Consider the following 86,379-nt stretch of genomic DNA (forward strand, 5'->3'; position numbering starts at 1 on the left):
CATCGCAAATTGGTTTTTTGCTGCAACAAAAATCATTGCTCGCAATTTCAGTTTGTTTGTTTGAGTTAGTTATATTAAATATATTAATATTCTTTGCAGAGCTCTTTAGTGTGTTAGCTTCTCTGTTAACTTCTATGTTAGATTTTCCCTCTGAATCTCCTTCTCTATCAGAATCTATAAGGGATTTAGGTGAATTAAGATCTGTGTTAACTTCTTTCTTTATAATCAATTGATTATAGATCTTAGGGACCTCTGGGAATATAAATTTTAAATTTTGCCCTTCAGTTATAACTTGAAAGTATTCGCTACACTCATGTTCTATAGACTTTATGAAATTTCTGATGGTTTGCTTAGATGGAACACCACTGTTGATTCGACCTGGAGCGGTTTTAATCTCTAAGGATCTTGATAGATCACGATAACTAATGTCAGATACAATTCCCGTAAGAGGATTTGCAAGATTTAATAGTTCATAAATAATTAATCTAGGACCATAGGGTAATAATTGAAACTTTTTTTCTATTTGTTTCCTAGCATTAATGTATAACTCAACATCAAACTTCATCAACAAATCCTTTTATTTATCTAATTTATTAGATAAGACTATCAGCCAATGGTAAAAATTACAATAATTTTTTTACCATTAAGGTAAATTTATAATGATTTGTCATACCTAATATGCTATAACGCATTGTATTTTGATGTTTTTTATACTATTTTTTTGGTAAATTCTTACGAAGATTTATTAACCATTTTGGTATATCATAGAATAAACATGCACCTGACTGAATTATTTAAATATGAGCAATCCTGTAATAGACAATGTTTCATCCCCCGAGTCTCGGGGCAAGAGAATAAGATTCATACGCGAGCATCTCCTGTCTTTTACACGAGAAGATTTTTGTCGCGATTCTAATTTTACTGCTCAATCATTAAAAGGATGGGAATTAGCATGGGGAGGAGGTTTATCCCAGCAGGGGGCTGTAAAAATCGTTAAACGAGCTAAAGAGTTAAATATTTATTGCACAGAATCATGGTTAATGCATGGCATTGGTAAAAATGCCACAAAAATCACAAAAGATTTAGATATCCAAGAGGGTGACGAAAGCCACATAGCTAAAGAATTACTACTATTCAGAGAACTACAACACTCTATTGACACCGTTATAAAAGATGATGGCATGATCCCTCTCTTATACCCTGGGAATTATGTTGGCGGTATAATAGTCAACAACATTGAGAGTGCCATTGGCAAAGATTGTATTATTATTGCGGACAATGATGAAGTATTTGTCAGGATCTTAAGGCATGGACAAGAACCAGCTCGCTATGACTTAGTTTGTTTAAATGAAAAAACTACATTAGTGAAAAAAGAAATAAAAAATACCGCCATTAAATTTGCAGCCCCAATTGTATGGATCCGCAGAATATTTCGAGAAAATAATTACTAATGAAAGCTTACAAAAAAGATATTTTGCCACATCAAGAATTTTATATAATCAGATTTACTAAAAGCTCGAGTCTACCTTATGCTCTTTTCATTCATGGTGGCCCTGGTCTCAATTGTGGAACCATAGAGTATCTTATTGATCATCATAATTTATTTAATTCTCTCCAGTGCAATATTATTCTGTATGATCAACGAAATTGCGGTAAATCTAATAAAATTAAAAAGTTAGTATTACAGCAAGATAATATAAATGATTTGCAAAAAATAATTCTATACCTTGATGACCATTTTAATCTTAACATCCATGCTTTGATTGGACATAGTTATGGTGCAAAACTTCTTTTTGATTACTACAAAAATTATGAGTCGACCATCCCTGGTGTTTTTGTTTCTACCGCTCAATCAATACTAACACCTCGTTTGAATAATTTAATGCTAGACCTATCCTATCTGAAAAAAAGTAATTTAGAGTTATATAACAAAATATTAAATGAAATTAATAATCTTGACCTTAATAAAATCTGGGAACTATCAGAACAATTAACTCCAGTTTTCCAAGAAAATAAAGACAGACCTTATTTATATTGGGCCAATTTAGAATATTATAATTTGGTTCAAAATGCACAGAAAAAGATCAATCTACCATTGGATATGAACACGTTTATCAGTGTAAGAAAAGATCTTTATTCAAAAGAAGCCAATTTTTCTGTTAATATTAATGAGCTTAAAATACGTAAATTATGGATAAATGGTTTTCACGATTTTGTCATGAACGGACACCAAATAGCATTGTCGAACATTCATGAAATTATAACTTTCAATAAATCGTCTCACTACCCACATCTAGAAGAGAATGATCGTTTTAGTGAGCTTTTAAATGAATTTATTAAATAGCTCTAAGGCAATCATCTTATTGTTTTCTATACTAATATCCCCTGTTGTTCACGCACAATCTAAAATTAAAATATGTTTGACCGGTAGGATTGTAGAAAATTTAAAATCATATGGTCAGTCTTTTTTAAATGCAGCATATCTTGCCAAAGAAGAAAATGATCTCTCTAACAAAGTTGTGATTAAGAGTTATTTTTATAATAACAGACCATTGGAGCCAATGCATATTTATAATCAAATGGTAAATGACTCTTGCTCTGCAATTATTGGGTTTGAATATCTATCAGACTTGTTATTAGCTGTAAAAGAACAGAAAAATGACACCATTCCTATTTTTACTTCCTACGCTAGCACCACCAACTCTGATCAATTACCTAAGAATATTTTTATCTTTATGCCAAGCTATAATTACCAAGCTGAAAAAATGATGAGCTACTTACATGAGCGCTATAAAAATATAAACAACGTGTTGCTTATAACGGAAATTAACCGTGATGAGATGCTAAAGTATAAGGAAGTGTATTCCAGCATTCTAAAAAAGGAACACGTACAATATTCTACATTTGATTTTCTAGAAAATGACAGCGATATAGAGGGAAAATTGAGCATTTTTTTGAATGAACGAAAATATCAATATGTTTTTTTATTGTCAGGTGCAATAGCATCAGCAAAAATTGCCAATATTATGAATAACCATAGCACTGTTTTTATTGGCACAGAAAACTTTGGTTCTTCAGTTAGTCAAACATTTTTTATGCGACTAAATGATAAAGTAATTCACTCTCATTTTATCCGCAATTTAGATTTTATACAGCCCTATGATGCTTTAACTAAATTTGAAAATATTTATATTCAAAAATTCCATGAAAAACCCACTGTATTGGCAGCATACACTTATGATTCGATGAAGATTATTTTGAAAGCATTGAATAGAACCGGTATCGTCAATACAAACAGCATATTAAGTACTGATTATATTGGCATTACCGGGGCTTATTTAAATAATGGTCAATTTTATCGATCGACCAATTACGTTATTTTATCAGTTAATAGCAATGGATATGCTTATGAAAAATAAAAGCTCTTCAATCAAAGCAATTTTTATCAAGAAAATGGCATATTCTGCTCTAATCCAATTTATTATTTTTGGATTTATACTCATGCTTGCAAAAGATTATTTTCATAATCAGATGAGTGTCTTTTCCAGAAATTTAATTATTAATGACTCATTTACCACTGATGAAATTGGTAGATATCAGCTTCTTAATAATAAGGATGCTCTTGATTTAGTCCTATACAATTTAGGTAATGAACGCAAACTAGACTCAATAAAATTTGTTCCTTTAAAAAATAAAATTGAAGATGTAGGTACTTGCGAAGAAAACAGCAAAAATAATTACCTTCTATGCAAAAAAGATAATGGGCAAATTTCCGGTATAACATTAATTAAAAATGATGAAAAGATATTGGGCTCGGTGGTTGCAAGTAAGCAATATAATTCTATCTATACTTTGCCAGTGTCCTATGGGCTTTTGTTAATTTTATTGATCGTACTTGGAATATTTCTTTTTAATTTCTTATTTCTATTCCTTTCTATGAGAAAAAAAATAGCAAACAATACCGAATACTTGCTTGATTTTATTTCATCACATCAAAGTAATAATGCTGTTGATTTTGCAAAAGTTGAAATTAATGAATATAGACAAATTGCTAATAAATTTATTGATGAACATCGAGAAATAATCAATTTACAGAAAGAAAAAGCCTATTACGAGGTAAGAAAAAATATTGCTGAGCTTGTTGCTCACGATATCCGATCACCATTAGCGGCAATAAACACCGCACTATCAGATGTAACATCGATTCCTGAAAATAAACGCATTATGATCAGAAATGCAGCTAAAAGAATCAATGATATTGCTAATAACCTACTCTTACAATCTAAAAATAATTTGCTTGACTGTAAAAGTAGTGAAATATATATGAATAATTCTCCAGAATTAATATTTGTAGTTTTAGATAATATCGTTGCAGAAAAAAGATATGAATATTACGCAACCAAAATCCAAATCAACTTACTTGGGTCCGACCACTCATATAATTGTTTTTCTAAGATACACCCTGATTCTTTTAAGCGCGTTCTATCTAATCTCATTAATAATGGTATTGAGGCAGTTAATTCTAATGGCTCTATTATTATCTCTCTAACATGCAATACTACGCATGTCGAAATTATTATTGAAGATAATGGCTGCGGCATTCCTCCCGATATCTTGCCAAAGGTTACAGAGCAAGGATTTAGCTTTAATAAGAAAACTGGTGCTGGTTTTGGTTTATCTTATGCTAAACAATATTTAGAGCAGATCAATGGTTCAATGCATATTCACTCTGAAGAAAAAGTTGGGACAAAAATTCATATCACTCTAATTAGGTCTAACCCCCCTAGTTGGTTCTGTGACTCAATGAATATTAGGTATGGTACTAATATTGTCGTATTAGATGACGATATATCCATCCATGACGCATGGAATGAACGGTTTTCAAATATTTCACACGTTAAAATGTTTCATTTTTATAACGCGATCGACTTAGTTCAGTATAAAGTTGATCCAAAAACTCCAATATTATATTTAGTGGATTATGAGTTGCTCGCTGATATTAAAAATGGTTTAGATGTGATTGAAGAGCTTAATTTAAATGGTAAAGCTATTTTAGTTACCAGTTGCTTTGAAGATATTGCTATACGAAATCGATGTGAAAATATTGGCGTTAAAATCATACCAAAATCTTATGTACCTTATATTAAAATTATTGAGACTCCAGAGAAAGAACTTATAAATACGGTGGTTTTTATTGATGATGATGAAATGATGCGAATGACTTGGATCTTTGCGGCTGAAGAGGCTGGACAAAGTATTTCAACCTATTCGTCATTTGATGAGTTCGTAAATGAAATAAATAATTATTGTAAGAATACTCTTATTTATATTGACTCAGATCTAGGAAACAATGTTAGAGGCGAGGATTGCGCAAAACTCCTTTTTGATAAGGGGTTTATTGACGTTCATCTTGCCACTGGCCATTCGCGAGATCGATTTCGCCAAGTGCCATGGATTAAAACAATTGTTGGTAAAGAGCCACCTTTTCAATTTGCACACGGGAATTCAACATGAACTCTACGGATAAAGATAAATTAAAACACGATTTTTTAAACTCAATTGTTATCATCAACAGCATGACAAAATCTGCTTCGAGTTTCATGAATACAATTTCACAGTCAATGGATACCGTCGATATTAACCAAAAGCAGATGGAAAAATTTTTATATTCTATGAGCGCTATACGTGAGCAAACTTCAAAGATTGAAAATTATTTTTTATCTCTTTTTAATGAATAATTGTGACAAATTATCTCTCTGCTAGATATGAGGAATATGAAACCACCCTTCCCCAATCTATAGAATCAGTTAAATGATCTTTGGTAATACTGTAGTAGTAATTGTTATCTAGCTTTTGCGCATCAAATAAATAGTTAATCCACTCAGCTATTGGTTTTTTATATTCTTTTTCTGATAACAAGAATAATATTTTCTCTTTTTTTGTAACAGCGGCCATGGTCTGTTCGGGTAGCTCATATCCCCGCATTAAATCTAATTGATCTGACAGCTCTTTTACGTGTCTAAGGATAAGCCATGTAGGTTTGGCGTCTTTGTCAAGAAATAAAAAACTACCTGAGTTATCAACTAGATAATACTCAACAGCCTGTGCTTGTATTAGAACACTAGCAAATAATTTTTGATATAATTCATTATCAAATAAATTATTAATGGAGTTTTCATACGCATTAACTATATTTTTTGTTAACTCTCTGAAATAGCGCTGAGTTAGGTCATCCACAGCTAATGTAATTTCTGGATATAGATTTTCACTTGTCTTGAGTATAAATTTATCAATTAAACCGTGATTGAAAGCTTTTATCGCAGTATCTTTATCTGCTTCAGCCGTTAGCATAATTTTAAAGATTTTTTTCTCTTTAATTTTTTTGCAAAATTCAATTCCGTTAATACCGGGCATTTGATAGTCCACAACTAACAATGGTGCATTCTCAAACCTTGCTTTATGATAAAGCTGATTTAACATGTTACTAACATCAAAGCCAATAACTCGATCATTAGTAGTATCTAAATTCACATCATTCATTAATTTGAAAATTGATTGGGTGATATCTTGACAATCGTTATCAATAAGATGAAAAGCCATATCTGAGCTTGTAAGTGTTAGTATATTAAACTTTTGGCCAAATTCTAAATCTAACGCATCCAAAAATGCTCTGTTATCATCTAAAAAAATGACTTTTATCGGATGATAAAAACAGGTAGGTCTTGCATCAATAATAGTCATATAGTAATTCCTCTACGTTACAGCCACAATTGCATCACCCATGATAAGTTGCCAATATTTCAGACCTTTAATTATAATGTATTGCTGTTAAGAAAAAATAATTAACATGGATGTCGCCCTGTATAATAAATGATTCTTCAAGTTTTTTCCTCCCAAATTTTATATTTAATCACTTAAGTTATTGAGATTTATGTTTTTCCGATTAAGTTAGAATCCTTTCTTGTTAATCTTCTTCAATTTACTCTAGAATTTTCTTTCTCATAAATCTACACCATTCCACAACCGTTAATTAAAGAATTAATTATATTTTTATTATTTATAATCAATGAGTTAACGATATTATCCCCCGGGGACAATTTATTAAATCGATAATCCATAACAGTGGTCCCGTGAAATTTAAAGTGCCATTAAAACAGATCCAGGATTAAATTTAATAAAATTCAAACGGCCCAAAACAAAAAAATATCAAAGACAATTAAGAGCATCACAAACCCTTTAAAATTTAGCACACTAAAGCCTCACGTTACGATTGAACTGCTTTTTCTAGGATTAATGTAATAGCCATTGCTTCAACATTAAAAAGCCTGATTAAATTAGGAGAATAAATTTAGTAGAGAAATCCATCTATTCCATCAAAATAAAAGATTTAATATAATGCCCTGAGAGATATAGGACTATTGTTAAATAGGTTATTGAAAAATAACAAACGACACAACCATTTATCTTGATAATAAGCGCATAGCTATAAAAAAGATTTGTCCACTTAATCAAAAACACAAATCTCAGCCAAACAATATATTCTTCGCCATGGGTAAAGATAGATAAAACAGATAACTCTATACGAAGACTAATATTACCAACATATATTGCTTAACAATCAATATTCTAAATATGAATTAATCATATACACTGGCGCAGATGGGAAAACAGTTCTTTTATTTTTGACATTTAGCTTACTAAAGGAGCCGTCATTCATCAGATAATGAGATGCTCTATTTATAGAAAGTAATTTATTACAATTAAAAATGATATCTAAAACATGAAAATAACATTATCTTATATCCATTCTCGAATTTAGGATATTATCAAAATAAGTCAATAACTTACTCGTAAAAATGCAAAAAGTATAATTTAATGTAACTTTTGCAATATTACTCTGTCTTCAAGATAAACACATCTATTTGATAGTTGGGCGGTTAGTATAAACGCGCACAAAACGCTGGAATAATTATTTTACAAAAATTCACAATGCGAGATACTAATCAAAATTTTAAAGGTACTAGAGTAAAAATCCAGTATCTGTCAGAAGTTTCCGACATTAGAAAATGTGGATAAAAGCTAAAAACACCCCATAAAGCTACACCATTACCATATACCTACACCATGACCTCCCATAAAGCCACACATGAAATTTTAAGTCCCATTAATCCCCATATTACTACACACAAAAACTCATAAACCTACACTATCAATCCCAAATAAATACACAATAGCTCTTATATAAATCATTTAAAATCATATGGTTATGATGTTTTTATTTGATGAACTTATGAATAGAAGAAAAAAGATATATATTTTCCTTTTTTTAGAATTAAGATGAATAGTACAAATTACCGCTTGCAAATTTGTTTCAATAAAGTTAGTCTAAAAAAATAGTACAAAGCACCTTATTGCAAAGGGGGATGGATGAAAGTAATTACAACAGCCGGAAACAAAGGAGGGATTGGCAAATCAACTATTGCTCTCACTCTTGCACAATATCTAGCTAAATGTAAAAACATGAAAGGGGCCTTTATCGATTTAGACCCACAAGGCAACTCTTCATCTAGCTTAATTCCGACTACAAGAGATCCAGCTCACCCAACTGGTTACATGCCTAAAGCACATCCAGAGTGGGATCCAAACAACTTACCAGAAGATGATCCTCATTGGGATGGAGTTAGTAGTATTGCAGATATATTCATAGGTAAATCTATTTATCCATATCCAACATGGGTTGACAATTTACATTGTTTTCCTTCTTTTGCTTCATTATTGGAAGATGCACAACGTGTTCTAAAAGTTGATGTAAAAGAAAAGGTTATAAATCGTCTTAAAGAATTTACCGAAATGCTATCAACCCACAGTGATTACCAATTTGTTATTATTGATACGAATCCACAGTTTGGCCCACTAACAATGGCAGGGTTGCGAGCAGCAACTCATGGACTATTGCCAACTGAACTTGAACAATATGGTATTAATGGAACCATAGGCATGATCCAAGCAATTTCACAAGAGCAACTTAGAAGAGTGAAAGACGATACTATTAAAATAGCGGGAATTTTACCTAACCAAGTTCGTAAAACAGCAGTACATACTAAGTTCCTTAATGATTTGCGTTCAATAGAAAAATCAGAAGAATGGTTATTACCTCCTATAGCCCAAAGAACCATTTATTCAGAATTGGTAGTAGAGGATGCAAAACCTAATTGTGTATTTAACTTACCACAAACACATCTCGCTAGAATTGAAAGTGAGAAATGGTGCTCTTATGTATATGACAGGGTATTTCATAATGTATACAACAAAATAGAAGAAAAGGAGGCTTCCTATGGTTAGTAAATTCAAACTGAATTCAGTTAAAACTGGAGAGACAAAGGATGCCATATCAAGAACACTGGCAATTGCCAATGATTATGCTGGGGAACTGTCAATAGAAGTATTGTCCTTAGATAAAATAGAACTTGATCCGGAAAACAATCGTGAACTAGCACTAACACTTCATGATGCAATAAATGGAATAGATCCCTCTGATCCTGAATATACAAAAAAGAAAAATGATTGGAAATCGCTTGAGTCATTAGCAAAAACTATACTAGATGATCAGTTAATTAACCCCATATTTGTATACAGATTTGGGAACAAATGTCGTTTAATCGCTGGTGAACGTAGAACCTTGGCCTCAGCGATTGCCGGTAAAAAGGAAATTATAGCAAGAATTGCAAGTCAACGACCTGTTGGTTCAAAGTTAAGAGTTCTACAGTGGATTGAGAATAATGAGCGTGTAGACTTATCTCTGGCTGAAAGAGTTGCGAGTATTGAGGCTATTGTTAAAGAGTATTTAAACGAAAATAAAGAAAAAAGTGATAGCGAGAAAATAACATCAAAAGTATTAAGTGATTTAACGGGAATGTCTATAACACAATCTCGAAGATATATTCTGATTTTGCAAGCTAGTCCAGAGATAAAGCAGGCGATTGCTGAAGGAAAAATAGAGAATGTAAAATTAATTGAATTAATTATTTCAGTTGAAAACGCAGAACATCAACAAGTTCTCTTAAAGGCAGCCATAGAAAATCTATCCTTTGATGCAATTGTAAAGCTAAAAAAAGAACTTGAATTTTCGTTAGTTACAAAAAAAGAAATAAGAGGACGTAAACAATTAAATGTTAGTTTAGGTAAGGTAAAACCCAATATTGCCAAAATTATCTTTGATGCCTTAGTTTCAAGCAACATTCTACACGAGAGCATCGTCGAGCAAATGAATATGTTAAGCAATAATGTCCAATGGAATAATGGTAAGTCAGTTGAGGAGTGCTTTAAAAAAATAATTCCTCTAATTGCTCAGGAAGTGTGATTAAAATGAATAAGCTGAAACTCAATAATAATGAAGACGATAAGAAAATTATTACATTTACTATTAATAAAGAAATTAAAGAGTCACTCAGAGAAATTCTGTTAAATTCTGAAAAATATAATTTAAAAAAGAAAACTGATTGGGTAAACGAAGCCATCATAATGTTAAAGGAAAATCCTGATTACAAAGAAATGGTACTCAATGCAGAAGGGAATAGTGAAAATTTCGTATTTGATAAAATTTATATGACATTTAAGCAACGATGTTTTTTTTCTGATATGAGAAATGAAGTTGTAAAGGAATATCCTGATATAAGAGGCCCTCAAACTGCCATAATACGCGCTGCTATTTTGAGTAGAATGATGAGGAAAAAATAAGAAAAAAGGCCAAACGGAATGGGTAATGTTCGCTGAAAAAACAATACGTAAACATGTAACAATTATTCATGCATACTCTTTAATGAGTGTATTGCAACGGAAAATTGTCAATGTGCTTTTGTATGAAGCAATAAAAGGAGATGGTCGCATAAATAACCATCAAAATTCGGTCGCTGTCGAATGTAATATGCCTTTTTCTAAGCTGTTAAAAGCAGTCAAGTTTAATAGTAATAATACCCAATATCTAAAAGAGTCCATTGATGGGTTGGCATCATTAAAAATAGAATGGAATTTATTGAAAGATAAGGTACCTACAGATATCTCGTTTTTAAATTTACGAGTTTTACATGGTGCGCCTACGTTCTATCAAGATAATACCATCAATTTTTCTTTTCATAAAATCATGCTTGATTTACTAGTTAATCCATCTATATACGGTACAATCGACGTTGATCTGCAATCTGAATTTGAATCGAAATATGGTCATGCTCTTTATGAAAATAGTACACGGTTTATTAACTTACAAAAAAATAAAATTATTTCATTAGATACATTTAGAAAAATTTTAGGAGTTCCTGAAGATAAATATCCAAGTATGCGGGAACTTACAAGAAATGTCATTTCGCCCTCATTAGAAGAGGTTAATGATCGAGCTAATTTTGCTGTTAGCTTGGATCCAATAAGAGTTGGTAGAAAAATTACTGGATTTGAGGTTCTAGTTAAGAACAAAAAAAATACAATAATATCAGAAGTCAGCTGTATTGATCGTGAAAATGAGCAGATACATAAAGAAATAAAATCAACTTTTGGCATATTAAATGAGTCAATATTAGAAAATATTATAAATAACTACTCAGAAGAGTATATTCAAGAGAAGATTAACTATACCAAGAAATATGCAAAAAAAGAGCGGACAGGTTTTTATCCTATCCCATATTTTATTAGCGCCTTAAAACACGATTATAAATTTAAGGAAGAACCTAAGCCAGAAGTTTCTCAAGAAAAAGCATCTAATGATGAAGCTGAGTGGGAAAAGAAATTATTCGCTTTACAGGCAGAACTCAATCATTGGGAAAAACTATCAGGATATACTAAAGCTGGAGATAACCAAGAGCATGTTAAAAACATGCAGAAATTTGTTCTAGAAGCCCAAGAAAAATTAAAGCAACATTATTTAGAGAAGCCAATTAAAATGGAGGCGGTTTAATATGAAATTTCCGGCCTTTGAACCAATCAATCTAAAGAATGAGCTCCAGTCCTTGGAAGCAATTGATCTGTGTTTATCAAAAATTTATCCAGATCAAAATCAGGCTAGAAAGTTTTTTAGCGATGCTTCACTAGAAGAATTGGCTTCATCAATTCGGCAGCATGGGATTATACAGCCTATTCTTGTCAAAGAAATAGATCATAATAGGAATGAATATCAAATTATTGCAGGTGAACGGCGTTGGCGCGCAGCTAAAATAGTTGGATTAGAAAAAATCCCTGCAATCATTAGAAAATACAATAAAGCAAATGGGATGGCAGTATCTTTAATTGAAAATATTCAAAGAGAAGATTTAAACCCATTGGAAGAAGCGCAAGCTATACAGCGATTAATAGAAGAGTGTTACATGACGCATGGTGAAGTTGCTGAAACTTTAGGTAGATCTCGAACAACGGTTACTAATCTTCTTAGATTGCTTACTCTCACAGATGAAGTAAAAGAAATGTTAAAAACGGGATTATTAGAAATGGGACATGCTAGAGCTTTATTAAGTTTGTCGAATGTACAACAAGTAGAAACAGCAAAAATAATTACTAGTAAGTCTTTATCTGTTAGGGAAACTGAAAAATTGGTTCAGCGCTTAAATAGGCCAGAAGATAAACAGGAGTTTTTTCTAAATCATCAATTTGAACAAAAAACGAAAGATTGGATGGCACAATTGTCGAAAAAACTTTCATCAAAAGTTAACATGCATTTTAATGATGGAGGAAAAGGTAGGGTGGTGATAAGTTTTGACTCTTTAGAGGAAGCAGATTGGTTAATGGCCCATCTTAAGGTGGAAGGGTAGGGCTATTTTTTATTCACAAAATTAGTGGATAACTATGTGGAAAAATTGGAAGTTGTTTGCCTTGAGCCTGTAGTTATAATTTTACTGGTATACCGGAAAAAAACGACCTCCAAATTTTACTTTCAAGAGACGATTGGACTACGTCGAATGGTAAAGTGTGGCAAAAGATCATCTTCTTTCTAATCACTATTAAAGCGTGCTTAAATCGATCTGATTATTTAATAACCACTTTTCTTTTAGAAATTAAAAAGTAAGTCAAGTTGGAATGCTGTTGTATGAGATAAGTTGTTGTGAACAGTCGTGGAGCAATTATTTTGACTCAATTCGGACCTTGGTTTTTTCTTCCTTTTGGTATTGGTTTTATTAGTATATTTTTGTGATATTAAAAGAAACAGCATATTGTGAAGGGAAAAAATATTTTCACTATACAAAGTTTTAAGTCGATAATTATGCTGATAACGGATTTTTATCATGCTTAAGAATTGAGCAAACGCATTTGTGTACGTTGAAAAAGCTAATGTTCTTCTTTGTCCCAACTTAGATTTTATTCTTCCATTAATGGCGGTGATTGTCCAATCATCCAGTAAATCTTTCTCTAGACGAAGCACATAATAGCGTTTGTCTTTCTCAAAGCGTGCCTCATGGTAGACTTCTTTGTAGGTAAAATCCAAATAGTGTAACCAGGGTAAAGTAATAAACCAGAGCGTCATTTAGAAAATAGCCAAATTAGCAATGCGTTTTAGGCGATCAGGATTGTCTTCAACATAAATTGCGGTAGTCACAATGTTAGCATGACCTGCAAGACGTGAGACTGCTTTAATATCCGCGCCTTGTTCAATTAATCGGGTAATGAAAGTACGTCGACCAGAATGGGAGCTTGCCCCAATGATTCCTGCTTTATCATAAAGTGACTTGAACCATTTTTGCAAACTATTGGGTGTAAAGCGACTTTTACGTTGGGTCTGAAATAAGGGTTTGTCTCGTGCAACATGTTTTAGGGTATCGAGATGTGCTTGGAGTGCTTTGCGGATTTTTTCATTGGCAAGATAAGCGTAACGTTGCTTTTCACCTTTGGTCATTGAGCGCTTCAAACAAATCTCTTCAAGTAATTGATAGTTGTAATCGGCTACATCTGCAATAGTGAGAGAGGCGATTTCTTTCACTCGCAATCCAAGACCAAAAGAACAATACACAAGGGCGCTATTTCTTATAGCGAATTGCCCATCTTTGGCAACAATAAGCAGTCGCTTAAACTCCGCTTCACTTAAGACTCTGGCCTTTCCTTCTTTTGGCATAAAAGACTCAATATTTTCCTGTTATAATGGTATTCTAAATAAATCAGGCTGTCTTGGCAAAAGCAAAAATAAAATTGTGGTTTATAGTAGAACTTTAGTATGAATACACTCATCGATGCAGCAATAAAATATCTTTCGAATCATTATTGCAGTGAAATAGAACTCATAAGGCAATTGGAGAGGGATTTTTCGCATGTGCCCGAGTTAGATGCTCAGATTCATGCAACCCTAGCTCGCCTTCGGGAATTACATTTAATTAATGATAATCGTTTGGCTGAATCATTAAGTGCCCGTTATATCCATAAAGGAAACCGTTTTATTCAAGAAATATTAAAACAGAAGGGCGTTAAAGAAGAAGTGATTGAGCAAGTCTTAGAACATATTGAACTGGAAGATGTTCGCGCCCTGGATGAAGCTCGGAAAAAAATGCGTGGATTTAAGAATGAGACAGATGAGGCAATAAATACAAAATTGGCTCGTTTCTTAAGTGGTCGAGGTTTTTCTCATGCCACGATAAAAACTGTACTTAAACAGTTAAGTGAAGAACAGACTACTTAACGTTTTAGATAGTGTAGCGGATGAATACAACAATCATTTGCATCTATAAGAAAAGAAAACTGTAAATTAAACTCTGAATGAAATGATAAAGTTACAACGTATCATGATTATTGGTAGACCAGGAAGTGGCAAGTCCACTTTTTCTGTTATGTTGCAAAAGAGTCTAAATATTCCATTGTTCCATTTAGATAAATATTTTTTTATTGCCGATTGGGTGCCACGAGAATATGAGAATTTTTTGTCACTCCAAAAAGAATTAGCTGCTAAGCCTTGCTGGATTATTGATGGTAATTCCAGCAAATCATTTGAGATACGTTATCGCGAAGCCGATATGTGCTTGTACTTTAATTTACCCAAGTGGCTATGTTATTGGCGGGTATTTAAGCGCTTGTTTTATAAGGCTTCAGAAATTGATGATAGAGCCGCTGGTTGCAATGAAACGGTCCGATGGTCGCTATTAAGTTATATGTGGAACTATGAACAACGGATTAACCCTTTATTAAATGTCTTAAAGAACCAATATCCAAAAGTGAAATTCATTGAACTCCGTAGCCCATATGATGTGGCGCACTTGATGCGTGTGCTTAAACATAAAGAAGAGTAAAGTATTGTGACAGGATTTTAATAAATGATGCCGACGAATATGATAATACTCTTGATGGGTATTGCAGGTACCGGTAAAAAAACCATAGGCGAGGCAATTACAACGCTGGCCCCTCAGTTTCGATTAGCGCATCACCATGCTTGGATCGATCCGGTTCTAAAACTTTTAGGTAACGATGCTCAAGTATTTTGGTCTCTTGATGATAAAGGATGGGCAGCGCTTAACAAAGCTCGTGATGTGATTTTTGATACGATGACTGCGGTTTGCTCTAAAGAAGCGAGCTTTGTTATTACCTATGAGCTCTTAGCGAATAATTCTTGGCATCAGGAATTTTTTAATCAAGTACAAACCGTTGCTCAAAAACGGGGAGCTGTGTTTGTTCCTATCCGACTGATTTGTAATGGTGCAGAGCTTGTTAAACGCTTAAAAGACTCAGATAGAAAAGGCTATTTTAAAACACAAGATGAGGCGCTTATTACAAAAAGATTGTTTGAAGAAGACGTTTATTTTAGCAAAGAGCCGTATGAAATGACTCTAGATGTGAGCCTCCTTTCAGCAGAGGAGTCAGCGCGTTGTATTTTGGATTGGACTTCCTTAGTTTATGGGAGTAAAAATCAGAATCTGGAATTTAAACCATTGAGTCAAAAAGATTTGAACTTAATGACCCAATGGTTTGCAGAGCCTACAGTGAAACAAGGGTATGCACGAAATCAACAGTTTTCTTTGGAAGATATTAGGGCAAAGTACTTACCCCGCATTGAAGGCATGGATCCAGTCCCGAGTTTTATTATTTATTTGGATCAAAAACCAATTGGTTTTATTCAATATTACTGTCTTGCCGACCATTTACCCGAAGGAATTTCAGGACATAATGCTTCCTTGTTTGACAAGGCTACACCTGAACAATTGGCTGGTATCGACCTTTTTATTGCAGAGCCATCGTGTCGTGGAGTAGGGTTGGGTAGACAAATTATAAGGCATTTTATTGCAAAACAACTCTACAGATTTAAAGCCGTTGTCGTTGATCCTCAAATTGGAAACGAACAAGCCATAGCGTGCTATCAAAAGGCTGGTTTTGTTCCCACGCAATACAGTGAAGATCCCAATTACCTACTCATGATAAACATGCTTACTTATAGAGGGTCCCATGAATATTCTTGAAACTCCCCGTCTGATTTTACGAACATGGCAGGAAGCTGATCTTGATCCTATGGCACTTATTGATCAAGACAAAAAAGTATGCCAATTTTTACCAGGAATAGGGAGTAAGAGTGCTACAAAAGCAGGCATTGAGCGGATTATTGCACATTATAAAGAGAAGGGATTTTCTTTGTATGCTGTTGAACTGAAAAGTACAGGGGAAATGATAGGATTTTTAGGGTTAATGACCCCTTCTTTTGAAGCGGACTTTACTCCCTCTGTTGAAATCGGCTGGAGACTTTCCTCAACACATTGGAATCAGGGTTATGCTACGGAAGGAGCAAAAGCAGTTTTGCATTATGCCTTTACCTCTTTAAATATTCCCGAAGTAGTTTCATTTACAACAGTGAATAATCTAGCTTCAAGACGTGTTATGGAAAAAATTGGTTTACATCACAATACCAAGGATGATTTTGACCATCCCAAATTGGAGCCTAATAGTCCCTTGAGACGACATGTGCTTTATCGATTATCCAGGGCTGATTATCTAAACAACAAAGGTATTCAAGCATGATTTGGGAGATCACGTTAAAAAAAATTACGGATACAACAGCGAACCATGCGGCGCAAAAATGGGTAAAAAACCCTACCCATCTTAAGCTTATCAATAATCAAATTAACTGTGTTTATCGATTTGAATCTAATGGACAAGGATTTTACCTACGCATGACGCATGAAAAAATACGAAAAGCTCGCGAACTTTTGAGTGCCATTGATTTTCAGAAGTATTTATTTTTGTGTGGTACGCCTATTTGTGAACCGGTGGTATCTCAAGAAGGAAATGATGTTGAAACTGTGCACCAAGAGGATTTGGAATTTTTTGTTCATGTTTGCCGGGAGGTACCAGGGCAAATCATGCATTTTGATTATTCAGATAAAAAAGCTTATCTAACATGGGGAAGGGCTCTAGGGCTATTGCATCAAGCCTCGCAAAGTTATGTTGCAGAGAAACATCACTTTTTAACTTGGGAAGATTTGTGGCGTGAGACTTTGGATTATGCGCGTCAAGAAGAGTCCTTGATTCAGGATTTATATGAAACGATTACGACACGCTTCAAAACTTTTTCAATCGACTCATCTAATTTTGGCCTAACCCATGGGGACCATCGTCCTGGAAATGTGCTTTATGATGGTGAGAGCGTTCATCTGATTGATTTTGATGAGCCAGTATATCATTGGTATCTTGCCGATATTGCCAAACCTTTTTTGGACTTATGCAATAAACCATGGCCTCTCTGGCAACCACTGTTTGAATGGTTTATAGAAGGATATAGGCAAATCCGGCCATTGAGCTCAGAAGAATTAAAAGAAGTGAATCATTTTTCGCAAATGAAAAGCTTAGATATCTACCTCTGGTGTAAATACAACTGGTTTGAAGAAACAGCTCCAGGAGGAAAGCCAGGGGATGAATGGCTTCATGACTTAAAAACTATGGCATTAACCCCTTTGTTTTATGTGCCATAACCGATTAAGGGAACTCCTATTGAGGTGGGTAATGAATAATATCATGGATGCGCGATAGCTCATTGGTTGGATTTCGGTAGCCATGCGGTTGATTGGCATTAAAACGCAGTCCTTCTCCTTTGGAAAGTGATTTCCAGAACCTACCTAACAAAATTTCAATGGTTCCATCCACAACAATGACATGCTCAATGACTCCATGTTTATGAGGAGGTGAAAGATGTTCGCATCCGGGCAATAACTCAATAACAAACAATTCAAAATGTAGCTGTTCATCAAAAGGAAACAGAGGAAGTACTCGTATTTTTTCATCATCTGGATGCAAAGTTTCAGCATGCCCTGTTCTATAAATAGGATTGGTTGAATCATCCAGACTGTCTTCAATAAACGATGAAAAGGAGGTTTGAAAGCCGCTCGCAATTTTCCATAGGGTAGAAATCGTTGGGCTTGACTCTTCGCGTTCAATTTGCCCAAGCATCGCTTTAGAAACGCCCGTTTCAAGCGCTGTTTTATCTAAGCTCCAACCTCGATCTTGTCTTAATGATTTTAGTATTTTTGCAATGCGGTTTGAAATTTCTTGCATTATGTCCCTTATTAAAAAAAGCTTGTGCGTTTTAGCGCACAAGTATATACTGGTTTATTATGCGTTATAACGCACGAATTGTGAAGTAGATTGTGGAGGATTGTATGGTTGAACACCCTTTTAAAAACAAACTGGTTGCAGTGCTTAACAAACGTATCGAGCCTGGCAAAGTAATGAATGCACTTGCTCATATGTGTATTGGTTTAGGCGCTGTGATTGGTACAGAAGAACTGCGTTTAACCGATTATCGAGATGCAGACGGAGGCTCTCACCCGTATATTTCAGAAATCCCTTTTATAATTCTTTGTGAGAATTCCAACAAAATTAGAACATTACGCCAGAATGCTTTAGCAAAAAATGTTCTCTTTAATGATTTTACCGATACGATGACTGTTGGGTCCTATCAAGAGCAAATTGAAAGAACGGCACAGGTTAAAGAGAACGATCTGATTTATTATGGCATTGTCTTGTTTGGGGATTGGGACGTAGTGACAGAGCTCACTAGAAAGTGTTCTTTGTGGCGATGATGGGATGGTGATAAGCGATGAATAAAGAGAAAAAGTTAAGTAAACGCGCGCAAATCATACAAGATTTTTTATCTCAAAAAGGGATATCGTGTGAGGTCAAAGAACTTGATTCGAGCACTCGCACGGCAAAAGATGCTGCTGATACTTTAAGATGTGGTGTTGCTCAAATTGTGAAGTCATTACTATTTTGCACAGAAAAAACCAACAAGCCAGTATTAGTATTAGCAAGTGGTGTTAATCGTGTGAATGAGAGCTTGATTGTTAGTCTCATCAATGAACCTATTGGGAAAGCTGATGCAGATTTTACACGAGAAATCACTGGTTTTGCGATTGGTGGAGTTCCTCCCGTTGGCCATAAAAACGTTATTGATACGGTTCTTATTGATGAAGATTTGTTATGCCATGAAGTTCTTTGGGCTGCAGCAGGAACGCCCAATGCAGTGTTTTCATTATCTCCTGAAACATTGAAACAGCTAACAAATGGGATGGTGGTAAAGATTAGAGAGTAAGTCATGCAAAAAATATTCTGGGATAATCCCTATCAACGCCAATTAATGACTAAAGTGGTGTCAGTCAATGAGAATCGACTACTTTTTGCAGAGACTATTGGTTTTTCGTTTTCCGGTGGTCAGGAAAGTGATACAGTCCGCGTGAACGGCCTGATAGTCACTCATTCTGAAATAGAAGATCACTTGATTTATTATACATTACCTGCGGAGCATGGACTTTCTAAAGGCGATGTTGTCCTTATGGAAATTGACTTTGTTCGTCGTTATAAATTGATGCGCCTTCATTTTGCTGCTGAATTAATCTTAGAGCTTGTCCAAAGAATGCTGCCCGTTGAAAAAATAGGTGCTCATATTGCTGAGCATAAGGCTAGAATTGATTTTAGCTATCAGCACAATATTTCGGATATCTTTGACTCTCTTTTGTTTGAATACAATCAAATTATTGCAAAAGATATGCTTATTCACACTGGATTTTCTGATGAGAAGAGTCAAATGCGTTATTGGGAAATCGAAGGATTTTCTAAGGTTTCTTGTGGTGGAACACATGTAAAATCAACCGCTGAAGTGGGTTATATTACGTTAAAAAGGTCGAATGTGGGTAAAGGTAAAGAACGAATTGAAATTTATCTGGTACAATAAATTCAGCTTAAACATAAAGTGTCTTAATCAAAAAAGTAGCTTAATACTACGGGAGTTATGAGTGAATGCAGAAGAAATTACAGTTTTAAATGATTTAAAAAACGATATAAATCAATTGCTGGGATTTCATGAAGAAACACCAAGGATTAATTATGGTCCTTGTGGCGCGTTTGCTAAATTATTTTTTGATGCTTGGAATGACCGCTTTCAGGATAAAGTGCATATTGTTTTTGTGATGATGAAATCCCATGAAGAGTGCTGGCACATTGCATTGCGCATGCCTTCAGGAGAACTTTATGATGGAGGAGTTGGCCTTCATTGTGAAGAAACTTATGGAGAAGATTACTTGTTTGAAGACATGATCGAATATGATCATGAACGTTTGGAAAAATGGTCTTATGGTCTTGAACGTGATTATCCACGTTTTTGTCCTGATTTTAATAAACAAGTGGTGAATTCATTGATTATTCATCATCTAGATCGATTGCGATCTCAAGAAAGTTGACTTAATGCGTTATTTACCTCAATAAGCAATTCAAAAATTAAGTAAAGAGCATTACTCAAAACCGCGTTTTGTTTTTTTGGACTGGCTCTGTTTCTCGATGGTGAATAACACAAGCCCAGATATTTGATGAGGATATCGCTATGAAACAAGAACACCAACTGATTTATGAGCTAGAGACTTCTCTTTTAAATCCGAAAACGAGAAAATCGATTACCCAACTGAAGCTACTGATTGCTGATAAATTTATCGAGTATGGGGCCTCTGGTTCAATTTACAATAAGAACGACCTACTTGATTCTCTTCCAGAAGAAGAGTCACGAAGTTATATGGTTAATGACTTTTCAGTATTAGAGGTGTCGCCCGAAGTCATGTTGGCAACTTATAAGGTTACTGTTGCCTCAAAAAGTTCCTTACGTTCTTCGCTCTGGCAATACAAACACAACCGTTGGCAAATGGTGTTTCATCAAGGCACGCCTTGCCAAGAGGAATAATTCATTTTTACAGGTATTAAGATGATAACGATAGCCTATCTAAAACATCACTCCGATTGCATTCCAGAGCTTGCTAAGATTTGGCATGAAGTATTAGGAAAAATTTGGGTTCCTGATGTGCCCACTTCGCGTGTAGAAGAAAATTTACGAAATCATTTAAACATCGAGCAGTTACCGCTCACTGTTGTTGCTTTTGATGAAGATAAACCTGTTGGGATGTGCTCTTTACGCGTGAATGATGGGATCCGTCCTGAACTAACTCCCTGGCTAGGCTCGTTAGTGGTAGCGCCAGGCCATCAAAAACAAGGTATTGCAAGACAGCTTATTCTTCGAGTAAAAGAAGAAGCCCAAACATTAGGGTTTAAAAATCTTTATCTTTTTGCTTTTGATCCTACCATTCCAGAATATTACAGTCGTCTTGGTTGGCGCACGATTGGCATGGATGAATTTAAAGGACATCCTGTCACCGTCATGGAGATAATATTGTGAAGATTAGACAATTGTTTGATGCGGATTGGAATATATGGAAAGAAATACGTTTAGAGGCTCTGGCCAACTCACCAGAAAGCTTTGGCTCTTCTTATGACGAGGAAGCGTTAATGTCCGATACTGATTTTCAAAATGGATTAAGTAAAGGATACGTATTAGGTGCCTTTGTTGATGATTTATTAGTGTCTTGTGCTGGATTCTATAAGCTTAATTCACTTAAAACCAAACACCGTGGTGTACTTTGGGGTATGTATACTCGTCTTGAATACAGAGGGAAAGGTATTGCAACAGCATTAATTCAGACCCTGATACAACATGCAAAAACCTGCGTTACTCAATTGCACTTAACCTGTGTTACGAGCAATTTTGTGGCCCGCGCTTTTTATCAAAAGCAAGGGTTTCGAATTTATGGTACTGAACCTAAAGCACTTAAAATTAATGATACCTTCTATGATGAATATTTAATGGTATTGGATTTTAAAGAGGAACCCATGAAAAAACTAGATACCTATCAGAGCCTGTGTACTGAAGTATATGATTTAAGTAAACCCAATGTGCCACAAGATGCGTACTCTTTTTACCGAAGCTATGCTGTAGAGGCTAAAGGCACCATTTTAGAGCCTATGTGTGGTACGGGTCGATTTTTATTGCCTTTGGCTGAAGAAGGATTTGATGTTCAGGGCTTTGATGCAAGTCAACCGATGCTTGAGCGACTGCATGCAAAAGCAAGGAGCAAAAATCTTAATCCAAAAGTCTGGTATGGTTTTATTGAAGATTTAAATCAATCTGAGAAGTACTCTTTGATTTTTATACCCAGTGGTTCATTTTGTCTCATTACTGAAAAGGCGGATATCCAAAAAGCCTTAAAAATCATTTATGAGCACCTAGAAGATAAAGGACTTTTTGTATTTGAAGTAGAAACACGCTATGCAGTTCCTAATGAATTAGGTATATGGAGAGGCTCAAGATGGCCCAAAGAAGATGGAACTCTCATCGTATTAAGTCAATTAGCCATGCTCAATGAAGAGGTTTGTTACTCTATCGGCAAATACGAGTTGATTGAAAACAACCGTGTGATTCAAACAGAGGTAGAGGAATATAAAATTCGCATTTATCAAAACTCTTCTTTCTTGCACAATTTGCTTACTGAGGTTGGTTTTAGCAATGTACGGATGGTTAAAGGATTTGACCGAAACGCGCCACCTGATGAAAAAGACGAAAGTATTGTTTTTGAATGCAGAAAATAATTGAGGTAATAAATGAAGATTCTATGTCCAGCACCACTGCAAAAAGGAGATATCGTAGGGCTTATTTCACCGTCGAGCCCTATTATGGAACAGGATATAGAAGCGGGAGTTCATTTATTAAAGTTGAATGGATTTAAGGTAAAGTATGCAAAGCATATGTTTGCATCAGAACGATTTTTAGCGGGAAAAGACAGTGAACGTGCCAATGATGTGATGGATTTCTTTAAAGATTCTGAAGTGAAAGCAATTATTGCAACCCGAGGCGGACAAGGTTCACAACGTATTTTACCTTTTTTAGACTATGAATTAATTAAGAGAAACCCAAAACAATTATTCGGGTTTAGTGATACCACCGCGTTGCAATTAGGCCTATTTAAAAACAGTGGCTTAGTAAGTTATACAGGATTTACTTTGACTATTCATTTGAGTACCCAGGTTAAAAAAACATTACTTTCTTCTTTATTAGGCCAAGAATACATAATTTCCAAAGGAATAAAGGTTCATGCAGGTGTTAGTCGAGGCCCTTTACTTGGTGGAAATTTAACTCTGATGACTAATTTAATGGGCACACCTTATCTGCCTAGTTTTAAAGAAAGTATTTTGTTGGTAGAAGACGTTGGTGTCGAGCCCTATAATATTGATGGCATGCTCTCCCAACTAGATTTAGCAGGAATTTTTGATGAAGTTTCTGGCGTTATTTTTGGTACATTTGAACACTGTAAAAGTAAGAACTCGCATCAGCATGATGGTACGGTAGAAGATGTAATCAATGAATGGGCTTCAAAATTAAAAGTACCTTGCATTAAAGAGTTTCCCTATGGGCACGGTAAGCAAAATTGCATTCTTCCAATTGGCAAAGTGGTTACTTTAGATGCAGATAATGCTTGCGTTACAATTCAAATTTAAAAAAAGAAATAACCACTACTGATGAGAACATTGTTTTAATAGAGGCATAAATGAATACACAAGAAATACCCAAAGAGTATCAACATATCTCTCCAGCAGGTGCTGAAGTTCGATTGCTGATGAATAATCATTTAGGTGGAATGGCTCACTGTACTTTGAAAGCAGGAACAATTTCCAAAGCAGTTCGTCATAAAACTGTATCTGAATTTTGGCATGTCCTTTCTGGTGACGGTGCAATTTGGCGTAAATTGAACGATGAAGAGAGTATTACGCCTTTAACACCTGGAGTCAGCATCGATATTCCCTTGGGAACACATTTTCAATATCGAAGTGATGCAGCAGATTTAGTGTTTATTTGCGTTACTATGCCACCTTGGTCAGGCAGTGATGAGGCAAGTTATGTGGAGCATGGTGCCTGGTCTCCTACAGTGGGATAAATTAAATGACTTTAAAGTTATCGTTTTTAGAAAATCCAAACCCTGATGATGTTCAAATATTAACAAATGGGATTAAGGCGTATGCCAAACAACAAAGAGGCTTCGAATCTTTAGATTTCTTTGCATGCTTTATTCGTGATGCAGACAATAGCATTGTGGGTGGTTGTAGTGGCGGAACACTCTATGGAGGTCTTCATGTCGATAATCTTTGGGTGAGTGAATCCATCAGACATCAAGGATGGGGAACAAAACTCATGCAAAAGGCATTGAAGTATGGTAGTGAGAAAGGCTGCGCTTTTGCAACAGTTAACACTATGGATTGGGAGGCAATAGAATTTTATAAAAAATTAGGGTTCAAACTTGAATTTGAGCGGCATGGATTTCAAAAAAATTCTATTTTTTATTTTTTGCGTAAAGAATTTCAAGAAACAACAGACATCGGGCTCTTAAATGGTGATTCAGTCTCCGGCTTAAGTCAAAGCCTAAAATCGCATGTATTAGAATCTGTAGTGAGAGAAGAGGCTGTCTCAATAAACAATGCACTCCATTTTAAATGGGGACAAGGTTGCGATGGATGGTGGTTAAAAAATGAGGGGCAGTTTAGTGTTATTTATGAAACGATGCCTGCTGGAAGTTGTGAGATAAAGCATTATCATCAGAAAACAGAACAATTTTTTTATTGTTTACAAGGACAATTGGTTATTGAGTTTGAAAATTATGAACAGGTGTTGCAGGAACAGGAAGGAATAACTATTAAAGCATGGGCAGCTCATAAAGTGAAAAACAGTTCCGGAAATTTGGTTTCTTTTTTGGTGATTTCATCTCCTAATCTATCCGGGGATAGAGTGAATCTGGAGTCCTAAAATGTCTGTTGAATTGATTATCCGCAAAGCAGTAATTGATGATGCTCAACATCTTCACCCTTTAATGGAGCAATTGGGCTATCCGCAATCGCCTGATGAGTTGCAAAGAAGACTTGAGCTATTTACTAATGAACTGCATTACGGTGTTCTTCTTGCGGAAATTGCTGGAAAAGTTGTTGGTTGGATTGCTTGGTCTAAGAGCTATCTTTTTGTTTCAGAAACAACAAGATTTCATATTGAAGGCCTTGTGGTCGACCAAGGATATCGTAATCAAGGAATAGGTAAAAAGCTTATGATTACTGTTGAGGAATTTGCCAGGCAGTTTAGTCCCTGTATCATTGATTTGACATCGGGACTTAGGCGAGCCAAAGAGGGCTCTCATGATTTTTACAAATCGCTTGGTTATCAGAATGAAGGTCATATGGCAAAACTGTATTTAAGGAAAGTGCTGTGAACATCAAAGAATTACAATCTGCTTTAAAAATTGAGACAGCAACATTAGATGATTATCCTATCATCCAAAATATGGCACGATTTTATGTATATGAACTCTCTCGTGACTGCGGTTTTATTTCAGAGGATTGGGCTTTGCCTCCCGATGGCCTTTATGAAAGCTTCGATTTTAAAAAATACTTTGAAGAGCCGACAAGAAAAGCCTTTCTGATTAAAGTAGGTAATGAATTAGCAGGTTTTGCCCTATTAAATCAAGAAGGAATTTACCCAGATACTATGTGGAATATGGGCGAGTTTTTCATTACTGCAAAGTTTCAAGGCAAAGGTTTAGGTTTTTTGGTTTCCTCTGAACTTTGGAACATGCATCCAGGCTTATGGGAAATTTCTGTGATTCCGGAAAATAAGCCAGCGCTTAACTTTTGGCGCAAAACTATTGCAAAAATTACAATGGGTAATTTCCAGGAAGAAATTAAAACAGTCAATTATGATCCACATCAGCCTCAGCGAGTTATTTTTCGTTTTGATAGTAATGTACAGAATGTAGGGGAACCTTTAGAAAGCAAGAAAGAATATCAAATCCAATTTGTTGATGAGCTTGATGAGACAACAGAAAACCGAATGACAAAGGGATTTGTTGCCTATGAGGCTCAGCATGGTATCGACGTCAATTATCGATGTTTTTCAGTGACTATTTCTTCTGCCCAAGGAGAAGTTTTTGGGGTGATTAATGCCTATACAGCATTTTCTGAAATTTATGTGGATGATATTTGGGTAGATAGCGCTTATCGTGGTAAAGGGTATGGTAAGCAGTTATTGCTTGCTCTAGAACATCATTTCAAAGGTCAGGGCTTTAATAATATCAATTTAGTGACTAGTGCATTTCAAGCGCCAGAATTTTATAAGAAATGCGGTTTTACAGCAGAATTTACGAGAATCAATAAAAAAAATCCCAAGTTAAGCAAAACATTTTTTGTTAAATTTTTTAATGAAGAGTTAGAAACACAAGGCATTCTTAAGGCGGTTCATAGTGAATAGAAGTCAGCTAGAAACAATCTGTAAAAAATTAAAGATAAACCAACCTTGTGACTTGCCTCAAAGAGTCTATGGCGGTCTTTTACATAAAATGTGGTATCTGGAGTGCAATGGCTCGCAGTTTGCTGTAAAACAACTCAATAGCAGGATCCAATTGACTGAAGAAGTTAAATCCCAATATGAATTGACAGAAGAGATAGCCTTCCTATTTTCCAAGCATACGATACCTGCAATCCATGCTCTAAAAATAGAAAATAATTATTTAATCCTTTCGGAAGATGAAGCTTTTCTTGTTTATCCTTGGATAGCAGCAAAAGCATTAAATAAAGACGCTATATCTGAGGTGCATGCACTTAAAATAGCTGCCTTTTTGGCAAAAATTCATTGTATTAATCTTAATGTCCCTGAACTAAGCACTCAAGAATTTGATATTCATACCAATGAAAAAATTAGTGTGTTAATAGACCAGTCAGCAAGCCAAAATTTGGTGTTTAAAGAGCAATTAAAAAGTAATCAACGAATTATAATTGAGCTTAATGAGCTCTATCAAAAAGTAATACCTATTTTACAAAGTAGTAGTGTAGTAACCCATGGCGATCTGGATCAAAAAAATGTTTTATGGGATAAAAATGATACTCCATTTCTCATCGATTGGGAGTCTGCGCGAAAACTTAATCCTACCTATGAAATAGTCAATTGTGCTCTTGATTGGAGTGGAATTACTACCCCATTTTTTCATAAATCTTTATTTATAAAAATGCTAAAAATATATGCATCATCTGGATTAACTATAAATCAGGATCATTTAGAGGCCGCCTTTTATGGTGTTCTTGGTAATTGGATCAATTGGCTGGTGTATAATATAGAGCGTTCTTTTAGCTCTGATAGCGAGCAGCAGAATATTGGTGTTGAACAGGTTCTTCAGGTTTTGCCTACTATTATTCAAGTCAAGGCGAGTATTACAGAATTAACTCAATTAGTAACACGTGAATTAAGAATAAACTGTTAACTTTATTCAACTTTGATTACCATATCGCACGAAATTAACTTAAGTTTCAAGGAATGCTTCATGATGAATACTAAAGCGCTATTTCCTCGTTTTGTTCCCATTCAATCGGATTTTACCCGCAATAGTGATATTGAACAGGTTGCAAAAATTATTAATGAATCTGATATACCGCTTCATCTTTTAGTTCATAATGCAGGAATGAAAAGCCCTCCACGTCCGTTAACTGAATATGATTGTGACAGTATTGACGCAGTGTTCCAGGTTAATTTATTAGCTCCCATGAAACTAACAGCACTTCTCGCGGTAGGGATGCCTGAGAAGTCTCGGATTTTATTTGTTACATCAAGGGCAGCCACTTTGAAACTTAAAGAAAGTTCAACATACTGTGCCAGTAAAGCAGGTTTGGATGAAGTAACGGCTATTGTGAGAAAAGAGTTAGCCGAGAAAAATATCGGTGTGTTTTGTGTTATTCCAGGGGAAGTGGATACAAGAATTCAAAAAATTTTAAGAGAAACAACTTCATTTCATTTGCATAAAATGTTTGATGAGGCTTATCAGTCCGGTCACTTAATAAGTCCAGAAACTTGCGGGGAATTCCTTAAATGGATTCTTTGCGGCTTATCTTTTGATGAATTTAAGCAAAGCAATATGCCAGTTTCTATCTATGAAGAATGGCATCATCCATTCTGGCTTAGAGATAAGAGTCAGCTACCTCCCTTTCCTTTCTAATTCATTTATGAATTTTTACGATCAGTTCCAATAAAAGATCAACTTCGGAAAATAGATGCTTCGTTTGTTCTGTTCTTTTTCAAGGTATATTTCTTTTATGGGGGATATGCCTTTACTCTTTCTTCAATTGTTTTCTCAAATAGATCCGATCATGTCCTTCTAGGTATTTGTTAATTGTTCCTAAATGCTGATAGCCTTGTTTTAAATAAAACCCTTCTGCCTGAAAAGAAAAAGTATCTAATGTTGATGCTGGAATCCCTCGTTTAATTGCTTCGACTTCAACGTTGCGTAATATCTCAGCACCAATACCAAGACCACGGTATTCTTCATTAACCCAGAGGACATCAACGTATATTGAGCTTTTATGAGCATATACAATAGCACCGCCAATAATAGTACCTTCGTTATCTTTCACATAGATTGAGTAACGCTCTGGTTTGGTTCCCGTAAAAGGAGCATTAAAATTTACTATCCCATCACGAATAATTTTATCTTGCTGTTCTAGTAGCTTGGGGTCTATAACAAGCTCTAGTTGGTAATTTGCGGCTTGATTCATGAGTTATATCTTCTAAAATTAGTTTGAATACAATAAATCATCGATAACTTCCATAGTAATTTCGGGTAGTTTTTGCGTTTGATCAATACTCTCTTGAATGGTTATAAGCGCTTTTTTAATGTCATCAGGTAACATCTCAGATGGTGCATTGTCGCCTGGCCAAGAAGCATCTCGAGTCGCTTTATCTGGCCAACGAGAATAGGCAAGCCACATACCATCGTTAGTTTTATGCAGGCAAGAACCTAACGCTCCGCGATATTGCACAAAATAGGAAGCGACCTGATGCCAGGCCTTTTGATACTCCATCTCAAGCCCAGGCTTAATAAAGGCTCGGTAAATAACAGCAAAACATTTTTTTGAAAGTCGTTTAAATTGTTCTAGTGCTTCTTCAGGTGTTAAATCTTGGTTCCCTAAAACCTCTTCTGCTTTGAATATGTTTATCCTTTTGGGAATTGAAAACTGGGAAGTAAAGTACATCTGATCAAGGCCTATTCCAAAAGCACAATGCTTATAACCGAGAACACGAAAGTAATTAATTGGTTGCTGGTTCTTATTAGCTAAGACGTAGTTTCTGAATTTGGGATTATAAAACCCATAAGTCATGTAATAATGAATACCTTGGCTTTCAAGATAGTGAACGATGTGAACCAAATTTTGGTGCAGTTTTTCAGGTGAATAAAGTTCAGTATACATCCCAGCTTTTTCAAACGTTGAGTGCTCATTCTCTGGATAAGGAGGATTCAGCGCCACAAAATCACCAGGTGTCGCGATCGAAATCACGTCCATAAAATCACCACTTCTGAATGAAACTTGATTTACATTAAGAAGGTTAGATACTCGGTCAATCTCACACAAGAACATTTCCAACGACAAATTTGCATGTTCAAGAAATCGATTGGCGTTTTTTCCTTCAAATAATTCACCTTCGCGATAGATAATATTCAGTTCTTTATCATAAAAAAGAATTCCTCCCCATGAATGATTGATGATAAAGGGGAGCAATAATGGTTTTTCCTCATCAGTTGTCTGGTTGTAATTCTCAATCACTTTAAGGAAAAAATCTTTCTTCGATAGGGAAACATCATATTTTTCTATTAACGCAGCATAAGAGGTTTTAACAAGCGTAGGATTGTCTCTAATTAATTGAAGTATATTAATCAGAACTTTATTGCTGTCATTGACAATATATTCTTCTGCAAGGCCAACCTCCATTGCAGCCAAGCTCCAAGAAGCAGAACCTGAAAAAGGCTCAATAGCTTTCTTGTATTTTTGGCCTTTATTATTCGCCAATAATACAGAGAAATGTTCATTCAACCAGCTGGTATCAGGGGACATATGTCCTGTTAAATCTGGAAGAGTGAGGTACCTATTTCCGAGGTAGTGGAGTGGTCCCCCATGATTTTGATTTAATTGAATAGTATTTGGGCTCATAATAACCACTATGCAGTAAATATAACTATGAAGCGGCACATCTTAACATGAAACAAACAATTTTTTTATTCTCTTGAATAAAATGACTATTGACCCTCACGTTGCGTGATAGCTTAGAATCATCAATTAAGGAGATGATGCTTATGAAATATTATCAAATTAAAGAAATCAGCCAAATGACCTCTCTTTCAATTCGGTCATTGCAATACTATGATGAAGTAGGTTTGTTAAAACCAACAAAGCGCTCTGATTCTGGCTATCGTTTGTATTCTGAAACTGATTTACTTATTTTACAACAAATTATCACCTTAAAATTCCTTGGATTCTCTTTATCTACTATTAAAGAAATCCTTGCGAATCCAAACTTTAATCTGGCCGCATCAATGAGCCTTCAAGCCCGCGAATTGAGTGAAAAGGCTAATAAAATAAATGAAGCAGCCTCTTTGTTAACGTATATTGCCAGTCAACTGGAAATAAACCAGCCAATCAATTGGCAAAGTAGTGCAAAAATTATTGAAATATTGGAGTTAAATACTATGAGCGATGCTGTATTAAAAAAATATCAATCCGTTAATGAATCAGAGTTAGGTAAAAAATCAGACTATGATTCCACCTATAATCCCAATCGACTCTATCCTATTCCCAGAGCAGGTAAGCGACAAGAAATTGGCATTGATCCTGCCCCCATCCTCCTTTTGTGGGTTTTGACTGCTGGAATCATTATGAAGTCTCTTGGCTCAACGAAAAAGGTAAACCGATGGTTGGGATTGGTGAAATTTTTTATGATTGTAACTCGCCCAAACTCATCGAATCCAAGTCATTAAAACTTTATTTTAATTCATTCAATAATACCAAAATAAAAAGTATTAGTGAGTTAGAAAATACAATAAAAAATGATTTAGAAGCACGTATAGAAGCTCCAGTTTCAGTTAAAATTTATCTTTTGGAACAAGCAAAACACTACGCTGTATCACAAATACCGAAAGGTGAGTGCATTGACCATCTCGATGTTGAATGCTCTGTCTATTTGGTTGAGCCATCATTTCTTAGTGTTCAAAACGAGTTAGTGGAAGAAAGATTGTATTCTAACCTATTAAAATCAAATTGCTTGGTGACTAATCAACCCGATTGGGGAAGCATACAAATTGCGTATAAAGGAAAAAAGATTAATCAAGAAGGCTTATTAAAATACCTTGTTTCCTTTAGAAATCATAACGAGTTTCATGAACAATGTATTGAACGGATTTTTGTGGATATTATGAACTGTTGCAAACCGGAAATATTATCAATCTATGGACGTTATACTCGGCGAGGAGGATTGGATATTAACCCCTATCGCTCCACAGAAAATAGTCCTTTTGGTAGAGAAAATATCCGGTTGGTCCGTCAATAATAGCGCTTTATTGTTCTATCCAAGCTCTTAATTTTCCAGCAAATCGGCCTTGTCGACACAGTGTTATTGATGCGATGGGGTCGATGCTTTTAATTAGGCGATACTCGCCCAACACCGCATGTATAGCCCAACATTGTTCAATAATTGCAATGATCTCAAGCAAATGCGCAGAGGACTCTATCGAGAGCCAGTTTTTAAAACAATCCTCCTGTAATTTCTTATATTGACTGCTTGGTAGTTTTAAATGTTCTGTTGCACGATACAAACAATTAACGAATGAGAAAAAAGGATGAGTAATAACAACTTCCCCTAAATCAATCAGCGTGGTTTGATGAGTATTGAGATTCACTAAGATATTTTTATCATGAAAATCGGCATGGCCAAAAGTATCAGGCACTTTGAAACTGGCTAATTGGTCACAAAGAATTTGTAATTTACTCTCTAAATTTTTTAATTGTTTTAATTCTTTTTGAGTTAATCCATCGCCAATTAATAACTCTTCTTCATTCATTAATTGGTTATAAAGTCTTGGCAATTGTTGCAGGCGCCAATCAGGGACGCCTAAATCAAGAAGGAGGTTTATTTTATCTGCTGAGTCTATCTGCAGCTTTGTGTAATGATGAATGGCATCAATTAAAAGGTTAGGTCTAAATTCCTGTTTAAAGACATCATGTAAAGGAATGCCAGCATCTTGCATTAAAAAACAGTTTAGTTCCTGATTATGAGCCAAGATTTGCGGAACAGGAGCATTGAATTGTTGCTGCAATAGCTGAATGACGTTGGTTTCTAATGACAATGCAGAAGGAACCTTCTTCAAATAAACCAATCCAAAGTTCGTTTGAAAGCGACACACTTCTGACCAAGCTGTATCGAGAATTATTTCGGGCTTGGTGGGTTCAATTTGAAATCCTAAATTGTTTAAGGCACTAAGTGCCCATTCTATGTGAGGATTCTTCATGATAGTTTCCTATGATCCTCGATCACTTCATGAATTGTGCGCAATGCTCTTTTTGCTTCAAAATTCATCTCTGTTTGTTGATTCACAAGGTACATCATTGATTTCCATAAAGCCCAGGCACGTCCTCGTTCCCAAGTCTTTGAGTCAAGTTCTAGTGTTTCTAAAAAAATGCTCCGACTTTTTCCTTCAAATAGTGTCCAGGCAATAGCAAGATCGCAAGCAGGATCGCCGATTGCGAGTTGGCCAAAATCGATAACCGCACTTAATTTTCCTTGAGAAAGCAATAAATTGCCAACACTCACATCACCATGGACCCATACTGGTGGATTTTGCCATGAGGTGGAGAGTGCTTTTTCCCAAACTTGTGTTGCAGAATGAAAATCTATATTGTCCTTCAAATTTTCGATGGCTTTGTGTGTCTCTGAATCATAAACTGCTAAATCACCACCACGATAAAAACTCTGGGGCCCAGCAAGAGGACCGCCTATTGAATTGATGCTCTGGAGCGCTTTAAGAAATAGAGCTAAATCATGTGCAAATTCAGGTAAATCATTAATGGGAGTAACCGCTGCTGTTTCTCCAGGAAGCCAATGATTAATGGACCACTTCCAAGGATACAGGGTACTGGGTTTTCCCATCGCAAGCGGTGCGGGTATCGGAAGAGGAAGATGTGGGGCCAATTGGGGTAACCATGCTTGCTCTTTTTCCACTTGTCCTGCGTATTCGGCGCTGCTTGGCATACGAATGAGCATTTCTGTACCTAGGTGAAAGGTTCTATTGTCCCAACCGCTATTGTTTACAGCTTGAATAGGCAGATGACTCCACTGTGGAAATTGCTGAGCAATGAGCTCGCGCACTAAGCTTTCAGTAATATTCATGGGTTGTGTATTTGTCATTGGTACACCATAAAATCGATATTCTACTTCATCAAGCAACTTGCCTGATTCACTTGTTTTGATGTATTCATCTTGAATGATGCCACCCATTTTTTCGGCAAGTTTGCGACTTGGGATATTATGTCTTACAACTGGATATTTTAGATAATCATAAACAAGATTAGTTTCAGCCCATGTTTTTAATAAATTAATTGTTTCAAAACCATAGTGAAATCCATGAGCACTTTTCTTTAACCAAATACCTAATTCGGGTGTTTTCGTATTCGCTTGGTGCAGGCAGGCATATCCTAAAAAAGCTTGGTTTTCTTCGTTTAAAATGACTAATGCGATTTCAGTGCCTTCCTGCATTTTGATTTGTTGTTCAGAAATATGCTGGTTAATTTCTTCTTGAGTTTTCGGAGCACTTGGCCACATATGTTCTGTAATTTCAGCGGTAAATTCTTTGCACAACTCTTCGGCATAGTTTAGTGAAATAGGGATTAACTGAAGTCGTTCGGATTTCAGGGCGAGATGCAGATAGTTGGGCATAGAATATTTACTCATAGAAATTGTTAGCAATGTTTTGCTTGTTATCTTATCAATCAGTGTACTCTCAAGTGAATGCTTGGAAGAAAAAAATACTGCTATTTTTCCCAAAATTAATTTTTCTGTTAGATTAGAATAATAATCCTATACTCAATACTCACGTAGTTCTACGTATTGATGCATCTTATGGTCTATTTGTATAATTATTACATCATTTAGTTTTAGGAGATAGTAAGAATGAATCAACCTCAACGAATTTTTATTGTTGGTCATCATGGTGCGGGTAAAGGATTATTAGCAAAGTCTGTGTCTCAATCATTAGGGTGGCGATTTGTCGATGCGGATTTGGGGTTAGAGTTCCATGTTGGACGACATGTGTGGGAAATACTTGGAGGCCCTGGGAGTGATGCTTTTTATGAATGTCAGTTTGATATATTAACTTCCCTTTGCACCCAAGAGCATATCATTGTGACAACGGATTCCAGCGTTGTTTTGTCATTAAAAAATCGTCAGTTATTGCACGATGAAATGACTGTATTTTTGGATGTGAGTACTCCGGTCCAAATCGATCGTACTGCACGCAATACTACAAGTTTATTGCCTATACCAAGTTTGAGCGATTTTTTTGAGCAACTACATGATGAGCGAGATAATTTATATAAAGAGGTTGCTACACTCACTATGCATGGTGATGATGGGAAATTAGAGGAGCATACACGTTGTATTGTGACGGCTGTGGTGGGGAATGAAGAAATGTTACCCCAAAAAAACCTAACATCAATTTTGGAGAAAAAAGATTTTACTTTATACCATAAGGAATTTCACACGAAAGTTGAGCTAACTGAACAACAAGCCATATACCTGAAGTTGTTGGCACAAGGAAAAACAGCTAAAGAAATTGCGCGTGAAACTCATGTTTCTTACAGAACAGTTGAAGGAATGATTGCTAAATTGATGGAGTCCTTAGGATGTTCTTCCAGTAAAGAACTAATTGCTTTATTTCATGAACAACCATGATTCTAAATGCATTCGATTGGCTTAGCTAATAAATAACTTTTTCGCGTTATTGGCATCAATCGTTCAATGGCGTAGCGCAGCATGGTTCTTGGCATTCGATAAGCATGGCTATCTAAAAATTCGATGAGGATAGCTTGGTTACGTTTTCCTACTTCTCGTAACATCCAGCCTACGGCCTTATGAATTAAATCATGATCGTCGCATAGCAGTTTTTCTGCAAGTTTAAGAGTGCAATCAAAATGATTATTTCGAATAAAATACCAAGTGGCGACAATGGCGATACGTTTTTCCCAAAGGTTAGTGCTTTCTGCAAGGGTGAAGAGGAGTGTTTTGTCCTTATCTAATAAATGCGCCCCAACAATCCAATGGGCTGAAGCGTCAACCAAATTCCAGTTATTAATCTGATTGATATGAGTTAAATAAAATTGAAAAATCGTTTGCTTGAGGTCTATATCTCCTTTTTGATAATGAGTTACTAACATTAATAGCGCTAATAAGCGTTCTTCATTAATAGATGAATACAACAACTCTTGTAACAAAGAAAAGGGTAATACGGTTTGATAACGTTTGGCGACTTTTCTTAATTCAGGGACGCTTACACCTATAAATTGGTCATGCTCTGCATAATCTCCCGGCCCCGTTTTATAATAGATTGTTTTTGGCTGCGAATAAGGCTTTTTAAGTAACTCGAGCTCGCTTCTAAGTGTTTTGAGTGACTCCATCATTTCGGTTTTATTTAGAGTTGTTGTCATAGTTAATATCTTATGTTAGTTATTTTATGCCTATGTATACTGCACTTTCATGAGGCGTTTTATAGAGCTCAAAATCAGTGAGGTAGATTCTTTCGTATTTTGGCTTTTCATTAAAATAGCTCCAAATAGTTTGCCAGGCATTAATGATTGCTGAGGGATTAGGCCCAATTGCTTTAAAAACCAGATAGTTGCCCGCGTTTATAGTGACTCTATCCAAGTGCGTAGCTTTGGATTCATTCACAATTCCTATCCCAGCAGTAACTGTATAGTACCCTGATGAGTCGGACTCATAATGGTGATACACGCCATAAACGGGGCTATCTTGTTGTGTTTTGATTTTTGAATCAAGAAATTGCTCCCAAAGATGAGGTATTCGTGCAGTTTTGGGATTAAAATCCTCTTCATTTTTTGTTCTTACACTCATTCCAGTTACTTTAAATTCTTGAATCTGGGTCAATTGGGGTATAATAACAGTCATATAAGGCTCCAAAGTAGAAGTTTTTAATTAATATAAGCCTGCATGGCATTGGCAATGATGCGTTTATCCGCTTCACTGATTTTTAATAGGCCAAAACGAAATGGGTATCCCCAATTCTTGGTATTTTTTGTCAATTCGAGCGATTCAATAAGCGTGTGTATCGAAACATCAATCTTTTTATTGGCCCAAAGTACATTTCGTCGAAATGGATGAAAACCATTACCCATATCCACTTGATAGGGCTCACCTGGTAGAACGATTCTAATTGCCGTAAATGCTTGCAGTTTTTCAATGCCTTTAAAGTGCAGCGTCGGCGAGTAATAAATGATGCAATCGTCCGCTTTTATTCTCTTTAGAGGTGCAAGTTTACCGTAGCAAACTTGCATAAACCCTCCTTCCACTCCAATTTGCACGTGGGACGCGCAGGCGACAGCCAGCCAGTTTTGGTTCATGATCCGTTCTTTGAAAAAAAGCGAATTCGATGACCATCTGGGTCGCAGGTTACAAACGTATAACCAAAATCCATCGGTGTTGGTTCTTGTATCATTTTAAAATTCTTAGTTTGATAATTTCTAAAAAGTTCATCAACGGCTTGCTCATCGGGAACCAAAATAGCGAGTTCGCTACCGCCACCTAATGCAGTTGGTGCAGGTAACGCAGAATTTTGAGACCATAATCCCAATCGCAAACCGGATTTTAATAAAAACATGGCGTAATCAGGCTCAGTGTGGATAGGCTGAGCATTGAGCAATTCTGAGTAAAAATGAGTACTGTTTTCTATATTGCTCACATAAAATAGAACTAAATTGGGGTCGAATGTCATGATTTTTCCTGTTTTTTATTTCGCTAAATTCATTGGAGAATATAAAACATACGGATGACAGTTTTTGTCAGCATCATTCAATAGGATTGGGGAATGTTATGTAGGGTGCGCCACTTCTTTAAAAGGGATTGTCGGCGTTCGGAATATTTTTGTTCTTTAATGGATAATTGAATAATTCTATCGGTTCTGAAGTGACGGAAGTCCTGCCTTAGTTCACACCAACCCACCATGAGATGCACTTCATCAAAAAAGCCGAGCGCGATAGGCCAGAGTATTCGTGTCGAATGATTGTTTTGGAGATCTTGATATTCTAATTCGATTTTTCGTTCTAAACGTATCGCTTTGCGAATGAGAATAAGATCACTATCTTTACTTTCGGCACATTTTCCTGGGGGAACTAAGAGTCCTGAAGTTTCTAGTTGGTGTTTTAATTCAGTAGGAAGGACTGCTGAAATTTTTGCAAGCACATTTTGAGCTGCGATTTTAAGTTGAGTATCCGCTCGTTGTGCAACCCAACTTGACCCTAGCACCATTGCCTCAATTTCATCATCTGAAAACATCAAAGGAGGCAACATAAAACCAGATTTAAGCACATAACCAACACCGGGCTCACCTTCAATGGGCGCGCCTAAGGATTGTAAGGTTATTATATCTCGGTACAGAGTGCGTAGGCTTACGCCTAATTCTTCTGAAAGTTTTTTGCCACTCACGGGTAATCGGTGACGTCGTAATAATTGAATTAAATCAAACAAACGTTCAGTTCGGGACAAGATACTGCTGCCAAATTATGCCAGTAGTATATCATGAATACTTATAGAACTAATAAGCTGCTTATTATGATTATTTCTAATAGTAACTTAATTTTTGGGACTAATGGATGCCTTCAAGAAGTGCTTTAAAACCACCTGCTATCGGACTAGGTTGATTGGGATAATAGGCCTTGTAGGCCTGGCGATCCACACTGAGCATAAACTGGTTAGATGCGAGTATATTCCAAAATAGCCGGATCTGTTTGGCAACAATGAATGCATTTAACAGTTGTTTTTCTGTCGCTAATCCTAGCCAATTTTCGAAGCAAGCATCTTGAAATTTCAGGTAGGTTGAATCACCTTCTGTTACTCCATGGTGAGTAATCGATTGTTCTAAACAGGTCTGTAACGAAAAAAATGGATGAAGGATAGCGGTCTCGCCCCAATCAACAAAAGTCATTCTTTTAGTAATTGGATCAAGAAGAACATTTTTATCATGAAAATCGTGATAACCAATGGTTTCAGGAATCTTAAAGCTTGCTAATAATTTGCACTGTGCTGAAAATTTCGGGCTTAGGGCGTGTAGTGTTTGTAATTCTTTATCGGTGAGTCCCTCTGCTTTTAAAAAAGTAGTTTGCTTTAAGATGTGATCATAAAGAAAGGGTAATTGATTTAATCGCCAATCGGGTACACCAAGTTTGAGAAACGTAGCGATACACTCTTCAGATCTGCGTTGAATTGTGGCATATTGTTTTATTGCTTGGCATAATAGCTCTGGCTTGAAGTTGGTTTTAAGCGTTTGACGCAAAGAAATACCCGCATCCCTCATTAGAAAACAATGTAAATCCTCATTAATTTCAATTATATCGGGCACATTGGCATGGAATTGGGATGACAATACTCGAATGATTTTGGGCTCATTAGATAGAAAAAAAGATGGTGGTGTTTGTTTTAAATAAAAATTCTCTGTTGATGTTGCAAATCGGATCACATGAGACCACGGTGTTGACAATACAATTTCTGGCGAGCGCTCTATTGAGTAGCCATTAGAAACCAGGTAATCGGTTCCCCATTTGAAAAGTGGTAGTAGATTATTCATTTTTGGAAGTTAAAATGCATAAAAAATGACGAGAAAAATATAAGTCTTACTTAACATAAAAAACTTCCCTTTAAATAGTTACCCAGAGAATATTATACATAAAAAAGCGAGTCTCAATAGAATAGTAAAAGCAGGATAAAATAATGGAACAGCAAGATGATTTACCTATATCCGGGGTATAAACAAAAGGATAATGGATTAATTCTTAGTTTGCTTATTCAACCCGGCGCCAAATGCAATCAAGTAGTAGGTGCTGTTGGAGGGGAACTCAAGATAAAAATCGCGGCACCTTCTATTGAAGATAAAGCCAACATGGAATTAGTGCGATACCTGTCTGTCTTATTCAAAGTCCCTAAAAGTCAAATTTAAATAAAGAGAGGCCTTCAGTCTCGACACAAGATCATTGAAGTCATTGGTTGTGGTGTTGATGCTCTCCAGTGGTGTAAAATTTAAAGAATGATTTTAAATAATGAGCCTAAATGCTGGATACAACAATAATTGAGAGCAATTGGCGCTCTCGTGGCTTTAGTTTTGAGCTTTGGGAAGATCCCCCAGGTCAAATTTGGAAGGATTTTAACCATGGGCAATAAAACGTTAAAACCTGCTATTGGAGAAGAAGTATTGATTCCAGCAGGAGTAGATCATACGGTTCAAACCAGTTCCACCACAGGGAGCCGTTGGTATTATGGTTACAAAGTAAGAAGGTAAGGAAATGACACAAAAGAAAATATCATTAGAAAATGATGCTGTTCTGCAATTCATTGTTGATGAATTAATATCTTTACATCATTGCCATACAATTATTTTATATGGCTCGCGCGCACGAGGAGACTTCACAGTAACCAGTGATTATGATGTTGCAGGGATTAGGGAAAAAGGAGATAAGCAACGAATTGCACGCTTTGATGAAGCACATCAAGTTTATCATGATATTTTTGTTTATCCAGAGAATGCTTTTGATTCAATTTCTGATGAACATTTATGTATGTCAGATGGCATCGTTGTTGTTGAAAAAGCTTATTTTGGCACAGAGTTATTAAAAAAACTCTCTGCTTTTTTAATATTGCCTGAGTCCCTCCCTCCTGATGAAATTACAGCACGTAGAGTGTGGTATCAAAAAATGCTGGCAAGGGCGTATACTAGAGATTTAGAAGGGAAATATCGCCATATTTGGTCAATCTTCACAATTCTAGAGGATTATTTTGTATTCAAAGAATTGCGTTATCAAGGTCCAAAAAAAGCATTCAAGTATTTAGAAACACACGATCCAGAGACTTTATCATTATTTGATGAGGCCATAACGAATATCGATAATTTGAATGCCTTAAATAGGCTAATTACAAGAGTTATAAAGAGTGACAAAACGTAGGATAATTATGCCAGAATTAGATATTGAAATTATCAAAGATAATCCAGAGTATTTCTTGTGAAAAGGCATCTATTATTCTTATTTAGAGTGCATAGTAATGAAATTTAATATTTATATTAAAATTTTGACTGCGTTCTTCGTGATTTTTTTAATTCTTGTTTTGGCATTTTTTAAATATTTAAAGTCAGTTGAGACAAAGATAATTGTTAATGCAGGACAAACGATGTCACAAGGACTTTTAATTAGTTTAGAAAAAGAGTTAATTAATAATCCGAAATCAAACTGGGATGCAATAATAAAGAAAAAAACAGATAATCTTATTCATCTTATAGTAATCGACAGTCTAAAACTCACCCTGAAGCAGAATAATCAATTAAATAATGGTGAAATCATTTTTTTATCAGGTACAACCTATCAATTTCTAAACGAGGTAATTGTAGAACATACTGCGTATAAAAAAATTGGTAATACCCCGTATGCATTAGCTTACAATTTTTCAGATCCTGGCGAAATTATTTTTAATTATATGAATCCTGTTTTAATACAAATCGTTCAACATTTATTATCAAAATCAAAAAATACATGGAGTAATGAACTATTACAGTTAGAAAAAATATATGGTTTTCCTCTTCATGTTTATAAAACTAAAAGTAAACACTTACCAGGTAATATAATTAATTCTTTATCAACAAAGCGTTTAGTATTTGAAACCAATAAAAACTCGTCACAAATTGTTATTCTCTATTATAGTTTTAGTGGTGGAATACTCAAAATTGGCCCACTAAGCTATCTGCCCGTTATGGCAAGAATCAGTGATGTTATGTATTATTTTATAGGGACTTTCTTTTTTTTATCCCTTTGTCTTATTGCCTTTTTTTCATTGCTTTTTGTTAGAAATATGAAAAAGGTGTATCAGATAACTAAAAATTTCAGTCAAGGGAACTTTGATTTTCATCGGAAAATAGGTACCACCTCTATTTTGTATGGGCTGTATGTAAATATCATCCACATGGGTGAGCAATTAAAAGAACTGATTGAATCACATAAACAATTGTGCCGGTTTGTCGCGCATGAAATTAGGACCCCTTTGTCAACCATACAAATGGCGACGGATAGTATCAAAAGGAAAAATGCTGAAGATGTATTACTCAATAAACAGCTAAACAGCATACAAGAAGATATTGCAGATATGAATCGCCTCGTCAGCACTTTTTTGATTTACTCAAAAATGCATTCAAACGAATTGAAATTAAAACAGTCTGAGACCGATATAATAGTATGGTTAAGAAAGCTATTAGAGTCTTATTCTTCATCGACATTTGAAATTACATTTCATACTAATGAGTTAAATTCTTTGAAAGCATACATAGATGAAAATAATTTAAAACATGCTGTTACCAATTTGATTACAAATGCTATGAAATTTGCAGAGCACACTATTTCTTTAACCATTTCGCTGGATAATAGTCATATTTTAATTCACGTAGACGATGATGGCTCAGGCTTGCCGGATGATGGTGCGGATGACATTTTTTCTGAATATACAATTGCCGAAAACTCCGGAATTGGAGATAAACATATTGGGTTAGGATTAGCTATTGTTAAAAAAGTTGTTAATCTCCACGGAGGAAAGGTCATGGCTACACAATCACCGATATTAAAAGGTGCTCGATTCACCATAGTACTTCCAAGATATTCTTAGCGATTAAGATTTTAGTTTTGGAAGTTGGCCCCAACTTTAGCATCTTTTGAAGTATCGATCTCTTGTTTCATCTCAACCAGTGCGTCCATAACCGCTGTTAACTGGAGTTTTGCATTTTCAAAACGTTTAGGGATGAATTCATCTTCCTCGCCATCAACCACTTCTCCAGTTCCAATACCTTTTTCAAGAGCACTGATAACCATACTAAGCTCTGATTCAAACGCCGATAATAGTTCATTATTCCCCTTTGCAGATTGCAAGATTCCATGCAATTTTTCCACTACATCTCCAGGAATATAAAGAGTGCCTTCACTACATTTGCTATATTCACGTTTCGCAATAGGTAATGAAAGTAGTTCATCAGCCTTGTGTTGACTCATCTGAAATATTTGTCTAACAGATTGTTTTAGTTCTAAGGGAGTTGGTGGCGAATTGCTAGATTTCAAAGATGCGAGAAGCTTATCACTAGCAGTCACTCGTCCATCTTTGCTATGTTCTTGCGCTGTCTCGATAGGAGTCTGTCCTTTTTCATTTCGCACTTCAAGACTAGCACCACACTCTATTAACTTTTTAATGAGATGTAAGGGCTCTTTTCTATAATTATAAAAATTCTGTACCGCATAGTGCAAAGCCGTCATGCTTTTTTTATCAGTACTATTAATATCAGCGCCATGTTTTAATAATAAAGCAATGACGCCATCATTACTTGGGCCACCAATAAGGACTTTTCCACAACTTACCATTGCCAGGTTTAACAAAGCTTTATTAGCTAGAATTGACTCGAGCAAGTCTTCATGACCTTTAAATACAGAAGGTTCTTTTAAACCTAAGAGAAGTTCTAGTACATCTCTATGTGTCAGTTGTTCTATAGGATCCGCCCGACCTAAGATATCACGGACACGGTTTAAATAATTTTCTTGTTCTTTACCTAATATTTGGTTTTCCTGTTCAACAAACTTTGCAACATCTTCTCCTTCAAATCGCAATTCTGGAAAACTATCAATTTTCTTTAAATCTTGAATGCTTAGAATATCTCGATTTAAAGCGATTTTTGCTATCAGTTCATCGGCTTCGTCTTTACCTAGAATTGCACGGGCATATTCTAGGGTGTTAACTTTTAATTCTTTAGCTGTTTGTGTTGAGGCAAATAAAGATTTTCGAACGGCAACTTGATATTCACCATGATGAAAAATAACACTGTTTCCAGCCTTCCAAATATTTCCTGCCATCGATGTGATAGGGGATGCCGGCGAAAGGGATCGGAAGCCGGTCTGTACATCTTGCGCATCCCATGGTCCAGTTCCACCAAACGTGATTTCTGGATGTTTCACTGACACTCTTTCTAAAAATGTTTTTTCCTGTGAGTTTGCTGCAGCATTAAGTTGATTGTCTGTATTACAACCTTCTAAAGTCACAAAAACTTCACCATGATGTGCGGGCAATGCTCGTTTAAAACCATGTAATAAATTATCAAAATTATCATCATATAACTGCTCACTTGGGCCATGGCAATTACCCATACCATATTCGCCACCACCAGCATGGCCCATAATAAATAATTTTGGGTTTTTCTCAAATATATTGTCTAGTTCTTCCGGTAAGTCTCGTTTGAGTTCATCCAAACTACTATAGATTTTTGGGGATTTATCACACTGATCGAAAAAATAATACTTCAAATCAGGGCCTTCTAAATAGACGCCAATTGGAACAAATTGCTTGAACCGTTGTTTTAAGTGAGGATTTATCACCACACCCCTCTGATTTTCAGGCAGTGGATGATCTGGATCTGGTTTATATATTAAGATTTCTATTGCAGCGTCTTTCATGGCTCATCTCGACTATTACTTAAAATAATAGGTTGATTTTATCAAAAACACTCGGCTCATATGTATATATATTGTACAAGCGTTCTAAAATGATACTTTTGTCGAGGGTAAATGATTATAGATTTGCGATATATTGGGTGAAGCTTTCATAACTGGACGAAAAATCCCAAGGTCGAGGCAAAAGAATTTTTCACTATTTTTGATAAGTCTTACATAAGATTGGTGGCTGAGATCTATATTTATTCCCAAGCCGCTGATACAAATATATATCCTTTTTTATGAATTGTTTTTATACGATAGGGCTTTTTATTATTATCATTCAATGCCTTTCTTAAACGTGATATTTTTAAATCGATACCTCTATCAACCCCATCATATTCATGCCCAGAAAGAGCATACATAATGCTATCTCGACTCAGCAACCTATCATGGTTCTTAACCAACAAAGCAAGCATTTCAAAATCACTGGTACTTATTGAAATTTCTTCATCAAAGAGCTGAACACTCTTAGTACTAAAATTGATAGAAAAATTGCCAAAGTGAAATTGATTTTGATTATTAACTAAATTGGGTCGACGTAACAATGCCTCTATTCTTGCTTTCAAAACCTCGTCTGCAACAGGTTTAGTTAAGTAGTCATCTGCTCCTAAATTTAAAGAGGATACTTCACTTTCAATATCATTAATTGCTGTTAGCATGAGTATTTTCCCCAAATACTCATCTCTAATGGTATGGCATATTTGATCTCCATTCATGCCAGGAAGCATTATATCTAATATTACTAGGCAAGGTTGCTCACGAATGATGCGATAGACCGATCTATCACCACGTTTTTCAATAGAAACATCATAACCTGCTTCTTGTAAGCTTTCTTTGAGGTAATTTGCTAACTTAACGTTATCTTCTACAAGCAATATTGATTTATCTTTCATTCGTTCTGTCTAAGCCTCTTTAAATAAGAAAACTCTCTAAACAAATTTAGTCTGAATTGATTTTTAAGTTCAGTGTTACATAGATATCAGTAGGTAAGCAAACACACGGCGCATCCGTACATTTTATATACAATTGATCTGTTTTAACTCGATATAATGATAGCTAATGGGCGAATCTGTGGAGATAAATTATGAGCGCTTATGTTAAAAATTTTGATGAACATAAAGAAATCAAATCTTCACGTGACATTTGCAAATCATTAAAACCTGTTCCCACAGCGTATATGGACAATAAACATTGTGAGCATTGCTATCCCGAAAAACGTTCTCATTTTCGAAGAAAATTTTTTAATTTATTCCATTATTTTATATTCAATCCATTTATCTATCTTTTATCTAAACTCTTTCTCCTATCAGAGCAGGATTTTTTACGATTCAATAACCTATTAAATCAGTTGGTCATTAATATTTTCCAAAAAATAAAACTATATACCAAGACTCAGACCATTGATAGGAAACAATTCAATAACAGTGTCCTTGCATTTTGGGATGAAGCACAAAAAAGAGGGCTAGAGCTGTATAATTTTAAGGAATCTAACTTGCATACTCTGTATTTTAAGTTGGTCTACAATAGGAAAAAATATTATTTCATACAGACTCCAATCTCTCTTATTTCTCAAAAAAATACACGCTTTGATGAGGATACTAAATATGATAATAAATGGAGCCTCAAGAAAAAATTATTAGATAGCCAAATTCCCTGCCCCTTAGGGAGGGTTTTTATTTCCAGCAAAAACGCCTACAACTATGGTATCTCATTGGGATTTCCTCTTGTGGTTAAGCCACTATCTGAATCTCTAAGTATTCATACTTCATGTACTATTCAAACTCCAAATGAATTAAAAGAAGCGATAAAAATAGTAAAGCAGGTTGATTTTCGCGTGCTGGTTGAAAAACACATTCCTGGTGATGTTTATCGGTCATTAATTATTAATGATTCATTAATCGCTTGTGTGAGACGACAACCTGAGAGCATTGTTGGCGATGGTGTAACTACACTTCAAGAGTTAATTGATAAAAAAAATAAAGTTACGTGGAAAGAAGGACATGGTGAATATCCCTACAAAATTACTCGAAATAGCAACTTAATGAAAATTTTGGCAGCCCAAGGAGTTGCTCTTAATACGGTAATAAACAAAGGACAACAAATCTTTATTGCCAAAAAAGTTACTATGAGTAGTGGTGCAAAAATCAGTACTGTTATCGACCTGATACATCCTGAGAATAAACTGTTATTGGAAAAAGTACATAAAATACTCAATATACCGCTTACAGGTCTTGATTTTATTTGTCAGGACATTTCTCTTCCATGGCATAAGCAACAATTTGGAATTATTGAAAATAATAGCTTCCCTTACATTGAATTACATCTCAATCCATCTGATGGGAAAGGAATTAATGTAGCAGGTAAAATTTGGGATTATGTACTCGATGTTTTAAGTCGAAGAAACGAGCAACCCAATTAATGTACATTATATATACAATTGGGTTTTTTTAACTCGGTATAATAACAGATAAGTAAATCTTTATTCGGATGAAACCATTATGAACTTGCACTGGAGTATTCTCATGAAAAAAGACAAAGAACAACATCAGCCTGTCCTTGAATCCATAACGGCAGATGAACCCAAAACCTCCTCTATAGCATTAGCTTTACAACAATTTAGAAAGGAAGCAGAAAAAAAAGAGGCTGCTGAGGAAGGTGCAAAAGTACGCTGCGGGACTTGTTTTAAAGAAATCGCACCTAAGCGCCTTTGTTCCGGACATGGCGCAGGTGGTAGCGGAGGTGATAGTGCCACCTCTGATAAGAAGACATCTGAGGAAAAAGCGAGTCCTGGTGAAGTTAAATTCCTAACTAAACCTGGCAAAGCAGTTGGGTCTGAAGATGAATTGGTAGGCGTGTTTGGTTCAGAAGAACTTGATTTAGAGTCTGGTTTTGACCCAGAAATAATTGCGGAATTGATCGCCAAAGGATTATTGCTGGTTGATAGTGATCGCGTATCAATGACTCTTTCAATTAAATTACAATGTGAACCTAGTAAATTAACTGAAGAACAAAGAGAAGAATTAAAAAAATTCATGGAAGCGATTATAAAAGAATTCAATGAATTTAAAGAAGAAAATCATCTTTCTGATGATTGCATACAAATCCTTCAAGATGAGGAGGGAAGCATATGTTCTCTTCGCATTACCATGCCCACATTAGCTTTATACGATGCATTTATTCAACAGCTAGCAAATAATTTAGTGCCCGTACCCAGTCCGAAAGCACAAGAAAGAGATGAGGTAACGAAAGAGCAAGGCCTTACTGCAAGTCCACTTTCAAGAGAACCAAGACCGTCTAATAAAAATCAACTCTCCAAACAAGAAGCTAATGAGGAGATACATAATACATCTGAGGATGGGGAACAAGAAATTTTTAACCCATCTCCTTTTAATATGAAGCCATGGTAATAGAAGTAGGTGTTTATTGATTTTTGAAAAGAACTTTAATTTCAAGGCCCCATTTTATTTCCAATAAGACAATTACGTAATTGGGAAATACCATTTCATGCTTTCTCAAGACTGAGCCCTTAAGTTTCGATATCTACAAGATCATTGAGGTCATTGGTTGCGTGTTAAACTGATACAGTGGATAGTTGATTTATAACGGATATTTCTTTTTATGGTTTTCTTATTTATCTGATTGAATGGTGTAGCTTTTTAGGCTATGATTGAAGCTTAGTTGGCTTCAACATAAAAATCATGTTTGATACTTCAATATTGTTTTCTGAATATCGGCGGCGTGTGCTGGCACTTTTATTGCTGCATCCTGATGAGCGTTATCATGTCCGAGAGATTGCGCGGTTAACGAATACCACAGCGGGTACACTTCATCGAGAACTATCCAAACTTGCTAAATCCAAAGTACTTCTGCGCGAGCAGAGCGGTAATCAAGTTTATTACCAAGCAAATCGAAATTTTCCTATTTATACGGAGCTTTCAAGCATTTTAAAGAAAACGTCTGGTTTGGTGGATGTGTTGTTTGATTTTTTAACTCCATTAGCTGAAAAAATTGAAGTAGCTTTTGTTTTTGGCTCGGTGGCCAAAGGAACCGAAAACCTTGGAAGTGATATTGATGTGCTTATTATTGGTGAGGTTGATTTTACAGAAGCAGTTGCAGCTCTTTATGCTGCCCAAGCGAGTTTAGGGAGAGAAATTAACCCCAAAATATATTCCAGGGAACAATGGAAGTCATCTTTACAAAAACAAGATCTTTTCATTCAGGAGGTTTTAAATAATCCCAAGCTATTTATTATGGGAGCTGAACATGACCTTGGATAATTTAATTGGCATCAGCCTGGAAAAAATACCACCTCACCCAGATACCATAAATCGGCTTTTGCATGCTGCTGAACGTAATATTGTGGATTCAAAAATTGACTTGGTTAGCGCGGAGAATCGCTTTGATGCTGCCTATAAAGCAATTATGCAAATAGCAAATGCAGCACTTCAATCTCATGGATATCGAACCTTGACTTCTAAACCAGGACATCATCAAACGATGATTCAGTTATTGCCTCAGACTTTAGGTATTGATAAAAAAACAGTGATTATATTGGATGCTATGCGTAAACAACGCAATATTGCAGATTATTCTGGCGATATTATTCCTGAGAGTGCAGTAATAACTTGTATTGCTCAAGCAGAAGCATTGTTAAAGGATTTTAAAAAATGGCTGAGTGTTAATGATGGAAAACAACAGTGATGTAAAGCAACAACTCAATGAATGTCTTGAGGTACTAACAAAGATTTTAGGCGCAGAGCTTTTGGGAGTTATCTTTATGGTTCTTATCTTATAGGTGGTTTGCAAAAATACAGTGACATTGATTTATTTGTTGTAACAAATCGTACCACAACGTCAAAAGAAAAGATGGAGTTGACTAACCATCTACTCCAAATATCAGGCATTTACATGAAAAGTACGAAGCCACCTATAGAAATGACCCTTGTGGAAAGGGTCGCAATTAATCCTTGGATTTATCCACCCCTTTTTGATTTCCAATATGGCGAATGGCTTCGCTCATCATTTGAAATGGGAAATTTTGAACCATGGTCTGATCGTGCAATGCCGGATCTTGCGCTGATTATCACGCAGGTCTTATTGAAGAGTCATACATTGATGGGGGAAAGCCCTAAGCAACTATTAGACCCGGTCCCATATAGCGACTTTATAAACGCGATGCTTCATGATCTTGATAGACTTTCAGCGGAACTTGAACAGGACACTCGAAATGTATTACTAACCTATGCACGGATTTGGAGTACATTAGAAACTAATGAGATTCGATCGAAACCTATAGCAGCAGATTGGGTGATTGATCGTCTACCTAAAATGTATCAGCCCGTGATGAACAGAGCGAAACACATATGCATTGGTTTGGAAGATGAATATTGGGATGATATTAATGTGCTTGTAAAACCCTGTGCTGATTTTATATTAAGTAGAATTATCGATCAAAAGTTATCAATAAATCTAAAAGATCCTTGCGCCTTAATAAGGCTAACCTAGATAGCGGGGCAGGAGATTATATTTGCCATTAGTATTATTTCAGTAAGGTTCATTCAGTCATTTCCAGGTATTCTGCTACATTGCTACACGATCATCAAATCATTCAAACCATCCAGATGAAATTATCTATGAAATCATAGAGTAATGCATTTTTTCTGTTACAAATTCGATCAATTATTTGTAGCAAAAAATTGCTACTATATTGCTACGCCATGCTACATTTCAAATGCTGAAAAAACACATCCCGAAATATACAAAAGAGGATGTCATGAGGAGTGGTCTGAGTTATCTGGTGTTGCTTATTTTTGTACGCCGCCATTTTTTGTAAAGAGTTCCTAATTTAAAATATTCTTATATAAAAAAGGAAAATGATAAAAAATGAAATAGCACGTGCATTTTATTTTTGGTTGCAATATGTAGCAAATAGTAGTGTCTATGTAGCATGGTTATTGCTACATATTTGTGGGGTATCTTGATGCAGGGATAGTGATATAATCCTTTTACACAGGCAACTTACAAGGCAATATAGATCTTTCATCAATAAGATGTAGCAAATGTAGCGATATATGGAAACCTCTCAGAGGTGATGCGCGATCAGCTAAATATTGAGTATCCATCAAAAGGGACATTGATAAACTAAGAAAAATTATTGATATCAGGATTATGAGTGAGAAAAAACATAAATTATTTAGGTTACAATAAAAATATATTCATCTTAATAATTGTATTGAGAAAAGAAAATACTATTCATTAATAGAACATGAAAGTTATCTGATAACAGAATGTAACTTAAAATTTATATGGTCAATAGCATGTCAACTAAGATTGAAACAGCTCGAATGATTTTGCGTTTAATTAACGAAGATGATTTAAAAGAGGTTGCTGAACTTAATTCTGATCCAGAAGTAAGGAAATTTTTTCCTGATGGAGTCCAAGACACAGATCAAACTGCGAAAAGAATAAAAGAATTCGTTAGTTTTTATAAAGAAAAAGGACTTCCTTGTTTTGTTATTTTTGATAATTCTTTAAAAGAGTTCATAGGACGTTGTGGATTTGGTCCAATTGAAACCGGAGAAATAGAAGTAGGTTATCTGTTGCATAAAAAATTTTGGGGGAAAGGATATGCTTCAGAGGCCTTGGAAGCACTATTGAAATGGGCTAGTACAAATATCGACTCAGAATATATTATTGCTTTTGCACCAGAAGGTCATATTGCGTCACAACGTGTTATGGAAAAGTGTGGTATGGAATATTACAAAGATGGGTATGGCCATGGTGTTATGTGCAAATTCTATCGTATGAAAAATAAATAGCATTATGCAGTACAAGAAATTGAGATTTACCAATAAGAGTTGATAGTTTATAGAACCTTATGGAATGTAAAAATATTGGATTCCTTCCTGCTAAAAGGTGGGGAAATGAAGAATAAAAATCGCAATGTAATTAAGGTATAATTTAATGGAATTAACACAGCAAAAACGGCTTCTATCGCATGTAATTTCTCCAGAAAAAATGGAACATATAATTCAAAAAATTACTGAGAGAATCAAATGCGAAGGAGATAAACCCTCGTTTTTGTTACTGAATTAATGTTTCATAAAAGAAGTAACAAAATGTCATTACAATAATAAATATGTATTTTTAAAAAATGACAAAAATTGATGTAATTACTAGTAGTTATGGGGAGTTATTCAAAAATGGCGTTTAGAATTAGGAATTTTATTGTTGGAGATGAAGTAGAAATTTATAAACTATTTCATGATGCAGTTCATTCTATTAACTCTAAAGATTATGATGAAGTGCAGCTAAATACATGGGCTCCGAAGGAAGCTGATTTGGAAAAATGGAGAGAGTCTTTAGAAAGAAATTATACTCTTGTGGCTGTAGAAGAACAAACAAACGTGATTGTTGGCTTTGCTGATTTAGAGAAAAATGGACATATTGACCGTGGATATGTTAATAAAGATTATCAAGCAAGAGGTGTTGGTCTTGCTCTTCTCAAAGCATTAGAACAAAAAGCTATTGAGTTAGGGATGAAAGAGCTATATGCGGATGTGAGCATCACGGCAAAGAAATTCTTGGAATTCAAAGGATATGTCACTGAAAAAGAACAAACTGTCTCTATAAACGGCGTAAAGTTTATTAATTATTTAATGAGGAAAAAACTATAAGCAAGTGATGGAAAAATGCAGATTCTTACCACCGCCGATGAGAGAAAAAAATATTTTTATTAATATTAATACTGACATGGTTAATTAAACTGAGATTTGATAACTTTTTACCAGGATCGGGGCCGTACCCCAACTTTAACCGATCATGTACGTAGTAGGTGTGGCGAAGTCAGAACACTTGGTGTTTCACCTCATTATAGAGGACAGGGTATTGGAAAGATCTTACTTCCCTATAGCTTAAATTATTTTTCAGATAAAAACTACCAAAACTGTTATCGGACTGTTGCGACACAAAATAATAGCGCGCTTCGTATCTATCAAAACCTTGGTTTTTCAATTGCAAAGCATTTTCAAGTTTACTGTTGGAAATTTCTTAACAATAGTTAAACCTCAGGTTTGGGGCTAGTCTAGCGAATTGTAAAAAGACCTAAAGAGAAATAGAAGTTTTTTAGTAAGTAATCGTTCATCATTGTTTATATCATCTCAACCCGAAACGCTTGATAAGAGGGTGATTCATAGGGATGAGCTTTCTTTAAGGCTGCAACAGCAGCTTTGATTTGCTCTTCAGTACAGATAATTTCTACTTTATATTCAGGCACTCTCTCAAGTTGATTGATTGTTCCAATAAAAGCATGGCTGCCAGGTAATGGCATAAACTGCCCCTCGCCTAATGTTTGCCACGCACAATGCTGATAATGATCCACACTTCCTGCCCCTGTATCAAAAATAGCATTTTTAACAATTTCTAAATGTGTTTCTGGAACACAAAAACAAAGCATGTACATGATATCACCTATGGGGAAATTAATTCTGTTTTCCAAGAGTTGCTTATCTTCGTATAACGAATTACCTCAGAAAAAGAAATGGAGCCGACTGTGTAAAAAATCCATGTTTTTGGGATGAAGCGGAAGCCAAAATAATCCTCACTCATAGGGATAGAAAGGCTTGCAAATTGATCACTCAATTCTTTTTTCCTTGTTTCCAATTGGCCTAAATCTTTAATGACAAGACCTGAAGTAGGGGCATAAGCAGAAAATCTTAATTGGCGTTCACGAGGAAGAGTTCTCCAAAAAGCTTCATTTTCTTCTTGGGAAATGGGTATTGCTGTTCCTTCTAAAATAACTTGTCGGCTCTGCATTGCAAATAAAAAATTTAAACAGGATTTAGGGTTATTTAATAATTCAGCAACCTTGCGTGTTTTTTGTTGAGTAAAAAATAATAGACTCTCGGTTTCAATTTCGCGAATGGCCACCACTCGACTATGAGGATCACCTAAGCTGCTACAAGTGCTTAAAACAGCACAGAAAGGATCCTCAATCCCTCGTTCTTTTTCCTTGTTCAACCATTCTTTTAGCATGTCAAAGGGCACAAATTTCTCCTGTTAATTGGTGTACTATGGTTAATGTATCAAGTTGAACTTATACTTTGAATGCACGAGGGTTCACTTCCACCATCGTTTTTGAACCTGATTTTACAATGCGTATTTGATTGTGTTCCACTAATAATTCAACTGCATGGTCGCGTTTTATTTTATCTCGCAACGGACTTAATTGTTGAATGGTTCGTAACGTTGTTGAACTAATATTCTTTTCAATAAACCAGCCCATAAGTTTTAGGGCATCGGAAAACTGCAAAGAAACGGTTTCGGTAGGCATAATTCGCCGTGCTTCTTGCAAATGCCAATTAATTATTTCAATAGCATTTTCGGTATGCTCTACACTAATATCCCCATCGCGTCCTTCAAAGAGATGAAAAAGTGCTGCAAGCCGCGCTGTATTTTCAGCCGCTTTTGATGCGAAATCAACGATATCGACCCACTGGCCTTGAGGTTTTAACCCTGCTTCTACCGCATTAAAAAATAAAATCCATTGTTGTTTTGCGGCCATACTCATTTTCAACAATGGAAGTTGAATACAACCTTGATGGCTTAATTGTTCTGACTGATTTAAGCAGGCAGTGACGCGTTGGTCATAATAGGTTAGAGAATGCAAAGAAGCAGGCGGTTCTTGGTAAAATCGATTTCCCATACTATTGGCAGGATAAGCCATGAGACAACGAGCTAAAAAACCGCTTTGTCGACTGATACCCGAAGCTTGCTTGGTAAGTTGTTGTAAGATAAGCGGTTGCATCATCAAGTTAAGTGTTAAGCGCCGATTTTCAATGGTAAATCCTTGCGTTGTTTTACGATGCGCGGTGAATGTCTTACCGTCCCACAAACGATTAAGCAAAGCTACAAAACGAGTCGGATTACCTTGCATGCTATGGCTACCTAAGATGATGCCTGCCTCATCAGACCAAAGGGAAGCGGAAGGCCAACCTTGAGCCAAATGAATGGCCAGTGCCTCTTGGGTCGCATCTTCAAAATAAAGAGTGGGTTGCAAAGGAATTTCCGGCTCTTGATGAATTAATTCATCAAGCATTTCTTTGGCATAATCAGAATCTTCCCCCGTATAAGTTGCACGTTTGATTTGAGAGAATAAACTATCTTTTTCCATTTGCCATACTTGATGTTGCGTTAGTGCTGATAACACTTCAGGCTCGCGCCTTTTACGAATCAATGTCTCCCAGTGACGCGCTGCTTTCGAAAAAACATTATCTGCAGCAGTTTTTCGGGTGCCAGAGCCGCTGGCAATTAAAAAATAAAGTGATACTGGACTAATTAAATAGTTGTCTCGCGCCACATTAGCAAGTGATTGGCATGATAGTGACATATTAGCCAAGGCGCTGCATGCAATCAAAGGCAGGGGTTGCTGTCCATATTGTTGATAGTCGATTACGGCTTTTCTTACAATTGGGGGAAGTGCCTCAACTGGATAAGGACAGTCAGGGGCTAAGATTGGAGAAAGTGGAATAGGTTGTCCCCATCCGACATTTTGGTGGACATTATTTTTGATCTCTAATTCATTCTGTTCAATAGTCATTGTGTTAGAAGATGAAGTTTTGGTTTCTGATTTTACCAGTAGCGTCTGTATGATGTAAAATTAGTGGCCTGGAATACAATATAGATGTCCTTTTATTATTGAGCATGAGATTTGAAGACGCTTTGATAAGTTTCTTTCCATTTTATCCTGGACAAAGTCGATTTTTTTGAGCAACCCAAACCGTTGCTTCTCCACACTCTGGGCCCCTAACGTTATGTACAAGGATTTTAAAATGGCACTCTAGAAGGATTTGAGTATATTCTTCGGAAGAAAGGGAGGCATGATATAAATCATATCCTCCATTATCACCCCAAACTTCTCCATACTCCGGTCCGGAAGTAAATATTAATAAACCATTTTGCTCCACTAAAGAGGCAAGGGATTTTAATGTTTTTCGTTGATCGTCATGAGGTAAGTGAAAGAAACTATGCCAGGCAATGACTGCATCGAATTTCTCTTGCAAATCTAAAGCCCTCATATCAGCAAGTAGCCATTTTGCATTTGGGAATCTTTTTTTGCATTGCTCAATCATTTTTTTACTTGCATCAATGCCTGTTACTTTATACCCTTGTTTCATTAAAAATTGGGCTATGGGTTCGCCCGTGCCACAGCCAACATCTAAAATAGTTCCTTTGGATGGAATCTGATTTTGTAGTAGTTCCAAATAAAATTGCTCCATTTTGAGCTCTTTATTGCGGTGACTATCAAACCACTCAGAAATTTCATCATAAATAAGGTAGACGTTGTTTTTATTTCTTTTCTTGATTGAGGGATTAGTTCGATATTTCAATTGAACAAAGCCACCGCCAATACATTTAGTTTCAATATGCTCCAGTTCGATGTCTTGTGCCAAAGGTCCAAATAACGAACGCCCAGAGCCGAGCAACACTGGTGCAATGGTTATTGTTAATTCATGTATTAAATGCGCGGCTATAAAATTCTGGACAGTTATACCGCCATCAATATAAAGATGTTTAAACCCTTCATCAGTTAAGCGCTTCACGAGCTCAATAGGTGTTTCGGAGGAGGTTGAAACATGTTTTAAATGAACAGGAATTTTTATGGGTTTGCTGCTCATCACTACAACTGGAAGCTCACCATAAGGCCAAGGATTAAATGATAATACTTTCTCAAAAGAATGCCTACCCATAATGAGTCCATCGACCGTAGATATGAACTCTTTATAACCACCATCCTCACCAGATGGCACAAGCTCATTTGCTTTGGTTAGCCAATCAATAGAACCATCATCTCTTGCAATAAAACCATTAAGACTTGTAGCAATAAAAACAGAACACTTAGCAAGCATAATCGTTTATCCTTTGTATACAGACTTATTGATTGAGTTCAGAGTCGATTCTTTTTGAAGTCAGATGAAGACTCTAGAAGTCCTAAACTTAAAGCTCCTGGAAAAACAGTATCATGATCCATATTATTTAGAACATTAAAAGCAGTGCTTAAATTCCTGTGAGGCTTGCTCATGATGGTTTCATTCAATAACTTTAAATCATCTATCATTTGGTAATCGCCTTTATTTTCTTGGTCGCCGATAATAAAGCAAACACGAGTATTTTCTTCAAGATTAAAATTTTGCTTTTTTTGAGCTGCTTTTAGCACCAAATGATTATCATACCAGAGAGAGGGGCTAACGATAATGTAACGATTAAATATTCCAGGATGGTGGACTAATAAATATACCCCAAATAATCCACCGTAAGAATGACCGACAAAAGTAGCGGTTTTATTAACTCTATATGTCTGGTGAAGATATGGAATAAGTTCTGAATGAATAAATCGATAAAATGATTCGGCACCACCCGAGTATTTTTGATATTCAGCTCCATATCCTCCTGATCCAACATAACTTGGTGTGTAATCTCTGGTTCTATTTTTCTTATACTCATTAGGATTTGCATAAGCTATCCCAACAATAATGGAGTCGTTGATTCTATTTCGGTCAGATAAATGCTCACTAATTTGTTTGGCTAATGCAAAGCTGTAATCAGCATCTAATAAGTAAATAGTTGGATAGTCTTTTTTGTTAGAATCATATTCTTTGGGGAGACTAATATATAAGTTATATTTGATTCCATTGATCTTTGAAGGAAACTCTTTGGTTAACGTATGATGTAAGCTAAATGTATTCGTGTATTTTTCCTCTAGCGGATTACTTTGTATCTTCGTCGATATGCTGGCTGCTGCCATAAGGCTTAAGGAAGATATTAAAATGAACAAGGTGAACATTTTTTTCATAAACTAGCCTCGCAAAGACTTTAAAATAAGAGCATTCATTTGTTTCTGAATTACCTCAGGCCCACGGTCACATAAATCAATATGTTTGGCTTCAGGTAGTGGAATAATTGTTATGGCTAATTGTTTTAACGACTCTTGAGAAGGCAGTACGCCTTCATCTGCCTTAGTATCATTTCCACGCAGCGATAAAATAGGTGTTAGCCCGGTACGTGGAAAAGGCATGCGCAAGCTATCCAATGATATAATTTTTTTCACAAATTGAGGATGGTTTCTTGCAAACAACATGGCAATATCACCACCATTCGAATGACCAATTAATGTCACTTTAGACAAGTTTAAACTGGGGTTGATCCGGCTAAGCTCTTTGATTACGTAAAGTATATTGGTACTTCCTCGTTCCCATAAGGGTTTGCGTCGCTCAAATAAATTGCCAGTTTGAGCTAATGGGGGATCTGATTTTAGATCATGCTGGATGCTTACAACAAAATAACCGTTTGCAGCAAGTGCATTGGCTAAGAATGAATATTCAGTATCGCGTACAGTGTATCCATGATTAATGATGGCAACGGGTAGTTTAATAATACCAGCATTTGCTTTCCCCTGTGATTCATTACTCACATAAATTTTAACTGGAATAAGTCGTTTGCGATCTTTATCATAAAATTTAATGGTCTTAGTTGAGATAAATGGATTGTTATCAGGCTCTGGATCCTGAGACCAATCAACCACTTTCCCGCGGGTAAAATCCCATCTATAAAGCCAAGAAACCCCAAAATGGGCATAGTAAGAATCAGCGGATAGATAGGCTTTATCCTGTAGTGCATCATCTAGGCTGATAAAATGATAACCGTATTCTTGGGCTATAGTTAAGAGTGATTCAATGGCTAATGAATTAACAAGATTGGCATGAAGTAGCCAAATCTGATTAATATTTCTACCAAACATTTGTTTAGATGCGCTTTCATAAAAGGCAAATTTAGCACGTGTATGTTTCAAGTAACTTTGAATGATTTTGTCTTTATTTTGAGGAAACTCATGTAATTGTTGGTTAAATTTCCAATCGTCAGTGTCTATAGTAACTGGAGCAACTAGGTATCCTTCATGTTTTAAAAACGACTCAAATTGAGAGCGAATCTTGAATGTTTCACCTGTATCAAGGTAGGGGTGCCTAAAGTAACGGTACTCTCTACCTGCACTTTGCATTAATTGTTTGGATATTTTAGAGCCATTAGTCACTTCGGCTTTAAATTGCTTGGTTGTGATGCTACTTAAGGACAGATGCGAATAAGTATGATTTCCCAAATCAAATCCGTTATCCACCCATAATTTTAGGAGATTTATTTTTTCTTGAGTTTCATTAGTGCGGTAGAGTTTCCCTTCATTCACAAATCCAATTGCAGGTACTCTATATTTGATAAGCGCATTTACTATTTGCTGATTTATTTGAGCTTGTTCCTCTATAGATTCTTCGATTGAAGCAGGTAAATCATCAAAAGTAATTGCTATTTCACTGGCGTAACCAAAAGCTTGATAGCAAAATAGGAATAGAGCTTGTGCTATTAATAAAGAAATGTTGGATTTCATGTATTATTTTTCCAATTCATTAATTAAGTAAAATAATTGATTCAGGGTCTCATTTTTCGCTCTGAAACTGGCGAAGGTTACATGTTTTTTACTATCTGCAATGTGTTTCGTAAAGGTAATCACACGACCATCTTTCTCAATCCAGCCGATGAACCATCCGTGTTGTAGTGATAGTTTTTGGCTTTTGTCTTTTGTTAACTGTCGACCATTCCCTGTTTTTCCATACAGTTTCCAACCACCCGCTAATTCTTGAATATATAGAATGTCTTTAGTCATAGTGAAAGCTTTGGGATTCACGGATAGTTTTTTATTGACTATTTTTTGCAGAAACTGAATTTGCTCACTTGGTGAGATGGCAAGCGAGCTTGATAGCCAGGAATGGGTTAATCCATTATTCTGACCTTTGTCGCCGGAAATATCCTGATTGCCATAGTGAAATGCATCAACATAATTCTTAAATCGAGTCATACCTAATTGTTGTGTTAGAACTTGTGAATACCAAACACAGGAATCTCTTATCCAGGTACGTGGATTATGAGGATATTTCCAAACATTAAGATAAAGTTCATATTCTTTTTTGTACGGCCATTCCGGATTGAGTGTGTCTTTTAATATTCCTGAATCAAAACCCATAAGACTCAAAGCAATTTTAAAGGTTGATTCTGGCGCAAAACGCTTATTGCAATCTTTACCCTCGTGCTTTAGCACAGTTTGATTTTCCTGTACCAAAAAGCAAGTACTTTGGGCCCAAATAGTTCCGCAATAAAATAGTGTCAACCATAGAAGTACGCTTAGTTTCTTCATAACAACTCCAACATCATGTGAATTTATATCGATATGGGTACGAGCTACACTGCTGTACCCACAGGTGATTTATAGCGTGGTATTACTTAGGCTATTTAGAGCAACCTTACGAAATACTGGAGCAGCCAATTCTCCACCGGAGGTTAAAGTCTTACCATTTTTTCTTGAATGACCGTCTTCTATTACAACCACCATGGCATAACGTGGCGCATCAACCGGTACAAAACCTGCAAACAAGGCAATATGCTCGCCTTCTGCAACATTAATATTTTCTGTAACAGTTCCTGTTTTACCCGCGACATGAACACCAGGAATCGCAGCAAGTTTTCCTGTGCCATTTATAACAACGTTCTCGAGGATATGATTTATTGAATTGGTTGTTGCTGCTGAAATGATAGGAGCCTCTTCTCCTTTGAATGGACGTCCAAAGTTTGCAAGAATGGCGTAGGATTTTGTTAATGAATCAATTGTGACCGGTATATTCTCCCCAAGAGAAACCATTGCAAGTTGCAAGTCATCACTTTGATTTGCTTGCCACCAAGTATTAATATCAAAACCAAATTCAGTGAGTTTTTTACGAATTACAGGTAGTCCAGTTTCTTGGGCGACTTTAATCATGCATACATTACTTGATCTTGCAACCGCTTGGGTCAATGAAGTAGGGCCTTGACTTACATAGTAATCTGTAAATGTTTTACCTTCTACGGAGTAAGGTGAGCGACAATCATATTTTTTGGTTTCAGAACTATTCCCAGCATCAATTGCTGCCGCCGCAATAAACGGTTTTATCGTAGAGCCAGGTGAAAAAACACGTGATTTCCAGCTATTCTGATTTTCATCATTACCGGACTCAGCAAAGGCAATGAGATTACCAGTTTGTGCATTGACGATTGCAATAACCCCCGATTTTGCATGATAGTTTTTTACCGCCATTTTAATTTCTTGCGCGGCAATTTGTTGCATTTTAGGATCTAAATGAGAGGTATCGATTTCTTGTGCCTTAGAACCGGTCAATGAACCGACTGCTGAATAGGCGACACAGATTGGTGCCAAAATAGAAACCCCCATAAATCCAACTGCTAACCATAATGATTTAGATGGTTTAAGTGGATAAGCTGATAACATTGAAATTCTCCTGATGATAAAAGTACAGTCTTCATTGTCTTTGCCCAAGGCCATACCTACCGTGCATGCAATTTCTAGGTCTGATGACAGAGAACATTGAGACACTGTCTGCACTACATGAAACAGACAGCTGCCATAGTCATGTGCCGAAATTTTTGGCTGGCCAACCAATACTTCATCACATGAACATTCTTGTAATTCGCTTAAAATACGACCCCATCGAATAACACCTGGATTACCCCAGAAAAGAATGCGCAGGGCTTCAATAAAATAGGCCCATAGACAATCACCATTACGATGATGTTGGCCCTCATGAGCAATGGCAATCTTCACATTTTTGGAGGAAGAAAATAGGGATACGGGTAATACGATATAAGCTTTGTTAAATAAAACGACGGAGAAAGGAATATGACAACGTCGAGAAACTTTAATGACCAATTTACCGGAAGTTCGATATGGAATTGCTTCAGCTAATAGTGCTCTTAAACTGCCCAAACTCAACAATACTTTATAACTGCGAAATAAGACGAGCAAACAAAATACGATATAAAAAATATGAAAATAACTCGTATTGCTTATTGAAAAAGAGGTTGCTGATTCAGGAGTCTCTTGGGAGTGTTTAGACTTTAAAATAGGTTGATTCACATACTCTTGCAAAGCATCAATGGATGCATAGTGATGCCGCTCCAATTTTTGATTGGTTTTAATACAATGAACCATTAATGGAGAAATCACACAGCTAATTAATAAAAAGCGAGCCAATTTGAGTTTAAATGATGGCTGATTTGAGAGCCAACGACCGCCAATAAACCATGAACTGACTAAAAGCAAGCAATGAATGCTCAATAAAATTTCCAGGAATAACATAATCATGCCTCTATTTTTTGTTCAGAGGTTACTAATTGTTTTAGTGCTTCCTCAATTGCTTGAATGTCATCATGTTGTAGCTTTTTGGCCATCAAGAGTCTTTGCACCAGTGCTACAGGTTCACCATCAAAAACATTAGTGACCATATGCTCAATGCACGTGCTTTCGTACTCAGCCTTGGTAACAATTGGGAGAAAAACATGGGCATAAGTATTTTTTTGGCATCCCAAAAATCCTTTTTGTTCAAGTACTTTTACTACAGTTGCCACAGTGGTATAAGCTAAAGGTCTTTCTTTGGGCAAATGTGAAACAATATCTTTAATGGTTACTTTATTAAGGCTCCAAATAATATTCATTAATTCAAGCTCTACCTCTGTAAGGAGGCGATCATGAGCAAAAGTGTTTTCCCCTCTTTTTATTGACATTTTTTCTCCAGAAACTAAGTAAAACATAATCTACTATATTTTTAGTAGATACTACTATAAAAATAGTAGCCTTGAAATAGTTTTGAAAGAAAATAAATTTGTTGAAGTTTTATTTAGTTAAGACATCTTATAGGGGCTCTGGGTGCAAACCCCAGAGCTCCTACTTAATGATCGACAAATTAAACGTATGCTGAACTATTGAATTGTGGTGGTTTGTACAAAACGCTGCGGTGCTTAGAACAGCCCTAAGTCAAAATGCTTTTGCTCTACCTCTTGTTGCCCTTTAGTAGCAACGCCTGTCGTTTTAATTTGTGTCTGCTCTTGTAAACGTGGGTTCATTTCTTGGGTGGGATTTTCTTTTAAACGCATATCAAGAGGCAATTCTTCTCGTATTGATAACCATTGCCCAATAGCACTTAGATCACCAACGATAGGCTCTGCAATTTCTCGAAAAACAGCGGGTCCATTCTCGCTATTAGTGAGACAAACAACTGCTTCATCAGTAGTAAGGTTGATCGCTGCTAAATTGCGTCCAGTTCCATTATCACCCCAATGAAAAGCGATACGGGTTCCATCGGTATTTTTCTGAATCCCAATTCCTAGACCCCAAGAGATTTGATCTAAAGTATCAGTAGAGACTCCTTGCTTCATTGCTTTAGTATCTTTATCTTTCAACGATGAAACAACCGGTTTAAACATTTCCCATCTAATATAGGGATCGTTAATACAGGCTTTTAGAAATTTTGCATAGTCAGAAGTCGTTGTATACAAGGATCCTGCCGGGTGAACCATATAAAATTTTTGCTTACGATTTACTGAGCCATCTTGATCATGGCCAATTGCTATTGTTGCAGCATGTTCTGGAGGATGACCAATAATTGTAGTCACAAGGGGTAACTCCCTTGCTTCAACAGGTATTGGCTTTGACCAAAAAAATGGTGGTATTTGAGCAAAGCGAGCTTTGATTTCTTGTAGGCTTTTTTCTTCAAGTTGGTTGGAATTTTTTTCAGTCATTTGTACGCTGCCGTCTACTGCCCTTTCAGCAACAAATAATTTATCCTTTTGTAGGATAATACTTAATTGACCATGTACATCTAAAGTATCTTTTAATAATTTTTTAATGCGTTCAGGAGTTGGTTCTTCCTCTTCATCTGGCAGTTTAATAAGACTGCAACCCGTTGGTGGCATGAAACTACTATCAGTCATACCTATCTTAGCAAACTCTTCTTGAGCTAAAGCTTCCAGTGATTTTGCAGTAATGTGTTCCACAATTTCACCTAGAAATTGATAAGCTACTCCTGAATAATCAAATTGTTTTCCTACTTCAGAGACATACTTTAGAGATTCTGGTGATGAAAATTCGTTAGGTAAGCCTGCTTGATGGGATAGGATCATACGGGCAGTTAATTTTTTATAATTTTTATCAGTTCGCATCTGTGGAGGACCAAAATCGCCGTATTCATGGAGTGGTTTGTCTAAATCAATGAGATCTTTTTGCGCTAGTTTCAATACAATATAAGCAAATACAGGTTTACTCAATGAAGCGGCTTCAAAAACAGTCGAACTAGTAACTTCTTCAGGTTTGCTGACATTAGTCACACCTACCTCTTCTGTAGTAACAACTCCGCGGTCAGAAATAATTGCTGTGGCAATACTTGGGATACTAGTTCTTTTTTGCAATTCACTTAAAGAACTTGTCCGTTCTTTAGATGGATTGGGTCTTGGAAGTGGATTGATGCCCCAATTATTAGTTTTACCCCCTAGCTCATCAATAGTTCTAGCAAAACCCCATTTTGGAAAAAAATAGTTCGAAGCCAGTTCTATTTGAATTGTCGAAGGGACAATTTGTTCCGCAAGAATATGTCCATTATGTGAATTAGCGAAAAATACCATGGCACTCTTATCCTTTAAATTGATTGCAACCCACGCTCTGCAATCATTCATGTCACCCGAATGATAGGCGGTAACAACCTCTTCTTTTTCATTGGTTTGTAACCCCCAACCTAAACCCCATGCAACATGGCTTAAAATGGAATCGCGTATCTTGTCTCTAGCAATTCCAATTGCTCCCGCCAAACCTCTATCGTGCGTCATGAAGGCATGCGGAATAAAAGGATTTTCAATCGAGCTGTCATGGCTTAGATGTTTGACAAACTGTGCATAATCTGATGCCGTAGTTCTTAGTGTATTGGCGGCACATGGTTTGGGTTCTTTACATCCATATTGTGAGACTACAGCTCCAATCAGCTCCGGATTGTTTGAAAGTTTACCTTTATCAGGTAACTGTTCAAGAATGCTTGAAACTACTCTTTCCGGAAAGGAGCGATTGACTATTTTTCCATTATCTAACCAATATGCTGTTAGTTGCTCATCTTCTTTTAGTATGACAATCTGACCAGGTTTCATTTCATCAAACAAGGGTTCTTTTTCAGCATGCAAAAGCGAGTGATAGGCCTTTAATGGCTCATAAGTGCTATGAGTCATGTCACAACGATCAAATACATGGTTTTTGGCCAATGTTTCTAGATTTGCTTCAGTCAATTTTTCAATCACTTGTTGTAAGTACACGATACCAACATTTGAGTATCCATGCATTTTTTCTTTAGAATCTTTTTCTTTAGGGTTAGGAATGAACTGAAACTTCATTTCACCATGAGCAAGGCCTGTTGTATGTGATAACACCATCCTTGCAGTGAGTGCTTTAGCACAGACAACAGCAGATTTGTCAGACATATCAAATTTCATTCCATCTATCTCAAATTCTTCTAATGGTAGAATATGAAAAAGAGGAGTATCTAAATCAAATTGACTCAGGTTGAATTTATCCAAATTAAATTTACCTGTCCCGCGCTTTGCTTGATTCGCCGCATTGGACTGCATCAATTTTTGTACTAAATAGGCAAATACGGGTTTGCTTAGCGAGGCTGCTCCAAAAACGGTTTCTGGTTGCACTTTTGTAGGTGGTGCAAGGCCTGTTAGAGTAGTTATTAATTCAGATTCTTGAGAATTGGCCAATTTATAAGTATCAGTACAACTTTCTCGTAACTTTTGATATGAGGATTGATTACTTTCATTTAACTGTATTTGATGAACGCTTTGTGTTGTTTGATTCACATAATAAAGTGTGTCGTCAAATAGAACTACAGCATCTTTAGTTCCTAATCCCAACTTATGAAAGGGATATTTGAGTGGATCAACAGGTATTGCAAAAAGGCCGCAACCATCTGTAAGCCCTTTTTCTTGAGTAGATATGATTCCATCACTGCTTATAAAGGCAATAGAAATTCCTGGAATTTGTGCTTTAGACATGACATCCAGCAAAAGTAATTCCGCCATTTTTGCATAAGACATACAATTGATCATAATAAAAACAAGTAAGTTAATTATACCCTATGCCGTAAAATTTATTCTCAATCAGTATTTTTTTACAAATTTTTAACATTGTCGGATGTTTAGATTAGCCGTTTTCTAGACGGAAAGAAGAACCTAAAATGGATTCCGTTGAGATTGGATCGGTAAAAACAAGACCGATCCAAAATTTATAGCTATTTTTTTACATGTTGTAAGCATCTACGATACTTTTGAGCCAAGTCTTTGCTTCTGGACTGACCTTTTCATCCTTCAAAGCAATATCACAAACAGCATATTTTCGTGAAGTTTCTTCGCCATACATATCATCTAATGCCTTATTCCAAAGCGTTAATATGTTGGAGTCTGGCGTTTTGCCTACTTGTTCAAGAATACCATAAAGCCTATGCTTCCAATAAGCGTCTAAAGCCTTCTCTAACCATGTCATAATCTCTGGTGTTAAACCAATTTCATCAAGACCTTTTCCTTCTCCAAATCCTTTTTCCCATTTTTTGGTTCTCAGATGGGCATATTTTTTACCGTATACGCTATTAACCCATTCCATGTAGTTTTTCCCTGTTTGGATACCTATAGTGGAATCAGGATCGTGTTTCATACTTTGTTTCAATTCATCTAAAAGTTGATGCCATTGTTTTTCAAACTCAGCCTTGTTATTTGTTTTCATTTCCTTTTCAAATGCTACGTATTGTTTGAGCTCATCAGGAGTAAATATTTCCTTAACCCAATCATGTTCAAGATGCTCTGCCATTTTATATACCTCAATCAGTTGTATAATGGTTTCCCATGGAATGGATTGATTGACATCAACAGAGTCTATAATGCTTCTTAAGGTTTTAGCTCCGGAAGTACATGCCAATGCTTTTTGTTCTAACACTTGAGCTTGGGCTTCAAAATGGTTTAGCGCGTGACGTTCTTCAGAGAGCAAGGTTTTGATTTGTGATAGCTCAAAACCAAAAAACTTTAAAGCAATAATCTGTTGTAATTTCAATAAATCCTTCTCGGAGTAAATACGATACCCATTGGACTGTCGTAATGAAGGTTTAAGTAAACCAATGCGATCATAATGATGCAATGTTTGCACCGAAACACCAGTTAATTTGCTTAAGTCTTTTACGAACCATTGAGTCATAGTATTACCTCCTTAAGAACAAAGGTAAGATATATAGTAACAATAGGGTCAAGCGGTTTTTTCATAAAATTGATATTTATTTTTTTATGCCTAACGTTTCAAGAACAAATTCACAGCGCTCTGTAATCGTTTTTTTAGGCATGAGCATGATTTCAAAACCAAACTCTTTATATACATCTATGTGAATTTGCTCAAAAATAAGGGCGTCTTCATAACTGATTTTGCGAGCTGAAGTTGGTTCAATAAACCCCAAGTTCTCAAAAAAGAATACTTTGCGTTGATAAATACTAGCTTTTAGGCAGTGGTCAACTTCAGCTAATAAGATAGGTGAGGGTGTAAAATCATTTTTATGCCAATGAGCGGAATAACGCCCCAATGCATAAGCACAAAATGGCGATCGGTCATAAAATTGCAACGCACCTTGAGCATTCAATTGCCTTAATTTTTGTGTTAAAACAATCTTATCTACAAAATCAGTCTCTTCCCATGGACGCATAATTCCCTTTGCCTGTTCCTCTGCAATGACATCTGTTGCAGACTCAGGAATCACTACATACCCTAATCTTTTCAATGCCAAAATAACAGAAGTTTTTCCACTGCCTGGGGTGCCAGTAAAGATAAAACGATTTGCTTGTTCTAATTTATTCATGTAATTCAAATCTTTTTTGGAGCTCACCATTTATCTCAATGTTTTCAAGGAACATTTTGAGAGGTCGAACCCATAGTTCAAAATCGCCGTAAAGCGCTCTGTAAACCACCATATCTTCTAAGCTTTCCGAATGCCTGGCAATATCAATCACTTCATACAGATTGCCTTTATAATGACGGTATATTCCTTTTTTAATAAAACTCATAGCACCTTCTTCATATAATAACGCTGATGACCTTTTGGACAGTCATCCAGAACCCCAAACTCTTCATAACCATGTTTGAGATAAAAATCTTTTGCTTGAAAATCAAAGGTATCGAGGTGAATTAAACTGACTCCTAATTCTTTTGCTTTCTCCTCAACTTTATTGAGTAAAAGGGTACCCAAACCTTGGTTCCGATATTTTTCCTCAACAAAAAAGACACTGATGTACAGGATATTCCATGTATAAACCTCCGAACAAATACCCGCTATTACCTCATCACCGTTTTTAATCGTAACGTTTATATCAATTAATTCCGGTTGTTGTGTTGCAGAGACACACAATTTATTAAACTCAAACAACTTTTGATCGATAATTTTAAATGAATCTTTGGCATTGAACTCCAATTTATATTTTGTGTTTGGTACATATACATCGCAGCTATCAGTTGTTTTTTTAGTTACAGTATCTCTTTCTACATGCAAATGTTTGGTTACTTTTTTGGTAAACCACAAAATTAAATCATCATCCAAGGGATATGTTTCCCCAGGAATGGTTGGTTTATAATGATAAGTTACCCCTAAACCATCAGGAATATAACCTCGGTTAGCATAAAGTCGTTGAGCTTGTCCATATCCGCCATCAGGACCACCATATAATCCAACACCAATTCCTACAACATCACACTGACTGGCTGCATTTTCTTCAGCAATAGTGAGCAAAGCACTGCCTATTCCACGCTTGCGGAAAGCAGGCAATACATTTAAGTCCATAATTTCTGGGATTCCTTTATGAGAAAAAGGTTTATAGTGTGAGGTCCATTTTAGAGTAACATAGCCCGCGATTTGGTCTTGAACATAGGCCACCCAAACGACTCGCTCAGACTGTTCTTGTTCTTGATAGTACCCTTCAAACAAAACGTAAGGTTTTTGCCAATTTGCTTTTTGAAACGCATCGACCAAAACGGGGATATCGCATAATTCTAGTGGCTTAATGGCAATTGACGATTGGTTTTCTGCTAAAGCTTCAAGCTGTTTCATCATGTACACCATATTCCACTCATATCCTGCTGGTTTTAAATCCAAAAGAGGGTTAAAACCAACGGACTGATAGAATCGGTAGGTTTTAAGGTAATTCTCTTCCAATTCAGAGGGGCTTAGGGTTTCAACGGTTATAGTTTTAGCACCTTGTGTTGCAGCAAAATGGCAAGCCGTTTTGATTAATTGCTTTCCTACACCTTGACGATGATAATCACGTTTTACAGCCATCCAGTAAATATTAGCATTATCAGGATAGGGAAAATCAATTGAAACAAGGCCAAACGTATTATCCCCATCTTTTGCCGCAAAATTAGTGCGTGTGGTCACACCTATTGCGTAGTGCTCGTTCGCTTCTGGCAAACCAAAGTATTCTGGCAAATCCTTTGTAATGGTTCGACATAAGGATTGAGCTAAATCTCCCGTTATTTTTTCGATTTGAATCATAGTATTTTCCCTACTGCAGTATCTCTCGCATCACCTTCATAGCCATCTGGATCATCAAATGGCATGTCGATGTAATCATTATTTCTATAAAATCTTAGCGCATCCGGTGAAGACTCCACGTGCAAGCTTTGATAGCCTTGTGTTTTTAGCCACTTTTCACATAACGCCAAGAATTGGCCACCATATTGGTGGTTTCTTTTTTCCTCATCAATCACAATGATGCGCAAAGCTGCTCTTTTGTGAGGCCATAATTGCAGATGGGCATAACCAATGATGTCGCTTCCTTGAGATAAAACAAAATGAACATGAGCTTCATGCTCAAAAGTCCAAGTATATGGATCAGAAAGCCCTGCCTTATCAAAAAAATAGAATTGTCTAAAATGGCGTACTTTATCCCATTCACGAGGTGTTAATGCCTTAACCACTCTTAATCCATTAAATCCTGCTTTTCTATCAATAGCTGCGATAAAATCCTCTTTACCCACGCAATAGGCAGTAATGTCATAGGGATGTTGATGTGCTAACTCTTGTTTTAAACGAGCATAGGCTACTCTATCTTCTGGATTTGCTCTCATCCAGTCCCTAAATTTTAAATGGCGCTCGATTTCTGGGTTTCCAAACTCAAAAATATGAGCATGATGAGTTCTTTGGTTATCTCCCTTTTGAAAATAGCGGCGAAATGGAATTCCGTATTCTCCTTTTGCTTCATAGCCCAGGGCTTTCATGGCAGCATTGGCACTATCTACTTTGCTTAGTTCCAAAACAACTGGAATCATATCGATGATTGGTTTTGCAGCCAAACCAGGTACTGAAGTGGAACCGATATGATGAATTTCAATGCAATTACTACCTAATGCTTTTTTAATTCGCTCTGCTTCCTGTTCAAATTGCATAGGCCAATTAGCATCATAAGAAACTACTTCGATAAGCCGTTGTTGTTGGTTGACTTCCATCATCTATTCTCTCTCTTGAATATGCTGAACCATTTCATCCACAAATGCGGTGACTTCTTGATAGGTTTCTTCGGTCAAGATATCGCTTGCATGATCTAGTTCCGCTTTAGTTAATGCTCGTTGAATTAAAGCTCGCCATTTTGGGAATTGATTTTTAGCCCACACTCCAGCTTTTAACTTAGAGCCTTGTTCCTGATGGTGGAGCACGTACAAAGCCCTGCACAGTGTTAATACAGCATAATATTGGTACCCTAAAGAATTTCTGGTATGAATAACCCAATCTTGCCATTCAATGCTCTGCTTTTTGACATGCTCTATAAACTCACTGCTTGATACAGGAGCAACAATCGACTTTGCTGATGGACCATATAGAATGAGGCTATTTGTTTGCAATAAATAATAATTAATAAGCCAGTCAGTTCCCGCCTGTTTGAGGTGAAACGGTTCTCCTGGGCTAATGACAGCAATTTGACCTTGCTCTGTCTTAAAATGTTGTAACATTCTATACGATGCATAAGCTACTTCAATTCGGTCATACCAATCTGGAAAATGCTGAACCAGATTGGTATGCAAATAATCTAAAGCCGCGAATTCTTCTGATGTCATTTCTTGGTTTAATGCCACAAGAACATCAATGTCGCTGGTTGTTTCATCAAAATCACCCCAGACGAATGAACCATACACGTAAACGCCCAGCAAATGTTCCTTTAAAATTGATTGCAAGCCGGACAGTAAGTCATTAAGCAAATGATTCACTTCCGAAAATTCTGTATGTAATTTACTCATCTAATACCCCGTTATTAACTGACTCTTCAGATTCTTCTTTTCGCTCATCAGGCAAGAATCCACCTACTTGCGCGTCCCACAGGGTTTTATACAAACCACCAAGATTCAACAGTTCAGTATGTGTGCCATCTTCAACAATATGGCCTTTATCAAATACTAAAATTCGGTCCATATGCAGCAGAGTCGATAAGCGATGCGCAACGACCAGGGTTGTTTTTCCCTGCATCAACTCCCAAAGACTGTCTTGAATGTTGGATTCTGTAATGGAGTCCAGCTGGGACGTGGCTTCGTCCAACATTAAAATGGGTGCATTTTTTAAAATCGCACGAGCAATGGCAATACGCTGGCGTTGCCCGCCTGAAAGCTTCACACCACGCTCACCGACCAATGTCTCATAGCCTTCTGGCAAAAGACTGATAAACTCATGCGCATGAGCCTTCTTGGAGGCTAAAATGACTTCCTCATCCGAGGCTTTTGTCCTACCATAACGAATATTATCCATTAAGCTTCGATGAAAAAGTGTAGGGTCTTGAGGAATCATAGCAATGGCTTGTCTTAAACTCTCTTGAGTCACTTCAGATAGGTTTTGATCATCGATTAGAATTTGTCCATCCACTACCTCATAAAGTCGCAAAATCAAATTAACAAAAGTGGACTTGCCGCTGCCTGAATAGCCCACTAACCCCACTTTTTGACCTGCTTCAATGGTTACCGACTTATTCTGGAACAAGGAGTAACCACCTTGGTAATGAAATTTTACCTTTGAAAATTCAATTTGCCCTTGCGTAACAATTAATTGGGATGCATTTTTTTTATCCTGTATCTCATGGGGGATGACCAATGCATTTAAACTTTGTCTTGCCTTGCCTAAGGCTTGGTTAAATTGGTCCACTTGGTACATGGTGTACCACATCATATGCCCCAATTCCATGGAAAGCCCAAGAATCAAAGCAAAATCACCAATGCTCACCAGTCCCTTGCCATACAAGTGAATTAAGGTAATCGATGCCAAACCCATCATTACCGCAATCATTCCACCTTGGGCGCAGCATAACAAAACAATAAACAGCTCTTTTCTTTGGAAAGCCCGTTGTACCGAGCGAAAAAAAGTATTCATACGCTCTACTTCAAAGCCTTTACGTGAAAAAATACGAATATTGGATTGATTCGCCAGGCTATCTACTAATTGCCCAGAAAGCTGCGATTCAGAATTTGCATGGTCATCCGATAACTGAACCAATCGCGCCGACATCCAAATACTAAATGAGGCAAAGGCAATGAACCATAAGAATAAAATATAAAAGAACAGGACATTAACAAAATAGGCTGTAATAAAGGAAACCAGCAACAATGAAGCACCACGTAGAAAATCGACAGATACGCGATGCAAAATAATCTCAAGATTATCAGCAAGAGTCGTAATTTGTGTGGCAATTCGCCCTGATAGGTTATCCTGAAAAAATTGCGTACTACTTCCCAACACATACTCAAACATTTGGCTAATAATTTGGTTTTTAATCACCGCTTCGTATTTATAGTTCAAGTACCCGATTGTTCGCCAGGTGATATTGTCAAAGATAATAAAGTTCAATACCAATAATCCAGCGATCCAATACAAAGCGGAGAGGTCTGTATTTGTCTTTGCCACTAAGGTATTAATGAAGGACTTAATCAATAAACTATTAAACGGTCCCCAAAATCCAGCCATTAAAGCAAGCAGGATAAATAAAAAAACCATGCGACGATACGGTTTTAAAAAATGCCACATAAAAGAGCTTATGTGGTTAGGCAAACGACTAGTCATGATGAACACCCTCTGCTTGTTCCCCATTGAAATGATGTATCTTCCCTTGATGAATGTGATACCTGGTTTCAATGTGAATGGATTCTAAAAAATCATGATCGTGAGAAATAACCAGTATCGCACCTGGAAATTCACGTAATACTCCGATGATATGATCGCGTGTTTCCAGATCTACATTGTTGGTTACCTCATCTAAAACAAGTAGTTTAGGCGGATTGGCAGCAATCAAGGCTAAAGAAAGCCTTGCCTTTTCACCACCAGAAAGATCTTTGACCTTTATTTCTACCTCTTCATTTTTGCGAAATAAAAAGTCATTTAAATGGGCACGAAGTTCAGCATGAGAAGCATGGGGCATCTGACTTTTCATCAAATCCAGAACTGTTTCGTCACAATCCAGATGTTGATAATGCTGATCGAGATACCCAACTGTATTGTACTGAGGAAGAGTCCACTCACCTGTTCTCTTAATGTGACTATCCTCCAAAATCGCTTTGGCAAAGGTGGACTTCCCTGATGCGTTGTCCCCATACAATGCCACTCGTTCGCAGCCATTTAAGTGAAAATGAATGTCTTCCAGAATCACAGCTCCTGATTCATAGGCAATAGAAGTGTCTTGAATCCTGATTAAGGGCTTATGGTGGTCAAGACCGTTTAATTTAAATTTGGGCTTAATCGTTTGCGGAAGGTTTAGAGAAGAAAGCTCTTCAAGCAAGTGTTCTTTTTTATGATTAATCTGACTTAATCGTTTATTTCCTGTTGTCATTGCATTGGCGAGCTTTGTATGAGACCGAATCGTTGGCCATTTGCGTTGGGCTATCTTTTTTTCACCTGAAACACGAGAACGTTTATTACGTTCTTGTTCTCTCATTAGAGCAAGATGTGATTCTTTCTTCTCACGTGCAATCCGTGATAATTCCTGTTCAATCGATGCTTTCTTGTTTTCAAGCATCTGCTGATACTCAAAATAAGCCCCTCTAAATAGAGTGAGCCTACCCAAATCAATATGCCATAGAGTATCTGCGACGGTATTGATGAGCTCCGTATCATGAGAAGCAATGACCAACGTCCCCGGATAATGCTCGAGCATCCGCATTAAAGAACGACGATTGCGTCTGTCCAGATGATTTGTGGGTTCATCTAACAACAAAACATTCGGATCTTCAGACAATATTTTGGTTAACGCCTGGTTTAATCGTTGACCACCACTTAAATCAGGACATTCTTCAATCAATTGGGGTAAGTAACCAAAACGAACATCCTGTGGCATTTGAATTTCGCCAGCAGAGGCTGAACAAAAACCAGCAAGCATTTTAAGTAAGGTAGATTTTCCCGAGCCATTTCTGCCAATCAGTGCAATACGCTCACCAAAATGGATTTCACCACTGAAGTTTTGAAAACAGATTTTATGCGAATAGATAAGACCTAGGTCTTTAAATTGAATCGGTTTATGGTGCATGATTTACTCTTAAGCATGTCTTTTAGGACAATAAAAAATAGAAAATCAACAATGATTTCCTCTATTCGCCCTATTAGATGGGCGTACTTAAGATGTAATTTTCATGGCGTTATAAACCTACGTTTTACGGTTTTTCATATTATTTCAAATTTTAATGCAAAATAGTTGCTGATGTCAATCTTTGTTTCGCTCTTTGGCCGCAAACCGAGTATTTAGAGTCTTTAAATCTTAAGCTAGAGAAAAAAGTTCATGAGCGAACACGAGCGCTTCATCGGGTTAATGAAACTTTTGAAGAAAGCGAAAAACGATTTCGTGCGGCTTTTGATTATGCAGACATCGGTATGGCTTTAGTTTCATTGGAAGGACGCTGGCTTAAGGTGAATAAATCGCTGTGCCAAATAACAGGTTACACAGAAGAAGAACTATTACAAATCGATTTTCAGCGGATAACCTATCCTGATGATTTGCAAACCGATTTAAATTATGTGCGCCAATTATTGAACGGCACAATAAGCTCCTACCAAATGGAAAAACGTTATATTTGTAAAAATGGCGCCATCGTTTGGATTTTATTGAGTGGTTCGTTAATTAGGGATGCACATAGTGCCCCGCTGTATTTTATTGCTCAAATTCAAAATATTGATGCTCAAAAAAAGGCTGAACATGAGTTGGTTAGGATGGCCTACCATGATGCATTGACAGGATTGGCAAACCGCAAGCAATTGGAGCAATCGTTTCTATTATTTATGGCGTATGCAAAGCGCCATCAATGCAGTATCGCCGTGCTGTTTATGGACTTGGATTACTTTAAGAAGATTAACGGTACGTTTGGCCATGATGCCGGTGATTTGTTATTAATAGAGGTTGCATCACGTCTAACAGCATCGGTGCGCTCTTCAGATATTGTGGGACGACAAGGTGGGGACGAATTCTTAATTATTCTTTCAGATATTGTTCATGAGGAAGAGGTACATACCGTGATTAATCATTTGTTTCATGCTATCCAACAGCCTATTCTTATAAAAGAACAGACCATTTCGATTTCGTTGAGTATCGGTGTGAGCCTTTATCCTCAAGATGGTTCTGATTTGGATACGTTGATTCAACATGCGGATGCCGCTTTATATCAAGTGAAATCCACAGGAAGAAATAATTTTAAGTTTTATACGCCTTTCCATTGAGTTGGGCTGTGATGGGTGAAATACTCTTATTTCACCTGAGTATTAGTGACAAGGAAACAAGGGATAGGTCATGGCAGCATTTACTAGTGTTACTCAAAACGAACTGCAGCAAATTATTTCACAACTAGAGCAAGCAATTTATAATCATCAACAATGGCACAATTCATTGATTAGAACCTTGATTTGCCGACTGCCTGGAGATAACAACGATTTGCAGCCTGACGCTCATACGCGTTGCCGATTTGGGCAATGGTATTACAGTGGCATCCCAAAAGAAATTCAAGAACATCCTGGAATCATTAATATAGGCGTGTCACACCAACGCATGCATCAATTAACCGCGCAGTTATTACAAAAGGCAAGTATGCCAGAAGGGATAGCCCCTATTGACTACAATCATTTTGCCAATGCCTTGGAGCAGATGCGACTTGAGCTCTCCGCTCTTAAAATGAGTTGGAATATCTGATTCACAGCCGAGATGCGTTGACTGGGGCACTGTCTCGCGTGACGATGCTGTCGACTTTGCGAGAGCAACAAGAAATTATTAAGCGCCAAGGGCAAAGTTGTTGCTTGGTTATGGTGGATTTAGATTACTTTAAAGAGATTAATGATCGGCACGGCCATCAGATGGGAGATCGTGTTTTGGCAACAGCTGTTCGTCTGTTTATTGAGAATCTAAGGGCCTATGATAAAGTTTTTCGTTATGGTGGTGAAGAATTTTTACTGTGTTTGCCATTTACCGATTTGGATATGGGGTTCGCAATGAGTGAACGTCTTCGGAAAGTGCTTGAGGCCATTACCATCGATGATGGCAAGGAGCACTTGATTCAAGTAACTGCCTCTTTTGGTCTGGCGCTGCTTGAGCCTAATAAACCGATAGAGGAGTCTATTGAACATGCAGACAAGGCATTGTATTTGGCTAAGTCCGAAGGACGAAACCGGGTGCGCGTTTGGAAATAGGTAATCCACTGGTTTTATTGAATTACTTAATGGAGAGCGTTAGGTTTAAAAGTTCCTTCCGGGTCACTTAAATCAACTCCATTTGGCATGGTTGCGCGTGGATTTTCAAGATGCAGGGCTTCTTTAATGACCATCGGATACCGTGGGGACATTAATGTATCAATTTATCTTTGGGGTTTTCAATTTAGCTTAATGTGCTTTCCAGATAATGGATAATTATTATCGCTTTTTCTTCACTGAATGGTTTTCTAAAACTACACAAGTGAGGGCTTCCCATTTCATTTTTTATCGGTGGATGTTCGCAGATTAGTGCAATCACTGGAGCTGTAGTAAATGGGTGGTGTTTTTTTATCAATGCAGTCCAATCATAGTCACCTTGTGAATAGTACAAGTAGCTATCAATTAAAAGCATATCATAGCTTTTAGATGTAATTTGCATCAGAGTGTCTTCAATTGAGGGAACGATATCCACGTGTTGTCCAAGCTGCATTAATTGATTTCGGATAATAATGCGAGCAGGAAAAGATGCTTCTGCAACAAGAAAACGAAAAGAATAATTCATTAGTCCTCTGTTCTTTGTTCAAATCCTATTAAAAAGTATAGTGTGTCCAAGGGGATGTTGCGATAATACAAGAAAAACAAGCCGCGTAGCGTCTTTACAAAGCGATTCAATACTTTTTTAGTGGGTCTTCACGCTCAATCTGCTGATTGGTCGATGCAAGACTTGCTAATAAACCTTCAATAAGAAAAGGGAGACATGCCGGCGGATAGTGCAATGAACCCGCCTTCTCCATAACCTGGTTTGCTCTCTTCTGCTGTTATGATGGTATCAATAGGAGCAAATAGTGTTTGATTAATTGCCTCTTCTGTAAAATGAATTTCATGAAGCAATTCAAGAATCTCGGATACTGAATAAAAGTGAGCATATTGAGAAAATGGGTTGTCTTGTTTTGTGGCTTCGTACTGCTGTCCAAGCATCGAATGTTTATCAATCATGCCTATGATAATCTTCCCATTAGGTTTTAAGACTCGTTTTGCTTCGAGAAGTGCTACTAACGGCAAGTCAACATAACATAACGCCGTATTGAATAAGACAAAATCAAATTGCTGTTCCTGGAAAGGCAATGATTCAGCAACCCCTTCGAATACATCAATACCTCTTAATTTAGCGAAATGACTTAATTGAACAGAAGGATCGATGCCTGTTTTTATACCCAATGCGGCAGCAAATCGTCCAGAACCAACGCCCACCTCAAGTCCTTCTCCTGATTGAGGGGTGACTTTCTTTAAGGCTTCAAGTTCCGATTGAAAAACACCTGGATGACTATCAAACCAACCATCATAATCTTCAGCCAATTGGTTAAACATTTTAACTGATTCAATTCCCATATTGACCCAATATTTTATGTTCACTCACGGTGTTGTTGCCCATCAAAAAACGTAAATCGTATGATTTACCTTATGAGCATAGCATTGACAAATAAATACGCAACACCAATATAAAATTTTTTTATTTGGACAGGAGGCAATCGATTGGTTGCTATGAAAAACACAGAACTCTATTTATAAAAAATCATGAAAATTCCGGAGGATATGAATGACCATGCATCACCAGAATCCTGATTAAAGAAAATGTTCTGCAGAATTGTATCGAACGACAACACCAAGTACACTTGGTTTTTAGTCACTTATACAATCAATTGATGAATAAATCGGATTCCTTTTATAACCTGGAAACTCTTGGTGGTATCCTATTATTTATTGCTGCAGTGCTTGCGATAATCGTTGCCAATTCCCCTTATCGTATTGGTTATGAGCATTTTTTGCATATTAATGGCAGTGTTTCTGTTGGGAATCTTTCCATAAAAAAACCGCTAATTCTATGGATCAATGATGGATTAATGGCTGTATATTTCTTATTGATTGGCCTTGAAATTAAACGGGAAATCAATCGGGGAATTTTGAGTAATAAAACCAATCTACTGGCTCCAGCCCTTACGGCATTAAGTGGCTTGCTCTTTCCCGCTTTAATCTTTGCTTTCTTTAATGCTCATAATCCAGTCTATCTAAAAGGATGGGCAATCCCTACCGCTACCGATATTGCATTTACTCTAGGAATCGTCTCTCTTTTAGGCTCACGTGTACCTTTTTCACTCAAAATTTTACTCACTGCCATCGCCATTTTTGATGATATGGCAGCCATTGTTATTATTGCGCTGTTTTATACTGCAAAGTTATCGCTTTTTTCTTTTTCACTGGCATTATTGTTTACCCTGATTTTGATTGGCTTAAATTATTTTAAATGTCGCCGCATTTCAGTATTCATGCTTTTTGGGGTAGCTCTGTGGATCGCCGTATTAAAATCTGGCGTTCATGCAACCCTTGCCGGGATTGTGATTGCCATGACCATCCCTGATGTAGGCAAGGAATCGATGCTGACGCGCCTAGAAGACGGTTTGCATCATTGGGTTGTCTTTTTCATTCTTCCCTTGTTTGCCTTTGCTAATGCAGGGATCACTTTTATAGGGCTTGATTTCTCAATATTTACCCACCCAGTGGTTTTAGGCGTTGGGCTAGGATTGTTTCTTGGAAAACAATTGGGTATTTTCTTATCTTTGGGCTATTTTGTTAAGTTCAAAAAACTTCTTAAGACAGATAAGGTGAATCTTGCTCAAGTTTATGGCATTGCACTTATTTGCGGCGTTGGCTTTACCATGAGTTTGTTTATTGGTTCTTTGGCTTACCAAAACAATGATTCAAGCTTAATGCCCATGGTTAAAATGGGCGTAGTGCTTGGTTCGTTTATATCAGGACTCACTGGATTTTTAATGTTAAAAATGGCCTCAATCAAACGATAACAAAGTATTTTTCTATAGGGACAAACCAATTTAATTAAGGAGAATAATCATGGAGAAAAAGATAGCAATTGTTACTGGTGGTACAGGAGGTATTGGTAGCGCTATTTGTCAACGATTAGCAACAGACTATTCTGTGATTGCCTGCTACTTCAAAAACGGCAATCATGAAGAAGCAATTCAATGGCAAAAAGAGCAACAACAAGCAGGATTTGAAATTGATATACTGTATGCGGATATTGCGCGGTTTAATGATTGTGAACAGCTGGTATCACTGGTTATGGAACGCTACGGTCGTATTGACGTATTGGTTAACAATGCAGGTGTGACTCAGGATTCCAGTTTAAAAAAGATGTCGCCAGAGCAATGGAAAAGTGTAGTGAATGCGAACCTCACCAGTGTATTTAACATGACGCGAAATACACTACCTGCCATGCTTGAGAAAGGGTATGGACGTATTATCTCTATTTCCTCAATTAATGGACGTAAGGGTCAGTTTGGGCAATGCAATTACGCAGCAACCAAGGCCGCATTGTTTGGCTTTACCAAAAGCCTGGCGCTTGAAGTAGCCAGCAAAGGCATTACGGTGAATACTATTTCGCCAGGCTATATTGAAACGCCCATGATTCGCAAAATGCGAGAAGACGTTTTAAATACTATAATTTCAGTCATACCGGTAGGGCGCTTGGGACTTCCGCAAGATGTTGCAGAGGCCGTTGCTTTTTTGGCATCCCCTGCATCGAGTTTTATCACTGGAGCTAATCTGGATGTCAATGGCGGCCAATACATGTAAAAAGCAAGGAGCAATTGCGGTTCAAATACGATTTTGAAACATTGCTCCAGCCCTTTCAAGGAGGAATAAGTAATGCACCGATTTCATAACATTTTATTCGTTAGCCATGGAATTAAGAACGAAACAGAAGCCTTACAGCTGGCGTTAAAATTAGCTTCTAAAAACGAGGCACAGCTTCATATTTTAATTACCTGCCCTCCTTTTCCTGATACGCTTAGTGAGTACAAAACTTCTTATGAAGCATCATTGATTGACAAAATGAACAAAGCCATTCAATTGGCCAAATCAGGGCTTGGGGTATCTAAAAAGAAAATTCCCATCGATATTGAAGTGGATTGTGGCACAACGGGTTTGGGGAGCAATGGAACAGCCAACCGACTTAAGGACTATATTGGTCTTTTAATATCTATAATTCGGTATGTTTCATTTTATAGGATTGTAAACTGTGAAGTTGTTCAAGTATTTTCATTGAATACAGATAGATAACCAATTTTTTTCATCATTAGTAATTAAGTTTTCAAATTACCTATAATAGAACAAATAGTTTTATTGTTTTATTCAATATCTATGATGAATTCTTTAAAAACCTTTATTTTTAGGTAACAATGACGCTTTAACATTACGGCTCTGAAGAAAACTATGAATAAGGGGTATAAATAAATGGGCTGCTCCACTTGTCCTTCTCACAAAGAACCAATGCCCAAACTGTGGCATAATCCTAAAGTCATTACGGCAGCAATAGCCGGTATATTATTAACTATTGGTTTTGTAGGCTCATATTTGACACTACCAAGGATAATTGCTAACGGGTTTTACATAGGCGCGGTGTTAATTGGTGGATATTATTTCGCACGGGAAGCTATAGAAGAATTTTTCAAAGAACATGAAATCGGTATTGAGTTTTTGATGTCTACCGCTGCTATTGTTGCTGGTGTGATGGGACAATGGGCAGAATCGGCAACACTGGTTTTTTTATATTCTATTTCTGAAGCAGCAGAGGGTTATGCTGGTGAAAGGGCGCGACATGCTATCAGAGTATTGATGGAACTTGCCCCAAAATCCGCATTAGTCCGACGTAATAATAGCGAGTTCCTAATACCTTTAGAAGACATTCAAATTGGAGATGAGTTTATTGTTCGTCCTGGTGAAAGCATCGCTACAGATGGAGAGGTCATATCTGGACATTCTAGTGTAAACCAAGCGCCTATCACGGGTGAATCAATTCCTGTTGAGAAATTTGTGGGAAATAAAGTATTTTCTGCAACTATTAACGGCGAGGGGACTCTTACTATTCGCGCTACCAAAAAATTTGCTGAGAACACGTTATCTCGTATTATTTTTCTTGTTGAAAAAGCACAGGATAAAAAAGGTCGCAGTCAACGATTTATAGAGCGTTTTGGCAATCTCTACAGTCCATTCGTTCTTTTAGCAGGGGTACTAATAGCTACCCTACCTCCTCTATTTGGGCTGCATTGGCAAGAATGGGTGCTACGTGCAACGGTGTTTATTGTTGCAGCTGCACCATGTGCTTTAGTAATTTCTATCCCAATTACCCTTGTAGCTGCTCTTGGTACAGCCAGTCGAAACGGAATATTACTTAAGGGTGGGATATATTTAGAAAAATTGGTTCAAATAAAGGTTATTGCGCTTGATAAAACAGGAACCTTAACACAAGGACAACCCAAGGTCACCGATATCATTTCGTTAAATAATTATACTCAGAACCAAATATTAAATGTAGCTGCCACCCTTGAATCGCGTTCCCAGCATCCACTGGCACATGCCATTTTACAACAAGCAAAGGCAGAAAGTGTTGCATATAAACCTGTTGAACATTTTAAGTCATTGACTGGTTCAGGGGTTCAGGGTTTTATAAATGGAGAACAATTTTATATTGGCAATCCAAAATTATTTATTGATATGGGTCTATTGGTAGAAACTGTAATTCAAGAAATAAATAAATTACAGACCGTTGGAAAGACTGTCGTATTAGTAGGAACAGATAAGGAAATTCTCGGTTTAATTGCAATTACTGATCCTCTAAGATCTACAGCAAGGCAGATGGTATCGTCCCTAAAATTGATGGGTATTGAGCGTGTTGTTATGCTCACTGGAGATAACTCGATAACTGCCGCGTCAATTGGAGTTCAAGCAGGTGTAGATGAAGTATTCTCTGATTTATCACCAGAAGATAAGACACGAAAAATTGAGGAACTGGAAAGACGTTACGGTAAGGTAATGATGGTTGGCGATGGAGTAAATGATGCTCCAGCACTTGCAGCAGCACATGTAGGAGTTGCAATGGGCGCCGCTGGAACCGATGTTGCATTAGAAACTGCGGATGTAGCATTAATGGGTGATAATTTATTAAAATTACCTTATCTCATCGAGTTTAGTCATCGAACCTGGAATATAATTTTACAAAATTTAGGACTATCTATAATTGTTATTAGCTCTCTTATTGTCGGGGCGGTAACTGGCTATTTTACGTTGCCAATAGCAGTTTTAGCCCATGAAATAAGTGAGCTTATTGTTATTGCAAGTGGTCTTCGCATGTTAAAATCTTAACTGTAGATGAGCGCATTACAATGCGCTTAATACTCTCTCCAGTTTTTGTCTTACTTCTCCAGCGACCAGATTGATCTCAGGATTGCCGACCAATTCTAATACTGATTTTGGATCCATAAATTCAATATGCACTTTGCCTATATCATCCTGGCGTACAACCACATTACATGGTAGAAGCAAACCTATAGATGGCTCCTTTTCTAAAGCATGATGGGCAAATTGCGGATTGCATGCACCAAGAATTTGATAGGGAGGCATATCTTTATTTAATTTTTTTTTCAAAGTTGCTGACACATCTATATTTGTAAGAACTCCAAATCCCTCTTTTTGCAGTTCTTCAGTAACTTTTTTAATTGCATCATCAAATGAATACAATACTTCTTTTCCAAATCCATATTTTATATTGATCATTCTTTATCCATAAAAATTAACTCAAACCATACCAGATGTTATCATTAATAAATAATTCTTAATATTAAGAATACCATAGGATTGGGGATCTGTAGTGAATTATTCTTGTTGTAAACGATAAATTGTTGCTTTATGGACATTAAACGTTTTTGCAATCTCACTTACCGATTTATCTTCTTGCAAAAGCCGCTTGGCCAATGACTTTTGTTCTTTATTCATTTTTTCAGGTCGTCCAAAACGAACTCCACGTTGCTTTGCAGCTGCGCGACCCGCACCAGTACGTTCACGAATTAAGTCACGCTCAAATTCTGCAATACCTGCGAATACGGTCATGATCATTTTACCGGCATGAGAAGTGGTATCTGCCCAAGGCTCGGAAAGCGAACAAAAGGAAGCCTCTGTTGTTCTTATGCAGTCTATTAATTCTAATAAATGCTGGGTTGAACGCGCCAATCTATCCAATTTCCAAACAACGACTACATCTTCAGGTCGAAGCTGATCAAGTAATCGTTGTAATTCTGGACGATCTCTTTTTGCACCAGAAATTTTTTCCTGATAGATACGTTTACAACCAGCTTCTTTTAGTGCAACTAATTGCAACTCTAAATTTTGATCCGTGGTTGAAACGCGAGCATACCCAATTTTCATAACTAATCCCTAATATTTTATTTGCAAATCATATCGCAAAACAATAGACTTTTGCATCTGATTTTTGCAACGAATTTAAACCTTTAAATAAAGGCATTCAAATTCCGTTGCAAAACTTCTAAGTTTAGCAACAACACCTATTGATTTTGGATAAACATGCCTGTTAGTTTTCTCTCCCCAGTACAATGTGACAATTACGCTAAATATCCTACTGACCTACCACCAGATATCGTAGATAGCCTTTTTTTCCTCGATGATCAGGATATGGAGTGGATTGCAAACAAGCGTGGTGACTTCAGCAGGTTAGGTTATGCATTACAGCTGACAACAGTTCGATTTATTGGAGCTTTTATTTCCGACTTGAATCAGATTCCTCGTGTGGTAATTGAGCGAGTTGCTATTCAAATCAAGGTTAATGATCCTGAAAGTTGCATATCAATGTACATGAAAAGTGAGCAGCGTTGGCGTCATGCTGTTGAAATTCGAGCGCGTTATGGCTATATAGAATTTGCTGAAAAAGGTAGTCGTTATCGTCTTGGTCGCATATTATGTGCACTATGCTGGACTGGTACTGACAGACCTGGAGTGCTTTTTGATCATGCAGTGGGTTGGCTATCGACCAACAAAATATTGTTACCAGGTATTACAGTTCTTGAGCGTTTTGTTGCAGAAATTCGCTCCAGGATGGAGTCTCGCTTATGGCGAATGTTGATTAAAAATTTAAGCGCATCACAACAGGAAAAACTGAATGACCTCTTGGTGGTAGAGGATGACGAACATCTGTCATTGCTTGATAAACTGCGTAAAGGTCCGGTTAGCATCAGTAGCACAGCTCTTGTGCAAGCATTAAAACGGGTTGAGTCTGCCCGCAACATTAGTGTTGAATTACCACTGTACCGCATCCCCGCCTGTAAAATAGCAACACTTGCACGCTTTGCTAATACGGCAAAAATTACAGCCATCAACCGCTTGCCGTTTGAGCGTAAAATGGCGACGCTCGTTGCTTTTGCGAATCATTTTGAGTCAGACTCCCAAGATGATTCTCTGGACGTGCTCAGTATGGTATTGCGTGATTTATTCTCAAAGGCCAAGCAAGAAAATAAAAATACACGACTGCGAACTCTTAAAGATCTCGATCAAGCTACAGCCACATTGGTCGATGCATGTAAATTACTACTGAATACAGAATTATGTGATCATGAAATTCGGGACACAATTTATACAACAGTAGGTCATGAAGCGCTTGTATCTGCAGTTGAAAATGCCACTGCCTTAATCAGGCCGCCAAGTAATGTGTTTTATCATGAGCTTGAACAAAAGGAAAAAACAGTTCAGAAATTTTTACCTTCGCTCCTTCGAGTAATAAATTTTGATAGTAATCAAGCGGGAAAACCTCTTCTTGCCAGTCTTGAATGGTTAAAGGGAAAACAAACGGATGAACCGCCAATGGAGATTATTGGAACATCATGGAAACGTAATATTGTTATTAAAAATGAATGTAGCGTTATCAATTGGCCACAAGACGAACCACGACCCACTTATCGCGTCATAAAGAAACTTGTAAAAACCCAAGATGGTATCATTTTGCATAACGATAAACTTTTATATGCTGACCTTATCAATAAAAAAATTAAGGAAATCGTTGTACCAGAGAAAAAACAATCTCAAGTTGAGAAATTGAAAAAATCCATTTTAAACATGAAGGAAGTTCAAAAAAACGCAAATAATAAAGAGCTTGCATTAATAACATCAATAACTGGCCGGGATAGCAATAGAACTACAATTGACCGAACAGCATATATATTTTGTGTTCTTGATAAATTGCAATCGGCACTGAAACATAGGGATGTGTTCATAAGTCCGAGTTGGCGGTATGCTGATCCAAGAGCCAATCTTTATTCTGGCTCAGAGTGGGAGGCAATACGTCCTATGATTTGCCGCTCATTAAATTTAACAATTGACCCAATGTTAGCCATAACAAGCCTTACAGATGAACTACATCAAGTGTATCGGTTAGTTGCTGCAAATATTGATAATAACCCTGCTGTTCGATTTGAAACAGTTAAGGGTAATGAGGAGCTGATTCTAACTCAGCTTGATGCACTTGATGAGCCTCCATCATTAAAAGCATTGAGAGCTGCTGTAAAAGCCAAATTACCACGTGTCGATTTACCCGAGATGGTACTTGAGATAGCCACACGTACTGGATTTGCGGATGGATTTACCCACATCAATGAAGGAAGTGCGCGTGCTGAGGATCTATTAATCAGTTTATGTGCTGAATTGCTAGCAGACGCTTGCAATACTGGACGAGAACCGTTTGTTCGTGAGGACATACCTGCTTTAAAAAGAGATAGATTGGTATGGGTTGATCAAAATTATATTCGAAATGAAACGATAATGGCGGTCAATGCCATTTTAGTTTCTGCTCAAAATCAAATTCCATTAGCTAAGAAATGGGGCGGAGGCGATATTGCATCGGCTGATGGCATGCGCTTCGTTGTACCGGTTAGAACAGTGCACGCTGCTCCAAATCCAAAATATTTTAAATCAGGTCGTGGTGTCACTTGGTACAATCTAATCTCTAATCAACGAACTGGCTTAAATGCTGTAACAGTACCTGGCACTTTACGTGATAGCCTAATATTGTTAGGCGTTGTTCTTGAGCAACAGACGGAATTACAGCCAACGCGGATCATGACAGATGCAGGCGCATACAGTGATATTGTATTTGGACTGTTTCGTTTGTTGGGACTTCGTTTCAGTCCGCGATTGGCTGATATGGGTGGTGCTAGATTCTGGCGGATTGATCCGTTGGCTGATTATGGAAAGCTCAATGTACTTGCAAAAAGTCGTATAAATATAAATCTTGTTCCTCCTGAGTGGGATGATATTTTACGTTTATTGGCTTCATTAAAACTCGGGAGAGTTCCCGCAGAAGGCATTATGCGCACTCTTCAAGTTGCTGATAAACCAACTCGTTTAGCCAAAGCAATTGCCGAAATTGGGCGAATTGACAAAACTATCCACATGCTCAATTATCTTCATGATGAGTCATTCCGTCGTCAGACTTTGGTACAACTAAATTTGGGCGAAGGCAGACACAGTTTAGGTCGTTCTGTTTTTCATGGTAAGCGAGGAGAACTTCATCAGCGGTATCGTGCAGGGCAAGAAGATCAGTTAGGTGCCCTTGGACTGGTTTTAAATATCATTACACTTTGGAACACTATTTACATGGATGCTGCCATTAATCAATTACGACAAGAAGGCTTCCCCGTATACGATGAAGATGTAGCCAGACTGTCCGCATATGGATATGGTCATATTAATATGCTCGGACGATATTCCTTTGCCATGCCAGATGAGGTAAAACGTGGTGAGTTAAGGCCATTAAGAACAACAGAAAAGCCTTAAGTCGGTTGGCTGTTCCATTGCTCCCCAAGCCCGAGAAATGAATTGTTTTATATGGTCAATAAACATGCCAATACAGACAAAAATGGTGACTCCTTATTTTTAGAAAACCCTGTTGATCTTG

General features: G+C 36.7%; 90 protein-coding genes and 3 pseudogenes (1 of these 93 cut by a window edge). 53 read left to right on the top strand and 40 right to left on the bottom strand.

The window, feature by feature from the left end; all coding sequences use genetic code 11:
* Positions 1-565 carry the 5' portion of a hypothetical protein gene (locus Lsan_RS11805; protein WP_014845159.1) on the bottom strand. The gene continues 413 nt to the left of window position 1, outside the view, so only the first 565 of its 978 coding nucleotides appear in the window; its start codon is at positions 563-565; its stop codon lies beyond the left edge, outside the window.
* 235 nt (positions 566-800) lie between these two features.
* Here Lsan_RS11805 and Lsan_RS11810 point away from each other — a divergent pair, with 235 nt between their 5' ends.
* The 5 genes from Lsan_RS11810 to Lsan_RS11830 are packed head-to-tail and all read left to right on the top strand — an operon-like array spanning position 801 to position 5,738.
* The gene (locus Lsan_RS11810; protein WP_014845160.1) at positions 801-1,451 is read left to right on the top strand and encodes a helix-turn-helix domain-containing protein; all 651 of its coding nucleotides are present in this window, start codon (positions 801-803) and stop codon (positions 1,449-1,451) included.
* Complete coding sequence (locus Lsan_RS11815) at positions 1,451-2,344, top strand: alpha/beta fold hydrolase (protein ID WP_014845161.1); 894 nt, start codon at positions 1,451-1,453, stop codon at positions 2,342-2,344. The genes Lsan_RS11810 and Lsan_RS11815 overlap by 1 nt, the downstream gene beginning before the upstream one ends.
* Positions 2,328-3,419 carry an ABC transporter substrate-binding protein gene (locus Lsan_RS11820; RefSeq protein ID WP_014845162.1) on the top strand — a complete coding sequence of 364 codons (1,092 nt, stop codon included), beginning with the start codon at positions 2,328-2,330 and terminating at the stop codon, positions 3,417-3,419. The genes Lsan_RS11815 and Lsan_RS11820 overlap by 17 nt, the downstream gene beginning before the upstream one ends.
* On the top strand, positions 3,409-5,514 hold the full coding sequence (locus tag Lsan_RS11825; protein ID WP_041174156.1) for a sensor histidine kinase: 2,106 nt from the start codon (positions 3,409-3,411) through the stop codon (positions 5,512-5,514). The genes Lsan_RS11820 and Lsan_RS11825 overlap by 11 nt, the downstream gene beginning before the upstream one ends.
* On the top strand, positions 5,511-5,738 hold the full coding sequence (locus Lsan_RS11830; protein WP_019350432.1) for a hypothetical protein: 228 nt from the start codon (positions 5,511-5,513) through the stop codon (positions 5,736-5,738). Before Lsan_RS11825 ends, Lsan_RS11830 begins: the two co-directional genes overlap by 4 nt.
* A 10-nt stretch (positions 5,739-5,748) precedes the next feature.
* On the opposite strand, the gene Lsan_RS11835 is transcribed toward Lsan_RS11830, so the two are convergent.
* Positions 5,749-6,741, bottom strand: a complete 993-nt coding sequence (locus Lsan_RS11835) for a response regulator (RefSeq protein ID WP_014845164.1) — start codon at positions 6,739-6,741, stop codon at positions 5,749-5,751.
* Positions 6,742-8,427: 1,686 nt separating this feature from the next.
* Between Lsan_RS11835 and Lsan_RS11840 the strand changes: the two genes are divergently transcribed.
* From Lsan_RS11840 to Lsan_RS11860, 5 genes are read left to right on the top strand one after another with little or no spacing between them, the layout of a single operon-like run.
* A complete protein-coding gene (locus Lsan_RS11840) occupies positions 8,428-9,342 on the top strand; it encodes a ParA family protein (RefSeq protein ID WP_010655313.1) in 915 nt (304 codons plus the stop codon).
* A complete protein-coding gene (locus Lsan_RS11845; protein WP_014845018.1) occupies positions 9,335-10,360 on the top strand; it encodes a ParB/RepB/Spo0J family partition protein in 1,026 nt (341 codons plus the stop codon). The genes Lsan_RS11840 and Lsan_RS11845 overlap by 8 nt, the downstream gene beginning before the upstream one ends.
* A 5-nt stretch (positions 10,361-10,365) precedes the next feature.
* The gene (locus Lsan_RS11850) at positions 10,366-10,737 is read left to right on the top strand and encodes a hypothetical protein (RefSeq protein ID WP_010655311.1); all 372 of its coding nucleotides are present in this window, start codon (positions 10,366-10,368) and stop codon (positions 10,735-10,737) included.
* 25 nt (positions 10,738-10,762) lie between these two features.
* Complete coding sequence (locus Lsan_RS11855; RefSeq protein ID WP_014845020.1) at positions 10,763-11,944, top strand: replication initiation protein; 1,182 nt, start codon at positions 10,763-10,765, stop codon at positions 11,942-11,944.
* A gap of 52 nt (positions 11,945-11,996) precedes the next feature.
* Positions 11,997-12,791, top strand: coding sequence for a ParB/RepB/Spo0J family partition protein (locus Lsan_RS11860; protein ID WP_225316559.1), 795 nt, complete (start codon positions 11,997-11,999; stop codon positions 12,789-12,791).
* A gap of 236 nt (positions 12,792-13,027) precedes the next feature.
* Here the strand turns inward: Lsan_RS11860 and Lsan_RS11865 are convergent, their stop codons facing one another.
* Entirely contained in the window at positions 13,028-13,501 is a 474-nt protein-coding gene (locus Lsan_RS11865; protein ID WP_014845022.1) for a hypothetical protein, read from the bottom strand.
* Positions 13,502-14,086: a tyrosine-type recombinase/integrase gene (locus Lsan_RS11870; RefSeq protein WP_014845023.1), complete on the bottom strand. Its 585-nt coding sequence runs from the start codon at positions 14,084-14,086 to the stop codon at positions 13,502-13,504.
* Positions 14,087-14,185: 99 nt separating this feature from the next.
* On the opposite strand from Lsan_RS11870, the gene Lsan_RS11875 reads away from it, so the two are divergent.
* From Lsan_RS11875 to Lsan_RS11895, 5 genes are all read left to right on the top strand, one after another.
* The gene (locus tag Lsan_RS11875; protein WP_014845024.1) at positions 14,186-14,644 is read left to right on the top strand and encodes a regulatory protein RecX; all 459 of its coding nucleotides are present in this window, start codon (positions 14,186-14,188) and stop codon (positions 14,642-14,644) included.
* Positions 14,645-14,726: 82 nt separating this feature from the next.
* Positions 14,727-15,248 (top strand): P-loop NTPase family protein, encoded by a 522-nt coding sequence (locus Lsan_RS11880; protein WP_014845025.1) that lies wholly within the window; start codon positions 14,727-14,729, stop codon positions 15,246-15,248.
* A gap of 24 nt (positions 15,249-15,272) precedes the next feature.
* Positions 15,273-16,409: a GNAT family N-acetyltransferase gene (locus tag Lsan_RS21580; RefSeq protein ID WP_014845026.1), complete on the top strand. Its 1,137-nt coding sequence runs from the start codon at positions 15,273-15,275 to the stop codon at positions 16,407-16,409.
* Positions 16,396-16,962 carry a GNAT family N-acetyltransferase gene (locus Lsan_RS11890; protein WP_014845027.1) on the top strand — a complete coding sequence of 189 codons (567 nt, stop codon included), beginning with the start codon at positions 16,396-16,398 and terminating at the stop codon, positions 16,960-16,962. The genes Lsan_RS21580 and Lsan_RS11890 overlap by 14 nt, the downstream gene beginning before the upstream one ends.
* On the top strand, positions 16,959-17,912 hold the full coding sequence (locus tag Lsan_RS11895) for a phosphotransferase enzyme family protein (protein WP_014845028.1): 954 nt from the start codon (positions 16,959-16,961) through the stop codon (positions 17,910-17,912). The genes Lsan_RS11890 and Lsan_RS11895 overlap by 4 nt, the downstream gene beginning before the upstream one ends.
* 16 nt (positions 17,913-17,928) lie before the next feature.
* Here Lsan_RS11895 and Lsan_RS11900 read toward each other — a convergent pair whose 3' ends face one another.
* Positions 17,929-18,492, bottom strand: a complete 564-nt coding sequence (locus tag Lsan_RS11900) for a helix-turn-helix domain-containing protein (RefSeq protein ID WP_014845029.1) — start codon at positions 18,490-18,492, stop codon at positions 17,929-17,931.
* Between the two features lie 104 nt (positions 18,493-18,596).
* Here Lsan_RS11900 and Lsan_RS11905 point away from each other — a divergent pair, with 104 nt between their 5' ends.
* The 15 genes and pseudogenes from Lsan_RS11905 to Lsan_RS11970 all read left to right on the top strand — a co-directional run bounded on the left by Lsan_RS11905 (position 18,597) and on the right by Lsan_RS11970 (position 28,328).
* Positions 18,597-19,019, top strand: a complete 423-nt coding sequence (locus Lsan_RS11905; protein ID WP_014845030.1) for a DUF2000 domain-containing protein — start codon at positions 18,597-18,599, stop codon at positions 19,017-19,019.
* A gap of 17 nt (positions 19,020-19,036) precedes the next feature.
* The gene (locus Lsan_RS11910; RefSeq protein WP_014845031.1) at positions 19,037-19,528 is read left to right on the top strand and encodes a YbaK/EbsC family protein; all 492 of its coding nucleotides are present in this window, start codon (positions 19,037-19,039) and stop codon (positions 19,526-19,528) included.
* Between the two features lie 3 nt (positions 19,529-19,531).
* A complete protein-coding gene (locus Lsan_RS11915) occupies positions 19,532-20,167 on the top strand; it encodes an alanyl-tRNA editing protein (RefSeq protein ID WP_014845032.1) in 636 nt (211 codons plus the stop codon).
* Positions 20,168-20,228: 61 nt separating this feature from the next.
* Positions 20,229-20,672, top strand: a complete 444-nt coding sequence (locus Lsan_RS11920; RefSeq protein ID WP_014845033.1) for a hypothetical protein — start codon at positions 20,229-20,231, stop codon at positions 20,670-20,672.
* 140 nt (positions 20,673-20,812) lie between these two features.
* Positions 20,813-21,163: a nuclear transport factor 2 family protein gene (locus Lsan_RS11925; RefSeq protein ID WP_014845034.1), complete on the top strand. Its 351-nt coding sequence runs from the start codon at positions 20,813-20,815 to the stop codon at positions 21,161-21,163.
* Between the two features lie 21 nt (positions 21,164-21,184).
* Positions 21,185-21,652, top strand: a complete 468-nt coding sequence (locus tag Lsan_RS11930; protein WP_014845035.1) for a GNAT family N-acetyltransferase — start codon at positions 21,185-21,187, stop codon at positions 21,650-21,652.
* A pseudogene (locus Lsan_RS22990) lies at positions 21,649-22,101 on the top strand (N-acetyltransferase family protein); the annotation flags it as partial. The gene Lsan_RS11930 and the pseudogene Lsan_RS22990, both read left to right, overlap by 4 nt.
* Before the next feature lie 42 nt (positions 22,102-22,143).
* Positions 22,144-22,899 (top strand): class I SAM-dependent DNA methyltransferase, encoded by a 756-nt coding sequence (locus Lsan_RS22995; RefSeq protein ID WP_029489094.1) that lies wholly within the window; start codon positions 22,144-22,146, stop codon positions 22,897-22,899.
* Between the two features lie 12 nt (positions 22,900-22,911).
* Complete coding sequence (locus Lsan_RS11940; RefSeq protein WP_014845037.1) at positions 22,912-23,805, top strand: S66 peptidase family protein; 894 nt, start codon at positions 22,912-22,914, stop codon at positions 23,803-23,805.
* A gap of 50 nt (positions 23,806-23,855) precedes the next feature.
* A complete protein-coding gene (locus tag Lsan_RS11945) occupies positions 23,856-24,242 on the top strand; it encodes a cupin domain-containing protein (RefSeq protein WP_014845038.1) in 387 nt (128 codons plus the stop codon).
* Between the two features lie 5 nt (positions 24,243-24,247).
* Entirely contained in the window at positions 24,248-25,105 is an 858-nt protein-coding gene (locus Lsan_RS11950; RefSeq protein ID WP_014845039.1) for a GNAT family N-acetyltransferase, read from the top strand.
* Position 25,106: 1 nt separating this feature from the next.
* Positions 25,107-25,559, top strand: a complete 453-nt coding sequence (locus Lsan_RS11955) for a GNAT family N-acetyltransferase (RefSeq protein WP_014845040.1) — start codon at positions 25,107-25,109, stop codon at positions 25,557-25,559.
* Complete coding sequence (locus tag Lsan_RS11960; protein WP_014845041.1) at positions 25,556-26,593, top strand: GNAT family N-acetyltransferase; 1,038 nt, start codon at positions 25,556-25,558, stop codon at positions 26,591-26,593. Before Lsan_RS11955 ends, Lsan_RS11960 begins: the two co-directional genes overlap by 4 nt.
* Entirely contained in the window at positions 26,586-27,599 is a 1,014-nt protein-coding gene (locus Lsan_RS11965; RefSeq protein WP_014845042.1) for an aminoglycoside phosphotransferase family protein, read from the top strand. Before Lsan_RS11960 ends, Lsan_RS11965 begins: the two co-directional genes overlap by 8 nt.
* 60 nt (positions 27,600-27,659) lie before the next feature.
* The gene (locus Lsan_RS11970; RefSeq protein ID WP_014845043.1) at positions 27,660-28,328 is read left to right on the top strand and encodes an SDR family oxidoreductase; all 669 of its coding nucleotides are present in this window, start codon (positions 27,660-27,662) and stop codon (positions 28,326-28,328) included.
* Positions 28,329-28,440: 112 nt separating this feature from the next.
* On the opposite strand, the gene Lsan_RS11975 is transcribed toward Lsan_RS11970, so the two are convergent.
* On the bottom strand, positions 28,441-28,884 hold the full coding sequence (locus Lsan_RS11975) for a GNAT family N-acetyltransferase (protein WP_014845044.1): 444 nt from the start codon (positions 28,882-28,884) through the stop codon (positions 28,441-28,443).
* 18 nt (positions 28,885-28,902) lie between these two features.
* Positions 28,903-30,315, bottom strand: a complete 1,413-nt coding sequence (locus Lsan_RS21585) for a DNA adenine methylase (protein ID WP_019350465.1) — start codon at positions 30,313-30,315, stop codon at positions 28,903-28,905.
* 176 nt (positions 30,316-30,491) lie between these two features.
* Here Lsan_RS21585 and Lsan_RS23000 point away from each other — a divergent pair.
* Both Lsan_RS23000 and queF read left to right on the top strand, forming a co-directional pair.
* Positions 30,492-30,611 (top strand): annotated as a pseudogene (locus Lsan_RS23000) (MerR family DNA-binding transcriptional regulator); the annotation flags it as partial.
* A gap of 240 nt (positions 30,612-30,851) precedes the next feature.
* Positions 30,852-31,708, top strand: a pseudogene (queF, locus tag Lsan_RS11985) (NADPH-dependent 7-cyano-7-deazaguanine reductase QueF).
* Between the two features lie 7 nt (positions 31,709-31,715).
* Here the strand turns inward: queF and Lsan_RS11990 are convergent.
* Positions 31,716-32,666 carry an aminoglycoside phosphotransferase family protein gene (locus tag Lsan_RS11990; protein WP_014845048.1) on the bottom strand — a complete coding sequence of 317 codons (951 nt, stop codon included), beginning with the start codon at positions 32,664-32,666 and terminating at the stop codon, positions 31,716-31,718.
* A complete protein-coding gene (locus Lsan_RS11995; protein WP_019350464.1) occupies positions 32,663-34,090 on the bottom strand; it encodes a GNAT family N-acetyltransferase in 1,428 nt (475 codons plus the stop codon). The genes Lsan_RS11990 and Lsan_RS11995 overlap by 4 nt, the downstream gene beginning before the upstream one ends.
* A gap of 234 nt (positions 34,091-34,324) precedes the next feature.
* Here Lsan_RS11995 and Lsan_RS12000 point away from each other — a divergent pair, with 234 nt between their 5' ends.
* On the top strand, positions 34,325-35,104 hold the full coding sequence (locus Lsan_RS12000) for a shikimate kinase (protein WP_014845050.1): 780 nt from the start codon (positions 34,325-34,327) through the stop codon (positions 35,102-35,104).
* Between the two features lie 2 nt (positions 35,105-35,106).
* On the opposite strand, the gene Lsan_RS12005 is transcribed toward Lsan_RS12000, so the two are convergent.
* The 6 genes from Lsan_RS12005 to Lsan_RS12030 form a co-directional block, all read right to left on the bottom strand.
* Positions 35,107-35,856, bottom strand: a complete 750-nt coding sequence (locus Lsan_RS12005) for a DNA alkylation repair protein (RefSeq protein WP_014845051.1) — start codon at positions 35,854-35,856, stop codon at positions 35,107-35,109.
* 19 nt (positions 35,857-35,875) lie between these two features.
* Positions 35,876-36,334, bottom strand: coding sequence for a GyrI-like domain-containing protein (locus tag Lsan_RS12010; protein ID WP_014845052.1), 459 nt, complete (start codon positions 36,332-36,334; stop codon positions 35,876-35,878).
* A gap of 23 nt (positions 36,335-36,357) precedes the next feature.
* On the bottom strand, positions 36,358-36,786 hold the full coding sequence (locus tag Lsan_RS12015; protein ID WP_014845053.1) for an EVE domain-containing protein: 429 nt from the start codon (positions 36,784-36,786) through the stop codon (positions 36,358-36,360).
* Positions 36,783-37,157, bottom strand: a complete 375-nt coding sequence (locus tag Lsan_RS12020; RefSeq protein ID WP_014845054.1) for a VOC family protein — start codon at positions 37,155-37,157, stop codon at positions 36,783-36,785. The genes Lsan_RS12015 and Lsan_RS12020 overlap by 4 nt, the downstream gene beginning before the upstream one ends.
* 77 nt (positions 37,158-37,234) lie before the next feature.
* The gene (locus tag Lsan_RS12025; protein WP_014845055.1) at positions 37,235-37,927 is read right to left on the bottom strand and encodes a helix-turn-helix transcriptional regulator; all 693 of its coding nucleotides are present in this window, start codon (positions 37,925-37,927) and stop codon (positions 37,235-37,237) included.
* 100 nt (positions 37,928-38,027) lie between these two features.
* Positions 38,028-39,005 (bottom strand): aminoglycoside phosphotransferase family protein, encoded by a 978-nt coding sequence (locus Lsan_RS12030; RefSeq protein ID WP_014845056.1) that lies wholly within the window; start codon positions 39,003-39,005, stop codon positions 38,028-38,030.
* Positions 39,006-39,161: 156 nt separating this feature from the next.
* Between Lsan_RS12030 and Lsan_RS12035 the strand changes: the two genes are divergently transcribed.
* The 4 genes from Lsan_RS12035 to Lsan_RS12045 all read left to right on the top strand — a co-directional run bounded on the left by Lsan_RS12035 (position 39,162) and on the right by Lsan_RS12045 (position 42,076).
* Positions 39,162-39,374, top strand: coding sequence for a DUF167 domain-containing protein (locus Lsan_RS12035; protein ID WP_014845057.1), 213 nt, complete (start codon positions 39,162-39,164; stop codon positions 39,372-39,374).
* Between the two features lie 210 nt (positions 39,375-39,584).
* Positions 39,585-39,713: a hypothetical protein gene (locus Lsan_RS23350; protein WP_255464427.1), complete on the top strand. Its 129-nt coding sequence runs from the start codon at positions 39,585-39,587 to the stop codon at positions 39,711-39,713.
* 4 nt (positions 39,714-39,717) lie between these two features.
* Positions 39,718-40,374, top strand: coding sequence for a nucleotidyltransferase domain-containing protein (locus Lsan_RS12040; RefSeq protein ID WP_014845058.1), 657 nt, complete (start codon positions 39,718-39,720; stop codon positions 40,372-40,374).
* Positions 40,375-40,597: 223 nt separating this feature from the next.
* Positions 40,598-42,076 (top strand): sensor histidine kinase, encoded by a 1,479-nt coding sequence (locus tag Lsan_RS12045; protein ID WP_237762114.1) that lies wholly within the window; start codon positions 40,598-40,600, stop codon positions 42,074-42,076.
* 11 nt (positions 42,077-42,087) lie between these two features.
* Here Lsan_RS12045 and Lsan_RS12050 read toward each other — a convergent pair whose 3' ends face one another.
* Both Lsan_RS12050 and Lsan_RS12055 read right to left on the bottom strand, forming a co-directional pair.
* Entirely contained in the window at positions 42,088-43,902 is a 1,815-nt protein-coding gene (locus tag Lsan_RS12050) for an ankyrin repeat domain-containing protein (RefSeq protein ID WP_014845060.1), read from the bottom strand.
* Positions 43,903-44,141: 239 nt separating this feature from the next.
* Positions 44,142-44,834 carry a response regulator gene (locus Lsan_RS12055; protein ID WP_014845061.1) on the bottom strand — a complete coding sequence of 231 codons (693 nt, stop codon included), beginning with the start codon at positions 44,832-44,834 and terminating at the stop codon, positions 44,142-44,144.
* A 191-nt stretch (positions 44,835-45,025) separates the two neighbouring features.
* Between Lsan_RS12055 and Lsan_RS12060 the strand changes: the two genes are divergently transcribed.
* From Lsan_RS12060 to Lsan_RS23555, 8 genes are all read left to right on the top strand, one after another.
* Positions 45,026-46,360 (top strand): hypothetical protein, encoded by a 1,335-nt coding sequence (locus Lsan_RS12060; protein ID WP_014845062.1) that lies wholly within the window; start codon positions 45,026-45,028, stop codon positions 46,358-46,360.
* Between the two features lie 103 nt (positions 46,361-46,463).
* On the top strand, positions 46,464-47,348 hold the full coding sequence (locus tag Lsan_RS12065) for a hypothetical protein (RefSeq protein WP_014845063.1): 885 nt from the start codon (positions 46,464-46,466) through the stop codon (positions 47,346-47,348).
* 291 nt (positions 47,349-47,639) lie between these two features.
* Positions 47,640-48,218: a nucleotidyltransferase domain-containing protein gene (locus tag Lsan_RS12070; protein ID WP_014845064.1), complete on the top strand. Its 579-nt coding sequence runs from the start codon at positions 47,640-47,642 to the stop codon at positions 48,216-48,218.
* Positions 48,205-48,642 (top strand): DNA-binding protein, encoded by a 438-nt coding sequence (locus Lsan_RS12075; protein ID WP_019350461.1) that lies wholly within the window; start codon positions 48,205-48,207, stop codon positions 48,640-48,642. Before Lsan_RS12070 ends, Lsan_RS12075 begins: the two co-directional genes overlap by 14 nt.
* Positions 48,643-48,849: 207 nt before the next feature.
* Entirely contained in the window at positions 48,850-49,446 is a 597-nt protein-coding gene (locus tag Lsan_RS12080; RefSeq protein ID WP_019350459.1) for an aminoglycoside adenylyltransferase domain-containing protein, read from the top strand.
* An 812-nt stretch (positions 49,447-50,258) separates the two neighbouring features.
* Positions 50,259-50,759 carry a GNAT family N-acetyltransferase gene (locus Lsan_RS12085; protein ID WP_014845068.1) on the top strand — a complete coding sequence of 167 codons (501 nt, stop codon included), beginning with the start codon at positions 50,259-50,261 and terminating at the stop codon, positions 50,757-50,759.
* A gap of 384 nt (positions 50,760-51,143) precedes the next feature.
* Entirely contained in the window at positions 51,144-51,617 is a 474-nt protein-coding gene (locus tag Lsan_RS12090; protein WP_014845069.1) for a GNAT family N-acetyltransferase, read from the top strand.
* A 96-nt stretch (positions 51,618-51,713) separates the two neighbouring features.
* Positions 51,714-52,004, top strand: coding sequence for a GNAT family N-acetyltransferase (locus tag Lsan_RS23555; protein WP_076547508.1), 291 nt, complete (start codon positions 51,714-51,716; stop codon positions 52,002-52,004).
* Between the two features lie 86 nt (positions 52,005-52,090).
* On the opposite strand, the gene Lsan_RS12095 is transcribed toward Lsan_RS23555, so the two are convergent.
* The 18 genes from Lsan_RS12095 to Lsan_RS12185 all read right to left on the bottom strand — a co-directional run bounded on the left by Lsan_RS12095 (position 52,091) and on the right by Lsan_RS12185 (position 73,428).
* On the bottom strand, positions 52,091-52,402 hold the full coding sequence (locus Lsan_RS12095; protein WP_019350456.1) for a YqfO family protein: 312 nt from the start codon (positions 52,400-52,402) through the stop codon (positions 52,091-52,093).
* Positions 52,403-52,410: 8 nt separating this feature from the next.
* The gene (locus tag Lsan_RS12100; RefSeq protein ID WP_014845071.1) at positions 52,411-52,986 is read right to left on the bottom strand and encodes a pyridoxamine 5'-phosphate oxidase family protein; all 576 of its coding nucleotides are present in this window, start codon (positions 52,984-52,986) and stop codon (positions 52,411-52,413) included.
* Between the two features lie 49 nt (positions 52,987-53,035).
* Positions 53,036-54,538, bottom strand: coding sequence for a YfjI family protein (locus Lsan_RS12105; RefSeq protein WP_014845072.1), 1,503 nt, complete (start codon positions 54,536-54,538; stop codon positions 53,036-53,038).
* Between the two features lie 142 nt (positions 54,539-54,680).
* Positions 54,681-55,847, bottom strand: coding sequence for a methyltransferase domain-containing protein (locus Lsan_RS21605; protein ID WP_014845073.1), 1,167 nt, complete (start codon positions 55,845-55,847; stop codon positions 54,681-54,683).
* 38 nt (positions 55,848-55,885) lie between these two features.
* Entirely contained in the window at positions 55,886-56,791 is a 906-nt protein-coding gene (locus Lsan_RS12120; protein ID WP_014845074.1) for an alpha/beta hydrolase, read from the bottom strand.
* 3 nt (positions 56,792-56,794) lie between these two features.
* A complete protein-coding gene (locus tag Lsan_RS12125; RefSeq protein ID WP_014845075.1) occupies positions 56,795-58,375 on the bottom strand; it encodes an alpha/beta fold hydrolase in 1,581 nt (526 codons plus the stop codon).
* 3 nt (positions 58,376-58,378) lie between these two features.
* Positions 58,379-59,179, bottom strand: coding sequence for an oxacillin-hydrolyzing class D beta-lactamase OXA-29 (locus Lsan_RS12130; RefSeq protein WP_014845076.1), 801 nt, complete (start codon positions 59,177-59,179; stop codon positions 58,379-58,381).
* 69 nt (positions 59,180-59,248) lie between these two features.
* Positions 59,249-61,171, bottom strand: coding sequence for a M56 family metallopeptidase (locus Lsan_RS12135; RefSeq protein WP_019350454.1), 1,923 nt, complete (start codon positions 61,169-61,171; stop codon positions 59,249-59,251).
* A gap of 2 nt (positions 61,172-61,173) precedes the next feature.
* Positions 61,174-61,596, bottom strand: a complete 423-nt coding sequence (locus Lsan_RS12140; protein ID WP_014845078.1) for a BlaI/MecI/CopY family transcriptional regulator — start codon at positions 61,594-61,596, stop codon at positions 61,174-61,176.
* A gap of 234 nt (positions 61,597-61,830) precedes the next feature.
* Positions 61,831-64,947, bottom strand: a complete 3,117-nt coding sequence (locus Lsan_RS12145; RefSeq protein ID WP_014845079.1) for a serine hydrolase domain-containing protein — start codon at positions 64,945-64,947, stop codon at positions 61,831-61,833.
* A 202-nt stretch (positions 64,948-65,149) separates the two neighbouring features.
* Positions 65,150-66,094, bottom strand: a complete 945-nt coding sequence (locus tag Lsan_RS12150; protein ID WP_014845080.1) for a MerR family transcriptional regulator — start codon at positions 66,092-66,094, stop codon at positions 65,150-65,152.
* A gap of 76 nt (positions 66,095-66,170) precedes the next feature.
* Positions 66,171-66,743: an AAA family ATPase gene (locus Lsan_RS12155; protein ID WP_014845081.1), complete on the bottom strand. Its 573-nt coding sequence runs from the start codon at positions 66,741-66,743 to the stop codon at positions 66,171-66,173.
* Positions 66,736-66,948: a DUF1653 domain-containing protein gene (locus Lsan_RS12160; protein WP_014845082.1), complete on the bottom strand. Its 213-nt coding sequence runs from the start codon at positions 66,946-66,948 to the stop codon at positions 66,736-66,738. The genes Lsan_RS12155 and Lsan_RS12160 overlap by 8 nt, the downstream gene beginning before the upstream one ends.
* Positions 66,945-68,429, bottom strand: coding sequence for a GNAT family N-acetyltransferase (locus Lsan_RS12165; RefSeq protein ID WP_014845083.1), 1,485 nt, complete (start codon positions 68,427-68,429; stop codon positions 66,945-66,947). Before Lsan_RS12165 ends, Lsan_RS12160 begins: the two co-directional genes overlap by 4 nt.
* Entirely contained in the window at positions 68,426-69,382 is a 957-nt protein-coding gene (locus Lsan_RS12170; protein WP_029489092.1) for a bifunctional GrpB family protein/GNAT family N-acetyltransferase, read from the bottom strand. The genes Lsan_RS12165 and Lsan_RS12170 overlap by 4 nt, the downstream gene beginning before the upstream one ends.
* A gap of 3 nt (positions 69,383-69,385) precedes the next feature.
* Positions 69,386-70,168 carry a nucleotidyltransferase domain-containing protein gene (locus Lsan_RS12175; RefSeq protein WP_014845085.1) on the bottom strand — a complete coding sequence of 261 codons (783 nt, stop codon included), beginning with the start codon at positions 70,166-70,168 and terminating at the stop codon, positions 69,386-69,388.
* Entirely contained in the window at positions 70,161-71,972 is a 1,812-nt protein-coding gene (locus Lsan_RS12180) for an ABC transporter ATP-binding protein (protein ID WP_014845086.1), read from the bottom strand. Before Lsan_RS12180 ends, Lsan_RS12175 begins: the two co-directional genes overlap by 8 nt.
* Positions 71,965-73,428 (bottom strand): ABC-F family ATP-binding cassette domain-containing protein, encoded by a 1,464-nt coding sequence (locus tag Lsan_RS12185; RefSeq protein WP_014845087.1) that lies wholly within the window; start codon positions 73,426-73,428, stop codon positions 71,965-71,967. The genes Lsan_RS12180 and Lsan_RS12185 overlap by 8 nt, the downstream gene beginning before the upstream one ends.
* Positions 73,429-73,769: 341 nt before the next feature.
* Here Lsan_RS12185 and Lsan_RS12190 point away from each other — a divergent pair, with 341 nt between their 5' ends.
* The 3 genes from Lsan_RS12190 (at position 73,770) to Lsan_RS12200 (ending at position 75,569) form a co-directional block, all read left to right on the top strand.
* Positions 73,770-74,609, top strand: a complete 840-nt coding sequence (locus tag Lsan_RS12190; RefSeq protein ID WP_014845088.1) for a GGDEF domain-containing protein — start codon at positions 73,770-73,772, stop codon at positions 74,607-74,609.
* Positions 74,610-74,679: 70 nt separating this feature from the next.
* Positions 74,680-75,075, top strand: a complete 396-nt coding sequence (locus Lsan_RS12195; RefSeq protein ID WP_014845089.1) for a CZB domain-containing protein — start codon at positions 74,680-74,682, stop codon at positions 75,073-75,075.
* 44 nt (positions 75,076-75,119) lie between these two features.
* The gene (locus tag Lsan_RS12200; RefSeq protein WP_019350453.1) at positions 75,120-75,569 is read left to right on the top strand and encodes a GGDEF domain-containing protein; all 450 of its coding nucleotides are present in this window, start codon (positions 75,120-75,122) and stop codon (positions 75,567-75,569) included.
* A gap of 26 nt (positions 75,570-75,595) precedes the next feature.
* On the opposite strand, the gene Lsan_RS23355 is transcribed toward Lsan_RS12200, so the two are convergent.
* From Lsan_RS23355 to Lsan_RS12210, 3 genes are all read right to left on the bottom strand, one after another.
* Positions 75,596-75,721, bottom strand: a complete 126-nt coding sequence (locus Lsan_RS23355) for a hypothetical protein (RefSeq protein WP_019350452.1) — start codon at positions 75,719-75,721, stop codon at positions 75,596-75,598.
* 32 nt (positions 75,722-75,753) lie between these two features.
* Positions 75,754-76,131 carry a response regulator gene (locus Lsan_RS12205; protein ID WP_014845091.1) on the bottom strand — a complete coding sequence of 126 codons (378 nt, stop codon included), beginning with the start codon at positions 76,129-76,131 and terminating at the stop codon, positions 75,754-75,756.
* Positions 76,132-76,307: 176 nt separating this feature from the next.
* Positions 76,308-76,958 (bottom strand): class I SAM-dependent methyltransferase, encoded by a 651-nt coding sequence (locus Lsan_RS12210; RefSeq protein ID WP_014845092.1) that lies wholly within the window; start codon positions 76,956-76,958, stop codon positions 76,308-76,310.
* A 314-nt stretch (positions 76,959-77,272) separates the two neighbouring features.
* On the opposite strand from Lsan_RS12210, the gene nhaA reads away from it, so the two are divergent.
* From nhaA to Lsan_RS12230, 4 genes are all read left to right on the top strand, one after another.
* Positions 77,273-78,427, top strand: a complete 1,155-nt coding sequence (nhaA, locus tag Lsan_RS12215) for a Na+/H+ antiporter NhaA (RefSeq protein ID WP_014845093.1) — start codon at positions 77,273-77,275, stop codon at positions 78,425-78,427.
* Between the two features lie 49 nt (positions 78,428-78,476).
* Positions 78,477-79,217, top strand: coding sequence for an acetoacetyl-CoA reductase (gene phbB, locus Lsan_RS12220; protein WP_014845094.1), 741 nt, complete (start codon positions 78,477-78,479; stop codon positions 79,215-79,217).
* A 72-nt stretch (positions 79,218-79,289) separates the two neighbouring features.
* Entirely contained in the window at positions 79,290-79,703 is a 414-nt protein-coding gene (locus Lsan_RS12225) for a hypothetical protein (protein WP_014845095.1), read from the top strand.
* Between the two features lie 174 nt (positions 79,704-79,877).
* Positions 79,878-81,785, top strand: coding sequence for a heavy metal translocating P-type ATPase (locus Lsan_RS12230; RefSeq protein ID WP_012187540.1), 1,908 nt, complete (start codon positions 79,878-79,880; stop codon positions 81,783-81,785).
* 15 nt (positions 81,786-81,800) lie between these two features.
* On the opposite strand, the gene Lsan_RS12235 is transcribed toward Lsan_RS12230, so the two are convergent.
* Together Lsan_RS12235 and Lsan_RS12240 are read right to left on the bottom strand one after the other, a co-directional pair.
* Complete coding sequence (locus Lsan_RS12235; RefSeq protein ID WP_012187539.1) at positions 81,801-82,196, bottom strand: DUF302 domain-containing protein; 396 nt, start codon at positions 82,194-82,196, stop codon at positions 81,801-81,803.
* Between the two features lie 99 nt (positions 82,197-82,295).
* Positions 82,296-82,844, bottom strand: coding sequence for a recombinase family protein (locus Lsan_RS12240; protein ID WP_012187538.1), 549 nt, complete (start codon positions 82,842-82,844; stop codon positions 82,296-82,298).
* Between the two features lie 156 nt (positions 82,845-83,000).
* On the opposite strand from Lsan_RS12240, the gene Lsan_RS12245 reads away from it, so the two are divergent.
* Positions 83,001-86,258: a Tn3 family transposase gene (locus Lsan_RS12245; RefSeq protein ID WP_012187537.1), complete on the top strand. Its 3,258-nt coding sequence runs from the start codon at positions 83,001-83,003 to the stop codon at positions 86,256-86,258.
* Positions 86,259-86,379 lie beyond the last annotated feature (121 nt).

The sequence above is a fragment of the Legionella santicrucis genome (assembly GCF_001468135.1).
GTDB lineage: Bacteria > Pseudomonadota > Gammaproteobacteria > Legionellales > Legionellaceae > Legionella > Legionella santicrucis.

Coding starts and splice junctions, on each gene's coding strand:
- Lsan_RS11810 (WP_014845160.1), top strand. CDS start 801: ATGAGCAATCCTGTAATAGACAATGTTTCATCCCCCGAGTCTCGGGGC.
- Lsan_RS11815 (WP_014845161.1), top strand. CDS start 1,451: ATGAAAGCTTACAAAAAAGATATTTTGCCACATCAAGAATTTTATATA.
- Lsan_RS11820 (WP_014845162.1), top strand. CDS start 2,328: ATGAATTTATTAAATAGCTCTAAGGCAATCATCTTATTGTTTTCTATA.
- Lsan_RS11825 (WP_041174156.1), top strand. CDS start 3,409: ATGAAAAATAAAAGCTCTTCAATCAAAGCAATTTTTATCAAGAAAATG.
- Lsan_RS11830 (WP_019350432.1), top strand. CDS start 5,511: ATGAACTCTACGGATAAAGATAAATTAAAACACGATTTTTTAAACTCA.
- Lsan_RS11835 (WP_014845164.1), bottom strand. CDS start 6,741: ATGACTATTATTGATGCAAGACCTACCTGTTTTTATCATCCGATAAAA.
- Lsan_RS11840 (WP_010655313.1), top strand. CDS start 8,428: ATGAAAGTAATTACAACAGCCGGAAACAAAGGAGGGATTGGCAAATCA.
- Lsan_RS11845 (WP_014845018.1), top strand. CDS start 9,335: ATGGTTAGTAAATTCAAACTGAATTCAGTTAAAACTGGAGAGACAAAG.
- Lsan_RS11850 (WP_010655311.1), top strand. CDS start 10,366: ATGAATAAGCTGAAACTCAATAATAATGAAGACGATAAGAAAATTATT.
- Lsan_RS11855 (WP_014845020.1), top strand. CDS start 10,763: ATGTTCGCTGAAAAAACAATACGTAAACATGTAACAATTATTCATGCA.
- Lsan_RS11865 (WP_014845022.1), bottom strand. CDS start 13,501: ATGACGCTCTGGTTTATTACTTTACCCTGGTTACACTATTTGGATTTT.
- Lsan_RS11870 (WP_014845023.1), bottom strand. CDS start 14,086: ATGCCAAAAGAAGGAAAGGCCAGAGTCTTAAGTGAAGCGGAGTTTAAG.
- Lsan_RS11875 (WP_014845024.1), top strand. CDS start 14,186: ATGAATACACTCATCGATGCAGCAATAAAATATCTTTCGAATCATTAT.
- Lsan_RS11880 (WP_014845025.1), top strand. CDS start 14,727: ATGATAAAGTTACAACGTATCATGATTATTGGTAGACCAGGAAGTGGC.
- Lsan_RS21580 (WP_014845026.1), top strand. CDS start 15,273: ATGATGCCGACGAATATGATAATACTCTTGATGGGTATTGCAGGTACC.
- Lsan_RS11890 (WP_014845027.1), top strand. CDS start 16,396: ATGAATATTCTTGAAACTCCCCGTCTGATTTTACGAACATGGCAGGAA.
- Lsan_RS11895 (WP_014845028.1), top strand. CDS start 16,959: ATGATTTGGGAGATCACGTTAAAAAAAATTACGGATACAACAGCGAAC.
- Lsan_RS11900 (WP_014845029.1), bottom strand. CDS start 18,492: ATGCAAGAAATTTCAAACCGCATTGCAAAAATACTAAAATCATTAAGA.
- Lsan_RS11905 (WP_014845030.1), top strand. CDS start 18,597: ATGGTTGAACACCCTTTTAAAAACAAACTGGTTGCAGTGCTTAACAAA.
- Lsan_RS11910 (WP_014845031.1), top strand. CDS start 19,037: ATGAATAAAGAGAAAAAGTTAAGTAAACGCGCGCAAATCATACAAGAT.
- Lsan_RS11915 (WP_014845032.1), top strand. CDS start 19,532: ATGCAAAAAATATTCTGGGATAATCCCTATCAACGCCAATTAATGACT.
- Lsan_RS11925 (WP_014845034.1), top strand. CDS start 20,813: ATGAAACAAGAACACCAACTGATTTATGAGCTAGAGACTTCTCTTTTA.
- Lsan_RS11930 (WP_014845035.1), top strand. CDS start 21,185: ATGATAACGATAGCCTATCTAAAACATCACTCCGATTGCATTCCAGAG.
- Lsan_RS22995 (WP_029489094.1), top strand. CDS start 22,144: ATGAAAAAACTAGATACCTATCAGAGCCTGTGTACTGAAGTATATGAT.
- Lsan_RS11940 (WP_014845037.1), top strand. CDS start 22,912: ATGAAGATTCTATGTCCAGCACCACTGCAAAAAGGAGATATCGTAGGG.
- Lsan_RS11945 (WP_014845038.1), top strand. CDS start 23,856: ATGAATACACAAGAAATACCCAAAGAGTATCAACATATCTCTCCAGCA.
- Lsan_RS11950 (WP_014845039.1), top strand. CDS start 24,248: ATGACTTTAAAGTTATCGTTTTTAGAAAATCCAAACCCTGATGATGTT.
- Lsan_RS11955 (WP_014845040.1), top strand. CDS start 25,107: ATGTCTGTTGAATTGATTATCCGCAAAGCAGTAATTGATGATGCTCAA.
- Lsan_RS11970 (WP_014845043.1), top strand. CDS start 27,660: ATGATGAATACTAAAGCGCTATTTCCTCGTTTTGTTCCCATTCAATCG.
- Lsan_RS11975 (WP_014845044.1), bottom strand. CDS start 28,884: ATGAATCAAGCCGCAAATTACCAACTAGAGCTTGTTATAGACCCCAAG.
- Lsan_RS21585 (WP_019350465.1), bottom strand. CDS start 30,315: ATGAGCCCAAATACTATTCAATTAAATCAAAATCATGGGGGACCACTC.
- Lsan_RS11990 (WP_014845048.1), bottom strand. CDS start 32,666: ATGAAGAATCCTCACATAGAATGGGCACTTAGTGCCTTAAACAATTTA.
- Lsan_RS11995 (WP_019350464.1), bottom strand. CDS start 34,090: ATGCCCAACTATCTGCATCTCGCCCTGAAATCCGAACGACTTCAGTTA.
- Lsan_RS12000 (WP_014845050.1), top strand. CDS start 34,325: ATGAATCAACCTCAACGAATTTTTATTGTTGGTCATCATGGTGCGGGT.
- Lsan_RS12005 (WP_014845051.1), bottom strand. CDS start 35,856: ATGACAACAACTCTAAATAAAACCGAAATGATGGAGTCACTCAAAACA.
- Lsan_RS12010 (WP_014845052.1), bottom strand. CDS start 36,334: ATGACTGTTATTATACCCCAATTGACCCAGATTCAAGAATTTAAAGTA.
- Lsan_RS12015 (WP_014845053.1), bottom strand. CDS start 36,786: ATGAACCAAAACTGGCTGGCTGTCGCCTGCGCGTCCCACGTGCAAATT.
- Lsan_RS12020 (WP_014845054.1), bottom strand. CDS start 37,157: ATGACATTCGACCCCAATTTAGTTCTATTTTATGTGAGCAATATAGAA.
- Lsan_RS12030 (WP_014845056.1), bottom strand. CDS start 39,005: ATGAATAATCTACTACCACTTTTCAAATGGGGAACCGATTACCTGGTT.
- Lsan_RS12035 (WP_014845057.1), top strand. CDS start 39,162: ATGATTTACCTATATCCGGGGTATAAACAAAAGGATAATGGATTAATT.
- Lsan_RS23350 (WP_255464427.1), top strand. CDS start 39,585: ATGGGCAATAAAACGTTAAAACCTGCTATTGGAGAAGAAGTATTGATT.
- Lsan_RS12040 (WP_014845058.1), top strand. CDS start 39,718: ATGACACAAAAGAAAATATCATTAGAAAATGATGCTGTTCTGCAATTC.
- Lsan_RS12045 (WP_237762114.1), top strand. CDS start 40,598: ATGTCACAAGGACTTTTAATTAGTTTAGAAAAAGAGTTAATTAATAAT.
- Lsan_RS12050 (WP_014845060.1), bottom strand. CDS start 43,902: ATGAAAGACGCTGCAATAGAAATCTTAATATATAAACCAGATCCAGAT.
- Lsan_RS12055 (WP_014845061.1), bottom strand. CDS start 44,834: ATGAAAGATAAATCAATATTGCTTGTAGAAGATAACGTTAAGTTAGCA.
- Lsan_RS12060 (WP_014845062.1), top strand. CDS start 45,026: ATGAGCGCTTATGTTAAAAATTTTGATGAACATAAAGAAATCAAATCT.
- Lsan_RS12065 (WP_014845063.1), top strand. CDS start 46,464: ATGAAAAAAGACAAAGAACAACATCAGCCTGTCCTTGAATCCATAACG.
- Lsan_RS12070 (WP_014845064.1), top strand. CDS start 47,640: ATGTTTGATACTTCAATATTGTTTTCTGAATATCGGCGGCGTGTGCTG.
- Lsan_RS12075 (WP_019350461.1), top strand. CDS start 48,205: ATGACCTTGGATAATTTAATTGGCATCAGCCTGGAAAAAATACCACCT.
- Lsan_RS12080 (WP_019350459.1), top strand. CDS start 48,850: ATGAAAAGTACGAAGCCACCTATAGAAATGACCCTTGTGGAAAGGGTC.
- Lsan_RS12085 (WP_014845068.1), top strand. CDS start 50,259: ATGTCAACTAAGATTGAAACAGCTCGAATGATTTTGCGTTTAATTAAC.
- Lsan_RS12090 (WP_014845069.1), top strand. CDS start 51,144: ATGGCGTTTAGAATTAGGAATTTTATTGTTGGAGATGAAGTAGAAATT.
- Lsan_RS12095 (WP_019350456.1), bottom strand. CDS start 52,402: ATGTACATGCTTTGTTTTTGTGTTCCAGAAACACATTTAGAAATTGTT.
- Lsan_RS12105 (WP_014845072.1), bottom strand. CDS start 54,538: ATGACTATTGAACAGAATGAATTAGAGATCAAAAATAATGTCCACCAA.
- Lsan_RS21605 (WP_014845073.1), bottom strand. CDS start 55,847: ATGCTTGCTAAGTGTTCTGTTTTTATTGCTACAAGTCTTAATGGTTTT.
- Lsan_RS12120 (WP_014845074.1), bottom strand. CDS start 56,791: ATGAAAAAAATGTTCACCTTGTTCATTTTAATATCTTCCTTAAGCCTT.
- Lsan_RS12125 (WP_014845075.1), bottom strand. CDS start 58,375: ATGAAATCCAACATTTCTTTATTAATAGCACAAGCTCTATTCCTATTT.
- Lsan_RS12130 (WP_014845076.1), bottom strand. CDS start 59,179: ATGAAGAAACTAAGCGTACTTCTATGGTTGACACTATTTTATTGCGGA.
- Lsan_RS12135 (WP_019350454.1), bottom strand. CDS start 61,171: ATGTTATTCCTGGAAATTTTATTGAGCATTCATTGCTTGCTTTTAGTC.
- Lsan_RS12140 (WP_014845078.1), bottom strand. CDS start 61,596: ATGTCAATAAAAAGAGGGGAAAACACTTTTGCTCATGATCGCCTCCTT.
- Lsan_RS12145 (WP_014845079.1), bottom strand. CDS start 64,947: ATGTCTTATGCAAAAATGGCGGAATTACTTTTGCTGGATGTCATGTCT.
- Lsan_RS12150 (WP_014845080.1), bottom strand. CDS start 66,094: ATGACTCAATGGTTCGTAAAAGACTTAAGCAAATTAACTGGTGTTTCG.
- Lsan_RS12155 (WP_014845081.1), bottom strand. CDS start 66,743: ATGAATAAATTAGAACAAGCAAATCGTTTTATCTTTACTGGCACCCCA.
- Lsan_RS12160 (WP_014845082.1), bottom strand. CDS start 66,948: ATGAGTTTTATTAAAAAAGGAATATACCGTCATTATAAAGGCAATCTG.
- Lsan_RS12165 (WP_014845083.1), bottom strand. CDS start 68,429: ATGATTCAAATCGAAAAAATAACGGGAGATTTAGCTCAATCCTTATGT.
- Lsan_RS12170 (WP_029489092.1), bottom strand. CDS start 69,382: ATGGAAGTCAACCAACAACAACGGCTTATCGAAGTAGTTTCTTATGAT.
- Lsan_RS12175 (WP_014845085.1), bottom strand. CDS start 70,168: ATGAGTAAATTACATACAGAATTTTCGGAAGTGAATCATTTGCTTAAT.
- Lsan_RS12180 (WP_014845086.1), bottom strand. CDS start 71,972: ATGACTAGTCGTTTGCCTAACCACATAAGCTCTTTTATGTGGCATTTT.
- Lsan_RS12185 (WP_014845087.1), bottom strand. CDS start 73,428: ATGCACCATAAACCGATTCAATTTAAAGACCTAGGTCTTATCTATTCG.
- Lsan_RS12190 (WP_014845088.1), top strand. CDS start 73,770: ATGGCTTTAGTTTCATTGGAAGGACGCTGGCTTAAGGTGAATAAATCG.
- Lsan_RS12195 (WP_014845089.1), top strand. CDS start 74,680: ATGGCAGCATTTACTAGTGTTACTCAAAACGAACTGCAGCAAATTATT.
- Lsan_RS12200 (WP_019350453.1), top strand. CDS start 75,120: ATGCTGTCGACTTTGCGAGAGCAACAAGAAATTATTAAGCGCCAAGGG.
- Lsan_RS23355 (WP_019350452.1), bottom strand. CDS start 75,721: ATGTCCCCACGGTATCCGATGGTCATTAAAGAAGCCCTGCATCTTGAA.
- Lsan_RS12205 (WP_014845091.1), bottom strand. CDS start 76,131: ATGAATTATTCTTTTCGTTTTCTTGTTGCAGAAGCATCTTTTCCTGCT.
- Lsan_RS12210 (WP_014845092.1), bottom strand. CDS start 76,958: ATGGGAATTGAATCAGTTAAAATGTTTAACCAATTGGCTGAAGATTAT.
- nhaA (WP_014845093.1), top strand. CDS start 77,273: ATGAATAAATCGGATTCCTTTTATAACCTGGAAACTCTTGGTGGTATC.
- phbB (WP_014845094.1), top strand. CDS start 78,477: ATGGAGAAAAAGATAGCAATTGTTACTGGTGGTACAGGAGGTATTGGT.
- Lsan_RS12225 (WP_014845095.1), top strand. CDS start 79,290: ATGCACCGATTTCATAACATTTTATTCGTTAGCCATGGAATTAAGAAC.
- Lsan_RS12230 (WP_012187540.1), top strand. CDS start 79,878: ATGGGCTGCTCCACTTGTCCTTCTCACAAAGAACCAATGCCCAAACTG.
- Lsan_RS12235 (WP_012187539.1), bottom strand. CDS start 82,196: ATGATCAATATAAAATATGGATTTGGAAAAGAAGTATTGTATTCATTT.
- Lsan_RS12240 (WP_012187538.1), bottom strand. CDS start 82,844: ATGAAAATTGGGTATGCTCGCGTTTCAACCACGGATCAAAATTTAGAG.
- Lsan_RS12245 (WP_012187537.1), top strand. CDS start 83,001: ATGCCTGTTAGTTTTCTCTCCCCAGTACAATGTGACAATTACGCTAAA.